Genomic DNA, 112,665 nt, shown 5'->3' on the forward strand with positions numbered 1-112,665 from the left:
GACCACGACGACGGTGGTCAGGCCCAGTGTGGCCTTGGGGTTGGCCCGGATGTAGCCGACAGCGCCGTTGAAGAGGTCGCTGAGCGATAGCGGCCGCAGGGGGATGACACCCGGTTTGGCTGCCACGGGCATCGGCGCGCCGTATCCGGGCGGCGGGTATCCGGGCGGGCCGTAGCCCGGTGGCGGATAACCAGGCGGTCCGTATCCGGGCGGGGGATAGCCCGGCGGGCCATATGCCGGAGGTGGATATCCGGGCGGGCCGTAGCCCGGCGGCGGATACCCCGGTGGCGGATATCCGGGCGGGGGATAACCCGGCGGGGGGAACTGTGGTTGACCAGGCCATCCGGGTGGCGGTCCAGGCGGTCCGGCAGGTGGTGCCGTCACCGGTCAACGCCCGCGACGTCGTTGCTCATGAGCCCATCCTGTCGACAGGCGGGGTATTTCTCAACGTCCCGCCCATCTCGGTCGCGTAGCGTTTGCCCCATGGCAGAGCTCAAGGCCCGGTTGAGATCAGACCTCACCGACGCGATGAAGGCCCAGGACAAGTTGCGCACCGCGACGCTGCGACTGCTGCTCGCGGCGGTCCAAACCGAGGAGATCTCGGGCAAGCAAGCACGTGATCTCTCCGACGACGAGGTGCTCAAGGTTCTCGCCAGGGAGGCCAAGAAGCGCAGCGAGTCCGCCGAGATCTACACCCAGAACGGTCGCGGTGAGCTGGCGGCCGAGGAGCACGCCGAAGCCAGGATCATCGACGAGTACCTGCCGACCCCGCTGACCGAGGCCGAGGTGGCGGACGTGGCGGACACGGCGATCGCCCAGGTAGCCGAGGAGCTCGGCGAGCGCCCGTCGGTCAAGAACATGGGCTTGGTGATGAAGGCGGCCACCGCGATCGCCGCGGGCAAGGCCGACGGCTCGCGGCTGTCGGCGGCAGTCAAGGCGCGTTTGTAGGCGTGCTCCGTTTCACTGGGTGACGCCGGGGTACCCGTCGCGCATGACGCGCTTCGGATACACCCTGATGACCGAGCAGAGCGGCCCCAAAGATCTTGTGCGTTACGCCGTTTCGGCTGAACGGGCGGGCTTCGATTTCGAAGTGTCGAGCGATCACTTCTCGCCCTGGCTGACAACCCAGGGGCACGCGCCCAACGCCTGGACCGTGCTTGGAGCAGTGGCCCACGCCACCGAGCGGGTCGCCCTGTACACCTACGTGACCTGTCCGACGATGCGCTACCACCCGGCCGTCGTCGCACAACAGGCCGCCACGTTGCAGATTCTGGCCGACGGCCGATTCATTCTCGGCCTTGGTGCCGGCGAGAACCTCAACGAGCACGTCGTCGGCAAGGGCTGGCCCACCATCCAGCGCCGCCACGACATGCTCAACGAAGCGATTGTGATCATCCGCCAACTGCTCAGCGGAGAACTCATCGACCACAAAGGCGAGTACTTCCAGGTCGATTCCGCGCGTATCTGGGATGTCCCCGACGAGCCGGTCACCCTTGGTGTCGCGGTGTCCGGCGAGCGTTCGTTGGATGCGTTCGCCACCATGGGCGACCACATGATCGCCGTCGAACCGGACAGCAAGCTCGTCGACGGCTGGCACTCCGCGCGGCAGGCCACCGGCCTGCTCGCGGGCGGCAGGGTGATCGGGCAGATCCCGATCTGCTGGGATCCGGACCGGGACGCCGCGGTCAAACGGGCTCATGAGCAGTTCCGCTGGTTCGGCGGCGGCTGGGACGTCAATGCCGATCTGCCCACACCGGCCGGGTTCGCCGGCGCCACCCAGTTCGTCACCCCGGAGGCGGTTGCGGAAAACATCCCCTGCGGGCCGGACCTCGACGCCATCGTGGATGCGGTAAGCGCCTATTGGCAGGCCGGATTCACCGACATCGCCTTGGTGCAGATCGGTGACGAGGGTCAGGACGACTTCCTGGCGGAGGCCGCCGAACCCCTGCTGGAGAAGCTGCGCGACGCGGCGAATTGACCACGTGACACCCCCCACTATGGGGTTGAAACCGGCTTCACCGGGTATTCCGGCCGGTCATGACTGATCGCACTTCTGACGAAGACGACCACGCCGACTACACGGACGACCACCAAGAGGAACGCAGAATCGACCGCCCCGGGGCCAAGCCCACGAGCGATGACGACGTCCGCGAGTTTGCCCCTGACGTGGCCGACACATCTGACCACGAACCCCCCGACTGACATCTGAACTGAGCGCTCTCGGAGCGGTTTTAACGATGAAGTAAACGGGCATCTAGTGCCCAACGCCGCCGTGCGAACTGTGCGTGGGCGATTGCGCGAAAGGCCAACGTTGACCATTCTTTATTCCGACGTCCAGGACGCGGGTAGTGCCACACCCGGCGTGTATGCGCCGCAACATGATTCACAGTTGCTGATCGAGGCGATGGCACGCAGCGGCGTGGTGTCGGGAAGTCGGGTGCTGGACCTGTGCACAGGAAGCGGCGCCGTCGCGATCGCCGCCGCGCAGTTGCGCGCCCGCAACGTCACCGCATTCGACATCTGCCCGCACGCTGTGGAATACGCAACGAACAACGCCGCACAAGCTGGTGTCCACATCGACGCGCGAGTGGGGATGTGGGTCGATGCGGTTGTCGCCGGACCCTACGACGTCGTGGTCTCGAATCCGCCGTATGTACCAACGGGTCCCGATGCCGATCTGGAGAGTATTCCCGCTGAGGTGGGTCCTCCGACGGCGTGGAACGCCGGCCTCGACGGCCGTGAGGTGTTGGACCCGCTGTGCGACAACGCCCCCGAGCTACTCGCCCCAGGTGGCACGATCCTGATCGTGCAATCGGAGTTGTCCGATACCGACCAGTCGCTTCGTCGCCTGCGCAGTGGCGGATTGCGCGCCGAAGTTGTTCTCAGTCAACTCATTCCGTTCGGCCCGGTGTTGAAGGCGCGGGCGAAGTGGATGGAGAGCATCGGCATGCTGCCCGTCGGCCGGCGGGAAGAGGAAATCGTGGTCATCCGCGCGGACAAGCGATGAGCGAGGGCGGACCCTCGCAGGTGCGGATCGTCGACGGCGGCCCGATGATGGTGCAGGGTCCAGTATGTATCGAAATGCCCGATGGAACCGTCGTCGAATCGGACCGGTTCATGGTCGCTATCTGTATGTGCAAGCGCAGCAAGACCTATCCGCTGTGCGACACCAGCCATCGGCGTCGCGAGCGCACCGCGCCGTCAGTCCAGCGGCCGGCGTAGCGAACTCCGCCCGCTAGTCCAGCACCGCATGAGGTGATCGGCCAGCCGATCCTCCAACAGTTCGTGCGCCCGGATGCCGAAGACGACGTCGCGGTTCAAAGCGGGCTCCCGGCTCACCAAGTCCCCGACGACGTCGGTACGAACCACCTGCTCGTGCACCGCGTCGGCCTCGACATGTTCGCGATAGAAGTGCACGCACGCGTCCGGGGCCCCCAGGCGTTCCAGGGCGTCGGCCAGCCGGCGCGATCCTGGTGACGAGGTGATCTCGGTGGAGGCGAAGTGTCCGATCGCTGCGCCTCGGTACTCGCGGTGCAGGCCGAACAGCGACATCAGGTTCACCAGCGCCAGCGATACAGCAGGCACGGCGTCGATGTAGCCCAGGTACGTGGCGTCCAGGCCGGCAGCGACCATCAGGTCGGCGAACAGCTGCTGGTGCACGGCATGCGCTCTGCCGGCGCCGAACTCGTCGAACTCGACTGCCACAAACGAGGCCTTGGCCTGGCCGGTCAGCCGCGGGATGGCCCATGCATGCGGGTCACCCTCCTTGAGGTGATAGAGCGAGCGATGCACGAAGTACTCCTGCATCTGCTCCCAGGTCCCGCTGCTGCGCAGGTGGTAGGACGGGCCGGTGCCGTCGGCCGGTTCGGTCGACAACCGCTCCATCTCGGCATCGGCCGAATCCTCGGGGTCGATGTCACCGACGTCGCGCTGGACGGCGGTCAGGAACGACTCTTCGAGGTGCGCGCGCAGATGCAGCAGGCCGGGGTTCCACTCCCAGCCCGGATCGACGCCGGCGAACCCCCTGTAGTGCAGCTCGTAACAGACGTAGAGCGCGAGCTGCACGTCGATGCCGTACGGGTCGGAGTCGCGCACCGGCGCGTCGATCCGATGCAGATAGTTTCGGGGGGCACGCTCGGTCAGCGACTCGACGACAGCCAGAGACAACGGTCCTCGAGCTTCGGGAAGGCGTGGCTCTAGCGAGATCGGGGCGAGCGTCACTCCTCTCTTTTTCCCGAACCGGGGAGGAGCTAAACCCCGTGCGTCACTGTAGTTGCGGGTGCAAGCGGCGATGACCGCGTCCGGGTCGGTGACACTGACCAGCAGGGTGCGCAGCCGTCGAATCGGATCTCCAGTTGTAGCGTTGGCATGTCTCGATATCGAAGGGCGCTCATCAGATGGATGCAGATGTCATCGTGGTCGGGGCCGGCCTGGCCGGTCTCGTCGCCACCCACGAACTGACCAGCCGCGGGAAAAGGGTCGTGCTGATCGACCAGGAGAACGAAGCCAACCTCGGCGGGCAGGCGTTCTGGTCGTTCGGCGGTCTGTTTCTGGTCGACAGCCCCGAACAACGGCGCCTGGGTGTCAAAGACAGCTTCGAGCTGGCGTGGAACGACTGGTCGGGCAGTGCCCAGTTTGACCGGATCGACGACGAGGACAGCTGGGCGGTGCGCTGGGCCCGGGCCTACGTCGAGTTCGCCGCGGGGGAGAAGCGCTCATGGCTGCTCGGGCACGGCATCAAGTTTCTGCCGACCGTCGGCTGGGCCGAACGCGGCGATCTGCGCGCCGACGGGCACGGCAATTCGGTGCCGCGTTTCCATGTCGCCTGGGGCACCGGTACCGGGGTGGTGGAGCCGTTCGTCACGTCGGCACAGGCTGCCGCCGGCCGCGGGCTGGTGACGTTCCGGCACCGGCACCGAGTCGACGAACTGGTGATCGAGGGCGGCGCCGTCACCGGCGTACGGGGTACCGTGCTGGCGCCCGACGACGCCCCCCGTGGCGCGCCGTCCAACCGGGATTCGGCTGGAGAGTTCGAATTATCCGCTCAGACAGTCATTCTCACGACGGGCGGCATCGGTGGGAACCACGACGTCGTGCGACGGTACTGGCCGAAGCGGATGGGCACCCCGCCGCGCTCGATGATCACCGGTGTACCCGCCTACGTCGACGGCAGGATGCTCGACATCGCCGCCGACTCCGGGGTGCGCATGGTCAATCGGGACCGAATGTGGCACTACACCGAGGGTGTCCAGAACTGGGACCCGATCTGGCCGGGCCACGCCATCCGGATCTTGCCGGGGCCGTCGTCGATGTGGTTCGACGCGTTGGGCCGGCGGCTGCCCGAGCCGTACCTGCCCGGCTACGACACCCTGGGGACTCTCCGCTACCTGCGCACCACCCCGGAGATCGCCGGCTACGACCACAGCTGGTTCATCCTCACCCAGAAGATCATCGAGCGGGAGTTCGCCCTGTCGGGCTCCGAACAGAATCCCGACATCACGAACAGGGACCGCGCCGGGTTCCTCAAGGAACGGTTGTTGAGCAAGGGTGCACCTGCGCCGGTGGAGGCCTTCAAGCGTCATGGCGCGGACTTCGTGGTCGCCGACGGCCTCGACGAGCTGGTGGCGAAGATGAATGCGCTGACCGACGAAGCACTGCTCGACGCGGGGCGCATCCGGGAGCAGCTCGAGGCCCGGGATCTGCAGATGGCCAATCCGTACGCCAAAGATGCTCAGGTACAAGGGATCCGAAACTCGCGGCGGTACATCGGTGACCGGATCGGCCGGACGGCCGCACCGCACCGCATCCTGGACCCGGCGGCCGGCCCGCTGATCGGAGTGAAACTGCACATCCTGACCCGAAAGACCCTCGGCGGCATCCAGACTGATCTATCGTCGCGGGCGATCGGTCTTGACGGCAATCCGATCGACGGCTTGTACGCGGCAGGCGAGGTCGCCGGCTTCGGTGGCGGTGGCGTGCACGGTTACAACGCGTTGGAGGGAACGTTCCTCGGTGGCTGCCTGTTCTCGGGCCGCGCCGCGGGTAGGGCAGCCGCAGGGGCATTGTGATGGCGAGGTGGCGATGGGCGAATCCGGTTCTCGACGTTGGCAATTGAGCCGTCGGGCATTCTTGGCGTCAAGTGCGGCGGTGGGAGCCGGTGCGGCACTCGGCGCGTGCGGACATAGCAGCGCCCCGGCGGCGCCGCTGCAGACCCAACCCACCGTGGTGCCCACGGGGCTGACAGCCGCGATCGACGCCGCCGAGGCTGCGCGCCCCCACACCGGCAAGACCGTCACCGTCGCCCTCAACCCGGGGCCGGTCACCGTCGACCTTGGCGGGCGCGTCGTCAACACGCGAGGCTATGCCGACACGATTCCGGGCCCGTTGATCCGGGCGAACGTCGGCGACGAAATCGATGCCACCGTGACCAACAAGCTGGACGGCCCGACATCGGTGCACTGGCACGGAGTCGCGCTGCGGAACAACATGGATGGCGTCGAACCCGCCACCGCGAACATCCCGCCGGGCGACACCTTCACGTATAAATTCTCGGTTCCCAACGCGGGCACCTACTGGGCGCATCCGCATACCGGCGTCAACGCGGACACGGGGCTATACCTGCCGTTGATCGTCGACGACCCGAAGGCGCGCGCTGATTACGACGCCGAGTGGATTGTGGTGCTTGACGATTGGACCGATGGCGTCGGGAAATCACCCGAGCAGATCTACGACGACCTGCGCAAGGGTGTGATGAACATGGGTGGGGGCACCAGCAAGCTCCTCGGCGGTGATCCAGGCGACGTCGTCTATCCCTATTACCTGGTCAACGGCAGAATCCCGGAAGCACCAACAACTTTCACCGCGAAACCCGGGCAGCGCATCCGCCTGCGCATCATCAACGCCGGTGCGGACACCGCGTTCCGCGTCGCCTTGGCCGGGCACCGGATGACCGTCACCCACACCGACGGATTCCCGGTCGTGCCCGTCGAGGTGGATGCGCTGCTGCTGGGGATGGCGGAGCGCTACGACGTGATCGTCACCGCGGGCGACGGCGTGTTCCCGTTGGTCGCGCTGGCAGAGGGAAAGAACGCGCTGGCGCGCGCCTTGCTGACCACTGGCGCGGGCTCGGCGCCCGAGCCGGGATTCCAGCCACCCGAGCTGAACGGGCGGATCGGCACCGTCGACATGTTCACCGCCACCCCGGACGCGCGGCTGGCATTCACCAAGGCCGACTCCGACCTGACGGCCGAGCTCAGCGGCGACATGATGACCTACCACTGGGGCGTCAACGGTTCGTACCCGAACAACAAGCCGTTCACGATCAAGCAGGGTCAGCAGGCCACGATGACGTTCGCCAACAAGACCACCATGTGGCATCCGATGCACCTGCACGGGCACACGTTCTCGGTGATGAACGCCAATGGCGAGTTAGGGGCACGCAAGGACACCGTGATCGTGCTTCCCAACCAATCCGTCCGGATCGCCATCCTGGCGGACAATCCGGGGTATTGGCCGCTGCATTGCCACAACACCTACCACGCAGAAGCAGGGATGATGTCGACGTTCGACTACCTGAACTGAGGGTTTGCGGTTGCTGGCCTCATTTGACGTAAACGTCAATATGGTGAGATGTCTATCTGCGCTGCGGCCCGATAGTATGGCTCCATCAGGAAAGGGGGCCGACATGAGCCTTCGATACACATCGCTCCGAGTAGCGGCCGCGGCGTCGTTGTCGCTTGGTGCGTTGTTTGCGGCGGGTGGCACAGCATCGGCTGCTCCTCAGCCGACCGACCAAGGGTCGGATCTGCAGACGTACCTCGACAGCTTGACGACGTCCTACAACAACACCATCGGCAAATCGGTGGATGAGGCCCGTCAGACGGCCCAGGACCAGGCGGCGCAAAACGTCGGGCTGGCGATCGGGGTACCGATTGCCAATGGTGCGATCGGCGGCACTACCGCCGTGGCCGGAAGTGTCGGCTCCGCGCTGGTGTTCTCCGCGTTCCAGGGCGGCAACAATCCGTTCGCGGGCTTTAGCGCCGCGGCTGCTCCGTCAGCGTTGTCGGCTGCTGCGGTGCCGGCCGCCCCTGCATTGCCTCCGCCGCCGGCGGCCCCGGTATTGCCGCCGCCGGCTGCCCCGGCGTTGCCTCCGCCGCCGGCCGCCCCGGCGTTGCCGCCGCCACCGGCGATCGGCCCGCTGCCTCCGCCACCGGCGTTCGGCCCGCTGCCTCCGCCGCCGGCGTTCGGCCCGATGCCCGCGATCGGGCCGCCCCCGCTGCCGCCGCCACCGGCTTTGCCGCCGCCGCCGTGGATTCCGTTCCTGCCGGGCTCACCGCCACTGCCAGGTCCGCCTCCGCTGCCGCCGCCGCCAGGTTTGCCGCCGCCCCCGTTCTGATGCGGAGTTAGTTCACCCCCGGGCCTCCTTGGCTCGGGGGTGAACTATTTTGCGTCCCGCGAATTGTCTTGGGACACAAGCATTCGTCGAAAGAGCCGGTCGATGTCATCGGGGTCGCTGATGCTGAAGTCGCCGATTGCGTAGCGCCCTAGCAGTCCGGCGATAAACGTCTGGGTGATGGCACTCAGATCGTCGACGACGGATGGCGGCAGCTCATTGCCGGCCGGCAGCAGATCGAGCATCATGCCGCGGTACAGATCGATGAAACCCTCGTTGGAGCGCCGGACCACGTCGGCGATCGCGGGCTCCCGCGTGGCGAGCATGTTGAGTTCGTAGCGGGCTTTGGCCCGAGTGAGGTACGGCTCCTGCGCGGCAGAAGCCACCACGTCGGCCAACCGCATTGACTGCTGGCCCTGGCCCGCGGCGGCGTCTTGTGCCACGTGAAAGCTGCCGAGGTCGAGCTCGACGGCGCGTTGCGCGGTCGCGACAAGCAGCGCCGACCGCGTGCGGAAGTACGCGGACGTTGTTCCTTCCGCGACGCCTGCGGCCCGGTCGACCTTGATGTGGCTCAGGCCCTTGGCGCCCTGCGCGGCCAGCACGGTGATCGCCGCATCACAGAGGTCGCGACGCCGCTGGTCTCCGTCGGGTTTCCGTCGCATCGGTGACAAATGTAGCCGGGGTTCTATGAAAATAGAAAACGCCGTTATGGGCATGGCGTCGGTGCTACGTTCACGCCATGGCTGCAGCAGCGTTCGTCGGACGAATCGGGGGGCTTGCCGCCGCCCTTGGTGTGGGAGCGGGTCTTCTCCTTGCCGCCCAGGGCGTTGCGTGGGCGGATCCCGGATCCTCGTCTGCCGGCCCGGCGTCATCGTCGTCGGCCAAGGCGTCGGCATCGGCATCGGCGGCGCGACCCAAGGCGCGCGCGTCAGCCAATGGTCAAGCGGTGGCGTCGATTTCAAAGCCGCCAAGCGCCGCTGCCGCCAATCGCGTTCCGAAGGCGCCGAGTGCTGTCGCAGTCGCACTTTCGGTGCTGGGCGTTGCCCGTCGCGACGATGAGGCCACCGCCTCGTCTGCGGCGGCCACGGTAAAGCCCGCCACCACAACATCATTGACCACCGATACCGTCAGCCGCGCGATGTCAGCCAGGGCGACCGCCAACGCGGAGCCGCTATCCGCGGCCGCCACGCCGCCGGTCGACGAGAGCTTGTACAGCGGTCCGCCGCCGACGATGATTCAACGAGCGGTAGTGGCGGGCCTGCGTCTCATCAACTTCGTGACGACGACGCTCCACCTACCTTTCAGCCTCAGCGGCACCAGCGCGCAAATCCCGTTCTTCACCGACGGTGTGCCTGACTCCTTCCTGCTGGCCGGGATCAAGGCGGAGAAGACCGAATACGAGGGCATGGCGGTGTGGACGCTGACGCCGCGCGATCCGAGCGGGCAGTACGTCGTGGCCATCCACGGCGGCTCCTTCATCGGCCAGATCAGCATCTTCCACTGGTGGACCTACGCCGACATGGCCCGCGACACCGGCGCGACCGTCGTCGTCCCGCTGTATACCCTTGCGCCGGTTGGCAATGCGGCGACCGATATTCCTGTGATGGCCGACTTCATCAGCTCGGTAATCGCAGCGCACGGTTCGGACAACGTCAGCGTGGACGGCGACTCGGCCGGCGGCACCATCGCGTTGGCCGCGCTGCAGGAGATCGCCAAGCGGGGCGGCGTTCAGCCTCATCGGCTGCTTCTGTTAGCGCCGGCCCTCGACCTGGGCGACACGTTTGAGAACCCGGTGGATGACCCGCTGTTGGGAAATCCCGCCAATTCGCACGACAACAAGCTGTCGACGTGGGCGGGCGATCTGGACCCGAGTGATCCCATCGTCAGCCCGATCTACGGGTCGCTGGCAGGTCTGCCGCCGACCACCGTGTATTCGAGCTCCAGGGACCTGCTGACCCAACAGGCGCTGCGCCTTCAGGTCAAGGCGATCGCGGAGAGTGCCGACTTCACGTTCGTGCTGCGGGAAGGTCAGTTCCACGACTGGACGATCTTCGCGCCGCTGCCCGACGCCTACCGCGAGCGGGCCGGCATCTACCAAGCACTCGGATTGTGACGCGCGGAGCCAAGTAAAATGGCGAAACACGAGTCGGGTGGCGGGATTCGAACCCACGAGTTCTTCGCTATGGCCTGACGTAACGTGCACCGCCGCTGACTGACGTGAGTTCATTGCTGTTTCGCTGTATCTGGAGGAGCATCGGGCTCCACAGCTCGAAGGCAATGGGGTGGGGATGAATATCGACGCTGCAGGCTCATCGGATGGTGGCGAGTCGGCGATTACCATCGACGGTGCGGGCGTAATTCTGACGTTCGATGGCAACGCCGAAAAGGCCTTCGGTTACTGCGCCGATGAGGTGATCGGTAAGAACGTTCGAATGCTCATGCCTGAGCCGTACCGTTCTCGGCACGACGGGTACCTCGCCGACTACATTCGCACGGGCGAGGCCCACATCATCGGCATCGGTCGTAGGGTCACGGCGACCCGTAAGGACGGGTCGGACTTTCCCGTGCAACTATCGGTTACCGAGATCAAAATTGGTGGCGCGCAGGCGTTTATCGGAATCGTACGGGATATAACTGCGCAGGCTGCTGCAGAACTCGATAGCCGGTTGGCGCTTGATGCAGCATCCAAAATCGTGGCGGCACTGACCAGCGAACGCAATGTCGCCGACGCGCAGCACCGTCTTCTGGCCGATAACGCCGTCGACATCGTTGCCCATCTCCGAGGCCGCGAGGTGGCGTGGGTCTCACCGTCGGTAGAGGCGGCGTTCGGATGGCCGCGTGAACGGTGGATCGGCGTGGACTTCCCCTCCCGCATCCACCCCGACGACCTCGACGCGGTGCCGGGCGTGCTGCGGGACGTCGCTGCGGGCAGATCGGGTACGGCACGAGTCCGAATCCAGGCCGCTGACGGCGGTTATCACTGGGTCGTAGTAGGAGGGAAGCCCTACATCGACGTCGAGGGCAACACCGATGGGACGATATTTGCCGGGCGGATCATCGACCAGCAAGTCGCGGCCGAGCAGCAACTCACGGCGTCCCGGATGAGGTTCGAGGCGGTTATCACCAACATGCCCTCAGCAATCTCGGTATGCGATCTCCAACTCCGCTACACCTTGGTCAACCCGGCTTTCTGCCGGTTGTTTGGGCAGAAATCGGTTGCCGATGTGATCGGTCGAACCAAGGATGAAATCCTGCCGCGCGATGTTTTGGCAAGCACGCGACGTGCCGTCGATCGGCTCTTGGCCGGAGAGCACTTCTTTCAGGAAGAGTCGATCAATGTTGGGCCAGACAACATCTTGGTCATCACCCAACAGTTCCCGCTGCGCGATTCGGCTGGTGACATTTCCGAGCTGGTGACGATACGAACCGATATCACCCACCGCCGACAGGCTGAACAGACGGCTGCTGAACGCGCCATGTGGGAAGAACGCGTCCGGGCCGCGATTGGTGGCGACAGGGTGTTGGTCTATTCACTTCCGATCGTGAATATCTCGACCCGAGAAGTGGTCGACGAAGAGTTGCTGATTCGGGCCAGACACTCGCAGACAGGGGAGATTCTGTCCCCAGATAAATTTCTCCCACACTGCGAGCGGCACGGGCTGATGTCGGTGATCGATCAATATATGGTCGCGCGCGCAATCGACTTGGCGTGCACTGGGCGACGGGTGAGCGTCAACATCACCGGCGACACCATCGGGGATGCAACGGCAATGGTTGAGATTCTTCAGGCACTCGCCGCCGCGGGCCCGACCGTCACGGACAAGATCATGTTTGAGATCACCGAAACAACGGCTCTTGCTTCTCCGGCCATCGCAAAGACATTTTCTCTCGCCATGCGCAATCTTGGTTGCCGGGTGGCCCTCGATGACTTTGGGACCGGGTACGGCACCCTCACCGACCTACGACTTCTCGATCTCTACGCATTGAAAATCGATCAGAGCTTTGTCAAAAATATCTTGCAGGATCGCGACGACGAACGTGTCGTGAGCACCATTTCCTTCATCGCGCGTACCTACGGCTTGACCACGATCGCCGAGGGAGTTGAGTCCGAGGAGATCCTAGAGAAACTTGCCGCGATGGGAATAGACCGCGCCCAGGGATACGTCTTTGGCCACCCGGCCCCGGTCACATGACCCTCGATACACCGTCACGACTGGCAACCAACCCCGTCGCCGTCGCGAGCTTTGAGCACTAGCGCAACGTTGGCAGTGTTCCGTCGCGCCCTCGACTTAGCCGAATCGACTCTCTAAGAGATGCTTTGGCACTGGGACAGAAAAAGACCCGGACCAGAACCACCGGTCAGGGTCTCTCGCCTGCATAAACACGAGTCGGGGTGGCGGGATTCGAACCCACGACCTCTTCGTCCCGAACGAAGCGCGCTACCAAGCTGCGCCACACCCCGCGTGAAGCCACGACAGCGTATCGCACGTGCCCGGTGAGAAGCCAAACGGCTTTCGGCGGAGGAGACCAAAGTTCGCAGCGTGTCGCGGGATGGATCCGGGTTGTCGGTGGCGTTATGCACACTGACGACGTGACAGATACGTCGAGCAGCGAAAGGTGGAGCGGATGATGACCGCTTTGGGGGCCGTTGTGTACGGGGGATTTTTCCTGTTGGCTGCGCTGTGGCTGGTCGTGACCGGCGATTACGACGCCGTCGACGATCCGGACCACACCCAACCGCAGGAGCGTTCGAACTCGGCCAAGGCGCCGGCGTACACGCTCGGGTCGAGGTTGTGAGCAGCTAGCCAGTCGGCGTCGTAGTAGGTGTCGGCGTAGCGGTCACCGCTATCGGCGATCAGGGTGATCACCGAGCCGCCCACCCCGGCAGCAACCATCTCGGCCAGCAAGCCGAAGGCGCCCCACACGTTCGTCCCCGTCGACGGGCCGACCCGCCGGCCCAGCACCCGCGATACGTGATGAGCCGCCGCGATCGACGCGGCATCGGGAACGCTGACCATCCGGTCGACGATCTCGGGCAGAAATGACGGCTCCACGCGCGGGCGCCCGATGCCCTCGATCCGCGACGGCGATCCGGTGACGATGTCGCGCCTGCCTTGCGCGTACGAGGGAAAGAACGCCGAGTTCTCCGGGTCGACCACACACAGCTTGGTCTCGTGCCGCCGATACCGGATGTAGCGCCCGATGGTGGCGCTGGTGCCGCCCGTGCCGGCGCCCACCACGATCCAATCGGGGGTTGGATGCCGTTCGGCGCTCATCTGCTGATAGATCGACTCGGCGATGTTGTTGTTGCCCCGCCAGTCGGTCGCCCGCTCGGCGTTGGTGAACTGATCCAGGTAATGCCCGCCTGTTTCGTCGGCGATCCGCTGCGCCTCGGTGTAGACGTCACCGGGCTGCTCGACGAAGTGGCACCGGCCGCCCTGCGCCTCGATCAGCTTGACCTTCGAGGCGCTGGTGGATGCCGTCATCACCGCAACGAACGGCAGGCCCAGCAGCGCGGCGAAATACGCCTCCGACACCGCCGTCGACCCCGACGACGCCTCGACGACTGTGGTGTGTTCGTCGATCCGGCCGTTGCACAACCCGTAGAGGAACAGTGAGCGCGCCAGCCGGTGCTTGAGGCTGCCGGTGATGTGCGTCGATTCGTCCTTGAGGTACAGCGCGATATCCGCGCTGGCGCACCACGACATCGGCAGCGGATAGCGCAGCAGGTGGGTATCGGCACTGCGCCGGCTGTCGGCCTCGATCAGCCGAATGGCGTTGTCCACCCAGCCACGGGGGCGGGTGTGAGCGGCGACGTTGGTCATCGCCGGCTGCTACAGCAGGCCGGGCTCACCGCACGGAGGCGGTCGGGCTGGACCGCACCACACTTCGCGTCTCGTCGTGCCCGCCGGTCGGCGCGCCCACCAGTGTCAGCAGGGTGGCCTCCGGGCGGCAGCAGAATCGGAACGGCGAGAACGGCGAAGTGCCGATGCCCGCCGACACATGCAGGGCGCTGTTCGCACCCCAGCGGGACGCCCCCTTGGCGCGGGAGCGATCCAGGTCGCAGTTGGTGACGATCGCGCCGTAGAACGGCAGGCACAGCTGTCCGCCGTGGGTGTGCCCGGCCATGATCAGCTGATAGCCGTCGGCGGCGAAGCGGTCCAGCACCCGGGTGTAGGGCGCGTGGGCGACCCCGAGGGAGAGGTTCGCCGTCGGGTTGGGCGGGCCCGCGATGGTCTCGTAGCGGTCCCGACCCAGATGAGGGTCGTCGACGCCCGCGGCCGCGATCGTGAGCCCAGCGACCTCGATGTCGCGGCGGGTGTGGGTCAGGTCCAGCCAGCCGCGCTCGGTGAACGCCGCCCGCAGGTCCTGCCACGGCAGGGGCTTGCCGTGGATGCGGCTGTCCCTGTCGTACAGGTACTTGGCGGGGTTCTTCAGCTTCGGGGCGAAGTAGTCGTTGCTGCCGAACACGAAGACGCCCGGCACCGACAACAGGTCACCGACCGCCTGCACCACCGCCGGCACGGCCTTGGGGTGGGACAGGTTATCGCCGGTGTTGACCACCAGGTCGGGCTCCCAGCGGGCCAGCTCACGCAGCCAGGCCTGCTTGTGCCGCTGCGTCGGGCGCATGTGGATATCGCTGAGGTGCAGCACCCGCAGGGGCGTGGAACCGGGGGAGAGCACCGGCATGGTCACTTCGCGGACGACGAACGCGTTGCGTTCGATCACCGTGGAGTAGCCGAGCGCAAGCGCGGCCGAGCCGGCGGCGACGAGGGCGGACGACTTCACTGCGGACGGCACAGCCATACCGGCAAGAATACTGCCCCCCGCTGAGGTTCATGAGGTCGAGCGGCCGGTGAGAATTGCGAACCCGGTCCCCGAGTTACGGGGGCGGCGGTGGCGGGGCCAGCAGCGGGACCGTGATCGGGGGCAATCCGGGGATCTCGACGACAGTTTGACCGAACGGAGCACCGTCGAGTCCCGGTATCGGCAGGGCTCCCGGCGGCGGTGGCGGCGGTGCCGGTGGGATTCCGTTGCTCACCTGGATGGTGACGATCGACCCGGGAACGGTCTGCCCGCTGGGCGACGTGCCGACCACTTCCCCGGCGGGCGCCAGGCTGTTGACCGGGTTGGCCTGATCGGCGACCTGGAATCCGGCGTCCTTGAGCCGGTCACGCGCGGAGCCCTGCGGCAGGCCCGAGACGCTGGGCACCCGCGAGCCGGGGGCGCCGTCGACATAGCGCGGATCGGTGGGCGGCAGCGCGACGTCGCCGAAGCTCTGGGCGAGCGGCTTCATCGCGGTGAACCAGGTCTTGGCGGGCTCGTTGCCGCCGTAGAGGTTGCCGTCGCCGCACTGTCGCAACGGCCACGAGCACAGGTCCGACGGAGTGGGCGAGTCGTCATAGATATAGGCGGCCGCCGCGTAGTGGTTGGTGTAGCCGACGAAGCCCGAGGACCGGTGTGCCTCGGTGGTGCCGGTCTTGCCCGACATCGGCAGGTTCCAGCCCGTCGAGCTGGCCGACCCGGCCGCGGTGCCGCTGACGTCGTCCTTGCTCAGTGCATTGGACAGGGTGTTGGCCAGCCCTTCGGGCACCACCTGGTCGCAGGTTTCGGTGGTGACCGATACCTCGTTGCCGTTGCGGTCGAGGAGCTTGTCGATCGGGTTCGGCGGGCACCATGTGCCACCGGAGGCCAGGGTCGAGGCCACATTGGACAACTCGAGCGCGTTCACCTCGATGGGACCCAGCGTGAACGACCCGAGGTTCTGGCGCTTGATGAAATCGGCCAGGCTCTCATTACTCTCCGGGTCGTACGGACGCGCGGTGCCCGGCTCGGCGTAGGAGCGCAGCCCCAGCTTGACCGCCATGTCGACCGTGCGCTGCACGCCCACCTGGGAGATGAGCTTCGCGAAGGCGGTGTTGGGCGAGGTGGCCAGCGCGTCGGTGACGCTCATCGAGCCGCGGTAGTTGCCCGCGTTCTGCACACACCAGGTGTCCCGCGGGCAGCCCTTGGCCCCACCGCTGCCAAGGCCCTTGGCCTCGAATCGCACCGGGGCATCCAGGTTGGCGTTGATGCCCATGCCCATGTCGAGGGCGGCGGCCGTGGTGAAGATCTTGAAGATCGACCCGGCGCCATCACCGGCAAGCGAAAACGGTTGCGGCTGCATGGTTTCGCCCTGCGCCGAGTTCAGGCCGTAAGTCCGGTTGCTGACCATCGCGACCACCGGGTGAGCGGTCTTGCCCGGCAGCACGACGCTCATCACGCTCGCGATGCCCTGGATGTCGGGGGCGGCGATCGAGTCGACGGCCGACTTGACCGAGTTCTGGACGTCGGGGTCCAGCGTGGTCTTGATCAGATACCCGCCCCGGGAGAGCTGGTCCTTGGTGATGCCCGCGCGGGCCAGGTACTCCTGCACGTAGTCGCAGAAGAATGCGCGGTCGGCGGCGGCGATGCAGCCACGTGGCAGCTCGTTGGGCTGCGGCAGGATCCCCAGCGGCTGCTGCTTGGCCGCGCGCAGCTCGTCGGCAAATTTGGGCTCGTTGTCGATCAACGTGTCGAGCACGAGATTGCGGCGGGCCAGCGCGCCGTCGGGATTGGTATACGGGTTCAGCGTGCTGGTCGACTGCACCATCCCGGCCAACAGCGCGGACTGCTGCCAGTTCAGCTGCGAGGCGTCGACACCGAAATACGTCTGGGCGGCGTCCTGGATGCCGAAGGCGCCGTTACCGAAGCTGACCAGATTCAGATAGCGGGTCAGGATCTCCGGCTTGGTGAACGTCTTGTCCAGCGTCAGCGCCATCCGGATCTCGCGCAGCTTGCGCGCCGGAGTGGTTTCCACCGCCGCCCGCTTCTCGGCGTCGGTCTGCGCGATCACCAGCAGCTGGTAGTTCTTCACGTACTGCTGTTCGATTGTCGATCCGCCGCGGGTGTCGACATCGCCGGAGGCGTAGCCGGCCAAGCCGGTCAGCGTGCCTTTCCAGTCGACACCGTTATGTTCGGCAAACCGCTTGTCCTCAATCGAAACGATTGCCAGTTTCATCGTGTCGGCGATTTTGTCGCTGGGAACTTCGAAGCGGCGCTGCGAATACAGCCACGCGATGGGGTTGCCCTTGGCGTCGACCATGGTCGTCACCGCGGGCACTTCACCCTCGACGAGTTGGGCCGAGCCGTTGGCCACTACGTCGGACGCGCGGTTGGACATGAGCCCCACGCCGCCGACCACGGGAAACAGGAGCGCCGCGAGTATCACGCTGGCCAATAGGCAGCACCAGGCCAGCTTGATGATTGTCGCGCCGGCCGGAGGGCGTTCCGACATGTGTAACAGAGTAACTAGGACTCCAGAGGTCTTGCGGAGCGTCCCCTGCGGGGCAGATCATATCGAAGGGTATTTACGGGGGGGTCAGAAAATGCCAGTTCATGATCGGTCTGGACGGTCGTCCCAAAAAACATGAGATCTAACTGTTGCGCAAAAGATACCTGACCACCTAACTTAAACAGACAGTGCGATTCAGGTAACACTCCTAGTCGCGATGTGGCGTAGATCGCATACGCGGCCTACACCAGAAGATTGTCAGCCGCCGTAGGCGGCCGGACGAAGGGGATCGTCGGTGTCAGGTATTCGGACTGCTGTGCGCAAGCCAAGCGCAGCGATGTTGAACGGTTCCGTCCAAGCACTTGAGGCGGAAGCTCGGATTGCATGGGTGTCACGGGCTTTGTGCCGGTCAACCGACCCTGACGAGCTGTTTGTCCGCGGTGCGGCGCAGCGTAAAGCCGCAGTGATCTGCCGTCACTGTCCGGTCATGGCCGAGTGTGGCGCGGATGCGCTGGACAACCGCGTGGAATTTGGTGTGTGGGGCGGCATGACCGAGCGTCAGCGCCGCGCATTGCTCAAGCAGCACCCAGAAGTGGTGTCTTGGGCGGAATTCTTCGCCGCGCAGCGCAAGCACCGCAGCGTCAGCTAACTTCTGAGCTTCCCGGCTCACGGACCGCAGTCGTTACGCGGTCTCGCCAGTGATCTGATCGGCGATCGCCTGCAAGGCGTCCAGATCGGACACGTCAAATGGCAGCGACGGGACGCCGACCACCGCGACGTGCGGGTTGGCTCCGGTGAATCGCGACAGCAACCGGATTTCCCGTTTGGCGGTCTGCGCCCGGTCGGCGTGAATCCGCAGCACCGCCGCCGCCAGCTGATCACCGTTGTTGTCTGCCGCAGCGGCTTCCAATTCGGCGACGCCGTCCACGGCCCGCTCCGCGGTCAGCCCGCACAGTGTCGGATGGGTTCGGTTGAGGATCAGCCCAGCCAGTGGCATGCCCTCCGCGGAGAGCCGGTCGACGAAGAACGACGCCTCCCGAAGCGCGTCGGGCTCGGCCGCCGAGACCACCACGAACTGAGTGCCACGCCGCTTGAGTAGCTCGTAGGTGCGGTCCGCCTTCTCGCGGAAGCCGCCGAACGTCGAATCCAGTGATTGGACGAACTCCGAGGCGTCGGACAGCATCTGCGAACCCAGGATGGTCGACATGGCCTTCATCGCCAGGCCGACCACGCCGGTCACCAGACGCCCGAAGCCCCGCCCCGGGGCCAGCAGCAGCCGCCAGAGGCGACCGTCCATGAAGCTGCCCAGCCGTTTGGGGGCGTCGAGGAAATCCAGCGCGTTGCGCGAGGGCGGGGTGTCCACCACAACGAGGTCCCAGCGGTCCTGCGCGAGCAGCTGGCCGAGCTTCTCCATGGCCATGTATTCCTGCGTGCCGGCCAGCGACGTAGCGACGGTTTGATAGAACTGGTTGTCCAGAATCGCTTGTGCGCGATCGGTTCCCGAGTATTCGATGACCATCTCGTCGAATGTGCGGCGCATGTCGAGCATCATCGCGTGCAGTTCACCGGATACCTCGGGAGCCAGCGGCACCCGCTGCGGGGTGTTGCCGAGGTCCTTGATTCCCAACGCTTGTGCCAGCCGCTTGGCGGGGTCGATCGTCAGCACCACGACGGCACGGCCGTACTCGGCGGCCCGCACCGCCATCGCCGCGGCGGTGGTGGTCTTGCCGACTCCGCCTGCGCCGCAACACACCACGACTCGGTTGGATCTGTCTTCCAGAATCGACTTCAGGTCCAGTGCTGGCGGTGTGCCGCTCATCTGCCGACTCCTTGTTGTGCAAGCGTTTCCGCCAATTCGTACAAACTTCCCAGATCTACGCCGTCGGGGATCGTCGGCAGTTCCAGCCGCGCCACCTTGAGGCGGTCCAGCAGCTCGGCACTCTCGGCGCGGGCCCGAATACGGCTGGCGTGCTCGATCGACTCGGTCAGCAGTCCGGCGAAGTCCGCATCCGACAACGTGATTCCCACCCGGTCGAGCCCGGCGCGCACCGCGTCGGCGTCGATGTCGCCCTCGGCGGCCTTGGCCAGATCGGCGGCGGGCAGGAACGGCGGGATGTTGCGGTTGACGATCACGCTGCCGATCGGCAGACCCAGCGCCTTGAGCTCGTCGATAGCCTCGATGGTCTCCTGGATGGGCAGCGCCTCGAGCAGGGTGACCAGATGGATCGCGGTCTGATCGGAGTGCAGCAGCTTGACCACGCCGTCGGCCTGAGAGTGCACCGGTCCGCCCTTGGCCAGATCCGAGACGGCCTTGGTGACGTCGAGGAACCGGGCGATGCGCCCGGTCGGCGGAGAGTCGACGACGATCGCGTCGTAGGCAGGCTTTTTGTTGCCGTCCTGGCGCACCACCGACTCCTTGATCTTGCCGGTGAGCAGGACGTCACGCAGGCCGGGCGCGATCGTCGTCGCGAATTCGATGGCGCCGATGCGGCGCATCGCCCGGCCAGCCAGACCGAGGTTGTAGAACATGTCGAGGTATTCCATGAACGCGGCCTCGATGTCGACGGCCAGCGCGTTCACGTGTCCGCCGCCCTCGGCGGTGGCGATCTTCAGCTCCTCGTAGGGCAGCGGCGGCACGTCGAACAGCTGCGCAATGCCTTGGCGCCCTTCCACTTCCACGAGTAGGACCCTGCGCCCCCCGGCGGCCAGGGTCAGCGCCAGGGCGGCGGCGACCGTGGTCTTGCCGGTACCGCCCTTGCCGGTCACAAAGTGCAAGCGGGCTTTGGTCAGCCGGGAGGGCCAGGCTAGAGAGCTGCCATCGCTCGGTGTGGTCGCCATCAGAGCATGCTAGCCAAGCCCGTGCAGGCCCCTGTGAGTTTGGTCCGAGCGATAGGCTTCGGCCATGAGCCAACCGACGACATGGGAATACGCCACGGTCCCGCTGCTGACCCACGCGACCAAGCAGATCCTCGACCAGTGGGGTGCCGACGGCTGGGAACTGGTCTCGGTCCTGCAAGGGCCCACCGGGGAGCAGCATGTCGCCTATCTGAAGCGGCCTAAGTGAGCGCATCCGCGCGACTCGCGGACCTCGGACTGACACTGCCGACAATGGTCAAGCCGCTGGCCGCCTACGTTCCGGCCGTGCGCACCGGCAATCTCGTCTACACCGCCGGACAGCTGCCGATCGAGGCAGGCAGTCTCATCCACACCGGCAAGGTCGACGCCGACGTGACCCCGGAACACGCCCGCGAAGCCGCCCGTCTGTGCGCGCTGAACGCGCTGGCTGCCATCGACGCTCTGGTGGGTCTCGACAACGTGACCAAGGTGGTCAAGGTCGTCGGGTTCGTCGCTTCGGCACCCGGCTTCACTGGTCAGCCTGGCGTCATCAACGGGGCCTCGGAGTTCCTCGGCGAGGTGTTCGGCGAGGCCGGCGCACACGCCCGGTCAGCAGTCGGGGTGTCGGAGTTGCCGCTGAACGCGCCAGTGGAAGTAGAGCTCATCGTCGAGGTGGCGTGAGCGACGTCCCGGCGGAAGGCCCCGTGGCCCATCCGGCCTACGGGGTCCTGCGGCCGGTCACCAGCACGGCCTCGGTGCTGCTGTGCAACAACCCGAACATCATGACGCTCGACGGCACCAACACCTGGGTGCTGCGCGGGCCGGGCAGCGACGAGATGGTGATTGTCGACCCGGGCCCCGACGACGACGACCACATCGGCAGGCTGGCCGAGCTCGGCAAGATCCCGCTGGTGCTGATCAGTCACAAGCACGAGGACCACACCGGGGGAATCGACAAGCTCGTGGCGCTGACCGGCGCGGTCGTGCGTTCGGTGGGCAGCGGCTTTCTGCGCGGCCTGGGCGGCCCGCTGACCGACGGCGAGGTCATCGACGCGGCGGGGCTGCGGATCACGGTGATGGCCACCCCTGGCCACACGGCGGATTCACTGAGCTTCCTGGTCGACGATGTTCGGGGCGAGCGCAGCGACGGGAAGGGGGCGGTACTGACCGCTGACACGGTGCTCGGCCGCGGCACCACCGTCATCGACGACGAAGACGGCAGCCTGACCGAATACCTGGATTCACTGCGCCGGCTGCAGGGCTTGGGGCGCCGGACGGTCCTGCCTGGACACGGGCCCGACCTCGAGGATCTGGCGGCCGTCACCACCATGTACCTGGCGCACCGCGAGGAACGTCTCGACCAGGTGCGGCAGGCTCTGCGGGTGCTCGGTGACGACGCCACCGCACGCCAAGTCGTCGAGCACGTCTATACCGACGTCGACCAGGAACTGTGGGACGCCGCCGAGAAATCGGTGCGCGCCCAGTTGGACTACCTACAGAGTTGAGCGCTCAGCGCGCGCTCTAGCGGGCTCGCCGCGCCAATCTTTCGCTGTCGCTGATCAGCACGCTCTTGCCCTCCAAGCGGATCCAGCCGCGGTGGGCGAAGTCAGCCAGCGCCTTGTTGACCGTCTCGCGCGACGCCCCGACGAGCTGGGCGATCTCCTCTTGGGTGAGGTCGTGCGTGACACGCAGCGCGCCGCCCTCCTGGGTGCCGAAGCGCTGAGCCAGCTGCAGCAGCTGCTTGGCGACCCGACCCGGCACGTCGGTGAAGATCAGGTCGGCGAGGTTGTTGTTGGTGCGACGGAGCCGGCGTGCCAGCACCCGCAGCAACTGCTCGGCGATCTCGGGACGATCGGCGATCCACGCCCGCAGCGCATCGCGGTCCATCGAGACGGCGCGCACCTCGGTGATCGTGGTGGCGCTAGAAGTCCGCGGGCCCGGGTCGAAGATCGACAATTCGCCGAACATGTCCGACGGGCCCATGATCGTCAGAAGGTTTTCCCGCCCGTCGGGGGAACGGCGGCCGATCTTCACCTTGCCGGAGATGATGATGTACAGCCGATCGCCAGGCTCGCCTTCGGCGAAGACTGTGTGTCCACGCGGGAAGTCAACCGGCTGCAGCTGTTTCGTCAGCGCGGAAACCGCGCTGGGTTCAACTCCCTGGAAGATTCCGGCCCTCGCCAGGATCTCGTCCACGTCGCCCCTCTTAAACTCTTCGATGATGTGAAATGCGCAGGCCAGCTGTATTGCTGGGCAATATCAGTCTAGTCGTAGCCGGTCTTGCGACGTGCCAACGCTACACACGATTCGCGTACTGAGTCCGGTGAAACTGCGTATTCGGCCGTGCATGGGCAAATGGATGCGTGGGCAAACCGGGCTCGTCATCGCTCAGGCGGGAATGCACCTCGGCGTGTCGATGCTGGGTTTCGGCTTTGGGCGGTGCCTGCGGCAACGCCTTCCTGGCGGCCTGCTCCAAATACTTGGCGACGTCGTCGGCGGCGGTGCGCTCGGTGGTCAAGGCCTCTTCGAGGCGCTGTAACCCGAAGGTGGACAGCATCAAAAGCCCGGGGACACATACCGCGAGCAACCAGGTCACGGGGGAAAGTAAACACGGGCAAGGTCTCAGCGGGATCACAAATTGTCACCGGTCAGCCCGCGGCTTGACGGACCCCGTCAGTACGCTTGCAACGTGACCACCGACAGCCCGCCGACCAGGCGCAAAACCGCTCGCGGCGCGGCCAAGACACCGGCGCCGACGACGGCGGAGGCAAAGAAGTGGGATTCGGAGACTCACCTGGGCCTGGTCCGTCGTGCCCGGCGGATGAACCGGACGCTGGCCACCGCTTTTCCCCATGTCTACTGCGAGCTCGACTTCACCAACCCGCTGGAGCTGGCCGTCGCCACCATCTTGTCGGCGCAGTCCACCGACAAAGGGGTCAACCGCACCACCCCGGCCTTGTTCAAGCGGTACCGCACCGCCCGGGACTATGCGCAGGCCGACCGCGCCGAACTCGAGGAACTGGTCCGACCCACCGGCTTCTACCGCAACAAGGCCAACTCCCTGATCCGGCTGGGCCAGGAGCTCGAGGAGCGGTTCGACGGTGAGGTGCCGCGCACCATCGAAGAACTGGTCACGCTGCCCGGGGTGGGCCGCAAGACCGCGAACGTGATCCTCGGCAATGCCTTCGATGTCCCCGGCATCACGGTGGACACCCACTTCGGCCGGCTCGTGCGCCGGTGGCGCTGGACCGCCGAAGAAGACCCGGTCAAGGTCGAACACATCGTCGGTGACCTGATCGAGCGCAGCGAGTGGACGCTCTTGAGTCATCGCGTGATTTTTCACGGCCGCCGCGTCTGCCACGCCCGCAAGCCGGCATGCGGTGTGTGCGTGCTGGCCAAGGACTGCCCGTCGTTCGGCCTCGGGCCCACCGATCCTTTGGTTGCCGCTCCGTTGGTGAAGGGACCCGAGACCGAGCATCTGCTCGCGTTGGCCGGGCTCTGACCGTTCGGTAGACACTGCATAGATGACGACGTCGACCCGCTGGACGCTGCTGGTGCTCGCCGTGGTGGCGGTGCTGGTTACGGCGTTGGTCGTCTCACTCGATCACACCCCGCCGGGAACCGGGAGCACATCAGGCGCGCAGACGGCGCGAACCCACCGCGAGGCCGACACGCCCGAGGCGCTCGCCGGGCCGCGCCAGCGGGCCGACCTGCCACCGTGTCCAGCCGCGGCCGACAATCCCGGCCCGAATGAGCTGCGCGGCATCGTTGTCGAGTGCGCCGCCGACGGAGCGAAGGTGGATGTGGCCCGCGCCTTGGCCGGTCGCCCGGTGGTACTCAACCTGTGGGCTTACTGGTGCGGACCGTGTGCGGATGAATTGCCGGCGATGGCGGACTACCAGCGCCGAGTAGGTGCGGATGTCTCTGTGGTGACGGTGCATCAGGATGAGAACGAGACGGCGGCGTTGCTGCGCCTGGCCGAACTGGGCGTGCGGCTGCCCACCCTGCAGGACGGCCAGCGCCGGATCGCCGCGGCGTTGGGCGTGCCCAACGTGATGCCCGCGACGGTGGTACTGCGCGCGGACGGTAGCGTTGCGAAAATCCTGCCGCAGGCGTTCACCAGTGCCGACGAGATCGCCGCCGCGGTGAAGAATGCACTGCAGTGACAACAGATGAGAGAGACGCGCCGGTGACCTCCTGGGGTTCCTCCCGCTCGGCGGGATCGGTCGAGCTCACCCCGGAATTCCGGCCACCCTGGCTGGCCCCGCTGGTCGACAACGTCGACCGCGTGCCGCAGGCGTACCGCCGAAAGGTGCCACCTGACTTCCTGGCCGCGGTCACCAAGGCTCGAGACGCAGGCCCCGGACGCGACGCGGCAGTCCTCGTGTTGTTCTCCGGGCCGAGCTCCGGCAGCGCGGGTGGCCAGCTGCCCGATGACGCTGACCTGCTGCTGACCGTTCGGGCCGGCTCGCTGCGCCACCACGCCGGCCAGGCCGCATTCCCCGGTGGGGCGGCAGACCCCGGCGATTCTGGACCGGTCGGGACCGCTCTGCGAGAAGCGCAGGAAGAGACCGGCATTGATCCGGGTCGCCTGCATCCCCTGGCCTTGCTGGAGCGAATGTTCATCCCGCCCTCAGGTTTTCACGTCGTGCCGGTGCTGGCCTATTCGCCGGACCCGGGGCCGGTGGATGTCGTCGACCGGGCAGAGACCGCGCTGGTCGCGCGGGTTCCGGTGCGTGCCTTCGTGAATCCTGAGAACCGGCTGATGGTGTACCGCACGGGGACCGGTCCCGGTTTCGCCGGGCCGGCATTTCTGCTCAACCAGATGTTGGTGTGGGGATTCACCGGCCACGTAATCTCTGCGATGCTCGATGTGGCCGGCTGGTCACAACCATGGAACACCGAGGATGTCCGGGAGTTGGACGAGGCGATGGCGCTCGTAGGTAGCAGTGAGGAGCCTCGGTGACTAGTTCACAATGGCTGGACATCGCCGTTCTGGCTGTGGCAATCGTCGCCGCCATCTCGGGCTGGCGGTCCGGTGCGTTGGGCTCACTGATGTCGTTCGTGGGCGTGGTCCTCGGTGCGATCGCCGGGGTCATGCTGGCCCCGCACATCGTCAGCCACATCAGTTCGCCGCGCGGCAAGTTGTTCGCTGCACTGTTCTTGATCCTGGCTCTGGTGGTGGTCGGTGAGGTGGCCGGCGTGGTGTTGGGCCGCGCAGTGCGCAGCGCGATCCGCAATAAGGCGGTGCGCACCGTCGACTCGGTGATCGGCGTGGCGTTGCAACTCGTAGTGGTGATGGTCGCGGCGTGGCTGCTGGCCAGCCCGCTGACGTCCTCGGATCAGCCCAACCTGGCCGCGGCCACCCGCGGCTCGAAAGTGCTTGCCGAGGTGGACAAGTACGCGCCCGAGTGGCTCAAGACGGTGCCGAAGCGGATGTCCGCGCTGCTGCGCACCTCCGGCCTGCCGGATGTCCTGCAGCCCTTCGGTCGCACTCCCATCCAGGCGGTGGACGCCCCGGACGCATCGCTGGCCGACAGCCTGGTCGTCGCCAACGCAAGGCCCAGCGTGGTGAAGATCCGCGGTGTCGCGCCGGGGTGTCAAAAGGTCTTGGAGGGCACCGGTTTCGTGATCGCCCCGAACCGGGTGATGTCCAATGCGCACGTGGTCGCCGGGTCCGACAGCGTCACCGTGGAAGCCGAAGGGCAGACGTACGACGCGACCGTCGTCTCCTACGACCCGAACGAGGACATCTCGATCCTGGATGTGCCGAACCTGCCGCAGCGCCCATTGGTGTTCGCCGACCAGCCGGCCAAGTCCGGCACCGACGCGGTGGTGCTGGGCTATCCCGGTGGCGGCGAATTCGCGGCCACCCCCGCGCGGGTGCGGGAGACCATCGAGCTCAACGGGCCCGACATCTATCGCACCACCACGGTCAACCGCGAGGTGTACACCATCAGAGGCACTGTGCGCCAAGGCAATTCCGGTGGTCCGATGATCAACCGGGCCGGCCAGGTGCTCGGTGTGGTCTTCGGCGCGGCGGTGGACGACAACGACACAGGATTCGTGATGACCGCCAACGAGGTGTCGCGTCAGCTCGCCAAGATCGGCAATACCGCGAAGGTGCCCACCGGGGCCTGCGTCACCTGATCGGGCCGTACACCTGGTGCAGGAATCGGCGCAGGTGTTCGTTGACTTCCTCGGGGGCTTCCTCGTGGGCGTAGTGCCCGACACCGGCGACGGCGACGAACCGCCCGCGCGGCGCGTAGTGCTGGGTCCGATTGACTGCGTCGGCGAGCACGTACGGGTCGGCTTCCCCGCGCAGATGCAGGAGTGGCACATCGAGCTGGCGGTCCATCGACTTCATGAATCGCCAACCCTCGCTGCGTAATTGGCTGCGTACGGCCCAGCGCTGGTATTCGAGTGCGGAGTGCGCTGCCGAAGGAATCTGAATTGCCTGGCGCATGTGCGAGATGGTCTCCGAAAAATCCTCGGAGGCGAGCCATTTCCCGGATGCACGGCTGCGAACCAAGTGCTCGAGCGCCTCGGCGTTGTGGCGGATGAGCCTTCGCTCGGGAAACGTCGGCAGCTGGTAACGCAGCAGCGTCGGCAGCAGCGCCCGGCCCTGATCGCGCCGGGTCAACGCCGAAGCCCGCAATGCGGCCGGGTGCGGTGAGCTCACCAGCGCGATACCTCGCACCATCCGCGAATGCAACACCGACGTCGCCCAGCAGACCAGTCCGCCGTCAGCGTGACCTATCAGGGTGGCCGAACCGTGGCCGAGCGCGCGGATCAGTCCCGTGGTGTCCCCGGCCAACGTCCAGCCGTCGTAGCCGCGCGGTGGTTTGTCGCTGCCGCCGTACCCGCGTAGATCGACGGCGACCACCCGGACGCCGGACAGGCCGCGCAGCTGATGGCGCCAGGACCACCAGAACGAACCGAAGCCGTGCAGCAGGATCACCAGCGGCCGTGACGTGCCGGCCGTCGATCCGGCGCCGGTGTGCGGATTGCCGCCGTTGTTCGATTCGACACAGTGGAACCGAATTCCGTTGGCGTGAACGTCGAAATGACGCCACGGCCCCGCGATGCGGGTGACCGACGGATCCGGTTGGGCTATCACCAGCCCGATGGGTCTTTGGGCGGTGTGCTGCCGGTGGCGATGGCCTTGTCGGCCACCTTGTCATGGCCGGGTGTGAGCGCGTCCCGGAGCTCGCCCACCGATTCGATGGTCTGCTGTGGGCCGCGGATCTTTCGCACCTTGAGATAACCCAGCAGGGCGAACACCGCGGTGGTGACCACCATCAGCAGGAAGACGATCAGGAAGGCCACCCAGCGCCACAGCCAGGTGTCGAGCAGCTCGGCGAGGAAGAAGAAGAGGAAGAACGTCGAGTAGAACAGCACGACCAACGCGAGGATGAAGAAGACGCTGCCGGTCAGACCCTTCTTCACATCGCGGGTGATCTCCGCCTTGGCCAGCTCGACCTCGGCGCGCACCAGGGTGGAGACCTGTGCGGTGGCGTCCTTGACCAAGTCGCCGATGGAGGGATTGGCGGGTACCGCGTTCGGGTCCACCAGCGGGATCGAGGTGACGGTGGTGGGTACCCCGTTCGTGCGATCGCCATTGCTCACGGCTGTCCTCCAACTGTTCGCTGTCGTCGCGGTTCATGTTGCCATGCCCGGCTCGCAGCCGGATACCCACTGAGCTGTTACGCAAGTTACGGGTGTGACCACGCTAGACTCGCGCTGTCGGGGTGGACGGTAATGGAGGTTGCTAGTGACGACCGCGCAGCGTGTTCGGCTGAAGGCGGGGGCTGTTGTACTGACCCTTGGTGCGCTGATCGCTGCCATGGCGCCGGCCGCCGCGGCCGACGGCAAGGTACCGATGGGCGGCGGGGCAGGCATCGTCGTCAACGGCGACACCTACTGCACGCTGACCTCCATCGGCACCGACAACACCGGTGCGCTCATCGGGTTCACCTCCGCGCACTGCGGTGGCCCGGGCGCCCAGGTCGGCTCCGAGGACCGGCCGGACGACGGCGTGATCGGCACGATGGTCGCCGGTAACGACAACCTCGACTACGCGGTGATCCGATTCGATCCCGCCAAGGTGCAGCCGGTCTCGAACTACAAGGGCTTCGTCATCGACGGCATCGGTCCCGACCCGACCTTCGGCGAGATCGCCTGCAAGCTGGGCCGCACGACCGGCTACTCGTGCGGCGTCACCTGGGGGCCGGGGCAGGATCCGGGCACCATCGTCAATCAGGTGTGCGGCCAGCCGGGTGACTCCGGTGCGCCGGTCACGGTCAACAACAAACTGGTCGGCATGATCCACGGCGCGTTCAGCGAAGACCTACCGACCTGCGTCGTCAAGTTCATCCCGCTGCACACGCCGGCGGTGACGATGTCGATCAACGCGATCCTCGGCGACGTTGCCGGCAAGAATCGCCCCGGCACCGGGTTCGTCCCGACGCAGGATGCGCTTCCCTCCTAGGGGTTGAACCGATCAGGCCTTGCTGGCCCGGATCGCTTCGAACACCGTCGGGTCCAGCAGGGTCGAGGTGTCGCCGAGCTCGCGTCCCTCCGCGACGTCGCGCAGCAGCCTGCGCATGATCTTGCCGCTGCGGGTCTTGGGAAGCTCTGGTACGACATGGATTTCGCGCGGCTTGGCGATCGGCGAGATCTCGCGGGCCACCTCTGCGCGCAACTCGTCGACCATCTGCTCGTTCGACATCTCGGCATGGTGAGCCTTCAGGATCACGAAGGCGCAGATCGCCTGCCCGGTGGTCTCGTCGGTGGCGCCGACGACGGCCGCCTCGGCGACACCGGAATGCCCGACGAGTGCTGACTCCACCTCGGCGGTCGAAATCCGGTGCCCCGAAATGTTCATCACGTCGTCGATGCGGCCGAGCACCCACACCTCGCCGTCGCTGCCGTAGCGGGCACCGTCGCCGGCGAAGTACCAGCCCTGCTCGGCGAAACGCGCCCAGTAGGTTTCGCGGAATCGTTCCGGATCGCCCCAGATGCCACGAAGCATCGCCGGCCACGGCTTGTCCAACACGAGGTACCCGGTGGCGGGTTCACTGCCTTCGGCGCTGTGCTGCAGTTCATTTCCGTCGTCGTCGACGATCTTGGCCGAGATGCCCGGCAGAGCGCGCATGGCCGAACCCGGCTTGCAGTCCGTCACGCCCGGCAACGGCGAGATCATGATGGCGCCGGTCTCGGTCTGCCACCAGGTGTCCACGATCGGCGTTGCACCGGCGCCGAACACCAGGCGGTACCACCGCCATGCCTCCGGGTTGATCGGCTCGCCGACCGACCCGAGTAGGCGCAGGCTGGACAGGTCGTGGGCGAAGGCGAGCTCGCGGCCCCACTTCATGAACGTCCGGATCAACGTCGGAGCGGTGTAATAGATTGTCACACCGTACTTTTCGATGACCTGGAAGTGGCGGTGCTCGTCCGGGGAGGCTGGGGTGCCCTCATAGACCACCTGGGTCGCACCGTTGGACAGTGGCCCGTAGACGATATAGGTGTGACCGGTGACCCAGCCGATATCGGCTGTGCACCAATAGATGTCGTTGTCCGGCTTGATATCGAAAACGTTGTAGTGGGTGTAGGACGCCTGGGTCAGATAGCCGCCGGAGGTGTGGATGATGCCCTTGGGCTTGCCCGTGGTGCCGGACGTGTACAGCAGGAACAGCGGGTGTTCGGAGTCGAACGCCTCGGGCGTGTGCTCGGTGGACGCCGAGTCCACCGCTTCGTGCCACCACACGTCGCGGCCGTCGGTCCAGTCGACGTCGATACCGGTGCGGCGCACCACCAGAACGTGCTCCACGCACTCCTGGCCCTTGACCGCCTCGTCGACGGCCTCCTTGAGCGACACCGCGTTCCCACGCCGGTATTGGCCATCGGTGGTGATCACCAGTTTGGCCTCGGCATCCTCGATACGGGCCCGAAGCGCGGTCGCAGAGAAACCCGCGAAGACCACGCTGTGCATCACGCCCAGCCGTGCACAGGCCAGCATCGCCACGATGGCTTCGGGAACCATCGGCATATAGATGGCCACCCGGTCGCCGGCGGTCAGACCCAGTTCGGTCAATGTGTTGGCGGCCTTGCAGACCTCGTCTTTGAGCTGGGCATAGGTGAGCACCCGCGAATCGCCGAGCGGTTCGCCCTCCCAGTGGATGGCGACCCGATCGCCGTTGCCCGCCTCGACATGGCGGTCCACACAGTTGTAGGCGACATTCAGCGTGCCGCCGACAAACCACTTCGCGAACGGGGCTTCGGACCAGTCGAGCACCTCGGCGAATGGCGTAGCCCACGACAACCGGTTGGCCTGTTCGGCCCAGAACGCCAACCGGTCGGTCTCGGCCTGGTCATAGAGAGCGGCGGTGGCATTGGCGGCGGCGGCGAAATCGGCCGACGGCGGGTAGCAGGACGGAACTTCGGTGTGCGCCTCTGTCATATCTGTGAGCGTAGTCACCGAACATGGCGTCGGCACCGACACCTCACATTCGCAACGACCCGGTTACCGGCGGGCGTACTCCCGCCGATAGCGTGACCGAACGTGAGTGATCTCCTGGCTCCGCTCCTGGATCTGCCCGGCGTGGCCGACGCCGCCGAGGCGGCTCGCAACGCCCTGGCCAAGGCCCACCGGCATCGCACCAATCTGCGGAACTGGCCTGTCACCGCGGCCGAGTCGGCGATCCGTGGAGCGAGGTCGTCGTCGGCACTCGACGGTGGCGCGGTGCAACTGGATGGCTCCGGTGTGGAGCCGAACGATCCTGTCCTGGCGGGTGCATTGCGCGTCGGGCAGGCGCTGGAGGGCGGCACCACCAACATCCTCGGAGTGTGGCAGCGCGCCCCCTTACAAGCTCTCGCCCGCCTGCATGCGCTGGCTGCGGCCGACCTGATCGACGAGGGACTGCTGGGCCGGCCACGACAAGATCCGGAGGTCGCTGCGCGGCTGGATCTGGTCACCCGACTGGTGACGGGTGGCAGCACCGCGCCCGCGCCGGTGCTGTCCGCCGTCGCACACGGTGAACTGCTGACCCTGGCCCCCTTCGGCCCCGGCGACGGCGTCGTCGCCCGGGCGGTATCGCGCCTCGTGACCATGGCGACCGGTCTCGACCCGCATGGGCTGGGTGTGCCCGAGGTGTACTGGATGCGCCGTGCCGACGACTACCGGGCGAGTGCTCGGGCCTTCGCGACGGGCGCACCCGAGGCCGTCGGCGCCTGGGTGCTCATGTGTTGTCAGGCCTTGGAAGACGGTGCCCGAGAGGCGATGTCGATCGCGGAGGCAGCGTCGAAATGATTCGGGTCGAAGTGATTCGGGTCGAAATGATCGCGTCGAAATGATCGGTACGCAGCGAAGCGGGCGGCGATCCGAATCTCTTCGGCTCGCCGCCCGCTAGCACGGTTACCTGGTTACCAAGCGTGCCAGGTGGGTCGCGTGGGTTGGCCTCGGCGGTTTTGCGATGCGCTTCGTTGACATCCCCACCCAAGGGGACGTTATGTCCGTTCGCTTTTCGCAATTACGCAAGCCCGCAACACTTCTGCCATATCGCGGCGTGCTCCGCGTGGGTGCCGGGAACCGTGCTGGAACGCTTGAGTTGGGAGATAGTGCCTTCTCTTCCGGCGCTATCTTGGCCTTCCCAGGCGTCCGTGCTTCCTTTGTACTCCGTGACCCCCATCACAGCAAGGGGTTCGTAGGCAACGGATTGGTCGCGTTAGAGAGACAGCCGTCGTAACACCGAATATGTCAGCGCCCCAGCGGCCAGTGCGCTGATTCCCAACGCCGCGGTGGTGGCCACCGCCGCCCCCGACGGCGCCGGAATCCGGTCCCGCAGCGGCACCGGCCGCAAGAAGGTCAGCACCGGCCAGTCACGGGCCGCGGCCTCCTTGCGCAACGCACGGTCGGGGTTGACGACGGCGGGATGACCGACGGACTGCAGCATCGGCAGGTCGGTGATCGAATCGGAGTAGGCGTAGCAGTGTTCGAGCGAGTAGCCCTCAAGGGCGGCCAGTTCGCGGATGGCCGCACCCTTGGCCTCGCCGTAGCAATAGAAGGCAACCTCGCCGGTGTACTTGCCGTCCTCGATGACCATCCGGGTGCCCATCGCGTGGGTGGCGCCCAACGCGCGGGCGATCGGGGCGACGATCTCTTCCCCCGACGCCGAGACGATCACCACGTCACGACCGCAGAGCCGGTGATCGGCGATCAGCTCGGCAGCTTCGGCAAAGACCAGCGGGTCGACGATGTCGTGCAGGGTTTCGGCGACGATGGCTCTGACCTGTTCGACATCCCAGCCTGCGGACATGGCGGTGACGTAGGAACGCATCCGGTCCATCTGGTCGTGATCGGCACCGGACATCAGGAACAAGAACTGGGCGTAGCTGGACTTCAGTACGGCTCGTCGGTTGAGCAGGCCTTGGTCGAAGAAGGGTTTGCTGAAAGCAAGCGCGCTGGACTTGGCGATGACGGTCTTGTCTAAGTCGAAGAAGGCTGCGGTGCGAGATGGGGTGCCGGCTGCCGGCCTGTGTTGGGGATCCATTAGCTGGTCGGCGCCCGAGACGGGGACGGTCACCCCCTCAGAATAGGGCCGGTGTCGCACGGGGTCTGAGGCCGAGACAAAGTGGCAGGCCAAGCCACGTGTCGTACCCTGCATTTTCACAGCGAATACATGGTTTCGAAGTGGTAGCAACACTTGCGCGACTCCACATTGTCGTGTGTATAGTAAGTATTACTCGGCTTATGCCGGGTGTGCATCAGCCCGACCCCCCGGGGCTGATACACGACGACCCTCGCCTCCTCCCCCCCTGGCGGGGGTCGTCCCTTTTCTCCAGCAAAAATTTCCATTGATCCCGGCAAACTCGAGAAATGTTGCCGGGATCATATTTTGCTACCCGTTTGACCACCCTCACCCACTCTCGGGTGTTGCCGTTCATCCCCAGATCTGCCTCCATCCACAGTTGGGCCTGACATCCCTGGCGCGCTGTGTCCGGGCATTCGACGCTGGGATGGTGAATTCCAATTCAGGCGTCGCCTTGATCCTCGTCGCCGAATCCGACCTACGTGAGCAGGCCGACCGGGTGGCCGCCGCCGCTGGGCTGCGACCGCTGGCGGCATTCGCGCCGCTGACCCGCAAGGCGTGGTCGGCGGCCGCCGCGGTCCTGCTCGACGCAGAATCGGCCCGGCAGTGCGAACCTGACGGGCTGCCGCGGCGCGACGGGGTGATTCTGATTACCTCGGCCGAACCGGATGGGCCGACCTGGGCGGCCGCGATGGCCGTTGGCGCGCAGCACGTTTGTGCACTTCCAGCTCAGGACGACGAGTTGGTGGGGCATCTCGCCGATGCCGCCGAGACAGCAAGGGAAGGTCAACGCGCGGGCCGGGTGATCGCCGTGACCGGCGGTCGCGGTGGTGCCGGCGCCTCGACGTTCGCGACTGCACTCGCACAGATCGCGTCGGCAGCTCTGCTCGTCGACCTTGATCCCTGGGGTGGCGGGATCGACCTGCTCCTCGGAAGTGAGTCGGTGCCGGGGCTGCGCTGGCCGGACCTGAGTCTGCGCGGCGGTCGGTTGGCGTGGGCCGCCGTCCGGGACGCGCTGCCGAACCACCGCGGGGTGAGCGTGCTGTCCGGCGCGCGGCACGGTCATGAGATGGATGCCGGTGCGGTCGACTCGGTCATCGATGCGGGCCGTCGAGGCGGAATGCTTGTGGTCTGTGATTTACCGCGGCGAATGACCTCCGCTGTTGCAGGCACCCTCGACTGCGCCGACCTTGTTGTCGTGATCACCACGTGCGATGTCCGTGGCGTCGCGGCTGCCTCGGCGTTGGCCCCGGTGCTGCGGGGGATCAACCCGAACGTGGGCTTGGTGGTGCGTGGTCCGACCCCCGGTGGGCTGCGGGCCGCTGAGGCGGCCGAGGTGGCGGGGCTGCCACTGCTGGCGTCGATGCGTCCCGAACCCTTGCTTGCCGAACGCCTCGAGCACGGCGGTTTGCGGCTGCGGCGGCGGTCCCCGCTGGGCGCGGCCGCCCGTGCCGTACTCCAGGTGTTGCCTGCCGGTGCCTTGGTGCGGGCGGCATGAGCGCCTCGCTGGTGGAGCGGGTCCGCGAGCGGCTGGCCGCCGAGTCGTCCTCGTTGCGGCCCGCAGCCGTTGCCGCCGCCATCCGGGCCGAGTCCGGGGGAGTGCTCGGGGACACCGAGGTGCTGACCAATCTTCGGGTGCTGCAGACCGAGCTGACGGGCGCCGGCGTGCTGGAGCCCTTGCTGCGCGCGCCGGGAACCACCGACGTTTTGGTCACCGCACCGGATGCGGTGTGGGTCGATGATGGCGACGGGTTGCGGCCCACCACGGTGCGATTCGCCGACGAAGCCGCGGTACGCCGGCTGGCTCAGCGGCTCGCCGTGGCCGCCGGCCGGCGCTTGGACGACGCTCAGCCGTGGGTCGACGGACAGCTGAGTGGACTGGGCACCGGCGAGTTCTCGGTTCGTCTGCATGCCGTGTTGCCGCCGGTCGCCGCGGCGGGAACCTGCTTGTCGCTGCGGGTGCTTCGGCCGGCCACCCAGGACCTTGCGGCATTGAGCGCGGCGGGTGCGATCGTGCCGGCGGCCGCCCAGCTGCTGACCGGCATCATCGACGCTCGGCTGGCCTTCCTTATCTCTGGCGGCACCGGCGCAGGCAAGACCACGCTGTTGGCGGCCGCGCTCGGCGCGGTGTCGTGCAATGAGCGGATCGTGTGCGTGGAAGACGCGCCCGAACTCGCACCACCGCATCCCCACCTCGTGCGGTTGGTGGCCCGCGCCGCCAACGTCGAGGGCGCCGGTGAAGTCACGATGCGACAGCTGGTCCGCCAGGCCCTGCGCATGCGACCGGACCGAATCGTGGTGGGCGAGGTGCGCGGCGCCGAGGTTGTCGATCTGCTGACCGCGCTGAACACCGGCCACGACGGCGGGGCGGGGACCGTGCACGCCAACAGCCCGGCCGAAGTGCCGGCACGGTTGGAGGCGCTCGCCGCCGTCGGCGGGCTCGACCGTGCCGCGCTGCACAGTCAGCTGGCTGCGGCAGTGCAGGTCGTGGTCCACGTTGGTCGTGGGCGGGACGGGGCGCGCAGGCTCGGCGAGGTCGCGGTGTTGTGCCGCGCGGACACCGGCGCGGTACACGCGGTGACCGCATGGCACGCCGACCGCGGTTGGCAGCGCGGTCAACAGCAGCTGGAGATGTTGATCGAAGCGCGACGGCAGTGACCGGAATACCGGTGGCGGCCGTGCTTCTGGCGATCGCTGTGCTGGCGGCACCTCCGCCACCACGGTGGCGGCTGGGTCTGGTGACGCCGCGGATCGGTGTGCGCGGCCCCGCGCTGGTCGTCGGTGCCGCCGTCATCGCGGTAGTCCTGCCGCTGACGGCTTTACTCGCGTCGATTGTCCTGGGTGTCACGCTGATCGCTCGCAGGCGTCGTCGCCACCGGGCCCACGATCGCGCCCTTGCTGGCCAGATGCTGGCGGGCGCGCTGGAGGCTCTGGTCGGGGAGTTGCGGGTCGGAGCACATCCGGTGCGCGCCTTCGCTATTGCCGCCGGTGAGTCGGATGGCCCGATCGGCACGGCATTGCGTGCGGTTGCCGCGCGGGCTGGGTTGGGCGCCAACGTCGGGGCCGGACTGCACGCCGTGGCCGGCTCGACATCGGTTCCCGGGCAGTGGGATCGGCTCGCGGTGTGCTGGCAATTGGCCGCCGACCATGGTCTGGCGATGGCTGCGCTGATCCGCGCGGCCCAACGCGACATCGTCGAACGCCAGCGGTTCACCGCCCGGGTCGAGGCCGGCTTGGCCGGCGCTCGGGCCACCACCGCCATCCTGGCGGGACTGCCGCTGCTCGGTGTCCTGCTGGGCGAGTTGATCGGTGCGCATCCGGTCCGGTTCCTGCTCGGCGGCGGGGTCGGCGGTGGCCTGCTGATCGCTGGCACCGTCCTGGTCTGTGTGGGGCTGGCATGGGCCGACCGCATCACGGATCGCCTGCTGACATGACCACCGCCGCAGTGCTGTTGGCTGTCGCGCTGCTACTCGCACCGGGTCCGGCTGCAGTGCGCCGCCGCATCGGATTGGGCCCGGTTCGCGCCGCGCCGGTTCGGTACCGACGCATCGCCGATCCGCTGGCCACCGCGTCCGCGCTCGACGTGTTTGCGGTGTGTCTGTCCGCCGGAATGACGGTGGCGGCGGCTGCGGCGGCGACGGCACCGTCGGCCCCGGTTCGGCTCGGTGCGGTATTGCGCCGGGCGGCCGACCTGTTGGCACTGGGGGCCGACCCGGACACCGCGTGGTCGCGGCCGGCCCCTTCCCGAGGTCGAGGAGAGGCAGCCGACGGTAGGGAAGCACTGGCCCGGCTCGCGCGGCGGTCGGCGTCCTCGGGAAGTGCACTGGCACAAGGCGTGGCCGAACTCGCCGAACAATCCCGCCAGGACGCCGGCCACGCCGCGTCGGCAGCTGCCGAGCGGGCGGCGGTGCTGATCGCCGGGCCGCTGGGGCTGTGCTTCCTGCCCGCATTCATCTGCCTGGGCATCGTGCCTGTGGTGGCCGGGTTGGCCGGTGACGTGTTCACGTCAGGGATCCTGTGAGGGAGAGGAAAGATATTGTTCACCAACATGATTCGACAGCTGAAGGCACGACTGGCGATAGCGGTGGTCGACGAGGCCGGCATGTCGACGGTCGAGTACGCAATCGGCACGATTGCTGCCGCCGCGTTCGGCGCCATTCTGTACAGCGTGGTCACCGGCGACTCGATCGTCGGCGCACTGACCAACATCATCAACCGCGCGCTCAACACGAACGTCTAAGCGGTGACGCGGGTTTCGCCACGGTCGAGGCGGCGCTCGCCATCGCCGCACTGGTGGTGGTGCTCGTCGTCTGTGCGGGCGGCCTCACCGCGGTGTCGATGCAGGTGCGCTGCATCGACGCCGCCCGGGAGGCGGCGCGGCTGGCGGCCCGCGGTGACGAGACGGGTGCGGGCGTTGCGGCCCGCGGGGTCGGGCCCGCCGGGGCGACGCTGCAGCTGCGTCGCGATGGCGGATTCGTCGTCGCGACGGTCAGCGGTCACTCCCGGCTGCTGCCCGGCGTCGTCATCAGGGCCGACGCCGTTGCGGCCGCCGAACCTGGCCCGTGACGACACCGGTGCCGGCACGGTATTGGCCGCGATCCTGATTGCCGCCATGGTGGCGATCACCCTGGCCGGTGTCCAGATCGGCAGTGCCGTGGTGGCGCGACACCGGGCGCAGGCGGGCGCCGACATGGCCGCGCTGGCCGCGGCCATGTGGCTGCCGCGGGGTCCCGACAGCGCGTGCCGGCAAGCAGCCGCGGTGAGCCGCGCCATGGGCGCGGCGCTGAGCGGCTGCGATGTCGACGAGCTCGACGTCGTCGTCGCGGTCGACGTCGCGACCGGGCGGCTACTCGGCGGCCGAGCCCACGCCGCGGCTCGGGCCGGGCCCGCCGGCTAGGCGTTCGTCAGCTTGGCCTCGACCAATTCCGCATCCGTTGGCAGTCGCAGCGTGATCAGACCGGCGAGGACGTCGTTGTCAACCTCCATGCGGTTGACGGTGACATGCATCGGCACCCAGCCGCTGCCGACCGCGGGCAGCCGCAGTACCCGGCTGGTGCTGCCGGTTTCGAACTCCTCGGCCATCGGGATCAGCTCACCGCGATCGTCGGGATGGAACTGGACGCTGTGACGCCAGTCGTAATACGGACACGGGTCGTCGAGCCACTTCAGCAGCTGCCAGTTGCTGAGGTCGATAAGCGCGCGGTGCACGCCCGTCTGCGAGAGGCCGCCGATGATCCGTTGCGCCAGCGGATCGGATGGCAGGACTTCCTCGTCCACGCCGCACCGCAAGTTCATCGCGCGGGCGATGAGATGTTCGGTACCGTCCTCGGCTTCCTCAATGGCTGTGCGCGCCACGAACCCCGTCCGAATAACCTCACCGCTATCGGTGAAAGTCCAAGTGGTGCAATATGTTCGGCCAGGATCCTCGTTTTTGGCCAACGCCAGCACGTTGGACTCGTCACTGTTGAAGCTTCGGTCAGGAAGATTCTCGGCGAACGCAATATCGTGGGTCGGTGCCTGCGTGGGATTCCGGCCCGCATTGACCAGCGATTCGACAGTGTCGGTGGCGATACCTTGCGTGATATCCCACTTCAGCGGTCCGGGTATCGGCCGTTCCGGCGGCTCGGCATCGGCAGGCCCGATCCACGTGTGCACACCATGCATCCTGCCGTCGGACATCCGCACCGGCTCGGTCCGGATCACCCGATCGCTCTTCGGGGTGATACTGGCCAGGCTGTTGCCGGTCGCCACGGTTTCGACGATGGCGGTCTGGATAGCAGCCAGATAGGGACTGCGGCGCAGGTAGATCGCCAACGGCACCAGGTTCTTCATCTGCCGGCCCTGCGCCACGACCACCGGTTCGGTGCCGAGCGTCTCCACGAGCAGCCAATCGTGGGTCATGGTCGCAGTTTAACGGCGCCATCTTGTCTTGACCTTGGGATGTCCAACCCGGGAATTCGCAGGTGAGATGCGGCAATTCCATCCAGCAAACCGCGACACTGTCGATTTCCTTGCGACGCGCTGTGGTCGTTCGGTATTTTTCGCTACGCCTCCAGCAGTGCGGGGCGCCTGCCAGTGGGTGTCTTCGCATCGAGGTGTCGACCGTTCGAGGGGTCCGGTCGCCACGACGATCAGGGATTACCGTCGGCCAATCGCGCCAGTACGAGTTTCAGGACGCGGATCGCACCGGCCTTATCCAGCGGGTCATTCCCGTTGCCGCACTTGGGCGACTGCACGCATGACGGGCAGCCCTGCGGGCACTCGCATGCTTCGATCGCGGCCGCGGTGGCCCCCAGCCAGGTGCTGGCCAATTGGTAGCCGCGTTCGGCGAAACCCGCACCACCGGGGTGCCCGTCGTAGACGAACACGGTGGGCAATCCGTCGGCACCGACGGCGGTGGACAGACCGCCGATGTCGCCCCGGTCGCAACTGGCCACCAGCGGCAACAGCCCGATCGCGGCATGCTCGGCCGCGTGCAACGAGCCCGATATGCTTGTCAGCTCAATTCCACTGTCCAACAATGCTTCCGGCGTGATCGTATACATCACCGCGGTAGTGGGCAGGCAGTGTTCCGGCATGTCGAGCTCGACGAAATCGATGACCTCCCCGGACAATCGCCGACGCAGGAAGCCGATCACCCGGTGGGTCACCGAGACCGGAACCAGGCCAAGGGTCACCGCGTCGTAATGCGCGCGTTCGCCGGGTCCGGTGATCGCGATGTCGGTGATCTCTCGCGCGAACGTGGCATAGCCAGGATCTTCGGCGTGCACGAACGCCACCCCGTCGGAGAAGCTCAGCGAGTCGACGAGGTAACTCTCGCCCTGGTGCAGGTACACGGCCCCGGGGTGAACGGTGGCCGGGGCCTGACCCGCGCCGGTGCTACCCAGCATCCGGCCGGTGCCGGCCTCGACGATCGCGATCTGACCGCCGGCCGAGCCCCGGATATCCACCGCAGGATGCGGATCCAGCCCGGCGGCGGGGAAATACTTGCCGCCGCGGCGGCGCAGCAATCCGTCCTCGACCAATTCGGTGGCCACCGGCTCGGCCTCCCAGCGGCGCACCTCCGCCTCGTCGAGCGGCATTTCGGTTGCCGCGCACAGCAGCTGCGGACCCAAAACGTAGGGATTGGCCGGATCGATGACGACGCGCTCGACCGGTTTGTCGAGCAGCGCCTCAGGGTGGTGCACCAAATAGGTGTCCAGCGGGTCATCCCGGGCGATGAGGACCACGAGCGCGCCCTGGCCTCGCCGGCCGGACCGGCCGGCCTGCTGCCAGAACGACGCCACCGTCCCCGGGAAGCCGGCCAGCAAGACGGCATCCAGCCCGGCGATGTCGATGCCCAATTCGAGCGCGTTCGTGGTCGCCAGCCCGCGCAGCTCCCCGTCGGACAGGGCACGTTCCAGCTCGCGCCGGTCCTCGGCGAGGTAGCCCGCGCGGTAGGAGGCCACGGTGTCACGCAGCTGCGGCGCGATGTCATCGAGGCGGGCTTGTGCGGCCAGCGCCGTCAGCTCCGCGCCGCGGCGGGACCGCACAAACGTCAACGTCCGCGCTCCCTCAGCAACCAAATCGGCCATCATGCGAGCGGCTTCGGCGCCCGCCGAACGCCGCACCGGCGCGCCGTTCTCGCCCAGCAGGTCGGTCCGCAATTCGGGCTCCCACAGCGCCACCGTTCGCGCACCGTGCGGTGAACCGTCCTCGGTCACCGCCGCCACCGTGTGCCCGATCAATTCCGCCGCGGTCTCACCTGGTGCGGCGGTGGTCGCGCTGGCGAAGATGACCGTTGGCCCCGGTGCCGACGCCGGCGCGTAGCGCTCGCACAGCCGCAGCAGCCTGCGCAACACCATCGCCACGTTCGAGCCGAAAATCCCACGGTAGTAATGGCATTCGTCGACCACGATATAGCGCAATCCGCGCAGGAACACCGCCCAGCGGGCGTGGTTGCGCAGCAGCGACAGGTGGATCATGTCGGGGTTGGAGAACAGCCACCGCGAGCGTTCGCGGGCGAATCTGCGCACCTCGGTCGGTGTGTCGCCGTCATAGGACGTCGGCGCGACATCGCCTAGTGCGGCCACCGCTGTGGTCAATGAATGGGCGGTGCGCAATTGGTCGTGGCCGAGCGCTTTCGTAGGCGACAAATAAAGTGCCCGCGCGCGCGGATCGCGTGCCAACGCATCCATGATCGGCAATTGGAACGCCAGCGACTTACCCGATGCCGTGCCGGTGCTTATCACGACATGACGTCCAGAGTGGGCGAGGTCGGCGGCGCGGACCTGATGCGACCACGGGCGGGCGATTCCGTGATCATGGAACGCGCGGAGCACATGTGGATCAGCCCAGGCAGGCCAGTCCGCGCCGTCGGCTTGGCGGGCGGGAAGCTCGGCGACGTGGCGCAGTGCCGCGGGCGACGATTCGGCACCGGCGATGGCCGCGTTAAGCAGCTCGCTGCCGAAACTCACCATTTGAAATCAGCCCTTTCGAAAAAGTGTGTACAACCCCGTATCGAATTGTTCATCAGTTAGTAGCACCGAGACTGTCGCAAGAGCCTCCGACGTGATTGGATAAGGGCGGTCGCAGCTTCTGTGTTCGTGTGTCAACACTCGCAGGATCGACGTTGCGATCGCGGTTCCTGCGAGGGTCTGTAGGTCGGGTGAGTTCCGACGACTCCACGAAGGATGGCGGTCGGAACGGGCCCGGTCAGCCGAAAACTCGGTCGGCCGCTCCCGGTTGGAAGAGAAGGAACGTACGAAAGATGCCACAGGGAACTGTGAAGTGGTTCAACGCCGAGAAGGGTTTCGGGTTCATTGCACCCGAGGACGGCTCTGCCGACGTGTTCGTCCACTACACGGAAATTTCGGGGTCGGGCTTCCGCACCCTTGAGGAAAACCAGAAGGTCGAGTTCGAGGTCGGTCAGAGCCCCAAGGGGCCGCAAGCCACAGGCGTGCGCGCCGTCTGATCAACAGCGACATCACGAAACACCCCCGAACGTCCCGGTGACGGGTATCGCCGGGGGTGCTTTCGTTCGTGGCCGTCCCACGGGAGGCTTTCTTCTGGGGAACTCGCCACGCCCGTCGGCAGCCGCACGGCTGCCGGTCGCTGACTGCCCTACTGTCGACTCGTGAGCCAGCTGTCGTTCTTCTCGGCTGAGTCGGTGCCCCCTGCGGTCGCCGACCTCACCGGGTTGCTTGCGGCAGCCGGACAGGTGGTGATGGTTGGCGGCGGGGCACGGCTATCGGTGGTGGTCGACGAACGGTGGCGGGCGCAGGCGCTGGCCGAGATGATCACCGAGGCCGGTCTGGAGGCCGAGATCACCCGCACCGACGAAGACAACCCGCTGGTACGCACCGCCGTCGACGTGCGGTTGGTGGGGATCGCCAGCGACTGGACCAGGGGAGCGGTCAAGATGGTGCCGCCCGGCTGGCTGCCCGGGTCCCGCGAGCTACGGGCCTGGACGCTGGCCGCCGGCGTCCCGGACGCCGATCGTTATCTGCTTGGATTGGATCCGCACGCACCGGACACGCATTCGCCGCTGGCGTCGGCGTTGATGCGGGTGGGAATCGCACCGACCTTGATTGGCACTCGAGGGGCCCGTCCGGCCCTCAGAATAAGTGGTCGCCGACGGCTATCACGCCTGGTAGAAACCGTGGGGGAGCCGCCCAATCTGATCGAGGCGTTGTCAGCGTGGCCGCGGATCTGAGAGATTCCCCTGCGAGGGCCAGTTTGCGTTGACCGGTCCAGAGTGCGAAATTGTCAGTTGCCCGCGGGTCGGGGGTACCTGTGGGCAAGACAGAAGTGGAGCGTAAGCGCAGTTGGCTGACGACGGAACCCGCCAAGGCGGGGGCAATGGGAACGTCCGGCGGCTCGTTATCGTCGAGTCGCCCACCAAAGCGCGCAAAATCGCCGGGTACCTCGGCGCCAATTACATCGTCGAGTCGTCCCGCGGTCACATCCGTGACCTGCCGCGCAACGCCGCTGACGTGCCTGCTAAGTACAAATCCGAGCCGTGGGCGCGTCTCGGCGTCAACGTCGAGGACAACTTCGAGCCGCTCTACATCGTCAGCCCCGATAAGAAGAGCACCGTCACCGAGCTCAAGGGCCTGCTGAAGGATGTCGACGAGCTCTACCTGGCCACTGACGGTGACCGCGAGGGTGAGGCCATCGCCTGGCACCTGCTGGAGACGCTCAAGCCCCGCGTGCCGGTCAAGCGAATGGTGTTCCACGAGATCACCGAGCCGGCCATCCTCGCGGCCGCCAACAATCCCCGCGACCTGGACAACGACCTGGTCGACGCCCAGGAGACCCGACGCATCCTCGACCGGCTCTACGGCTACGAGGTCAGCCCGGTGCTGTGGAAGAAGGTCGCCCCGAAGCTGTCGGCCGGCCGGGTGCAGTCCGTGGCCACCCGGATCATCGTCCAGCGCGAACGCGACCGGATGGCCTTCCGCAGCGCCTCCTACTGGGACATCATCGCCGAGCTCGACGCGAGCGTCTCCGACCCGAACGCCACCCCGCCCCGCTTCACCGCCCGGCTGGTCAACGTCGACAGCAAGCGCGTGGCCACCGGCCGGGACTTCGACTCGCTGGGCGCGATCCGCAAGCCGGACGAGGTCGTGGTGCTCGACGAAGCCGCCGCCGGCTCGCTGGCCACCGGTTTGCAGTCCTCCAGCCTCGCTGTCGCGTCCGTGGAGGAGAAGCCCTACACCCGCAAGCCGTATCCGCCCTTCATGACCTCCACGTTGCAGCAGGAGGCCGGCCGCAAGCTGCGGTTCTCCGCCGAGCGGACCATGAGCATCGCGCAGCGGCTCTACGAAAACGGCTACATCACCTATATGCGTACCGACTCGACGACGCTGTCGCAGTCAGCCATCGATGCCGCCCGCACTCAGGCGGGTCAGCTCTACGGTGACGAGTACGTCCACCCCTCGCCGCGGCAGTACACCCGCAAGGTCAAGAACGCCCAGGAGGCGCACGAGGCCATCCGGCCCGCCGGCGACGTCTTCGCCACCCCCGGCGCCCTGCACCGCGAACTGGACACCGACGAGTTCCGGCTCTACGAGCTGATCTGGCAGCGCACCGTGGCCTCCCAGATGGCCGACGCGCGGGGAACCACGCTGAGCCTGCGTATCAGCGGCGAGGCCGCCGGGGGCCAGCAGGTCACCTTCGCCGCCAGCGGCCGCACCATCACCTTCGCCGGCTTCCTCAAGGCCTACGTCGAGACCGTCGACGAGCAGGCCGGCGGTGAGGCCGACGACGCCGAGAGTCGCCTGCCGCAGCTTCGCCAGGGTCAGCGCGTGGACACCACCCGGCTGACCGCCGACGGGCACGCCACCAATCCGCCGGCCCGCTATACCGAGGCGTCGCTGATCAAGGCTCTCGAAGAGCTCGGAATCGGCCGTCCCTCAACGTATTCCTCGATCATCAAGACGATCCAGGACCGCGGTTACGTCCACAAAAAGGGCAGCGCGCTGGTGCCGTCGTGGGTGGCGTTCGCGGTCACCGGGCTCCTCGAGCAGCACTTCGGCCGGCTGGTGGACTATGACTTCACTGCCGCCATGGAGGACGAGCTCGACGAGATCGCCAGGGGTCAAGAGCGACGCACCAACTGGCTGACCAACTTCTATTTCGGCGGTGAGCACGGGGTCGCGGACTCGATCGCCCGCGCCGGCGGTCTCAAGAAGCTGGTTGGCGTCAATCTCGAGGGCATCGACGCTCGAGAAGTCAACTCCATCAAGCTCTTTGATGACGAAGAAGGCCGCGCGGTCGTCGTGCGTGTCGGCAAGAACGGCCCGTACCTGGAGCGGATGGTCCTCGGCGAGGACGGTGAGCTCAAACCGCAACGGGCCAACCTCAGCGACGAGATCACTCCCGACGAACTGACCCTCGAGTTGGCCGAAACCCTCTTTGCGACACCGCAAGAGGGGCGCGTGCTCGGGGTTGATCCGGAGTCCGGTCACGAAATCGTGGCCAAGGACGGCCGATACGGGCCGTACGTCACCGAGGTGCTGCCCCCGCCGCCGGAGGAGGAGGGCGGTGTCGGCGCCAAGAAGGGCAAGAAGCCGACCGGTCCGAAGCCGCGCACGGGCTCGCTGCTGCGGTCGATGGATCTGCAGACCGTGACCCTCGAGGACGCTCTCAGACTGATTTCGCTGCCGCGGGTTGTCGGCGCGGATCCCGCCAACGGCGAGGAGATCACCGCGCAGAACGGCCGCTACGGGCCATACCTGAAGCGCGGCACCGACTCTCGTTCACTGGCCACCGAGGACCAAATCTTCGACATCACCCTCGAAGAGGCGCTGAAGATCTATGCCGAGCCCAAGCGCCGTGGCCGCCAGGGCGCTGCGGCGCCGCCACTGCGGGAGCTGGGCGTCGATCAGGCGTCGGGTCAGCCGATGGTGATCAAAGACGGCCGGTTCGGTCCGTACGTCACCGACGGCGAGACCAATGCCAGCCTGCGTAAGGGCGACGACGTGCTGTCGATCACCGACGAGCGGGCTTCGGAGCTGCTCGCCGATCGCCGCGCCCGCGGCCCGGTCAAGAAGAAGGCTGTTGCGAAGAAGGCTCCCGCGAAGAAGGCCGCGCGCAAGAAAGCCCCCGCCAAAAAGGCTTGAGCGCTAGACGCTTTCGCTCTCGCTGGGCCGGCTTGCCTCACTGGGCAGTACCAGGTTGATCGGGCGGGCCAGCTGTGTCGGTGCCCGTCGGCCGCGCAGCTCGACGATCTCGCCGACGTTCCAGCACAATGCTTCGGAGTCCAGGGCGCCGCTGACCGCGATCGCCGACGCCAGCACGTGACCGCCCTCGATCTTGGCCAACTCGGTCAGCCGGGCGGCTTCGTTGACCGGGTCGCCGATCACGGTGTACTCGAACCGCGCCTGCGCCCCGATGTGCCCGGCGATCGCCCGCCCGGCCGATACCCCGATGCCGAACTCGGTCTGGCCCAGCACCCCGACCAGCTCGTCATGCAGTTCCCGGGAGGCGGCCAGCGCCGCGCCGGAGGCGTCGGGATGCTCGATCGGTGCACCGAAGATGCACAGCGCCGCGTCACCCTGGAACTTGTTCACGAAGCCGCCGTGCTTCTTGACGGTGTCGACGACCACCCGGAAGAACTCGTTGAGCATGCTCACGACCTCGCTCGGCGGTCGCGACGCGGCCAGCTGGGTCGACCCGACCAGGTCGACGAACAGCACCGCGACATCGCGTTCCTGGCCGCCGAGTTCGGTGCCGCGCTCCAGGGCCCGGCGGGCGACGTCCTCGCCGACGTAGCGGCCGAACAGGTCGCGCAGCCGCTGCCGTTCGCTCAGGTCCCGAACCATGTCGTTGAAGCCGGCCTGCAGCAGGCCCAACTCGCTGGCGTCGTAGATCTGCATATGGGCGTTGTAGTTGCCGCGCTGAACCTCGCCGAGCGCCCAGCGCAGCTGGCGCAGCGGGTCGGCGATGGACATGGCCGCCAGCACGTTGCCGGCCAGTCCGATCAACAGCGCGAGGACCGCCATCAGCAGGATCGGCGTGAACAGGGCGTCGGCGGAGGCCGAAAGCAGCGAGAACTTGCTGGCCACGATCGAGAGCACGATGGCAAGCAGCGGCACCCCGGTGGATAGCAGCCAGGTCAGCACCAGCCGCTGGATCACGCCGGGGCGGTGAAACTTCTCCGGCACGCCGCCGCGCAACGCGGCGACCGCCACCGGCCGCAGTACCCGCTCGGACTGCAGGTAGCCGATGATCGAGGTGGCCGTGGCGCCGAGCAGGGTGGCCACCGCCAGCACGGGCGCGGCATGGCTGGCCACCGGCCAGCTGGCGGCGATGAACACCACCGCCCCCAGCATCCAGTTGGTCATGCTGATCACCGAGCGGTAGACGGGCATCCGCAGCGCCCGCAGCCGGGCCTGTTCGGTCACCGCAGGGACGTCCTCGGCCAGCAGCGCGTCGCGGCGTTGCCAGCGGAACACCGGGAGGAGCAACTTGAGGCTGATGATTGCGCCCACGGTGAACGAGATGAACAGGTAGCTGAGAAATACCACCAGGTTCGGCGTCGGCAGGTCCTGCAAAATGACGCGATCCGAGGGCGGCAACCCGAACCGCAGGAAACCCAACACGAGCAGCGCGCCGATGATGTCGGCCTGCAGCATGCCCAGCAGAAACACGGGCCACGGTGTGCGCGCAACCCACCGGACGAATCCACTGATTCGCCCCGGGCTGAGCTGCGCGGTGGTCACCAGCCCACCGTATCGGTACAGGGCGACCGATCTGCACCTTCGAAACCCGGTGGGCAGTGGTTGTGTCGTTGCTGAGCACTAGTGTTTGAAGCGATGTCTGGAGTTTTCACGCGGCTGGTGGGCCAAAGCGCGGTGGAAGCGGAGCTCGTGGGTGCCGCACGGGCGGCCCGCGGTGATTCCGCTCACGATGTGGTCGCCACCGGGACCATGACACATGCCTGGCTGATCACCGGCCCGCCCGGGTCGGGACGCTCGGTGGCCGCGCAATGCTTCGCCGCCGCCCTGCAGTGCACCGCGGAGGGCACGCCGGGGTGTGGGGAGTGCCGGGCCTGTACGACGGCGATGGCGGGCACCCACGGCGACGTTCGGCGCATCGTTCCCGAGGGCCTGTCGATCGGCGTCGACGAGATGCGCGCCATCGTGCAGATCGCCTCCCGGCGCCCCAGCACCGGCCGCTGGCAGGTCGTGGTGATCGAGGACGCCGACCGCCTCACCGAGGGCGCGGCCAACGCACTTCTCAAGGTCGTCGAGGAGCCGCCGCCGTCGACGGTGTTCCTACTGTGCGCGCCGTCGGTTGATCCCGAGGACATCGCCATCACCCTGCGATCGCGATGCCGGCACGTGGCGCTGGTGACGCCGCAGACGGCGGCGATCGCGCAGGTGCTCATCGACAACGACGGCCTGTCCGCCGACGAGGCACACTGGGCGGCGTCGGTCAGCGGCGGTCACGTCGGGCGAGCCCGGCGGTTGGCCACCGATCCCGACGCCAGAGATCGTCGTACCCGGGCGCTCGGGCTGGCCCGAGACGCCGCCACCCCGTCGAGGGCGTACGCGGCCGCAGAAGAGCTGGTCGCCACCGCGGAGGCCGAGGCGAAGGCGGTCAATGTCGGCCGCGACGAGGCCGAGACGGACGAGCTGCGAACGGCGCTGGGCGCCGGCGGCAGCGGCAAGGGCACCGCGGGGGCGCTGCGCGGGGCCACCGGCGCGATCAGGGACCTCGAGAAGCGGCAGAAGTCCCGCCAGACCCGGGCCTCGCGCGACGCCCTTGACCGCGCACTGATCGACCTGGCGACGTACTTCCGGGACGCGCTGATGGTGGCCAACGGCGCAGGCACGGTGACGCCGAACCATCCCGACATGGGCGAGCGGGTGGCGGCCATGGCCGCGCACGCGTCCCCGGAGCGGCTGCTGCGCTGCATCGAGGCGGTGCTCGCCTGCCGCGAGGCGCTGGCGACGAACGTCAAGCCCAAATTTGCGGTCGATGCGCTGGTCGCGACTGTGGGTCAGGCACTGCGTTCGGACCTGTAGACTCACTCCTCGGCTTTGAGAGTTGTGAAGCCACGCCGCCTTAGCTCAGTCGGTAGAGCGTCTCACTCGTAATGAGAAGGTCGGGGGTTCGATTCCCCCAGGCGGCTCCGTTATGCCTTGCCGAGTTGTTCGGCGGCGATGTTGCGGGCCGTGGCGGCCGCCGGGAAACCGGCGTAGCCGCTGGCGTGATAGATGACCTCGGCGAGCTCGTCATCGGTCAGCCCGTTCTGCTTGGCGATCCGGAAGTGCGCTTTCATTTCCTCGTCGGCCCGCAGCGCAATCAGAATGCCGAGCGTCACCAGGCTTCGATCGCGGCGGCTGAGCCCCTCGCGGGTCCATAGCCGGCCGAAAACGCTCTCGACGCCGATGTCCATCAGTTCAGGGGCAAAACCGCCGAATTCGACGTCGCCATCGGGCAGCGTTCCGGGCAGCATCTCCCGGAACACGCGTAGACCATCCTCACGCAAGTTAGACATGCAAACTACTTTGGCACACCGCGGGCCGTGGCGTCACTGTCGCGGCGCCAGATACCCCACTGGCCCTGACGCAAGACACAACGACAGCGCGGCGGTGGTGGCCCGCACCGTGATCGCATCGCCCGCACCTGGCAGCCGGACGAAGACCCGGTTCAGCCCGGGGTGCACCGGCACCTTGGTTTCGGGTCCCTCGGTCAGCGACATCTGCACCGAGCCCTCGCTGTTGGCCAGATAGTTGATCTCGGCCGTCCAGTCCGCGGGCAGCAGTGGACCGTCCAATGGCATCCGCACCGCGGCATCGGGTTGCACGAAATAGCCGCAACCCGGCACCGGGCCCACCGCGATGGTGCGCGTCCAGGTGACGTTGGCGTCGACCAACCGGCCGCTGGCGTTGAGCATCCGCAATTGTGTTGTGTACTTGGTGAATTCGGGGCGGTCCCGGATCAGAGCGAACATATGGCTGGCCAGGTTCTCCGGGTAGGCGACCCGCTGCAACACCAGCGGATCGACTTCCTGGTCCAGCAGCGGGGCCGACGACGACGCCCGCGCCTGAGCCAGTCCGCGAATCGCGTTCTGCAGGTACGGCTGCGCCGGGTTGTCACGCCAACTGGTCAGGAACGTCGCCGTCGAGTAGAAGCTGCTTGCCGTGAATGCCACCACCACGGCGGCGACCACCGCGGTGCGGGCGCGCGAGGCGTTCAGCCAGCCCGACCTCGCGCGGTTGGGCGCGCAGAGGCCCACCGCGGCGAGCAGCGTCAGCACGATCACCAAATCGGGGAAGTACCGCAGAGTCTGCGCGAGCTCCAGTGCGGTGAACTTCGACGAGCGCAGTAGATAGATCGGGATCTGGCAGGCCAGCGCGTATCCCGCGGCAACCAGCCAGACCAGCCCGACGCGTCGCTTGCGCACGAGTGAGACCACCAGCGCCGCAGCCAGCACCAGCCAGCCAAGCATCATCACCGAAACCGGCGGCACCCCCCACGGCGACGCCGGCGCCCAGCGTTGCCACTCCCACGGGCCGCCGGCCAATCCGGGCACGATCCCGTGAGTGACGGAGCGGCGCAACAGGTCCCATGTCATCGCCAGATCCGAGCTCCACCGGCGGTGGTCGACGACCAGCAGGTACAACGCCACCCACGCCGCCGTCAGCGCCAGTGCGGTCACCCACAACCGCTGGCCGCGGCGCCAGACCGTGCGCACCGCGGCCTTGTCCCCCTGCCCGTAGCAGAGCAGTGCGACCACCGCGAACGCGACGAACGGTATGACGGCCGATTTCTCGAAGAACAACAGCCCGCCCAGATACACCAGCACCCCGGTGATCGCATAGCGCTGATTCCCAGTGCGCACCAACAGGATTGCGTCGGCGCAGACCCAGGCCATAGCGGCCAGCATCGGCAGCGAGTTGAGAGCCGCTGCCCACCAGGCGAATCCGGGCACGCCCAGCGGGGTGAACAGGGCAAAGCACAACGGAATCAACAGCACCGGACGCCAGCCGAGGATCACGTACAAGGCCCGCAGCACCGACAGCGACACCAGCAGCTGCAGGACCACCAGGCTGGCGGCCGGCCATGCCCAGACCAGCGGTGCCAGCCGGGTGATGATGCCTGCCACCAGAAATGCGCCGGGCATGACGTGCCCGTCGTGGTCATCGAACAGGTACGACGGCGACAGCAGACCTTGGGTGCCGGCCCGGCCCACCAGGATCAGGTCATCCCAGTAGAAGTAGCCGCCGAATGCGAGTACGGCACGAACCACCAACTGGACCGCGATGAGAACGACGGCCGCCACCGCGACCGGTGACATGCGCGCCACCCGGGTCGGAACTGCCATCGGCTCGACTGTACGGCGTGACGGTAGCGTGACACCTATGCAGGTACTGGTCACGGGGGCGGCCGGCTTCATCGGTTCGACGCTGGTGGATCGCTTACTCGCCGATGGGCACGCCGTCGTCGGGCTCGACGATCTGAGCCGGGGCCGACCCCAGAACCTCGCCGGGGCCAGCGCCAACAACGGCTTCGAGTTCGTCGAAGCGGACATCGCCAGCTCCGATCTGATCGGGCTGTTCGAGAAGCACAAGCCGGAAGTCGTCCACCACCTGGCTGCTCAGATCGACGTGCGGCGCTCGGTGGAGGAACCCGAGTTCGACGCGGCGGTCAACATCATCGGCACGGTGCGGCTGGCCGAGGCGGCCCGGCGGGCCGGCGTCCGCAAGGTCGTCCACACCTCGTCGGGCGGGTCGATATACGGCGTACCGAACGACTACCCGACCAACGAGACCGCCCCGGTCGATCCCGCGTCGCCCTATGCGGCCAGCAAGGTCGCCGGGGAGATCTACCTCAACACCTTCCGCCACCTGTACGACTTGGACTGCTCGTTCATCGCCCCGTCCAACGTCTATGGCCCGCGCCAGGACCCGCACGGCGAGGCTGGCGTGGTCGCGATCTTCGCCAACGCGCTGCTGGCCGGCCGCCCCACCAAGGTCTACGGCGACGGGTCGAACACCCGCGACTACGTTTTCGTCGACGATGTCGTCGACGCCTTTGTCCGGGCCTCCGGTGCGGGCGGGTGTGGGCAGCGGTTCAACATCGGTACCGGGGTGGAGACCAGCGACCGGGCGCTGCATACGGTGGTAGCCAAGGTGATCGGTGCGCCCGACGATCCCGAGTTGGCGCCGGCGCGGTTGGGTGATGTGAAGCGGTCGTGCCTGGATGTCCGCAAGGCCGAGATGATCCTGGGCTGGCATCCGCAGGTGCGTCTCGAAGAGGGCATCGGCCGCACCGTCGACTACTTCCGCGCCTAGCTCTCCGGAACCCGAGCGCCCTCCAGTGCGACGGCGCGCGCCAGCCGGGCGTACTTCAGCTCGAGCTCCTTGAACCGCAGATAGGTGCTCATCGTGGTGAACACGAACGCGATGATCAGCGCGTAGGTGATCAGGTCGGCGCCGCGTCGCACACCCAGCCAGTTGGCCAGCACGGTGGTGTCGTCCGGCCGCAGGATGGCGTAGATCGCGAGGATCACGAACAGCACGTAACCGACCTTGACCCACGCCTTGGCTTTGGTGTTGGTGCGCGAGCGCAGCAGATACACCAGCAGCGCGATCACCGCCGCGATCAGCAGTACCTGGATCCAGTTCATCGGCGCATCCTTCCGCGCAGGAACCCGTCGAAGACGATGTTCACCCCGTTCAGCAGCGGCTGGCCCTTGGACATCGAGTACTCGGTGTAGAGGATCTCGACAGGCTCTTCGGCCACCCGCCAATGGTTTTCGACGATCAGAGCGATGAACTCGGTCGCGTGACTCATCCCGTTCATCGTGAGATTGAGGTTGTCGGCCACGGTCTTGTTGAACACCCGCAGCCCGTTATGCGCGTCGGTCAGATGCAGCCGGTGACTGCTCGGGCTCACCAGGGCCGCCGTGCGCAGGATCAGCCGCTTCAGCGGCGGGGTATGGCTGACGGTGCTGCCGGCGAATCGGGTGCCGATGACGATGTCCACGTCACCTTTGGCCAACCGGTCGATCATCACCAAGACGTCCTTGACGCGGTGCTGGCCGTCGGCGTCGAACGTGACGAACACCGCCGCGCCCGGTTTGGTGCGGGCGTATTCCACACCGGTCTGGATGGCCGCGCCCTGCCCGAGATTGACCGGATGCCGCACCACATGGGCGCCGGCGCACAGCGCGATATCGGCGGTGTCGTCGCGGCTTCCGTCGTCGACGCACACCACATGGTCGAAGGCTTGGCGCAGGTCGGCGATGACGTCGCCAATGACCTTCGCTTCGTTGAACGCCGGCACGATGATCCAGGCGTCGGGGTAGGGCGTGTCGATGTCCACAAAGTACACGCCGCGCCCTGTTGGTTCAGCGTGCGGCGCGTGCTTCAGCGTGCGGCGCGGGCCAGCGCGGCCAGGTGGACGACTATTCCGACCACCGGCCCGCACAGCAGGGCCACCACCGTGCGATCGGTCAGGTCCAGCGGCAGGGTCAGCAGTGCCGTTGAGACGACGGTGGCCCCGACCCAGCCGATCGAGTAGGCCCGGTGCAGGGCGGCCGCGACCGTGGCGGCTCCGGTGACGGTCAGCAGTGCGATCGCCACCGCGCCGGCGGTCAGCCAGGCCAGCAGCGCCCCGCCGGGGCCGTATTCGTCGCCGAACGCGACCCGGATCAGCCACGGTCCGAACAATCCGGCCGCCAGCACGCCGACGGTACCCAGCGCCAGCACCACGGCTGCGGGAGCGACCAGCGCCTTGAGCCGATGTCCGCGATGGTCGACGAAGTGTGCGATGAGATTGCCCTGCATCGCGGTCAGCGGCACGAGCAGCGGAGCCCTGGTCAACGTCACCGCCAGGATCACCACGCCGCCCGCCGCACCGAGGTCGCCGCCGGAGGTCGCCTTGAGCAGGACCGGGAAGCCCATGACGAGGATCGCGCTGGCGCCGGCAGCGGCAATCGAGTGGCCGGCCCCACGCAGGAAGGTCGCGGTGCTGACGGGCGTGTGCATCCGGGCTGCCGCGCGGGCACCCCGCGATACCGCCAACAGCAACAGCCAACCCAACGCGCCGGCGACCGTGGCCCACAGGAAGCCGTTGAGTCCCCAGCCCACGACGAACGCCGCCACGGCGACCGTCACCCGCATAACGGCATCGATGACCATGAGCAGGCCATAGCCGCTCCAGCGGCCGGTGCCGGCAAGCAATCCCAAAAGCGTGGCGTGGATACAGAATCCGGCCAGGCCCACGCAGAGCAGGCTCACCGACAGGGGCAGGGAGTCGCTGAACACATGGGGCGCCCACAGCGGCGACGTGCCCGCCATCGCGATGGCGGCGATCAAGCCGAGAACGGCCGCGACGCGAATGGGATGGGTACGCGGCCCGTCGGCGGTCTCGGCATAGTTGGCAGATCGTACTTCCCGGGTGGCTTCCTGCAGCAGCCCATAAGCGGCGCCGTTGACGAACCCGAACGCCCCCCAGAACACCCCGAATACGGAGAAGCCGGCCGGGTTCAGTGCGCGTGCGGCGAGATAGAGCACGGCATATCCGCACAGCGCGGAGATCACGGTGGCCACGCCGACGCGGGCCACGCTGCCGCGGCTGATCGCCCCGCTGCCGCCGACCTGGCCGGTGCCGGTGGCGTTCAACGCCTCGAAAGCCGCACCCGCGTCGGTCACAGCCGAGGAACCTCGGTCGAGTACAGCCAGCCGTCCCACAGCGGACGCAGTGACACCTCGGCGTAGTTGGCGGCAAGGCCGGTGAAATCGTCGGTCACCACGGTGCTGTGCTTGTGGCGAGCGGTCCAATCCTGCAGCAGCGCAAAGAATTTCTCGTCACCGATGGTGGTCCGCAGCACGTGCAGCGTGAGCGCGCCGCGCTTGTAGACCCGGTCGTCGAACATGTCCCGTGGCCCGGGGTCAGAGAGCAACAGATTGTGCGGCGAGTGCGCCAGCTTGGCGTAGTAGTGGCGCGCCCAATGGTCGGCGGTGTGCCCGCCGGAGTTCTCCGACCACAACCATTCGGCGTAGCAGGCGAATCCCTCGTGCAGCCAGATATCGCGCCAGCGCCGCACGGTGACGCTGTTGCCGAACCATTGGTGTGCCAGTTCGTGGGCGATCAGCCGTTCGGAGCTGCGCTTGCCGTCGCAGTGGTTGGCGCCGAAGATCGAAATACCCTGGGCTTCCAAGGGTATTTCAAGATCGTCGTCGGTCACCACAACGGTGTAGCCGTTGCTCAGCGGGTAGGGCCCGAACAACTTGATGAACAACTTCATCATCTGCGGCTGGCGACCGAAGTCGTGGGCGAAGTTGGTGCGCAACCGATCTGGCAATACCGCCTGCATCGGTACCTGGGCCTTGGGCATCTTGTGGGCGCCGTACATCCCGACCTGCAACGTCACCAGGTACGTCGAGGTCGGCTCCGGCTGTTCGTAGGTCCACACGGTGTGCGCGGCGCGGACCCGGCGCGACACCAGCTCGCCGTTGGCCACCGCGCGATACGGGCTGTCGGTGCTGATCTGGATGCGATAGCTGGCCTTGGCGCTGGGATGGTCGTCGCAGGGGAACCACGACGCCGCCCCATTCGGCTGCCCGGCGACCAGCGCACCATTGGACAGCTCCTCGAAACCGACTCCACCCCAATGACTTCGGATCGGTCGGGGAGACCCGCCGTAGCGCACGCTGATGGACATCGCCGCGCCTGCCGGTAGCGGTGCGGACAGCGTGATGTGCAGCTTTCCGTTCGAGGTGCTGAACTGGGCCGGCCGGCGGCCGTTGACTGTCACCTTCGTCACCGACAGTGCATCGGACAGGTCCAGGGTGAAGGTCTTCAGCGACGCCAGCGTCGCGGCGGTGATGGTGGCGGTGCCGGTGAGCCGGTTGATGGCGACCTTGTATTCCAGCTCCAGCTCGTAGCGCGACACCCGGTAACCGAAGTTGCCGTTGTTCGGCAGGTACGGGTCGATGACGGGCGGGCCGCCTTTTTTGGCGGCCTTCTTGGCGGGATGTTTCACGCGGCGCTGCCCTGGCGTTCACGCGTGGGCTTCTCGTCCCTTGGCTTCTTGCGCGAAATCACCCAGGGGGCAATGGGATTACCTTGCCAACGAGTCGACGGCGGCACCTCGTCCCCGCGCATCACCAGCGACGCCGGTCCGACGGTGGCGCCGGACCCGAGCCTGGCGGCAGGCAACGCCACGCAGTGCGGTCCGAGGGTGGCGCCCTCGTTGAGCACGACGGTGTCCATCCGCATGATCCGATCGTGGAACAGATGCGTCTGCACCACGCAACCGCGGTTGACGGTGCTGGCACGCTGCAGTGTCACCAGGTCGGCTTCGGGCAGCCAGTACGTCTCGCACCACACGCCGCGGCCGATCTTGGCCCCCAGCGCGCGAAGCCACAGGTTCATGACCGGGGTACCGCTGGCGGCGCGGGCGAACCACGGGCCTGCCACCGTCTCGACGAACGTGTCCGACACTTCGTTGCGCCACACGAACGACGACCACAATGGTTGCTCACCGGCCCGGATTCGGCCCACCACAAGCCATTTCGCGCCAACCGCGATGCCACCCGCGACCGCACCTGCCGTCAGCAGCACGATGCCGCCGCCAAGCGCGGCCCAGCCGTAGCCGAACTTCAACGCCAGCCCCTGGAGTGCGGCCAGCACCGCGACCCCGATGGCGAAGGTGACGATCACCGGGATCAGCCGGCAGGTTTCGACGCCTGCCCGCATGATCTTCAGCCGCACCGGCGGACTGTAGGTCAGCGAGGCGTCGGCCTGGTCGGCGTTGCGGCGCAACCGGATTGGTGGGCTGCCCAGCCACGACGAACCGGCCTTGGCCTTATGGGGTGCGGCCGAGAGCACGGCAACCAGACCGTCGTCGGGCACCCGCCGGCCGGGTTGGGTGATACCGGAGTTGCCGAGGAACGCGCGCTTGCCGACGGTGGCCTTCGCCACGTGGATCCAGCCGCCGCCGAGCTCGTAGGAGGCGACCATGGTGTCGTCGGCCAGGAACGCACCGTCTTCGACGACGGTGAACTTCGGCGTCAGCAGCGCGGTGGAGATCTCGGTGTTGCGACCGACTTTCGCGCCGAGAAGCCGCAACCACCACGGGGTGAGCAGGCTGGCGTAAAGCGGAAAGAGGTAGTTGCGGGCGGCGTCCATCAGGCGTTCGGTGGCCCACAGCTGCCAACCCACCCGGCTGCGCACCGGGTGGTAGCCCTCGCCAAGGCCGATGGCCAGCATTCGCACGCCAAGCACCGTGACGGCGGCATAGACGACGAGCGACACCAGAGCGGCCACCGGAATCCACGGCGCGGCTGCCCCGATCGCCGACGTGAGCGTGGCGCTGTGCCGGGCGGGCCACACCAGCACCGCCAGACCGACACCCAGCGCCACCAGCGGCACCGCGCCGAGCAGCACCGACGTCACTCCGTACATCGCCACCCAGTGCGCGGCCCGCGCGGGCCGGTGTTCGGGCCACGGATGGCGGGCCTTGCCCGATTTCACCGCCGGAGAACCCTTCCAGTACTGCCCGTTCTTGACCTTGCCGAGGACGCCGGAACCCGGCGCCACATCGGCGTTCTTGCCGATGACAGCGCCGGGGAACAGGGTCGTGCGGGCCCCGATGGACGCGTCGTTGCCGACGGTGATGGGGCCGACGTGGAAGAGGTCGCCGTCGATCCAATGCCCGGTCAGATCGACCTCCGGTTCGATGGAAACCCGGTGGCCGAGCTGCAACATCCCGGTCACCGGAGGCGCCGAGTGCAGGTCCACGCCTTTGCCGACCTTGTTACCCAGCGCCCGTGCGTAGTACACCAGCCACGGCGCACCCGCGAGGTTCTCCGCGCCGCTGGCGTCGCCGAGCCGTTCGGCCAGCCACACCCGCAGGTGCTCGGATCCGCCGCGGCGGTACGTGCCCTGCTCGAGGCCGGACAACAACATCCGCGCCCCCAGCACGGCGATGCCCATCCGGCCGATCGGGGTGATGAACAAGACGAAGGCCACCGCCAACAACCACCAGTTGATGCTCACCAGCCAGGGCAACGGTTGCACGGCCGCGGCGATGTTGTTGGTCAGCGCCAGCCAGGTCACCCACTGAAGCCCGGTGAGGGTCGCCAGCGGCACCGACAACAGCACCTGAGCGGCCTGCGTCGACACCGGGGTGGGCTTGACGTCGCGCGGCGTGACCGCGGGCGGCGGGGTCAGCTCTTCGAGGAACTCGGCAAGTGACCCGAGCCGGGGGTGGTCGTAGAGCTGGGCCACGGTCAGCTGCGGGTAGCGCGCCCGTAATGCCGCCACCAGCTGCGCGGCCGAGAGCGAGCCGCCGCCGAGGGCGAAGAAGTCCGCTTCCGGCCCCTCGACCACCGCGCCAAGGACGTCGCGCCACAGGCCGGCCAGCCAGCCCATGGTGCCACCGAGATCAGGTTCGGAGTCCTGGTAGCCCGGTGGCGGCCAGGGCAGCGCGTTGCGGTCGACCTTGCCCGAGGTCCGGGTGGGCAGCTCCTCGAGCAGCACCAGGCGCGGCACCAGGGCGGCGGGCAGGCTCTCGGTGAGGTGGGTGCGAGCGGCGGTGAGGTCAAAATTCGGGTCTGCGCTCGCGATATAGCCGACCAGCATCGGGGTACCACTGGCGGTGCGCCGGACCGCCGCGGCACCGCCGCTGACACCCGGCAGGTTCACCAGCGCGGAGTCGACTTCGCCGAGCTCGATGCGGCGGCCGCCGACCTTGACCTGATCGTCGGCGCGGCCCTGGAAATACAGGCCGTCGCTCTCCAGCCGGACCAGGTCACCGCTGCGATAGGCCCGCGCCCACCCCAGGGACGGCATCGGCGCGTACTTCTCGGCGTCCTTCTCCGGATCCAGGTAGCGGGCCAGACCGACGCCGCCGATCACCAGCTCGCCGACCTCGCCAAGGCCGACCGGCGCATCCTCTTTGTCGACTACGGCCAAGTCCCACCCGGGCAGCGGACGCCCGATACTCACCGCGCTGCGACCGTCAAGCCGAGCCGCACTTGCCACCACCGTTGCCTCGGTCGGTCCGTAGGTGTTCCACACCTCGCGGCCCTCGACCGCCAGCCGCTCGGCCAGTTCTGGCGGGCAGGCCTCGCCGCCGAAGATCAACAGCCGCACCGCTTCCAGCGCCTCGGCCGGCCACAGCGACGCCAGGGTGGGCACCGTGGACACCACGGTGATATCCCGTGACACCAGCCACGGCCCGAGGTCCATGCCGCTGCGCACCAGCGCGCGCGGGGCGGGCACCAGGCACGCACCGTAGCGCCAGGCCAGCCACATCTCCTCACAGGAGGCGTCGAACGCCACCGACAGACCCGCCAGTACACGATCGCCAGGGCTGATCGGGTTGCGCTGCAAGAACATTCGCGCTTCGGCGTCAACGAAGGCCGCGGCGCTGCGGTGCGTCACCGCGACACCCTTGGGGGTGCCGGTCGATCCGGACGTGAAGATGATCCACGCGTCGTCGCGGCCCAGCGGAGCGGTGGCGCGCCAGCCGCGCGAGGCGCCCGGTCCGCGGATCAGGCCCGCCGCGGTGATGATCGCGACCACACCGGCCTCGCCGAACACCAGCTCGGCCCGCTCGTCGGGGTCGTCGGCGTCCACCGGGACGTAGGCGGCGCCGGCGGCCAGCGTGGACAGGATCGCGACGTACAGGGCGTAACTGCCCGACGGCATCCGGATGCCGATCCGGTCGCCGCGACCGATACCGCGCGCCGCCAGCCATTCGACGCTTTCCTCGATGTCGGCGATCAGCTCGGCATAGGTGAGCTGCACTGTTCCGTCATCGATGGCCGCCGCCTCCGGGTACCGATTGGCGGTCTCGTAGAGGATGTCGATGAGGGTGCGTGGCGGCGGCGCCTGCTCGGACAACAGGTACTGCGGGGGAATCTCCGGCATCGCCACGACACTGGATCCTAGGCCGCATGGTTGACATCGCGGTGCCGGACGCGGCCTGCGGTCGGCCCGGTTTGCTGGACCACGCATCCACCTGACAGACTGCGTGGGAAGAGGGGAGTATTCCTTCGTCGCGGTGTCGTCACCACGGCGGTCAACGCTGGCCGTCCGGTACCGCGGGTCGCTTCGGCGGCGGAAGAGACCTCGGACGTTTTTTGACGCCCGGAGGTTATCGCCAGTGAATGTGTCCCCGCTCGAATGGTTGATCACCATCGGTGTGACGGTGGCCGTGCTGCTGTTCGACATCATCGTCATCGCCCGCCGCCCACACGAACCCACGATGCGTGAATGCGGCATCTATCTGTCGTTCTACGTCGGCCTGGCGCTGGCGTTCGGCCTCTGGGTGTGGAACTTCCACGGCGCGCAGCTCGGCCTCGAGTTCTATGCCGGCTGGCTCACCGAATACAGCCTGTCGGTGGACAACCTGTTCATCTTCATCATCATCATGGCCAGCTTCAAGGTGCCGAAGGTCTATCAACAGCAGGCACTGCTCGTCGGCATCGTCCTTGCTCTGATCTTCCGCGGCATCTTCATCGCGCTGGGTGCCGTTGCCATCAACCAGTTTTCGTGGATTTTCTACGTTTTCGGCGCGTTCCTGGTGTACACCGCGATCCGCCTGGTTCGCGATACCGACCACGACGACGATGCCGAGAACACCGTGGTGCGGCTGGCCAGGAAATACTTCCCGACCACCGACACATGGGACGGCCTGAAGCTCTATGTCAAGGAGAACAACAGGCGGCTGATGACCCCGATGTTTCTGGTCATCGTCTCGCTGGGCACCACCGACCTGTTGTTCGCGCTGGACTCCATCCCGGCGATCTACGGCCTTACCCGCGAGCCCTACATCGTGTTCACGGCAAACCTGTTCGCGCTGATGGGGTTACGCCAGCTGTACTTCCTCCTCGGCGATCTCCTCAACCGCTTGGTCTACCTGTCGCAGGGTCTGGCCTTCATCCTGTTCTTCATCGGCGTCAAGCTGGTGCTGCACGCGCTGCACGAGAACGAGCTGCCGTTCATCAACGGCGGCGAAGGCATCCACGTCCCGGAGATTCCCACGCTGCTGAGCCTGGCCGTCATCGTGTTGACGCTGTTCCTGACGATGGTTGCCAGCCTGATCAAGACCCAGATAGTCGACAAACGCTGAGCCTGTCCCATTCCATTCCGTTCGCGTCCGCCTGAGTGCAACCGTTGCCGGTGCTATCTCGTGTCGATAGCGTGGCCGACATGCCGGAGTTGCGGGTGTTCATCGCCGAGACCGGTGGTGCCTGGACCGAGTTGACCGAAGGTGGGCGTCCGGTGGTGCGGCTGAGCGCCCCGAACCTGCAGGAGGCTGCCCGACGCCGCCGCAGGCTGCCCGCCGACGTCGCCGTTGTGCTTGACCTGGCCGTGTCGGTTGCCGACGACCCGCGCACCGCGCTCGCCGCGATCTCCGATCGCGAGGACGATGCGGGTGTGCACTACGCCGGAACCGTCGACGGACTGGCCGGGCTGGTCGCCGACCTCGTTGTCGCCGGCGTGGCCGACGGGGTCACGCTGATCCCGGTCGGACCCGACGACTTGGGTCCGCAGGCACATGCCACCCTGAGCCGTATCCAGGACCGATTGCGGATCCGGGCCGCCTGAGCCGAACCAGTTCTACGCTGGGACGAATGATCGAAGTACTTGCGGACATGCCTGAGGGCGTCGCCGGCATCCGGGTATCGGGCCGGGTGAGTGGTGAAGACCTGAAGGCATTCAAGCCCACCATGGACGACCTGCTGAAGTCCGGCGAGGACATCAGAATCGTCGAGGTCATCAACTCCGATTACCAGGGATTCGGCCCTGGCGGTCTGGTCGAAGATCTCAAACTCGGGCTCGGCACGCTGTTCACCCGCCATGCCGCCTTCAAGCGCGTAGCGGTGGTCAGTGACAAGGAGTGGGTGGTCCACACCATTCACCTGGTGGGCTGGCTGGTGCCCGGTGAACTCGCGGTGTTCGGCCTCGACGAGCTCGAGCAAGCCAAGCAGTGGGCAGCTGGTAACTAGCTCTTCGTGTCTTCTGCGCCCAAACCGACGTTTGGCAGAAGAAATGCGAGTGGAAATCTGCAAAACGTCGATCTCGGCGCCAATGCGCAGGCCTCCAGCGGACGAACGGCGCGTCGAAATCGACGAAATTGCGAGGGCTTCTCGCAACTTGGCGGCGAAATGTCGGTTTCGGCGTTTGACAGTCGTAGCACCGTCGAAACAAACCGCACCTACCGTGACCGGATGCTGCGACGACGTTCGGCGCTGGTCGACAGGCTGGTGGTCGACCGGCCGGGCAGTCCGCAGCAGGCCATCCTCGACGAACTGCGCCGGGTGATCCTCGACGGGGCCACGCTGCCGGGCACGCCGATTCCCTTGGCGGAGGTGGCAGATCTGTTCGGGGTCAGCCAGATTCCGGTGCGGGAATCGCTGAAAACACTGATCGGGGAGGGGCTGGTCGCGCACCGGTCCAACTCGGGGTACACCGTTGCTCAGCTCACTGTCCAGGAACTGCGCGAAATGTACATCGTGCGTGAGACTTTGGAGGCAGCGTCGTTGGCCTCTGCGGTGGCCAATGCCACCGATGCTGATCGGGCGGCCATCGTGGCGGCGAACGACCTTCTGCAGCAGGCGATCGACAACGACGATCCCCTTACGTATCACCGCCAGAGCAGGCACTTCCACCTCGCGCTCACCCGTCCGTCAAGAATGTTCCGTCTGCTGCACATGCTCGAATCGGCGTGGAACATGACCGAACCCGTGCAATCGATGGTTCACGTCGCACCGTCGGATCGCGCCGCGCTGCATGTCGACCATCGTCAGATGGTCGATGCATTCCTCGCCGGCGATGTCGAGCAACTGCTCACGATCGCCGAGCTCCACGCCCAACGCCTCAACACCGTCATCGCCACCTTGCCCACCGACACCGGGCTCCTGCTGTCGGCGGATATATCTTCGGCGCAATAGCCAGGAATTTCGGAGGAAATACGGGGGAAACGCGCCGTCGATAACGTCCGGCCATGACCGACATCGACACCTCCAAGAGTGCCAAAGAACTGCCGCCCGGCGCCCTTGTCGGCGCGGGCGACATCGTCGAAGCCGCCGGTCACCCAGTCGGCGGCGGACTGATCAAACCGGGCTACGACCCGCGACTGACCAACGAGGACCTGGCTCCGCTGCGCAAGCAGAGCTGGAGTTCCTACAACATCTTCGCGTTCTGGATGTCCGACGTACACAGCGTCGGCGGCTACGTCACCGCGGGCAGCCTGTTCGCGCTCGGCCTCGCCAGCTGGCAGGTGCTCATCGCGTTGCTGATCGGCATCGTGATCGTCAACTTCTTCTGCAACCTGGTGGCCAAGCCCAGCCAGGCCACCGGCGTGCCGTATCCGGTGATCTGCCGCAGCGTCTTCGGTGTGCTTGGCGCGAATATCCCTGCCATCATCCGCGGTCTGATTGCGGTGGCGTGGTACGGCATTCAGACCTACCTGGCGTCGGCGGCACTGGATGTCGTGCTGCTCAAGCTGTTTCCCGGGCTCGCACCCTACGCCGACGTCAACAATTACGGATTCGCCGGCCTGCCGCTGCTCGGCTGGGGCAGCTTCCTTCTGTTGTGGGTCGTGCAGGCGTGCGTCTTCTGGCGCGGTATGGAGTCCATCCGCAAATTCATCGACTTCTGTGGCCCCGCGGTCTACGTGGTGATGTTCCTGCTGTGTGGCTTCCTCATCTACAAAGCGGGCTGGGGTGCCATCGATCTCAACCTTGGCGACGTGAAATACACCGGCTTCAATTCGATTCCAGTGATGCTAGGTGCGATCGCCTTGGTGGTGTCCTACTTCTCCGGACCGATGCTGAACTTCGGCGACTTCGCCCGCTACGGTAAATCATTCGACGCGGTGAAGCGGGGCAACTTCCTCGGCCTTCCGGTGAACTTCCTGGTGTTCTCGATCCTGGTGGTCGTCACCGCATCGCTCACGGTTCCGGTGTTCGGCGAGCTGATCACCGATCCGGTGACGACGGTGGCGAAGATCGACTCGACATTCGCAATTGTGCTGGGCGCGTTGACCTTCACCATCGCCACGATCGGCATCAACATCGTTGCGAACTTCATCTCGCCCGCATTCGACTTCTCCAACGTCAGCCCCCAGCGGATCAGCTGGCGTGCCGGCGGCATGATCGCCGCGGTCGGTTCGGTGCTGATCACGCCGTGGAACCTGTACAACAACCCGGAGGTCATCCACTACACACTGGAGATCCTCGGCGCATTCATCGGCCCGCTGTTCGGTGTGCTCATCGGCCACTACTACCTGATCCACAAGCAGAAGGTGATCGTCGACGACCTGTTCACCATGGCCGAAGACGGAACTTACTGGTACAAAAAGGGTTACAACCCGGCGGCCGTTATCGCCACCGCGGTCTCAGCGGTGGTCGCGGTGATCCCCGTGCTGGCCGGTAGTGTGCCCGGCATGCACACCGCCGCGCAGTACAGCTGGTTCATCGGCTGCGGGCTGGGACTGGCGATCTACTACGTGCTCGCGACGCGCACCAAGCTGGCCGTCGCCCCGCTTCCATGATGCGGATCTGGGTGATCAATCCCAACACCACCCAAGCGATGACCGACACGATTGCGAAATGCGCTGCGGCGGTGGCCGGGCCAGACGTGTTCGTCAGCGGCGTCACCTCCGAGATCGGGCCGGAGTCGATCGAAAGCCACTACGACGAGGCGTTGTCGGTGCCCGGCTTGTTGCGGGCCGTTGAACGGGGCGAGCGAGAAGGCGTCGACGGCTACGTGATCGCCTGTTTCGGAGACCCGGGCCTTGACGCCGCCCGCGAAGTTGCGGCCGGGCCGGTCATCGGCATTGCGGAGGCGGCGATGCAGGCCGCCAGCCACCTCGGCCGTGGCTTCAGCATCGTCACCACCCTGGCGCGGACCATCGGGCAGTCGGCACATCTCGCGGAACGTTATGGCATGCAGCGGTTCTGCCGCGGCATCCACGCCTGCGAGATACCGGTGCTTGACCTCGATACCGACCCGAACGCCCGCAAGGTCATCACCGAGGCATGCCGCGAGGCACTCGAGGTCGATCACTCTGATGCGATCGTGCTGGGTTGCGCGGGGATGGCCGATATGTGCGGGGAGATTTCGGCCGAGCTGGGCGTGCCGGTGGTGGATGGGGTGAGCGCCGCAACGCTGACGGTGCAGTCGTTGGTGACGATGGGTTTGCGTACGTCGAAACGAGGGGAGTACGCAACGCCGCCGGTCAAACGCTATTCGACGGGAGCCTCTCCGGCGGGGTGAATCTCGCGCCAGTGCTGGGCGATCTCGATACGCCGGGCGATCCAGACTCCGTCGTGGGATTGGACGTGGTCACAGAACCGTTCGAGCGCGGCCGTGCGCCCTGGACGCCCCACCACCCGGCAGTGCAAGCCGACCGAGAGCATCTTCGGGGCGCCCGCTCTGCCCTCCGCATAAAGAACATCGAACGCATCGCGAAGATGCGCAAAGAATTCGTCGCCGTTGGAAAACCCTGCGGCAGAGGTGAACCGCATGTCGTTGGTATCGAGGGCGTAGGGCACTACCAGATGGTTCTGATCGCGTACCCGCACCCAGTACGGCAGGTCGTCAGCGTAGGAGTCGGAGTCGTAGACGAAGCCGCCGTGTTCGATGACGAGCTCGCGGGTGTGGGGTGAGTCGCGGCCGGTGTACCAGCCCAGCGGTGCGGCCCCGGTGAGTTCGTTGAGGATGCGCACGGCCTCGGCCATGTGCGCGCGCTCGGTGTCCCGATCGACGTGTTGGTAGGACTTCCATCGCAGGCCGTGGCACGCGATCTCGTGGCCGAGTTCACCGAATGCGGCCACCGCCTCCGGGTTTCGTTGCATGGCAAGGGCTACCGCGAAGATGGTCAGTGGAATGCCGCGCCGCTCGAACACCCGAAGTACCCGCCACAGCCCGGCGCGGGACCCGTACTCGTAGAGCGACTCCATGCTCATGTGCCGGTCGGGGAAGGCCTCTGCGGGGGTCATCTCGGACAAGAACGTCTCCGAGGCCGGGTCGCCGTCGAGAATCGAATTCTCCGCGCCCTCTTCGTAATTCAGTACGAACTGCACCGCGATGGCTGCATCTCCCGGCCAGTGCGGGTGCGGCGGCGTGCGGCCGTAGCCGACCATGTCTCTCGGATAGCTCATGTCAGGTCAGGCGCTGACCGCCCACCTTTCCTGAACGTTGCGCAGCCCGTCGTCGGTCAGCCGGCCGAACAGCCGGAGCCGCGCCATGCCTCCGTCGGGATAGACGTCGAGACGCGCATCGGTGACCGGCCGTTGGACATTCAGCAGGAAGCGGTGCCTGGTGTCGGGTTGCAGCGGAGTGGTTTCCAGTAGCTCGAACCATTCCCCTGCGCCGTCGCGGCCCATCAACCTGGCAGCTCCTGGGGCATTGCCGAGGAAGTACGACGTGTCCAGCTCGACTGCGGTCGGCAGACCCTGGCCGGCCAACTGCACCTGTACCCAGTCATTGCCGTCGTCGCGGCGCCGTGAAGTCTCCCACCCGTCGCCCATGGTGCGTGCCGTTCCTGGCAGCAGCAGGTTGTTGGGCGAGGAGTAGAACATGTTGGAACAGGCCGTAACCCGGCCGCCGTTCTCCAGGGCGGCGAGGTCCATCGGCAGACCGTCGGCCAGTCGCGGGTCGAGCAACCCCTGGCCGTGCACTCGGAAGCGCGCCACACCGCCGTCGGGATATATCGACAGCCGCACATGTGTCCAACGCCGAGTTGAGGCGACCGTGAACGGGTTTCGGGTATTGCCGTTGACTCCGGTGCGCTCGACGATCGTGGTCCAGTCGGTGCGGTGCACAAGGTCGTCGACCGGTGGATAGCCCTCGACGAACGCCGCTTCGACCGAGATCTGCGGCGGGTAGTTACCGGTGAACCACGCGGTGTCGACCACCACGCCACCCACGATGGCCGGCGCCCCCAGCCGCACGATCGCAGTGTCGCGGTCGTCGGGGCGGACGCCGCGGCGGCGGCGGGTCTCCCAGCCGTCGTAGATCTGGCCCTTGTGCCCGAAGGTGGCCGGGCGGAACTCCGCCGGTCGCGGATTGATCAGATTCTCCCGCTCGGCGAACAGGTCGTCGTTCGCCCACAGCACCGCACCGCCCGCCGGCCGGGAAGCCAGATCGGGCAAGGACAGGAAGTGCGGCTGCGCCTGCGTTGGGTCCTGCACTCCGCCGATCACCTCACGAGCCTAAGTGCCGAGGTCGGTGGTCACCACCCGACGGTCACGGCCGGCTGGCGAGCATCCCCGTGACGATGCCGTGCAGCGCCCTGCGGACCTCGGCGCCGGTGACGTCGGGATCGGCGGCATTGGCGATCGTCATGGCCGCGGCATCGAGCGCCCCGATGAGGATGTGCGCCAGCGGACGTGCCGGTTGGGTCTCGAGTTCACCGGAGTCCATCGCGGCCTGCAGCAGTTGTTCGGTCATGCCCAGGCTGTAGCGCTCCGCGATGTCCCGAAAGCCGTCCCAGCCCAGCACATTTGGCGCATCGAGCAGAATCAGCTGACGGATTTCCCGCTCGGCGCTGATATCCAGCCAGGCGTCCACTGCCGCATGGAGGGCGGCCGCCGGGGTCGCGGGTTGCCGGGCCAGGGTGGCCGCGGCCAACCGGTTCATCACATCGGCTTCGACGGTCTCGACCACGTCGAGGAACAGTGCCGCCTTGTCGGCGTACTGGTGATACATCGCGCCCCTGGTGACTCCGGCCCGTTGGGCGATCTCCGGCGTCCCGACCTCGGCGTAGCCGCGTTCACCCCAGAGTTCACGTGCAGCGGTGCGCAACGCGTCCTGGGTGGTGGCGGAACGCTGGGCTTGGGTACGTCTGGCGGTCATGTCTTGTATTTCCGTGCATCCTGTCGGTATCTTACATGCAGACTGTCTGTTTGTTTGTCACTATCAAGGGAGATTGTCATGCACACCGTAGATGTCAGCGGCGGAACCATCCATTACGAAACGGCAGGACCGCCGACCGGCAGGCCGGTCGTGTTCATTCACGGCTACGCGATGGGCGGATCGCTGTGGCGACCGCTGAGCAGCCGGCTGGCCCGGGACGGCCTGCGGTGCATCGTGCCGACCTGGCCGTTGGGCGCACATCAGCAGGCGATGCATCCGTCGGCCGATATGACCATGCGGGGCGTCGCGGCCATGGTCGCGGAGTTCCTCGACGTGCTGGGCCTCGAGGATGTCGTCCTGGTCGGAAATGACACCGGCGGGGCGGTAGCCCAAGTGGTCGCCACCGAGCACCCCGATCGGCTCGGGGCCCTGGTTCTCACCAGCTGCGACGCGTTCGAACACTTTCCGCCGCCGATCCTGGCCCCGTTCATCACCGCGGCGAAGGTGCCGATGCTGTTCCGGGTCGCCGTGCAGGCCATGCGCTCCCGGATGGTCCGCCGGCGCGCATACGGTGCACTGGCCCACGCCAACCTCGATGCCCTGACCGCCGAATGGATCCATCGTGCCGTCCGTGACCCTGCGATCGCCGAGAATCTGCGCCGCTTCACCGGATCGCTGACCACCCAGACCACCCTCGACGCCGCGGCACGATTGCCCGAGTTCACCAAGCCGGCATTGATTGCATGGTCGGCCGATGACGCGTTCTTCCCCCAGTCCGATGGCAAACGGCTCGCCGATGCGCTGCCGGACTCACGGTTGGAGTACATCGAGAACGCCCGCACGTTCTCGATGATCGATGCCCCCGATGTGCTGGCCGCGCTCATCGCCGAGTTCGTCACCGCCACAAGCGCTGTCGGTCGCGACGCCGACGCGGATCGCTGCTAGATCAGATCAAACGAAGCCGGCGGATCCGGTCGGCGACCACCCGGGCCGACACCGCAGCCGTCGGCGCCAGCGCCTCAAAGGCGTGTGGGCACCCGGGATGCACGTGCAGCTCGGTCGGCACCCCGGCGGCGGAAAGCCTTGCCGCATAGGTGATGTCCTCGTCGCGGAAGATGTCCAGATCGCCGACGTCGATGTAGGTCGGTGGCAGTCCGGCAAGATTCTGCGCGCGTGCCGGTGCGGCGTAGACCGATACATCGTCACCGCCGGCGCGATCACCGAGCAGTGCGCCCCAGCCGGTGATGTTGTCGTCGTAGGTCCACGTCAGTAAATCCGGCGCCAGCTGCGGATCCGGGCTGGTGGTGTGGTCGTCGAGCATCGGATAGATCAGCAGCTGGGCCGTCAGGGCCGGCCCGCCGCGATCGCGAGCCAGCAAGCTGACCCCCGCGGCCAGGCCGCCGCCGGCGCTGTCGCCGGCCACCGCCAGCCGGGCCGGGTCGACACCAAGGGCGGCCGCGTTGTCGGCCAGCCAGCGCAGCGCGGCATAGCAGTCCTCGACCGGTGTCGGGTCTGGATGTTCCGGCGCGACACGGTAATCCACCATCAGCATGGGTGTGCCGGTGGCGGCGACGTAGGTGCGCATGACCGCGTCGTAGCCCGGCCGGGTCTCGGCCAGGCTGTAGATCATGCCGCCGCCGTGCAGGTAGAGAACAGCACCGCCGGACGGCTCCGACGTCGGGAAGTACCAGGCGAGATCGAGTTCGGTGCCGTCGGCGGCGGTCGCGGAATGGCGGGTCATCTCGACGCCGCTGACCGTTCCCCGCATGGCGCCAAGGGCTTGGAAGAACGGGGCGGCGCGTTCGCGGCGGGTGGCCACGTCGCCGATGGCGGGCGGCTCGAGTGCGGCGGCCGCAGCCATCAGCGGTTGTATCAGGGTGAGAAGTTCGGGATCCATCGGCAGGGTCACGGCTGCCAACCCTAGGCGCTGGGGTAGGTGCCGACGGGACGAATCAGCCCCAGTTGTCGTAGCCGCCTTCGGGTCCGAGCATCCGCTCGAGACGACTGCGGTTGATCCGGGCCAGCTCGTTGCAGACGACCTTGCGTTCGGTCTCCGGGTCGTGATGCATCCGGTCGCGGACGGCCGCGATGACCGACGCGGCGCAGACCTCGCGGGCCACACCGCCGATGTGCATGACGAAATCGAATCCGAACAGGGCGGCGTAATCCTGGACGGCCGAGGCGAGCTCGGCCATCACCTCGGGGGACTCGTGCCACACCGAGCATTGCTCGGCCTGCGACTTGGTGCTGCCCGGCCGGCGTCCGACATGCGGATAGGCCTGCAGGATGGCGTCGATCGAGCACTCCGACAGCGAGAACAGCAGGGCGTCGGCCCGGCGGAACAGGGCGGTGTGATCGGCGTAGGGGCGGCCACCCGACAGGTCGCGGGCCAGCGTCACGCTGTTGCAGCACTCGTAGAGCGCATGGACAGCCTTCTTGTCCGGCAGCTCGTTGAAGGCTTCGAGACCGATGCCCTGGTGCATTAACACCCGCTCATCATCGAAAAGCCAAACCACAACCGCGTTACTGATTGTTACAGCCAGGCTAATTTCTGTCAGAGGGGCTTAGTGCAGGTGCTCAGTGTCCTCCGGGGACGAACCGCTCCCGGGAGCGCTCCACCTCGGCCTCGGCCTCGGCGCGGCCGACCCAGTCGGACCCCTTCACGAACTTGCCCGGCTCGAGGTCCTTGTAATGGGTGAAGAAGTGCTGGATGGAATCGAGTTCGTCCTTGGGCACATCGCCGATGTCCTGGATGTGATCCCAGCGGTTGTCCCCAGCGGGCACGCACAGCACCTTGTCGTCGCCGCCGGCCTCGTCGACCATCTTGAACATGCCGACCGGGCGCACCTCGATCAACACACCGGGGAACACCGACAGCGGCAGCAGCACCAGCGCGTCCAGCGGGTCGCCGTCCTCGCCAAGGGTGTCCTCGATGAAGCCGTAATCGGCGGGATAGGCCATCGGGGTGTAGAGGTAGCGGTCCAGGCGAATCCGTCCGGATTCGTGGTCGACCTCGTACTTGTTGCGCTGACCCTTCGGGATCTCGATGGTGACGTCGAACTGCACCGTGCGACTCCTTTTCCGCTGGTCCTGCCCGCCGGCCCCGGCGACGCGGCCTAACCCTAACGCCAGCGATAGCCTGCGCATCAGGGTGGTTCGGCACAATGAGACCTAACAGAAGTCAGGAGAGCGATGAAGCGCTCCACGCACGTGGTGCTCGCCGTGGCGGTGATCGCGCTGGTCGCCGCCGTCGTCGCGGTGGCCGCTGTCCTGACCCGCGGCGGTGACACCAGCCGAGCGCAGGCGCCGACGCACCCACTCGTCACCGCCACCCCCGGCGTCATCCCGGTGTCGGACTCGGCCGCGGTACCCACGGCGGCAGGCATGACCGCCGCGTTGGCGGTCCCCGTCGCCGATCCGAACCTCGGCAACGTGACCGGCCGCGTCACCGACGCCAAGACCGGCAAGCAGATCTGGGAGTACCGCTCCGATGTGCCGCTGCTGCCGGCGTCGACCAACAAGACGCTGACCAGCGGGGCCGCGTTGCTGGCACTCAACCGCGACGAACGGGTCACCACCACCGTCGTCGCCGCTGACCAGACCGGCAAGCCCGGAGTCGTCGTGCTCGTTGGCGGTGGCGATCCGATTCTGTCGGCAGCCCCAGCGGGCCAGGAGACCTGGTATCGCGGCGCGGCCCGGATCAGCGATCTCGCCGACCAGGTCCGCAAGAGCGGCGTCACCGCGACCGCGGTGCAGGTCGACGATTCCCTGTACAGCGGGCCCGATTTCGCGCCCGGCTGGGATCCCGCCGACATCGACGGCGGTGACATCGCCCCGATGCAGTCGGTGATGATCGACGCCGGCCGCATCCAGCCGACGACGGTCGACTCGGCACGGTCGCGGACTCCCGCGCTGGATGCCGGGCGTGCCCTGGCCAGTGCCCTTGGGCTCGACCCGGCCAAGGTGACGATGGCCCCGAATCCGCCGACGGGCCGGCAGCTGGCCTCGGTGCAATCGGCACCCCTGATCGAACGGCTGCGCCAGATGATGAATGCCTCCGACAACGTGATGGCCGAGGCGACTGGCCGTGAGGTGGCCAAGGCGACCGGCCGCCCGGTCAGCTTCGCCGGAGCCGCCGACGCGGTGACCAACAAACTCGCCGCCGCCGGCGTCGACATGACCGGCGCCGCATTGTTCGACTCCAGTGGGTTGTCGGTGCTGGACCGGCTGACCGCCAAGACGCTCGACGAGGTGGTCAACGCCGCCGCCGGCCCCGACCAGCTGGCGATGCGTCCGCTGCTCGACGTGCTTCCGATCGCCGGGGGCAGCGGGACCCTGTCGGATCGTTTCCTCGGCGGCGATCCGAAGACGTCGTCGGCGGGCTGGCTGCGCGCCAAGACCGGTTCGCTGACCGCCATCAACTCACTGGCCGGGGTCGTCACCGATGACAGCGGCCGCGTCCTGACGTTCGCGTTCATCTCCAATGACGCCGGCCCGATGGGTCGGGTGGCCCTCGACGCGTTGGCAGGCGCCCTGCGCAGCTGTGGATGTGGTTCATGAGTGACTCAGCGAGTAGCGAAGGCGGATCGCGCATCGACTCAGCGGAGCTGACCGTCGGGCGGGCCGTCGACTGGTCGTTCGCCGGCAACGTCGGCGCCTGGCTGACCCGGCCCGGCCCGGCGTCCACCGACTACACCCGTAACCAGGCCATCGACGAGCTGGCCGTCGCCGCCCGCAAGGCCGAAGGCCCGGTGCGTGAGGTCACCCGGATGGGCGGCGACGCTCCCGTGCCCGAGGCTCGCATCGTCGATCGCCAGGGCTGGGTCCGCGCGGCTTCGGACTCGATGCGGGTGATGACCGGCGGGACGCAGACGCCCGCCAACGCCATCACCGGACGAGTCACCGGAGCTCAGACCGGCGCTGTGCTGGCGTTCATCTCGTCGGGCATCCTCGGCCAGTACGACCCGTTCGCCGAAACCGACAACGCGAACGACGGCCTGCTGTTGCTGGTCTATCCCAACGTCATCGCCGTCGAGCGCCAGCTGCGTGTCTCGCCCGCCGATTTCCGGCTGTGGGTGTGCCTGCACGAGGTCACCCACCGGGTGCAGTTCAGCGCCAATCCCTGGCTGGCACAACATATGTCGCAGGCGCTCGGGGTGCTGACCTCCGATGCCGCTGACGATGTGACGCAGGTGGCGGCGCGGCTCGCCGATTTCGTCAAGAAGAGGCGTGGCGGGGATCAGGGGCCCAACGACGCCGGCATCCTCGGCTTCATGCGGGCGGTGCAATCCGAGCCGCAGCAGGCCGCGCTCGACCAGCTGCTGGTGCTGGGCACCCTGCTCGAAGGCCATGCCGACCACGTCATGGACGCGGTCGGCCCGGCCGTCGTGCCGTCGGTGCAGACCATCCGCAACCGTTTCGACCAACGCCGCCAGCGCAAGCAGCCGCCGCTTCAGCGGCTGCTGCGGGCGCTGCTCGGCGTGGACGCCAAGCTCAGCCAGTACACCCGCGGCAAGAAGTTCGTCGACCACGTGGTGGACCGGGTCGGGATGGACCGGTTCAACACGATATGGACCAGCGCGCAGACGCTGCCGCTGCCCGACGAGATCGAAGAGCCGCAGCGGTGGATCGACCGAGTGCTGTAGCCGCGCTGCGGGCCGTCGTTGCCGGCTTCGCGACGGACTGCCTGCCCGGCACCACGGCGTGGTGCGTGGCACTGTCCGGTGGCCCGGATTCGCTGGCGCTGACGGCTGCGGCCGCCGCGGCCCTGCCGACCACCGCGCTGATCGTCGACCACGGACTGCAGGCCGGTTCTGCGGACATTGCCGAAACCGCCCGCCGCCAGGCCCACGACCTCGGCTGCGTGGACGCCCAGGTGTTGCGCGTCCAGGTCGGTACCGACGGCGGCCCGGAGGCCGCCGCCCGTACCGCCCGCTACGCCGCGCTGGACGCGGCCCGCGCCGAGGCGCCGGTGCTGCTGGCGCACACCCTCGACGACCAGGCCGAGACCGTGCTGCTCGGGCTGGGCCGCGGCTCGGGGGGTCGCTCGATCGCCGGGATGCGCGCGGCTGACCCGCCCTGGTATCGCCCGCTGCTCGGGGTGCGCCGGACCGCCACCCACGACGCGTGCGCCGAGCTGGGGCTGACCCCATGGGACGACCCGCACAACCACGACACCCGGTTCACCCGGGTCCGGCTGCGGACCGAGGTGCTGCCGCTGCTCGAGGACGTGCTCGGCGGCGGCGTCGCCGAGGCACTCGCGCGCACGGCTGCCGCGCTGCGCGAGGACACCGATGCCTTGGACGAATGGGCCGAGGGCGCCGTGGACCACATCGACGACGACGGCGACACCGTCGCCGTCACCGCCCTGACCGTGCTGCCGACCGCGGTGCGGCGCCGGGTGATCCGCCGCTGGCTGCTGCGTGGCGGGGCGGCCAACCTGACCGACAAGCAGATCCGCGCGGTGGACGCGCTGGTCATCGCCTGGCACGGACAGGGCGGGGTGGCGGTCGGCTCGGATCTGCGGCAGCAAAGATTGTTTGCGGCCCGCCGGGACGGCAGGCTGATGCTGTACAGCCAGCCGGTCTGAGATTGGTTGTTATGCCTCGGCCGTGGCACAGTGTGGGCGTGTCGGCGCACGAGCTGTACCCCGGGGACATCAAATCGGTCCTGTTGTCCGAAGAGCAGATTCAGGCCCGAACCGCCGAACTGGCCGCGGTCGTCGGCCGGGATTACGCCGATAACCTCAACGGCCAGGATCTGCTTCTGGTGACCGTGCTCAAGGGCGCGGTGATGTTCGTCACCGACCTGGCCCGGGCAATCCCGCTGCCCACGCAGCTGGAGTTCATGGCGGTCAGCTCCTACGGGACGTCGACCTCGTCATCGGGTGTGGTCCGCATCCTCAAGGACCTCGACCGCGACATCCACGACCGTGACGTACTGATCGTCGAGGACATCGTGGACTCCGGGCTGACGCTGTCGTGGCTGCTGCGCAATCTGGCCACCCGCCATCCCAAGTCCCTTCGGGTCTGCACGCTGCTGCGCAAACCCGACGCCGCCGTTCGCGGCGACGTCAACATCGCCTACGTCGGCTTCGACATTCCCAACGAGTTCGTCGTCGGCTACGGGCTGGACTACGCCGAGCGCTATCGCGACCTGCCCTACATCGGCACGCTGGACCCGAAGGTCTACCAGATCTAGAGGCGCATACTGACGGTCATGCCCGTGCGCGCCTCGGATGACCTACTGCGCCATCTGTGCCGGGCTCGCGATCACGCCGACCGGCATTACGACCAGCCGCTCGATCTCGAGCAGCTCGCCGCGGTGGCGGGCATCAGCAAGTACCACTTCCAGCGGCTGTTCACCGCGACGTACGGAATGTCGCCGGCCGAGCATCTTTCCCGCCGGCGGGTCGAGCGCGCGCAGGATCTGTTGCGCGCCACCAATCTCACCGTCACCGAGGTCTGCATGACGGTCGGCTTCACCAGCCTGGGGTCGTTCTCCACGAGGTTCCGCGAGCTGGTCGGGGTGAGCCCCAGCGAGTTTCGCCGCCGCTACTCCGATGGCGCCCCGCGGATCCCAGGCTGCTATCTCTTCATGGCCGGCCTCGCCGAGCGCTACCCACCGGCCGGCGCGGGCAGCGCAATCGAGGAGAAGCCGAGCGGGCGCGGCACCACCTAACGTCGTGGACATGATCACGAACATCTCACTGGTATCCGTCTTCGTCCGCGACATCGACGAATCGCTGGCGTTCTACACCGACATCCTGGGCTTCGAGGCCAAGGAGGATCTCCAGCTCGGGCCCGACTTCCGTTGGTGCACAGTGGTTCACCCGAATCAGCCTGAACTGCAGGTGCATCTGACCACGCCGAGCAAGCCGCTGTCCGACGACCTCATCGCGGCCTTCCAGCGCGCGCAGGCCGCCGGTGGTCTGCCCGGCCTCGGCCTCGCCGTCGACGACTGCCGCGCGACCTACGAACAACTGAAAGTCAAGGGCGTCGAATTCCTCCAGGAGCCCGAGGAGCGGCCGTACGGCGTCGAGGCGCTGATGCGGGACAACTCCGGCAACTGGATGGTGCTGGTGGAAGCTCGCGAGTACGCGCCCGAGGATTTCGACGGTTTCGCTGAAGCCAAGGCGGCATCCGCCGACTAGCTGAGCTCCCAGACCCCCGTCACCGAGAAGCTCACCGTCTGCTGGCCAGGCTGCAGCGGAACAGAACTGGCCATCGCACCGCGCGGCATCGGCATCGGCGGCGTCGGCGGCGTGGAGCCGCCGGGTACCTCCGAGATCGAGATGACCTTGCCGAGTGACAGCCCGGACAGTCCGGCGTACTGCTCGGCGCGCTGCTTGGCGTCGTTGAACGCCCGGGCCCTGGCATCGGTGACCAGCTTGGAATCGTCCTCGATGGAGTAGCTCACCGAGTTGATCCTGGTGGCGTCGCCGCCGGCGTTGACGACGTTGGCCAGCACCTGCGAGGCGGTGTCGAGCTTGCGGATCTTGATCTGGATCGAGTTGCTGGCCCGGTAGCCGGTGATCACCGAGTTGTCGCTGTACTGCGGTTGCAGGCTGACCTGCGTGGTGCTGATGTCCTTGGCGTCGATCCCGCTGGCATTGAGCGCGTTGAGCACCGAATTCTGGCGGTCGTTGGCCTGGTTCATCGCCGTGGTGACGTCGGCGGCGGCGGCCTCGACGCTGACGTCGGCGGTCAGGGTGTCGGGCACGCCCTGCACCTCGCCGGCCCCGACGACGGTGACCTGCCGCGGGTTGGCGCCGACGGGCCCCGCGGGTGCGGAATCGCAGCCGGTGAGCACAGCGGCGGCCGTTCCCATCGCAGCCAGCGCAACAACGACACGACGTCCGGCGATGGGCATGCCTGCCACCGTAGCGTGCAGCACTAGATTTTTGACATGCAGAACATTGCGCTCACCCACCTCGGCGGGCCCACCACCCTGATCGAAATCGACGGGTGGCGGATTCTGACCGACCCGACGTTCGACGCGCCGGGCCGGCGCTACACATTCGGCTGGGGCACGTCGTCGGTCAAGGTCGCCGGTCCGGCTCAGCAGCCCGAGGTCGTGGCGCCGGTCGATGTGGTGCTGCTCAGCCACGACCAGCACGCCGACAATCTCGACGACGCCGGCCGCGCACTGCTCGGGCGGGCGGGCACCGTCATCACCACGGTGCCTGCGGCGCGTCGGCTGGCTCCGCTGGCGGCCCGCGGCCTGGCGGACTGGGAGTCGACGACCGTGGAAGCGCCCGGCCGCGCACCGCTGACCGTCACCGCTACGCCAGCCCGGCACGGCCCGAAGTTCAGCCGGCCGATCGCGGGCAAGGTCAACGGTTTTGCGCTGCACCGCCACGGCGAGGACACCGCCGCGCTGTGGATGTCGGGGGACAGCGTGCTCTACGAAGGCCTGCGTGAGGTCGCCCAGCGGATTTCGGTCGACGTCGCCCTGCTGCACCTGGGCGGGGTTCGGTTCGGCTTTACCGGGCCGGTGCGTTTCACGATGACCGCGCGCGACGGCGCCGAGTTGATCCGCCTGCTGCGGCCGCGGGTCGCCGTGCCGGTGCACTACGCGGGCTGGACCCACTTCCGGGACCCGGAAACCGCTGCGCGCCAGATTCTCTCGGATCCCGACATCCGCTGGCTGACCCCTGGAGAGCGCACCGAGTTCTAGGACTGCTCGCCCACGTGATCGCCGATGGCCTTCATGATCGCCTCGCCGGCGCGGCCGAACAGGTCGTTGCGCTTGTTCTGGGCCCACGTATGCGACGCGTCCGGGGCGTGTAGCTGTCCCTTGAAGTGCGGCATGACTTTTCGGGCGAACAGCTCATAGGAGTGGTAGGTGGCCTGCGGGTCGGCCCAGTCATGGCCGAGCATCAAAAAGGTGCCGAAGCCACCGGAACGTTCCAGTAGATCGCTGATGTAGGCGATCGCGTCGTCGGGGGTGCCGATGCAACAGCCGCCACCGGCGGCGTAGTCGGCGACGAACTGCCGAGGGGCTTGTTCGGCGTCTTCAACTTCGTTGGACAGCGGGACGAACCCGGCGGCACCGAAGTAGTTCGCGAAATCCTGCAGGCCGTAGGTGCAGTCGTCGATGGCCTGATCGCGGCTGTCGGCCAAATGCATGATGCCCAGCACCCGCCAGGTGGCGCGGTCGGGCTCCGGCCGGCCGACCTTGGCGGCCTGGTCCACCACGATTCCCCAGGCGTCCTCCAGTGCCGCGAAACCGCCCGGCACCGACATCGACAACGACAGCAGTGAGGTTCCCAGCTGGCCGGCCAGTCGCGGTCCGGATGGGGAAACCATTGCTGCCGTTGATATTTCGGGGTACGGCCAGGTGTAGGGGCGGATGTGCAGCGCCGCGTCGCGCAGGGTGAACCAATCCGAGTGCCGGTCCACACGCTCGTCGGGTCCGGCGCGGAACAGCGCCAGGATGGCATCCAGCGACTCCTGCATCATCCGCCGCTGCTCCACCGGGTCGATGCCCATCATGTAGGCGTCCGACGGCAGCGCGCCGGGACCGGTGCCGAACATCACCCGGCCGCGGGTCAGGTGGTCGAGCAGCACCCAACGGTCGGCCACCATCAGCGGGTGGTGGTAGGGCAGCGACACCACGCCGGTGCCCAGCCGGATGTGCTTGGTGCGTTCGGCGGCCGCGGCGATGAACACCTCCGGGCAGGCGATCAGCTCGTAGCCGCCCGAATGGTGCTCGCCGAACCACGCCTCGTCGAAACCGAGACGATCCAGCGCGACGGTCCGCTCGAGGTCGTATTCCAGTGCGACGGTGGGGGATTGGCCGACGGGATGAAACGGTGTGAGGAACACTCCGAAGTTCAGCGGCCGGTCCGTCATGACGACTCCACTTCGCGTAGGAATTCCAGCAGGATCCGGTTCACGTCGTCGGGACGCTCCTGCTGCAGCCAGTGCCCGGCGCCCTCGATCCACCTCTCGGTGTACGGGCCGGCGACCACCTCGTGGGCGCGTGCCGGGTTCATCGTCGGCCCGATCGGGTCCGCGGTACCGCCGACGAACAGCGCGGGCACCAGGATGCGCGCGTCGGACAGCTGCGGCGTGGACGCCCAGTTGCGGTCGTAGTTCCGGTACCAATTCAGCGCTCCGGTGAATCCCGTTCGGCTGAACTCGGTCACATAGTGATCGAATTCGTCCTCGCTGAGCCAGCCCGGTGGCGCGTCCGGTCCGGTCAGGTTGTCGAACGACCCGCGCATGGTGGCGGCCACATCGGCGGCCATCTCGGCATCGGCCTTGCCCGGCTCCTGGAAGCGCAGCATGTAGAAGTCGTCGCCGAACTTCTCCCGCCATCGCTGCGTGGGGCGGGTACGGGCCCGCGGAATCGGCGGGACAGACAGACCCGCGGCAGCTCGGACCCTGTCGGCGTGCAGGAGCGCGGTGTACCAGACCACCATGGCGCCCCAGTCGTGGCCGATGAACACGGCCTGCTTCGCGCCGACGTGATCGAGGAGTCCGACCAGATCGCCGGTGAGGGCGTGGATGTCGTAGGCCTCGACCTGCTCGGGTGCCGACGATCCGCCGTAGCCGCGCTGGTCGGGAGCAAGCACGTGGTAGCCGGCCTGGGCCAGCACCGGGATCTGATGCCGCCAGGAGTAGGCCAGTTCGGGGAAGCCGTGCGCCAGGATCACCACGGGGGCACCGCGATCACCGGCTTCAATGACCCGCAGCCGAACTCCGTCGCCGTCAACTAACCGTTCGGTTGGAGCGAGCACCGTGCCAGCCAAGCACAGCCGCTGGCCGCCCGGAAGGCCCGATTCGCCGCACAGCGAACACCGACTATCGGCGGCCGGAACCCTGGGGCCACTTGCCCACGTTGGTCTAGCGGTAGCCTGAACTATCCCAGCTGCGCATATCGGAAGGACCGGGCCGCTTAGGCCGATGCTTGATGAACCGCAAAAACGTGATCCGCACACTTACGGTAATCGCCGTCGTGTTGCTGCTCGGCTGGTCGTTCTTCTATTTCAGTGACGACACCCGGGGTTTCAAATCCGTCGACACGTCGGTGGCGACGGGGCAGATCAGCAGCGACAACGTCAAGAGCGCGCAGATCGACGACCGGGAACAGCAGCTGCGCCTCGAGCTGAAGAACGGCAATAGCGACACCGAAAACTCGACCAAGATCATCACCAAATACCCGACCGGGTACGCCGTCGACCTGTTCAACGCACTGAGCGCGAAGAACATCAAGACCAATACCACCGTCAACCAGGGCAGCATCCTGGGCTCACTACTGGTCTACATGCTGCCGCTGCTGCTGCTGGTCGGCTTGTTCGTGCTGTTCTCGCGGATGCAGACCGGCGGCCGGATGGGCTTCGGGTTCGGCAAGTCCAAGGCCAAGCAGCTCGGCAAGGACATGCCCAAGACCACCTTCGCCGACGTCGCCGGCGTCGACGAGGCGGTCGAAGAGCTGTACGAGATCAAGGACTTCCTGCAGAACCCGTCGCGGTATCAGGCGCTGGGCGCCAAGATCCCCAAGGGCGTTCTGCTCTACGGTCCGCCGGGCACCGGTAAGACGCTGCTGGCCCGCGCGGTCGCCGGTGAGGCCGGGGTTCCGTTCTTCACGATTTCTGGTTCGGACTTCGTCGAGATGTTCGTCGGCGTCGGCGCCTCCCGGGTGCGCGACATGTTCGAGCAGGCCAAGCAGAACAGCCCGTGCATCATCTTCGTCGACGAGATCGACGCCGTCGGTCGCCAGCGCGGCGCCGGCATGGGCGGCGGCCACGACGAGCGCGAGCAGACCCTCAACCAGCTGCTCGTCGAGATGGACGGCTTCGGCGAGCGGCAGGGCGTCATCCTGATCGCGGCCACCAACCGGCCCGACATCCTCGACCCCGCGCTGCTGCGCCCCGGCCGGTTCGACCGCCAGATCCCGGTGTCCAGCCCGGACCTGGCCGGCCGCAAGGCCGTCCTGCGGGTGCACTCGGCGGGCAAGCCGATGGCCCCCGACGCCGACCTGGACGGCCTGGCGAAGCGCACCGTCGGTATGTCAGGCGCCGACCTGGCCAACGTCATCAACGAGGCCGCGCTGCTCACCGCCCGCGAGAACGGCACGATCATCACCGCCCTCGCGCTGGAAGAGGCCGTCGACCGGGTGATCGGCGGCCCGCGCCGCAAGGGCCGCGTGATCAGCGAGCTGGAGAAGAAGATCACCGCCTACCACGAGGGTGGCCACACCCTCGCGGCCTGGGCGATGCCCGACATCGAGCCGATCTACAAGGTGACGATCCTGGCCCGCGGACGTACCGGCGGCCATGCCGTGTCAGTGCCCGAGGACGACAAGGGTCTGATGACCCGCTCGGAGATGATCGCCCGGCTGGTGTTCGCCATGGGCGGCCGCGCCGCCGAGGAACTGGTGTTCCGCGAGCCGACCACCGGGGCGGTGTCCGACATCGATCAGGCCACCAAGATCGCCCGCGCAATGGTCACCGAGTACGGCATGAGCTCCAAGCTCGGCGCCGTCAAGTACGGCACCGAGCACGGCGATCCGTTCCTTGGCCGCACGATGGGCACCCAGTCCGACTACTCGCACGAAGTCGCCCGCGACATCGACGACGAGGTCCGCAAGCTCATCGAGGCCGCCCACACCGAAGCGTGGGACATCCTCACCGAGTACCGCGACGTGCTCGACGTCCTGGCCGGGGAGCTCCTGGAGAAGGAGACGCTGCACCGGGCCGAGCTGAACGCGATCTTCGCCGACGTGAAGAAGCGCAAGCGCCTGCCGGTGTTCGACGACTTCGGCGGACGCATCCCGTCCGACAAGCCGCCGATCAAGACACCCGGCGAGCTGGCCATCGAACGCGGTGAGCCGTGGCCCAGGCCGATGCCGGAGCCGGCCTTCAAGAAGGCCATCGCCCAGGCCAGCGCCGCGGCGCAGGCTCAGCAGGCCGGGAGCGGAAACGGCAACGGCAACGGTGCGAACGGCACCCCGCCGCCCGGCCAACCCGGCTCGACTCAGCCCGACTACGGGGCACCGGCCGGCTGGCACGCCCCCGGCTGGCCGCCAGGGGGACCGCCGCCGCAGGGCGGCTACTGGTACCCGCCCCCGCCGCCGCAGGGGTGGGCACCGCCGGGTCCGCCACAGGGCCAGCCGTATCCGCCCTATCAGCAGCCGCAGCCCGCACCGCGCCACGCCGGTCCCAATACTGGGCCGCAACAAGATCCGGGTGACGACGGTGGCCGGTCGAAGGCACCGGACAACGGTTAAATGACGAACGGAGCTTCAATGCCGCAGCCGAATTCGGTCACGTTTGACGCCCCGGTGTTCGATCAGCCGCGGGCCGAGGCGGCCGTTCGCGAACTGCTGCTGGCGGTCGGGGAGGATCCCGACCGCAACGGTCTGGTGGACACCCCGGCGCGTGTCGCTCGCGCGTTCCAGGAGATGTTCGCCGGCCTCTACACCGACCCAGATGCGGTGCTGGAGACCACGTTTGACGAGCAGCACGACGAGCTGGTGCTGGTCAAGCAGATCCCGATGTACTCGACCTGCGAACACCACCTGGTGGCATTCCACGGAATGGCGCACGTCGGCTACATCCCCGGCGAGGACGGACGCATCACCGGGCTGTCGAAGCTGGCCAGGGTGGTCGACCTGTACGCCAAGCGCCCGCAGGTGCAAGAGCGGCTGACCGGGCAGATCGCCGACGCGATCATGCGCAAGCTCAAGCCGCGCGGGGTCATCGTCGTCATCGAAGCCGAGCATCTGTGCATGGCGATGCGCGGGGTGCGCAAGCCGGGGGCCATCACCACGACGTCGGCGGTCCGCGGACAGTTCAAGACGGACAAGGCATCCCGTTCCGAGGCGCTGGATCTCATCCTGCGTAAATGACGCAAACACACGGGCCGCGCACGCTGGTGATGGGAGTTGTCAACGTCACCGACGACTCTTTCTCCGACGGCGGACGCTATCTCGATCCGGCTCGTGCCGTCGAGCAGGGGCTGGCTTTGGCCGCCCAGGGCGCCGTGATCGTCGACGTCGGCGGTGAGTCCACCCGACCAGGAGCGGTGCGCATCGACGCCGCGGTGGAAGCCGCCCGTGTCGTCCCCGTCATCAAAGAGCTTGCTGCCCAAGGCATCACCGTCAGCATCGACACCATGCACGCGGCGGTCGCGGCCGCCGCCCTCGACAGCGGCGCGAGCATCGTCAACGACGTCTCCGGCGGCAAGGCCGATCCCGCAATGGCCCCGCTGGTGGCCGAGGCCAAGGTGCCGTGGGTGCTGATGCACTGGCGATCGGTGCGCACCGAGCATCCCCACGAGATCCCGGCCTACGGCGATGTGGTTGCCGAGGTACGCGACGAACTGCTCGCCGGTATCGAGGCAGCCGTCGCCGCCGGGGTCGAGCCCGAGAACCTGATCATTGATCCGGGATTGGGTTTTGCCAAGACCGCGCAACACAATTGGGCCCTGCTGCACGCATTGCCCGAGTTTGTCGCCACCGGTATTCCGGTGCTCGTCGGGGCGAGCCGGAAGCGGTTCCTCGGCACCCTGCTCGCCGACGACGACGGAGCCCTTCGGCCGCCGGACGGGCGCGAGACCGCCACCGCGGTCATCTCGGCGCTGGCCGGGCAGGCCGGCGTATGGGGTGTTCGGGTACACGACGTGCGGGCCAGTGTGGACGCGCTGAAAGTGCTACGGGCGTGGGAGGACACCGATGACTGATCGCATCGAACTGCGCGGCCTCACGGTGCGCGGCAATCACGGCGTGTTCGACCACGAACGTCGGGACGGGCAGGATTTCGTCATCGACATCACCGTGTGGATCGACCTGGCCGCCGCCGCCGCCAGCGACGACCTCGCCGACACCTACGACTACGGCACGCTCGCGCAGCGGGCCGCTGCCGTCGTCGGCGGGCCGGCGCGCGACCTGATCGAGACGGTCGCCGCCGAGATTGCCGAGGACGTGATGACCGACAAGCGGGTGCAAGCGGTCGAGGTGGTTGTGCACAAACCTGAAGCGCCAATCCCGTTGGTGTTCAAAGATGTTGCGGTCGTCGCGCGTCGTTCCCGTCGTCGGGGGCGGGGGCAGATTGTGCCGCTCGGAGGTGAAATATGACGCGGGTGGTGCTGTCCATCGGCTCCAATCTCGGCGACCGGATGGCGCGGCTGCAGGCCGCCGTCGACGGACTCGGCGTCTCGGTGCGCGCGCTCTCGCCGGTCTACGAGACCGACGCCTGGGGCGGTGTCGAGCAGGGCGCGTTCCTCAACGCGATCGTGGTCGCCGATGACCCCGGCGCCGACGAACACGAATGGTTGCGGCGCGCGCAGGCGCTCGAAGACGCCAACGAACGTGTCCGCGAACAGAAGTGGGGTCCGCGCACCCTCGATGTCGATCTCGTGTCCTGTCACGACACTTCTCCGGCCGGCGCCACCGAGGTGTTCTCCCGCGACGAGGGCTTGACGTTGCCGCACCCGCTGGCTCACCTGCGCGCGTTCGTGCTGGTGCCGTGGCTGGCCGTCGACCCGGATGCCGAACTCACCGTGGGTGGTGAACCGCAGCGCGTCGACCGGCTGCTGACCGAGCTCGAGCCGGTCGACCGGGACGGGGTCCGCCTGACCGGGCTGGTGCTGGGGTTGGGGCACCGCGACCGAAACGACCCGGAGTCCTCGGAGACCGACGCCTGATGGGGCCGACACGTAAGCGCGACCTGACTGCCGCGGTCATCGGCGTCGCGATCCTGACCTGGCTGCTGATGCGGATCCTGTACCACTACTTCCCGCCCATCACGTTGTGGACCGGGCTGTCGCTGCTGGCCTTTGCCGTGATCGAGGCCGGCTGGGCGGTGTCGGTGCGGGCCAAGATCGGTGACGGGCAGATCGGTGTCGGCGGCGGCCGGCTGCACCCGTTGACCGTGGCGCGCAGCGTGGTGATCGCCAAGGCCTCGGCGTGGCTCGGGGCACTGATGCTGGGCTGGTGGGGTGGCGTGCTCGTCTACCTGCTGTTCCGGCGTGCCGAACAGGTGGCCGCCAGCTTCATCCCGGGCGCTGCGGTGGCCGCCTTGAGTGCCCTGGCCCTGGTGGTCGCGGCGATGTGGCTGCAGCACTGCTGCAAGTCGCCCGGCGACCCGACCGACGACCCCGATCGCGCCCCCGAGTAGGCGTGAAACGGCGAATCGCCGCAGCTCGACGACACGCGGACGGACATCTCGCGGGTACAGTCACCCCATGACCGTTCTGTCCCGCGGCGCCAGGAATCGGCGCGGCGGCCGCAGGCCGGGTTGGCTGCTCTTGACGGTGTTGCTAGTCCTAGCCATTGCGGCCAGTTCCGCGTTGGTCTTCACCAACCGCGCCGAGCTGCTCAAGCTGGCGGTCATTCTGTCGCTGTGGGCAGCCGTGATCGCGGCATTTGTCTCGGTCATCTACCGCAGGCAAAGCGATATCGACGCGGCCCGGGCGCGGGACCTGAAACTGGTCTACGACCTGCAGCTTGACCGCGAGATCTCGGCTCGGCGCGAATACGAGCTGGGTGTCGAGTCGCATCTGCGTCGCGAGCTGGCCTCCGAGCTGCGCGCGCAGGCCGCCGACGAGGTGGCCGCCCTGCGCTCGGAGTTGGCCGCGCTGCGGGCCAATCTGGAGATCCTGTTCGACGCCGACCTCGGCGACCGGCCCGCGCTCGAGGGCGATCGCGGCGGGGACTGGACCCGCGACACGACGACCATCCCGGCGGTGCCCGGCCGTGTCGAGAGCAGCCGGATCACCCCGGTGCGCCCCGAGGACACCGGCAGCCGGCCCGTCACCGCCGAGAACCCGATCATCGACGTTCCCGAGGAACCGCTGGTCCCGCCCCATACCTATGCCGCGCCGGCGCCCCCGCCGCGCCGTCGCCGGGCTGATCCCGAGCCGGAGCCTGTGCTCGGCGGATCGCATCGCAGGCCATCGGAAAACGGTGAGTCGCCTGCCGAACGACCGTTCGCGCCGCCCCCGCCGCCAAGTCCGGAACCCCAATCCGACGTCGCGGCCGCGGCTGCGGCCCTAGCCGGGGACAAGCCCGCCAACCGCGAGGCGCCGGACTGGCGACCGATCAATGCGGAAGGGCAATGGCTGCCGCCCGGGGCGCCGGGCAGCAATTGGGTGGCGAACGCCGATAGCGGCATCGTCGTCCCGTCCGCAGCCACGGCCGACGGGCCCGACGACTCATCGCGCGGCAGGCACTGGACCCCGCCCGAGGAAGTCGCACCGGCCCCCGAACCACAGCCCGAGCCCGAGCCAGTCGCACCGCTGTCTCGCCATTCGGTCAGCCGCCCCGAGTACGGCCAGCCAGCCGCGGAGGCACCACCGGAGCCACCCGCCCGGCACCGGGGTGCGGCCGAGGAGGAGCCACGGGCCAGGACCCGCGATGGCTCGCAGACCGGCGGCCAGTCGGTTGCCGACCTGCTGGCCCGGCTGCAGGCCAACGGCACCCTCGAGGGTGGCGGCCGGCGGCGTCGGCGCGAGGACTAGTTAGGCGGGCAGATCCGCCAGGTTAGAGTTGTGAAGACCGTCCGGTACCCGACACAGGACCGGAACGAACACACTCATTGACGTCAGCGAGGTCGTCTACGTGGGGACCCCCAGCGGCTTACGCCCGGCCCGGCTCAAGGTTGGCATTGTCTCGGCCGGTCGTGTCGGCACCGCACTCGGCGTGGCGCTGGAACGCGCCGAGCACGTGGTGGTCGCGTGCAGCGCGATCTCGGCGACGTCGCGTGGGCTCGCTGAGCGACGGCTTCCCGACACCGAGATCCTGGCGGTCCACGATGTCGTCGACCGGGCCGAGCTATTGCTGTTGACGGTGCCGGACTCCGAATTGCCCGGGCTGATCAATGGCCTGGCCGCAACCGGGGCCGTGCGCCGCGGAACCATCGTCGTGCACACTTCGGGCGCCAACGGGGTCGCGATCCTGGCCCCGCTGGCCGAGCAGGGCTGCGTCCCGCTGGCCATCCACCCGGCGATGACGTTCACCGGCACCGACGAGGACATCGCCCGGCTGGCCGACAGCTGCTTCGGCGTCACCGCGGCCGACGAGATCGGCTATGCCATCGCCCAGGCGCTGGTGCTGGAGATCGGCGGCGAGCCGTTCGGAGTCCGCGAAGATGCCCGAACGCTGTACCACGCGGCCTTGGCCCACGCCAGCAACCACATCGTCACGGTGGTCGCCGACGCACTCGATGCGCTGCGTGCTTCACTGTCCGGCCAGGAACTACTCGGACAGGAACTCGTCGTCAACGCCCCCGGCGGCCTGGCGGAACGGATCGTCGGTCCGTTGGCCCGTGCGGCGCTGGAGAACACTCTGCAGCGCGGCCAGGCGGCATTGACCGGACCGGTGGCGCGCGGTGACGCCCCCGCTGTCGCCGGCCATCTCGCCGCCCTTGATCAGGTTAATTCTGAACTGGCGCAAGCATATTGCGCCAACTCGCTACGCACCGCACAGCGTGCGCACGCCCCCAAGGAGGTTGTTGAGGTGTTGGCCGAATGGTCAGGACAAGGACGGCGAGGGTGAGCGCGGGTCCGCAGTTCACCGCCGGGCAGCTCAACGTGTACCCGTCGCCCAAGGCGGTATCCGAGGTCACCCGCGCGCTGCGCCACACCGGGCGACGGGTGATGCTGGTGCCGACCATGGGTGCGCTGCACGACGGCCACCTGACGCTGGTGCGTTCCGCCAAGCGGGTGCCCGGCGCGGTGGTCGTGGTGTCGATCTTCGTCAACCCCTTGCAGTTTGGGCCCAGCGAGGACCTCGACGCCTACCCGCGCACTCTGGACTCCGACCTCGAGCTGTTGCGTGCCGAAGGTGTCGAGGTGGCGTTCACACCGAACGTGTCGGCGATGTATCCCGATGGCCCGCGCACCACGGTGCACCCAGGGCCGTTGGGCGCCCAACTCGAAGGTTCTTCGCGGCCAGGGCATTTCGCTGGGATGTTGACCGTCGTGCTGAAGCTGCTGCAGATTGTGCGGCCGGACCGCGCCTACTTCGGTGAAAAGGATTATCAGCAGCTGGCCTTGATCCGGCAGATGGTCGACGACCTCAACGTGGACGTCCGTGTCGTCGGAGTGCCCATCGTGCGGGAGTCGGACGGTCTGGCGATGTCGTCGCGCAACCGCTACCTCACTGCCGACGAGCGCGAACAGGCCAGTGCGTTGTCGGCGGCGCTGCTGGCCGGTATGTATGCCGCAGGCGGCGGGGCCGAGGCGGCGCTGGATGCCGCCCGCGCGGTCCTCGACGAGGTCCCCGCCTTCGAACTCGATTACCTGGAAGTGCGTGGGCCGCAACTGGAGCCGGCACCCGCTTACGGGCCGGGTCGCCTGCTGGTCGCCGCCCGCCTCGGTGCCACCCGGCTGCTGGACAACATCGCCGTTGACTTGGCGACCGACACCGCTCCGCCCGGTGCCGGCAATGGTCAACACAACGAAATTACCTGGAGAAATTGATGTTCCGGACGATGCTGAAGTCCAAGATCCACCGCGCCACGGTCACGCACGCGGATCTGCACTACGTCGGATCGGTGACCGTGGACGCTGACCTGATGGACGCCGCCGACCTGCTCGAGGGTGAGCAGGTGACGATCGTCGACATCGACAACGGCGCGCGGCTGGAGACCTACGTGATCACCGGACAGCGCGGCACTGGCGTGATCGGGATCAACGGTGCGGCAGCACATCTGGTCCACCCGGGCGATCTGGTCATCCTGATCGCCTATGGCACGATGGACGACGCCGAGGCGCGGACCTACCGGCCACGGGTGGTGTTCGTCGACGCAGATAATCAGCAGATCGACCTCGGTGACGACCCGGCATTCGTGCCCGACGACGTCACCGGCCTGCTGTCGCCACGAACGGTGGGATAACCGTGCTGCTGGCCATCGACGTCCGCAATACCCACACCGTCGTCGGGTTGGTCTCCGGTTCCGGTGATCATGCAAAAGTGACGCAGCAGTGGCGGATTCGCACCGAACCGGAAGTGACCGCCGACGAGCTGGCGCTCACCATCGAGGGACTGATCGGCGACGACTCCGAGCGCCTCACCGGCGCCACCGGGCTGTCCACCGTCCCCTCGGTCATGTACGAGGTCCGGCTCATGCTCGACCAGTACTGGCCCGCCGTGCCGCACGTGCTCATCGAACCAGGAGTGCGCACGGGGATCCCGCTGCTCGTCGACAATCCCAAAGAGGTCGGCGCCGACCGGATCGTGAACTGCCTGGCGGCCTACGCCAAGTTCTCCTCCGCCGCCATCGTGGTGGACTTCGGCTCGTCGATCTGTGTCGACGTGGTCTCGGCCAAAGGTGAATTCCTCGGCGGGGCAATCGCTCCCGGCGTCCAGGTGTCCTCGGACGCGGCGGCAGCGCGCTCGGCGGCATTGCGCCGGGTGGAGCTCACCAGACCGCGATCGGTGATCGGCAAGAACACCGTGGAGTGCATGCAGTCCGGTGCGCTGTTCGGATTCGCCGGCCTGGTGGACGGATTGGTCAACCGGATCCGCCAGGACGTCGACGGCTTCGCCGGCTCCGATGTCGCCGTGGTCGCCACCGGTCACACCGCGCCGCTGATGCTGCCCGATCTGCATACCGTGCAGCACTACGACAAGCACCTCACCCTCGACGGGCTGCGGATGGTCTACGAACGCAACCGAGACAACCAGCGCGGCCGCCCTCGCTGACTTCTAGCGATTTCGGCGCGCTTTCGTTCGCTCAGCGGCGGTTTTCGCGCCGAAATCGCTAGAAAAACGTGCGCACCAACTCTGTCACCCGGCCTCGACTGTCGAGCACCGGAATCAGCTGCCACTTGTCGAACACCGTGCACGGGTGCGACACCCCAAACGCGATCCAGCTGCCGACCTCAACCATCCCTTCGGCGACCGGCGACAACCGCAGGAACGCGTGCTGGTCGTTGAGCTTGACGACCTCACACCCCGCCAAGGCATCGTCCACCCAGCCGGAGTCGCGCCGAAGCCGTTGCGGCACAGGTAGATCCTGATCGAACGACACGTCGCGGCGGCCCATCGTCAGCAGCGCCAGCCCCGGCTCGGGCCGCGAGCATACCTGCGCCCACACATGTATTGCCGCGACGAACCCGCCGGGTTGCGCACCCGGCCTGGTCAGCGGCGAGGTCCGCAGGTACAGCCCATCGTCATTGGTCAGGTACGCACCGCTGCGCAGAATCGTGCGCCAATCGCCGGCGAAAGTCTGCGCCACCAGGTCGAAATGCGTACTGCCGCCGGCAGTCACGATGACGTCGGGCCCCTCGCATAACGGCGCCAGCCGCACTGCGACGGAACGCACCCACGTCAGGTAGTCCCGCACGCGCTCGACTCCGGTGGCCGACACATCATGGCCCAGTGCGGCTTCGTAGCCCGCCACCCCGATCAGCCGAAGGCGTGGGCTGGCGACCGCGGCGGCGGCCACCGCGTCGGTGGTCGGGTCGTCGCGGCAGCCGGTACGCGTGCCCACCGCGCCGAGCTCGACGCAGACGTCGACCGGGCGGCTGGCGCCGGCGGCGCGCAGCGCCTCGGTCATCAGCGTCACCCCGCGAACCGAGTCCACCCAGCAGATCAGCCGGAAATCGGGATGACGGTCCAGTTCGGCGGCCAGCCAGGCCAGCCCCGCGGCGTCGACGAGTTCATTGGCCAGCACCACCTCGCGTACCCCGAACGCCCGGAAGGTCCGCACCTGGCTGATCGTCGCGGCCGTCACCGCGCACGCGCCGGCATCGAACTGCCGGGCCAGCAGCTGCGGCGACATGTGCGTCTTGCCGTGCGGTGCCAGCTCGACACCGTGCCGGGCACACCAGCCGGCCATCGTGGCCAGGTTATGGCTCAGTGCCTCGGCGGACAGCACGCACACCGGTCCCGGCGGCCCGGCGTCGAACAAGTCGGGCGTACCCGCGCAGATTTCCGCCGCCGTCTGGCCGGCCCATGCGGCGGGCAAACCCTTGTATCGCCAGTCCACCCGGTCATCGCCAAGGGCGGCGACCGCGGCCGCGTTTATGAGGGACCCCATGACCTCATTTAAGCTGGCACGTCGTGAGCTCTGCAGATACTCCGGATACCGACCACACGGGCTCCGACGTCCCCGAGCAGTTCCGGATCCGCCAGGGCAAACGCGAGGCCCTACTGGCCGAGGGAAAAGACCCGTATCCGGTTTCAGTGCCGCGCACGCACTCGCTGGCCGAGATCCGCGCGGCCTACCCTGACCTGGCCGCCGACACCACCACCGGCAATCTCGTCGGCGTCACCGGCCGGGTGGTGTTTGCCCGCAACTCGGGCAAGCTGTGTTTTGCCACGCTTCAGGAAGGTGACGGCACCCAGCTGCAGGCGATGATCAGCCTCGCCGGCGTGGGCGAGGATGCGCTGGAAGCCTGGAAGGCCGAGGTCGACCTCGGTGACATCGTGTTCGTGCACGGCGAAGTCATCAGTTCACGCCGCGGCGAGCTGTCGGTGCTGGCCGATTCCTGGTTGATGGCCAGCAAGGCATTGCGTCCGCTGCCCGTCGCCCATAAGGAGATGAGCGAGGAATCCCGGGTCCGGCAGCGCTATGTCGACCTGATCGTCCGTCCGCAGGCCCGCGCGGTGGCCCGGCAGCGCGTCGCCGTCGTCCGTGCTGTCCGCAACGCGCTGGAGCGCCGCGACTTCCTCGAGGTCGAGACGCCGATGCTGCAGACGCTGGCCGGTGGTGCGGCCGCCCGGCCCTTCGTCACCCACTCCAATGCCCTGGACGCGGACCTGTATCTGAGGATCGCCCCGGAGCTGTTCCTCAAGCGGTGCGTGGTCGGTGGTCTGGAGAAGGTTTTCGAGCTGAATCGAAACTTCCGAAACGAAGGTGCGGATTCCACACATTCGCCGGAATTCTCGATGCTCGAGACTTATCAGGCTTGGGGAACGTATGACGATTCGGCGATCGTCACCCGCGAAATTGTTCAAGAAGTCGCGGACGAGGCGATCGGCAGCCGGCAAGTGCCATTGCCGGATGGGACAATCTATGACGTCGACGGTGAATGGCCGTCGATTCAAATGTACCCATCGTTGTCTGAAGCGCTCGGTGAAGAGATCACCCCGGACACATCACTCGAATATCTCCTCGCTATTGCCGACCGGCTGGACGTCGAGATCCCGCGGGATCGCGGCTACGGACACGGCAAGCTCGTCGAAGAACTGTGGGAGCACACGGTCGGCGACACATTGTGGTCTCCGACATTCGTCAAGGATTTCCCGGTCGAGACCACACCGCTGACCCGGCAGCACCGCAGTATTCCCGGCGTGACCGAGAAGTGGGATCTTTACGCGCGCGGAATGGAGTTGGCGACGGGCTACTCCGAGCTGGTCGACCCGATCGTGCAGCGCGAACGTTTCGAGGCCCAGGCCAAAGCCGCGGCCGCCGGGGACGACGAGGCCATGGCACTCGACGAGGATTTCCTGGCGGCGATGGAGTATGCGATGCCGCCGACCACCGGAACCGGAATGGGCATCGATCGTCTGTTGATGGTTCTCACCGGCTTGTCAATTCGGGAAACGGTTTTGTTCCCGATTGTTCGCCGACATGGCTGAAGTGCACCGATCCAATCCTTGTTGAATGCCGTTCGCCAATGTGGCAGATTGGTGGCACAGTGAAGAAGACGCCCAACTATCGGTTGTATGGCGCAGGCATAAGGATTCAGTGAGGCAATGGCCAAGAAAGTTACCGTCACTCTCGTCGACGATTTCGACGGTGCGGGCGCCGCGGATGAAACCGTCGAATTCGCGCTCGACGGTGTGAGCTATGAGATCGATCTTTCGTCAAAGAACGCTCAGAAACTCCGTAACGATCTCAAGCAGTGGGTCGAAGCCAGCCGCCGCGTAGGTGGCCGTCGCCGTGGCCGCTCGGGTCCGGCCGGCCGTGGACGGGCCTCGATCGACCGGGAGCAGAGCGCCGCGATCCGCGATTGGGCACGCCGCAACGGTCATAAGGTGTCGACGCGCGGACGCATCCCGGCCGACATCATCGACGCGTTCCACGCCGCAACGTAGCTATACCGGGCCTCTCGGCCCATCTGACCCCTCGGCCACCCGCCGCGAACGCACGCGTCAGCCCCGTTCGCTTGCGGCGAAGCGGCTGCCGGTGATTATCGGAAACGTTTCTTTGCCCTTCCGCGTTGGTGTGCTAGGTCCGCACCGTTAGGGACGCGGTATGGGTGGGCAAGGGAGGACGCCTCCCGCGGCCTCCCATTAGAGTGGACGACAGGTACGTGGTGCCTACCGCTGTACCTAATCGTGATGGAGAGCAGGTAACCGACGATGTTCGAGAGATTTACCGACCGCGCCCGCAGGGTCGTCGTCCTGGCTCAAGAAGAAGCCCGGATGCTCAACCACAACTACATCGGCACCGAGCACATCCTGTTAGGCCTTATTCATGAGGGTGAAGGCGTAGCCGCCAAGTCACTGGAGTCGCTGGGCATCTCACTTGAGGGTGTCCGCAGCCAGGTCGAGGAGATCATCGGACAGGGCCAGCAGGCGCCGTCCGGGCACATCCCCTTCACCCCGCGCGCCAAGAAGGTGCTGGAGCTGAGCCTGCGCGAAGCGCTGCAGCTCGGCCACAACTACATCGGCACCGAGCACATTCTGCTCGGCCTGATCCGTGAGGGCGAAGGTGTGGCCGCCCAGGTGCTGGTGAAGCTCGGCGCCGAACTGACGCGGGTGCGTCAGCAGGTCATCCAGTTGCTGTCCGGCTATCAGGGCAAAGAGACCGCGGAAGCCGGCACCGGCGGACGCGGCGGCGAGTCCGGCAACCCGTCCACGTCGCTCGTGCTCGACCAGTTCGGCCGCAACCTGACCGCGGCCGCCATGGAGGGCAAGCTCGACCCGGTCATCGGCCGTGAGAAGGAAATCGAGCGGGTGATGCAGGTGCTGAGCCGGCGCACCAAGAACAACCCCGTGCTGATCGGCGAGCCCGGCGTCGGCAAGACCGCCGTGGTCGAGGGCCTGGCCCAGGCGATCGTGCACGGCGAGGTTCCCGAGACGCTCAAGGACAAGCAGCTCTACACCCTCGACCTCGGGTCGCTGGTGGCCGGCAGCCGTTACCGCGGTGATTTCGAGGAGCGCCTCAAGAAGGTGCTCAAGGAGATCAACACCCGCGGCGACATCATCCTGTTCATCGACGAGCTGCACACGCTCGTCGGCGCGGGTGCCGCCGAGGGCGCCATCGATGCGGCTTCGATCCTGAAGCCGAAGCTGGCCCGTGGTGAGCTGCAGACGATCGGTGCCACCACGCTCGACGAGTACCGCAAGTACATCGAGAAGGACGCCGCCCTGGAGCGCCGGTTCCAGCCGGTCCAGGTGGGTGAGCCGACCGTGGCGCACACCATCGAGATCCTCAAGGGTCTGCGCGACCGGTACGAGGCGCATCACCGGGTGTCGATCACCGATGCCGCGGTGGTCGCGGCGGCCACCCTGGCCGACCGCTACATCAACGACCGCTTCCTGCCGGACAAGGCGATCGATCTGATCGACGAGGCCGGTGCCCGGATGCGGATCCGCCGGATGACGGCTCCGCCAGACCTGCGCGAGTTCGACGAGAAGATCGCCGATGCGCGCCGGGAGAAGGAGTCCGCGATCGACGCGCAGGACTTCGAGAAGGCTGCGAACCTGCGGGACCGGGAGAAGCAACTGGTCGCTCAGCGTGCCGAGCGTGAAAAGCAGTGGCGCTCAGGTGATCTCGATGTCGTGGCTGAGGTCGACGACGAGCAGATCGCCGAGGTCCTCGGTAACTGGACCGGTATCCCGGTGTTCAAGCTGACCGAGGAGGAGACCACTCGGCTGCTGCGCATGGAAGACGAGCTGCACAAGCGGATCATCGGCCAGGAGGACGCCGTCAAGGCGGTTTCCAAGGCCATCCGGCGTACCCGCGCCGGCCTGAAGGATCCCAAGCGGCCGTCGGGCTCGTTCATCTTCGCCGGTCCGTCCGGTGTCGGTAAGACCGAGCTGTCCAAGGCGCTGGCGGAGTTCTTGTTCGGCGACGACGACGCGTTGATCCAGATCGACATGGGCGAGTTCCACGACCGCTTCACCGCGTCGCGGTTGTTCGGCGCTCCGCCCGGATATGTCGGCTACGAAGAGGGCGGCCAGCTCACCGAAAAGGTCCGGCGCAAGCCGTTCTCGGTCGTGCTGTTCGACGAGATCGAGAAGGCCCACCAGGAGATCTACAACACCCTGTTGCAGGTCCTCGAGGACGGCCGTCTCACCGACGGTCAGGGCCGCACGGTCGACTTCAAGAACACCGTGCTGATCTTCACCTCCAACCTGGGCACCTCCGACATCTCCAAGGCTGTCGGGCTCGGGTTCACCCAGGGTGGTGGTGACAACAACTACGAGCGGATGAAGCAGAAGGTCAACGACGAGCTGAAGAAACACTTCCGCCCGGAGTTCCTCAACCGCATCGACGACATCATCGTCTTCCACCAGTTGACTCGCGACGAGATCATCCAGATGGTCGACCTGATGGTGAACCGGGTGTCCAAGCAGCTCAAGACCAAGGACATGGAGATGGAGCTGACCGACCAGGCGAAGGCGCTGCTGGCCAAGCGCGGCTTCGACCCGGTGCTGGGTGCCCGGCCGTTGCGCCGGACCATCCAGCGCGAGCTCGAGGACGCCCTGAGCGAGAAGATCCTCTTCGACGAGGTCGGCGCCGGTCAGCTGGTCACCGTCGACGTGGAGAACTGGGACGGCGAAGGCGCCGGCGAGGACGCGAAGTTCACCTTCGTCGGTGGACCCAAGCGTGCCGAGCCCGTCGAGCCGGACCTGGCCAGCGCTGGCACCGCCAGCGAGTAGAGCCAGGCAACAAGGCAACAAGAAGGCCCCCGACAATGTCGGGGGCCTTTTTGTGTGGCCATGTCGGACGGCCTGTGAATACTTCGCGACTGCACCGATTCGAGCGCCTGCGACCGCTACTCTCTGCTCATGCTTGTGGTTACCACCAACGACCTTCCGGGCTGGGAGATCCAGCGGGTATGCGGTGAGGTCTTCGGCCTCACCGTGCGATCGCGCAATGCCTTCTCCCAAATGGGCGCCGGCTTCAAGAGCATGTTCGGCGGCGAGCTGCAGGGCATGACCAAGAACCTCGCCGAAAGTCGCAACGAGGCGATGAACCGGTTGATGAACGAGGCCCGCAACCGCGGCGGCAACGCGATCATCGGAATGCGTTTCGACACCACCGAACTCGGCGATGTCTGGACCGAGATCTGCGCCTACGGCACGGCCGTGCAGGCTGCCCCGATCAGCGACGCCGCCAAGTACACCGCGCAGCAGCTGGGTTACGGCGCAACCTAACCCCGCGCAGGTATACCATCCTCGATGTAAGGACGAGTCGAGGAATCTGGTGAAATTCCAGGACGGTCGCGCCACTGTTGATAGTCAGACCCGAAGCCCGTCAATGTTCATCTTGGGACGCGCAGCTCCCTGAAAGGACTCCAATGACAACTCCGCACACACAGTCGGGCCGGTCTCGCGCTGTCGACCTGTCGGCCGCCAAGGCCGTCGTCTGGCTCTCGCTGACCGCGTTCTTCGCGCTGTTGGTCCTGTACTTCATCGGCGTCGACCAAGGCGCTACCTCGGTGTTCGGCGACAACATGTACATCCACGAATTCGTGCATGACGCCCGCCATCTGCTCGGCTTCCCCTGCCACTAATTAGAGGAATCCAGCAACCAAAATGGAAAAATCAATAATCTGGCGCGGCATTCTGGCCGGCGCCCTTGCCGGCGTGCTCGCATTCATCTGGTCGAAGATCCTCATCGAACCGATCGTCGGGCGGTCCATCGATTTCGAGGACGGCACCGCCGCGGCACATGAGGCCATGGAGACGGCGTCCGGTCACGGACATGCCCACGAAGAGGGCGGCGAGCTCTTCACCCGGGCGGTGCAGTCCAACATCGGTATGGGACTCGGGGTGCTGCTCTTCAGCGTGGCGCTCGGTGCGTTGTTCGCCGTCGTGTTCTGCGTGGCCTACAGCCGGATCGGCAACGTGTCGGCGCGCAAGCTGGCGGTGCTGACCGCAGGGGCGATGCTCATCGCACTGTGGGTGGTTCCCGCGCTCAAATATCCGCCCAACCCGCCGGCGACAAGCCTCGACGAAACCATCAAGCAGCGCGCTCTGCTCTACCTGCTGATGGTGGCGCTGTCCGCCCTGTTGATGGTCGCCTCGGTCTACCTCGCCTTCCAGCTCACACCGAAGTTGGGTGCCTGGAATGCAACTCTGGCGGCAGGCGGCGCCTACATCGTCGCGGTCGCGATCGTGATGCTCATCCTGCCGACGATCAACGAGACGCCGGGTCCGATGGTCAACGACGCCGGGACGATTGTGTTCCCGGGGTTCCCCGCGGTCGACCTGTACGAGTTCCGGTTGTATGCGCTTGGCACTCAGGTGATCGTCTGGACGACGATCGGCCTGTTCGGTGCGGCCATGCTGTCCCGGCTGCTCGATAGCAAGGAGCAGGAGCTCATCACTGCGTGAGCGACGCTTGCGAGGGAGCTGCGTGAGTGAGGTCGTCCGGCTGACCCTGGTGTCACATGCCATGACCGATGCCATGGCAGCCGGACGATTTCCGGCCGACGAAGCGCTGAATGCGCTTGGCCGGCGCCAGCTTTGCGAGCTCGATGTCGGTGCTGCCGACACGGCCCTGTGTGGGCCAGAGGCACGGACCCGTGAGACCGCCGAACTGCTCGGTTTGTCGGCCCTCGTCGATGCCCGGTTGGCTGACCTGGATTGCGGTCAGTGGCGCGGTTCGGGTCTTGACGAGGTGCAGCCCGGCCAGCTCGCACGCTGGCTCACCGAACCCGACAGCTGCCCGCACGACGGTGAATCGATCGTCGCGCTGATCGCCAGGGTGCGCGGCTGGCTGGCCGATATCAGCCGGACGCCGGCTCGCATCGTGGCGATCACCCATCCTGCTGTGATCCGCGCGGTAATCCTGAATGCGCTGGATGCGCCGCCGAAATCGTTCTGGCGCATGGATATAGCACCGGCCAGCTGCACCGCGCTGCACCATCGCGGGATGGTGTGGACGCTGCGATCAGCGGTAACGGGGCAGTAGCCCGAAGACCTGCTTGATGATCGTCATCGCCCAGCCGCCGGCGTTGAGGCTGTGGAAGCGGGGCCAATTGAATTGGAAGCTGACCACCCACGCCTGGCCGGTGCGGTCGACTGCGTACCAGCTGAACGTCATGTCGCCGGGTAGATTGCCCGCCTTGGCGGCGATGTAGGGCCATTCGGCTGTGTCGAGATCGATGCCAGCGGTTTCGGACATGACGTCCTTGACCTGGGTCGCACGCCCGACGGCGTTGCGCTGCAAGCCGGCGTGCACCCTGCAGATGTCCTCGGCGTTGCCGTACCACTCGGCGCCGTAGGCCGAGCCGGGCGCGTGGGTCCGATACGGGTCCGGGTCGTACGGCCGGGAGTCGGCTTCGTGCAACAGGTTTGCCCGGTCCTGTGGCATGGCGGCGGTCTTCCACTCCTGCCGCACATCTGGATTGCCCCAGCCGATCGCGAACAGTTCCCGCATGGTGGGGAACGGTGTCATGCTCGCCGGGTCGTGATGGCCGGCAGCGACAAGAGCCTCTTCGATGGCGTGGGTGCCGACGCGCCCGATCAGCAGATCGGTGGCCATGTTGTCGCTCGTGGAGATCATCTTGCCGGCCGCTTGGCGCACGGTGATCTGTGAGCCCGGCGGGAGCTTGTCGAAGCCCGACGTGCCGAGCTTCTTCCCCTCGGCGGTGATGGTGAGTTTGTCGTCCCAGTTCAAAGTGCCTGCGGTGATGGCACTTTCCACCGCGTACAGCACATAGGTCTTGAAAATCGAAGCGAGCGGCAGGGATTCAGTTGTGTTGGTGCCGGCCACCTTCTCGCATCGGCTGTCGTTGACCTTGGACACCTGCCACGAGTAGCGGGCGCCGGTGCGGCTCAGCGCGGTGTCGACGTCCTGCCAGGAGTCGATCTTGGGTTTCTCGGTGGTGACGACGAACCGGCTGACGAAGGTGTCATCCCCGATGCGGATGTCGATGTCCTGACGCGCGCCGTAGGACGTCAGCACGTGCAGGGTGGCGACATTGGCGCCGATGTCCGCCCCGGCGAGCGTGAAGGGCCGGTCCCACCACAGCGAGTCCATGCTGTGCGCGACCGGGTCCACCATGTCGTGGGTAGCGAGCGTCTTGACGTTGTCCGGACCGATCGGCCAGTCCGAGTTCAGCATGTCCATGACCTGCTTGGCCCGCACCGCGGTGGGCGTATTGAGGTCGATTCGGACACCCGCGCCGGCGTTGGCCGATGGTGCGGGTGCCGGTGCGCAGCTCGTTGCCAGGGCTGCGGCGGATGCGATCACGGTGGCGATAGCCACCGCGGTCCGGCGCACCTGGCGTGCGCTAGGCCTTGGCGCCGGTCCCGGCAACGTCCAACACAACCTCGAACTCGAGCAGATGGGCGCCCTTGGCCACCGGGTTGGCGCGTTCACCGGCGTGCGCCTGGATCGCCGGCCCGCTCGCCCATGCCTGGAAGGCCTCTTCGGTCTCCCAGGTGGTCACCACGAAGTAGCGGTCCTCACCCTTGACCGGTCGCAGCAATTGGAACCCGAGGAACCCGGGCTGGTTGTCGACGGCGTGGGCGCGGTTGGCGAACCGCTTCTCCAATTCGGGGCCGGCACCCGGTGGAATCTCGATTGCATTGATCTTCACCACGGACATGGCGCAAGGCTACCGCGCCCGCCGAGGGCGGTGGACGACCGCGCAAGATGAAACGGTGAGCACCGAATCACTGACGCATCGGGGCGGCACCGGCCGTCCGCTGGTGTTGGTGCACGGCCTGATGGGCCGCGGCACCACGTGGTCGCGGCAGGTTCCCTGGCTCACCCGATTCGGTGCGGTCTACACCTACGACGCGCCATGGCACCGCGGCCGCGACGTCGAAGATCCCGCACCCGTCAGCACCGAGCGGTTCGTCGCCGACCTCGGCGATGCCGTCGCCACCGTCGGCGGTCCGGCGGTCCTCATCGGGCATTCGATGGGCGGGTTGCACTCCTGGTGTCTGGCCGCGCAGCGGCCCGATCTGGTGAGCGCGCTGGTGGTGGAGGACATGGCACCGGACTTCGTCGGCCGGACGACCGGCGCGTGGGAGCCGTGGGTGCATGCGCTGCCGGTCGAATACTCCACTGCCGAACAGGTTTACGACGAGTTCGGACCGATCGCGGGCCGCTACTTTCTGGAGGCGTTCGATCGCACCGGGACCGGCTGGCGGCTGCACGGCCAGCCCGCCCGCTGGCTCGAGATCGCCGGGCAGTGGGGCTTGCGGGACTACTGGCAGCAGTGGCAGTCGGTCCGTGCGCCGGTACTGCTCATCGAGGCCGGTGACTCGGTGGCGCCGCCGGGGCAGATGAGCCGGATGGCGGAGTTGGCCGGTGCGGCCGCCGGCTACGTCCATGTGCCGGGTGCGGGTCACCTCGTGCACGACGACGCGCCGGACCGGTACCGGGCGGCAGTCGAGACGTTTCTAGCGACGCTCCCCGAGCGCACCTGACGACGGCCACACCGGGTGCTGTTCGAACCGGGTGCGGATGGCGTCGAGGTCGTGGTCGGTCCGGCGCGCGTCGGCGTCGTTGTCGAACAGCGGACCGACCATCGGTGCGCTCACCCGGAATTGATCGGCATGCAACCGCAGTTTGTTGAGGAAAGTGTTGAACGCAGTCATGGCAGTAATGATTCGTTAGATAAGATACTGCCAACAGTGGCAGTACTGACCTCATAGGATAAAATCCTGCCATGCCTTTGAAGAGCGTCTCGGCACTGGTTCTCGACGGTCTCGCAGTCTTCGAGTTCGGGGTGATCTGCGAGGTCTTCGGCATCGACCGATCCGGCGACGGCGTACCCAACTTCGATTTCAAGGTGTGCGGTCCGGAACCGGGCAAACCGCTACGCACCAGTGTCGGAGCGCAGTTGGTGCCCGATCACGGCCTCGACGCCCTGGTGGGTGCCGATGTGGTGGCGGTATCGGCGGTGACCGGCCCGATCGAGGCGTACCCGCCCGAGGCGCTGGCGGCGCTGCGGGCCGCGCATGCCGGCGGGTCGACGATCCTGACCGTGTGTTCTGGTGCGTTCGTCGCGGGGGAGGCCGGGCTGCTCGACGGGCGCCGCTGCACCACGCACTGGATGCACGCCGACGAACTCGCGCGTCGCTATCCGACTGCGATCATCGACCGCAATGTGCTGTTCGTCGACGACGGTGATCTGGTGACCAGCGCAGGCACCGCGGCCGGCATTGACGCCAGCCTGCACCTGGTCCGTCGGGAGCTGGGCAGCACGGTCACCAACATCATCGCGCGACGGATGGTGGTGCCACCTCAGCGTGACGGTGGTCAGCGCCAGTACATCGAGCAACCGATACCCGTGCGATGTTCGGAAGGTTTTGCCCCACAACTGGATTGGATACTGTCCAATCTCGACAAGCCGCATACGGTGGCTAGCATGGCCCGGCGTGCCAACATGTCGGCGCGGACGTTCGCCCGCCGCTTCGTCGAAGAGGCAGGCACCACACCGATGCAGTGGGTGACCGATCAGCGGGTGCTCTTCGCGCGCCGGATGCTCGAGGAGTCCGATTTGGACGTCGACCGCATCGCCGAGCGGGCCGGCTTCGGCACGGCCACCCTGCTGCGGCACCACTTCCGCCGGATCGTCGGCGTCACGCCGTCGGACTACCGGCGCCGCTTCGCCCGGTCCGCCTAGCTGCCTTCGCCAGCGAGGGCGAACCGGCCGTCGGCCGTCTGCTCCACCAGCCCGTCCACCAGCAGCGAATCCAGCGCGCGATCGCGCTGCGCGGTATCGGTCAGCCAGACCACATCCAGCTGCTCACGGATGACGGGGGAGGCGCTGGCCCGCAGCACGTCGAGCAATCGTCCGCGCACCTGCCGGTCGGTGCCCGCGTAGCGCTGAGAGGGCCGCGGCGCGGTGGTGGCCGGCGGGTACCCGGCCGAGCGCCAGGCGCAGACACTCAGCGGGCAGATCCCGCATTTGGGCGATCGCGCCGTGCACACGGTGGCACCGAGTTCCATCAGCGCAGCCGAAAACACCGGAGCCGTCTCGTCATTGGGCAACAGCACGGCCACGTCGGCGAGGTCGCGGACCGCCGGCGGGTTAGCGGCGTCGGCCAGTCCGTGCACCGCACGCGCCACCACCCGGCGCACGTTGGTATCCACAACGGGCACGCTCTGCCGGTAGGCGAAGCAGGCGACCGCGCGGGCGGTGTAGGCGCCGACGCCGGGGAGGGTGAGGAGCACCTCGACATCGTCGGGCACCCTATCGCCGTGCTCGGTGGCGATCGCGATAGCGCACTCGTGCAGCCGCTTGGCCCGTCGCGGGTAGCCCAGCTTCCCCCACGCCCGCAGTACGTCGGCGGCGCTGGCGGCGGCCGTCGCCGATGGTGTCGGCCAGCGCGCGACCCAGTCCAGCCAGATCGGCGCCACCCGGGCTACTGGAGTCTGCTGCAGCATCAACTCGCTGACCAGGATCTGCCAGGCCGTCACGCCGGGCTCGCGCCACGGAAGGTCGCGACGGGCATGGGAGTACCAGTCGACAACCTCAGCGGAATGGATGCTCATCGCATCGGGGAGCTGGGAACAGTGCAGAATGTGGGCCATGCCGAACACCAGCCCCGTAACCGCTTGGAAGGCACTCAAAGAGGGTAACGAGCGATTCGTCGCCGGCCAGCCCGAGCATCCCAGCCAGGGCATCGAGGACCGTGCCAGGTTGGCGGGGGAGCAACGCCCGACCGCCGTCGTCTTCGGTTGCGCCGACAGCCGCGTCGCCGCGGAGATCATCTTCGATCAGGGCCTCGGTGACATGTTCGTGGTGCGCACCGCGGGCCACGTCCTCGACTCCGCCGTGCTCGGCTCCCTCGAGTACGCGGTCGGCGTCCTCAACGTGCCACTGATCGCCGTGCTCGGCCACGACAGCTGTGGTGCGGTGAAAGCGACCCTGGCGGCTCTCGACGACGGGGTGGTGCCGGGCGGCTATATCCGCGATCTGGTCGAGCGGGTCACTCCGTCGATCCTGCTCGGCCGCCGCGACGGGCTGACCCGCGTCGATGAGTTCGAGGCCCGCCATGTGATCGAGACCGGCACGCAGCTGCTGGGCCGGTCCGTCCTCATCGCCGAGCGGGTCGCGGCAGGGACCCTGGCAATCGTCGGGCTGACCTATCACCTCGCCGACGGCAAGGTTGTGCTGCGTGAACACATCGGCGATATCGGCGAATAACCACTTTTTCAGCTAGCGAACAAGGCGACACGCCGAGCGGGGTCGGACAACTCGCGGTGACCTGGCCTTACCGTGAGAAGGTGCTGGATCTCGAACCGCGTGGACCTCTGCCCACGCAAATCTATTGGCGACGCCGTGGCCTTGCGATCGGCATCGTCGCGGTGGTTGCTGCCATCGTTGTCGGAATTGCCTTCGTGATCTTCAGCGGTGGCTCCGACTCGAAGAGCAACGTCAAGCCCACCACCGCGGCCCAACCTCAGACTCCGCAGCCCGACGACAAGTCACCCGTCGTCGCGCCGCCCCCACCTGCGGCAGGCCCGGTTGTGGCCGCGCCGATGGCGACTCCGACCGAGGCCGTCGCGCCGCCCCCGGTGCTGAAGGAAGGCGACGACTGCCCCGATTCCAACCTGGCGGTCAAGGGCATCACCAACCAGCCGCAGTACGCCATCGGTGATCAGCCGAAGTTCACCATGGTCGTCACCAATATCGGCCTGGTGGCCTGCAAGCGCGACGTGGGCGCGGCCGTGCTGGCCGCCTACGTCTACTCGCTGGACGGCAAGCGGCTGTGGTCCAACCTGGACTGCGCGCCGTCGAACGAGACCCTGGTCAAAACGTTCAATCCGGGCGAACAGGTCACCACCGAGGTGACCTGGACCGGAATGGGTTCGGCACCGCAGTGCCCGCTACCGCGCCAGCCGATCGGTCCCGGCACCTACAACCTGATGGTCCAGCTGGGCAATCTGCGTTCGGCGACCGTGCCGTTCATCCTGGCCGACGCGCCGCCGCCGGGTGCCGTGCCGCCTGCTGGTGAGCAACCGCCCGTGCCGGGTCAGGGCGAGGTACCGCCGCCAGCCCCGGCTCCGGCGGGATAGACCACCTTCTAGGCTGTTGCCTATGTCTGAGCGCCGGGAGCCTTCGGCGCGCACGCTCGACGACCTGTGCCGCTTGCGGGGCACCATGGCCACCTTTCGCGCCGGCCTCAGCGGTCAGACGCACCAGTGGACGATGCGCGCGCCGTCGGGAGAGGTGCTGGCCCAGACCGTTCGGGTGCACCGCGGCGGTCGGATCCGGCGAACGCTGTGGACGTGGTGGAACATGGCGAACATGCACGTCGGCGACGACATCCACGTCGAGCTCCGAGGCGCCGACGATGTCGTGCTCGCGTACGTGAGTTCCGAGAACGACATCCCGGAGGTCGTCACGGTGCGCGACGAGTCCGGTGCGCAGCTGGCGAAAATGGTGCGGAACAGCAAGACGACGTTCACGGTGTCCGGCCGTGACGACCAACCTCTGGTCACGCTGGATTGTGACGGCGACGGCCCCTGGCAGGCCACCGATGCCGACGGCCGAGCGCTCGGAGAGCTACTCCCCGGAAAGCCGGACCCGTCGCGTAAGCCCGGGCTCGCGGAGTGGGCTCTGTTCACCGATCTGGCGCTCGACAGGACCGCCCATCAGAAAGGGCAACACCTGGGAATCCGTCGGGTGGTGCGGTATTCGTACGCGCCGCTGCTTCCCGGCCCGCTGCCCGCCGCGCTGGCGTTGCTCCCGCTTCTGGCGGGGTTGGTCTACTAGGTCGCCGGCTAGACGAGCCGGTCGGCGATCGTCGACTCAGCCAGCTGCGACAGACCCTCGCGGACGTGCCGGGCCCACATCGCGCCGATGCCCTCGACGGATTGCAGGTCGGTAGCGCTGGCCGCCAGCAGGCCCTGCAGCGAGCCGAAGCGCCGCACCAGCAGATCGACGTGCGCGAACTGCAGGCGGGGGATGCCGGCCATCGCGCGATAGCCACGCGCACTGAGCGCCGAATCCTGCGCATCGGCCGTCGAGGGATACCCGAACACCCGCGACAGTGAGGTGAAGTCCAGCAGCTCGGTGTCCGACAGTGAGTCCAGCTCGGCCAGCGTCGAGGCCACCTGAGCCTTGGACGGCGGGTCGGGGTTGGCGTGGTAGTCGCGCATGATCAGCTCGCGAGCGGTGTCGTTGCCGCCGAGCAGCTCTTCGAGCTGCAGCCGCAGCTGCCGGCCGTCGGTTCCGAGTTCGACTGCGTCGTAATCGATTTCGAGTCCGATGCGACGCACCATCTCCAGCCGCTGCACCACGGTCATGACATCACGCAGGGTGACGAAGTCTTCGATCTCGGCGGTGGACAACTGCCGGGACACCTCATCGAGGCGGGCCTTGTAGCGTTCCAGGGTCGCGATCGCCTGGTTGGCTCGGGACAGGATGGTGGCCGAGTCGGCGACGACGTGGCGTTCCCCGGACACGTAGACGGTGACGATGTTCATCGAGTGGCTGACCGAGACCACCGGATAGCCGGTCTGGATCGCGGCGCGCTCGGCTGAGCGGTGCCGGGTCCCGGATTCGTCGGTGGGGATCGTCGGATCCGGCACCAGCTGCACGTTGGCCCGAACGATCCGGCTGCCGTCGGTGGACAGCACGACGGCGCCGTCCATCTTGGACAGTTCGCGCAGCCGGGTCGGCGCGAACCGCACGTCCAGCGAGAACCCGCCGTCGCAGATCGTCTCGACCCGCTCGTCGTAGCCCAGCAGGATGAGCGCGCCCGTGCGACCGCGCAGGATGCGTTCCAGGCCGTCGCGCAGCGCGGTGCCCGGCGCCAGCCGCCCGATCGTCTCGCGCAGCGTGGGTGTCGGCTGGGCCGAGCCGTTGCGGTCGACAGTGCTCACAGCCACTTATTGTCCACGTCATCGAGGTCGTTACTCGACCCCTCCCGCCGAAGCTGCGTGACGACCTTGTCGTAGGGCCGTTTTGCGATCGTCAGCATGGTGCGCAGTGCGTCCCCGATCGTGGCCGATTCGATGGCTTTGAAGCCTTTTGGCACCGTGCCACAGCCGACCGGCACCAGGGCCTCGGTGAAGCCGAGCCGGGCTGCTTCGGCCAGCCTGCGGTCCATGCCGGTGACCCGGCGCAGATCGCCGGCCAGGCCCACCTCGCCGATCACCACGGTCGTGCTGGGCAGCGGCAGGTCGGCGTAGGCCGACGCCATCGCCATCGCCACCGCGAGGTCCGACGAGGGATCCATCAGCCGCATCCCGCCGACGGTGGACAGGTAGATGTCGGTGGCGCTGACTTTGAGGTTCGCCCTGCGTTCGAGCACCGCCGCGATCATCGCCGCGCGGGAACTGTCCACACCGCTGACCGCGCGCCGCTGTGGTGCGTTCTCTGGGCGGTAGGCCAGCAGGGCCTGGATCTCGCCGATCAGCGGCCGTTTACCGTCCAGCGTCACCGTCACCGCGGTACCGGGAACCGGGTTGGGGCGGTTGTCGAGAAACAACCCGGACGGATCGGAAACGCCTTGAATACCGTTGTCGTGCAACAGGAAACAGCCGACCTCGTCGGAGGCGCCGAACCGATTCTTGACACCGCGGACCATCCGAAGAGTCGAGTTGCGGTCGCCCTCGAAGTGCAAGACCACGTCCACCAGATGTTCCAGCGAACGGGGCCCGGCGATCGCGCCGTCCTTGGTGACGTGACCGACCAGCACCAGCGCGACTGCGCTGGACTTGGCCATCGCGGTCAGCGCCGTCGTCACCGCGCGCACCTGGGTCACCCCGCCTGCCGAACCGTCGGAGTCACCGGACGTCATCGTCTGCACGGAGTCGACCACCACAAGACTGGGCTGCACCGCCTCGATGTGTCCGAGCACGGTGGCGACGTCGGATTCGGCTGCCAGGAACACCTCGTCGTGGGTGCAACCGGTGCGTTCGGCGCGAATCCGGATCTGGCCCGCCGACTCCTCGCCGGATACGTACAGCGCGCGGCGCCCCGACAGCGCCCACCGATGCACGACTTCGAGCAGCAGGGTGGACTTGCCGACCCCGGGATCACCGGCCAGCAGGCTGACCGAGCCAGGCACCACGCCGCCGCCGAGCACCCGGTCGAGCTCGTCCACGCCGGTGGGGAAGTGGCGGGTGCGGTCAGGATCGATGGAACTGATCGGCACGGCGGGCGTTGACGGCACCACCGTGCGCTGCGACGTGCCGCCGGTGGCAGCCGACCCGGCGATTTCGTCGACGGTGCCCCAGGTGCCGCATTCCGGGCAGCGGCCTACCCACTTGGCCATGACATGGCGGCACTCGGAACAGCGATACTGCGAACGCGCCTTGGCCACGCCGTGACGCTATCGGGTGGCTGTGACAGATCGGCGGATTAACCGGGTCAAACCGCCCGTGTCAGTGCTTAGTGATGCCCGCCTGCGGGCTCGCCGCCTTGGCCTTCTACGGCGCCGGCCGCGATCGGCACGGCGACGGTGGTCTGGCCGGCCTTGTCGAAGTCGAAGGTGAACTTGTAGGTCAGTCCGTTGGTGATCGGCTGGGTGAGCGTGACTGCGGCCTTGGTCGGCTCCGCACTACCCAGCGGAGTCGCTTCGGTCTGGCCATCGGCGCTGCCGACAATCAGTGAGGCGCCCGCAGGGATGGCCGTGGCGCCGGTGACCGCGACGGTACCCACGTCGGAGCTGATGCTGATGAGCTTGTCGTTGGTGTCCGGGGACAAGTTTGCCGCCACGAAGATCAGCTGGACGGTCTGGCCGACGGGCAGGGCGGCACCGGTCTGCAATGCCTGCAGATGAATATTGCGCAGGGCGATGTTCGCGACATTCACAGTGGCGCCGTTGACGGCCGACTCCTGGTCCGCGGTCTGCGAGATCTGCCCCGCACCACAGCCCGTCAGAATCAGGCCGCAGGCGGCCAGGCCAGCGGATGCGGCCACGAGGCGATTCGTCAAGCGGTTCACAACAGCCTCCTGCTCGGCCTGTGTGGACGGCACAGTCGCGCCGCCGCGGTTCGACTATGCACAGTAGTAGGTAGCGCCGCCCGGCGGTAGCTGAGGGTTCGCGGTCCCGTGGCCGAAGTCGGCAACGGGGGTCGATGCGGGGTGTGCTGGGGGCCCGAGAAGGCCCTCGTGTTGCACGCTTTCGTCACCCTGTCAACCCCGACTCTTCACCCGTGGTGCCCCTGACCTGCATCGTTGTTCCACACGCTGTCGGCCGCCGTGCTAATATTGCAATGTGAAAGGGGCTCCAAACTGATGATTTTCAAGGTCGGAGACACCGTTGTCTATCCACACCACGGTGCTGCATTGATCGAGGCGATCGAAACCCGGACCATCAAGGGCGAGCAGAGAGAGTATCTCGTCCTGAAGGTTTCGCAGGGAGATCTCACTGTTCGTGTTCCCGCCGATAACGCCGAGTACGTCGGTGTGCGTGATGTGGTCGGACAGGAGGGCCTGGACAAGGTCTTCCAGGTCCTGCGCGCGCCGCACACTGAAGAGCCGACCAACTGGTCGCGCCGCTACAAGGCCAACCTCGAGAAGCTGGCGTCCGGTGACGTCAACAAGGTTGCCGAGGTCGTCCGCGACCTGTGGCGCCGGGATCAAGAGCGCGGTCTGTCTGCGGGCGAGAAGCGCATGCTGGCCAAGGCTCGGCAGATCCTCGTGGGCGAACTAGCCCTGGCCGAGAACACTGATGAGGCCAAGGCTGAGATCATCCTCGACGAGGTTCTGGCCACCGCTTCCTGACTGCCCTGAGGGGTTCGGTGTCAGACACGGTCGCGGTCGTCACGGCCGCTGGTTCCGGTGAACGGCTGGGTGCTGGCATCCCGAAGGCATTCGTTGATCTCGGTGGTCGAACCATGCTCGAACGCGCCGTCGACGGATTGCTGGCTTCCGGCGTCGTGGACCGCGTTGTGGTCGCTGCGCCCGCCGATCGGGTGGATGAAACAAAACTGCTGCTCGATGGCCGTGCCACGGTCGTCGAGGGTGGTCCGGAACGCCCCGAAACCGTCCGCCGTGCGCTGGACGCAATCGGGGATCCCGAATTCGTCCTCGTGCATGACGCTGCCCGGCCGCTGACACCGGTCGACCAGATTCAGCGGGTGGTCGCCGCCCTGCGGGACGGCCTGCGTGCGGTGATCCCGGTGCTGCCGGTCACCGACACGGTCAAAGCGGTTGACGCCAACGGGGTGGTGCTCGGCACCCCCGAGCGATCCGGTTTGCGTGCGGTCCAGACCCCGCAAGGGTTCGAGACCGCACTGCTGCGCCGCGCCTACGAGCGATCCGCCGGCGCCACCGTGACAGACGATGCCTCCCTGGTGGAGTACCTGGGCACCCCGGTGCACACCGTCGACGGCGACACCATGGCCTTCAAGATCACCACGCCGCTGGACCTCCAGCTGGCGCGAGCCGTGCTGGGCGCATGAGGATCCCGCGCGTCGGGCTGGGCACCGACGTCCATCCGATCGAGGCCGGCCGGCCGTGCTGGCTGCTGGGCCTGTTGTTCGACGGCGCCGACGGCTGCTCCGGGCACTCCGATGGCGACGTCGCTGTTCACGCGCTGTGCGACGCGCTGCTGTCCGCGGCTGGGCTTGGTGATCTGGGGACAGTGTTCGGGGTGGACCAGCCGCAGTGGCGCGGTGTGACCGGCGCGCAGATGCTGGCTCACGTCCGCGAGCTGCTCGCCGCCGCGGACTACACCGTGGGCAACGCGACCGTCCAGGTCATCGCCAATCGCCCGAAGATCGGCCCGCGCAGGGACGAGGCCCAGCGTGTGCTCACTGGGCTGCTGGGCGCGCCTGTGTCGGTGTCGGCAACCACCACTGACGGTCTCGGCCTGACCGGCCGGGGCGAGGGAATGGCGGCGATTGCCACCGCTTTGGTGGTCGCCGGATCAGCCTCGGTGCCAAATAACCCCGATTAGGCCGGTAAGCTGGCGCGTCGTGACCTCAAGCGGCCTGCGGCTCCACGACACCTATAGCGGTGCCGTGCGTGAATTCGTGCCGCTGCGTCCCGGCCACGCCTCGATTTATCTGTGTGGTGCCACCGTGCAGGGCTTGCCGCACATCGGCCACGTCCGCAGCGGTGTCGCATTCGACGTGCTGCGCCGCTGGCTGATGGCCAAGGGGTTCGACGTCGCATTCATCCGCAACGTCACCGACATCGACGACAAGATCCTCACCAAGGCCGCCGACGCGGGCCGGCCGTGGTGGGAATGGGCGGCGACCCACGAGCGTGAGTTCAGCGCGGCCTACGACGCACTCGGTGTGCTGCCGCCGTCGGCCGAACCCCGCGCGACCGGGCACATCACCCAGATCGTCGACCTCATCGAGCGCCTGATTGACAACGGCCATGCCTACACCGGAGCCGGCGACGTCTACTTCAACGTCCTGAGCTTCCCGGAGTACGGCAAGCTGTCCGGGCACAAGATCGACGATGTGCACCAGGGTGAGGGTGCAGGCACCGGCAAGCGCGATCAGCGTGACTTCACGCTATGGAAGGGCGCCAAGCCCGGCGAGCCGTCCTGGCCCACGCCGTGGGGACGCGGCCGGCCCGGGTGGCACTCCGAATGTGTGGCGATGGCCCACGAGTACCTCGGAGCAGCTTTCGATATCCATTGCGGCGGAATGGATTTGATCTTCCCGCACCACGAGAACGAGATCGCCCAGGCGTGCGCCGCCGGCGACGGCTTCGCTCAGTACTGGCTGCACAACGGCTGGGTCACCATGGGCGGCGAGAAAATGAGCAAGTCGCTGGGCAACGTCTTGTCCATACCCGCTGTGCTGCAACGAGTCCGGCCCGCCGAGCTGCGCTACTACCTGGGCAGCGCGCATTACCGATCGATGCTGGAATTCTCCGAGACCGCTCTGCAGGATGCGGTGAAGGCCTACACCGGCATCGAGGAATTCCTGCATCGGGTGCGTACCCGGGTCGGTGCCGTGGTGCCGGGCACCTGGACCGAGAAGTTCGCCGCCGCACTCGACGACGACCTGGCCGTGCCTGCCGCGCTCGCCGAGGTGCACGCCGCGCGGGCCGATGGCAACCGGGCCCTGGACTCCGGTGACCACGAGACAGCGTTGGCCAAGGCCCGCGAGATCCGTTCCATGATGGGCATTCTCGGCTGCGATCCGCTCGACGAACGCTGGGAGACCCGCGACGAGACCTCGGCGGCGCTGGCCGCAGTGGACGTGTTGGCGCGTGCGGAATTGAACCGCCGCGACGAGGCTCGCCAGACTCGGGACTGGGCTCTGGCCGACGAGATCCGCGACCGGCTCAAGGAAGCCGGCATCGAGGTCACCGACACCTCCGACGGGCCGCAATGGGCCCTACGCGACGAAAGCAGTAAATAAAATGGCTGGAAACTCCAAGCGCCGTGGTGCAATCCGTAAGGAAGGCACCAAGAAGGGCCCGACGGTCGGCTCGGGTGGCCAGCGCAGGCGAGGCGTCGAGGGACGCGGCGCCACCCCGCCGGCCCACATGCGGCCCCACCATCCGGCGGCCAGGCGCGCCGCGACCGCCGCCAAGCAGGTGCGCAAATCGTACAAACCCACCGACGAGACCGAGATGGTCCTCGGTCGTAACCCCGTGCTGGAATGCCTGCGGGCGCACGCCCCGGCCACGGCGTTGTACGTGGTGCTGGGCGCCGAAGCCGACGAACGGATGACCGAATCGGTCACGCTGGCCGCCGACCGGGGTATCGCGATTCTCGAGGTGCCGCGCAATGACCTGGACCGCTTGAGCGCCAACGGTTTACATCAGGGCATTGCCCTGCAGGTGCCCCCTTACAACTACGCCCACCCCGACGATCTGCTGGCCTCGGCCACGTCCGACGTCGAGCCGGCGCTGTTGGTCGCGTTGGACAACATCTCCGACCCGCGCAATCTGGGCGCGATCATCCGGTCGGTTTCGGCTTTCGCCGGCCACGGCGTGCTGATCCCGCAGCGGCGCTCGGCGTCGGTGACCGCCGTGGCGTGGCGCACCAGTGCCGGTGCGGCCGCACGGGTTCGGGTCGCGCGCGCGACGAACCTCACGCGCACGCTCAAGGACTGGGCCGACGCCGGTCTGCAGATCGTCGGACTCGATGCAGAGGGTGACACGACGATCGACGAGTTCGAGGCGACGGGCCCGCTGGTGGTTGTCGTCGGCTCGGAGGGCAAGGGGTTGTCACGGCTGGTGCGGCAGAACTGCGATGCGGTGCTGTCGATCCCGATGGCCGGACCAACCGAGTCACTGAACGCGTCGGTGGCCGCCGGCGTCGTGCTGGCCGAAGTCGCCCGCCAGCGCCGTCGCTAGGTCACCCAACTCGCATCGCGGCGCCCGCCCAGACGAAGTTCAAGTAGTCCAAACTTGAATTCAAGTAGTCGATTACGCGATCCCTGCTGCCCTCCCGGCGTCAACAATCGTCGTGGTTGAAATCGACGACAGGGGCTGGGATGAAAACGTCCGTCATGATGACTGCAGTAGCGGTTGCCGGGGTTGTGGCAGCGCCGTGGGGGGCACACGCCACACCGCCAGCGCAGACACCGGTCCGAATGGCCGGCGTTCAGTTGGCATCGGTCAGCTTCGCGCTGCCCGCATCGCCGGCCTGTGCCCTCGACGTGACGTGCGGCCGTGACGACCGCCGCCTCAGCGCGAAGACGCCCACACCGACGGCATTGGCGGCGGCCGCAGTCTCGCCGGCCGACGCCATCAACACGCTGGTGTTGGTCGTCACGCTCGGGGCCGTCGGTAACGGCCAGGACGCGACCGCCCCCGGGGGGACCGGCGGCAACGGCGGCTGGCTGATCGGCAACGGTGGCGACGGCGGCACGGGTGCCACCGGCCAGAAAGGCGGAAACGGCGGCCGTGGCGGCCTGTTGATCGGCAACGGCGGCAGCGGCGGCGCAGGCGGCGCAGGAGTCGACCGCACCGTCGTAGCCGATGGTGTCGGTGCCGTCGGGGGTACCGGCGGCACGGGTGGCAACGGCGGCAGTGCGGGGTTGTTGATCGGCAACGGCGGAAAAGGTGGCACGGGTGGCTTGGGTGGCCGCGGTGCTGACGGCATCGTCGGCACCGCCGCCCCAACCGGCACAGGCGGCTATGGGGGTACGGGTGGCGGCGGCGGCACCGGCGGCACGGCTGGCAACGGCGGTAAGGCCGGCATGCTGATCGGCGCGGGCGGCAAAG

Annotated in this window: 116 protein-coding genes and 2 tRNA genes (2 of these 118 only partly in view); 76 read left to right on the forward strand and 42 right to left on the reverse strand. The window is 67.2% G+C overall.

Features of this window, described 5'->3' with window-relative positions; translation table 11 throughout:
• Nucleotides 1-384: the start of a hypothetical protein gene (locus SLQ31_RS02970; RefSeq protein WP_413641500.1), read on the reverse strand. 882 nt of this gene lie to the left of the window's left edge; the window shows 384 of its 1,266 coding nt (coding positions 1-384); it begins with the start codon at nt 382-384; its stop codon lies beyond the left edge, outside the window.
• Nucleotides 385-483: 99 nt separating this feature from the next.
• Between SLQ31_RS02970 and SLQ31_RS02980 the strand changes: the two genes are divergently transcribed.
• The 5 genes from SLQ31_RS02980 (at nt 484) to SLQ31_RS03000 (ending at nt 3,222) form a co-directional block, all read left to right on the forward strand.
• Complete coding sequence (locus tag SLQ31_RS02980; protein WP_319429525.1) at nt 484-948, forward strand: GatB/YqeY domain-containing protein; 465 nt, start codon at nt 484-486, stop codon at nt 946-948.
• Between the two features lie 43 nt (nt 949-991).
• The gene (locus SLQ31_RS02985) at nt 992-1,978 is read left to right on the forward strand and encodes an LLM class F420-dependent oxidoreductase (protein WP_319429527.1); all 987 of its coding nucleotides are present in this window, start codon (nt 992-994) and stop codon (nt 1,976-1,978) included.
• A gap of 59 nt (nt 1,979-2,037) precedes the next feature.
• Nucleotides 2,038-2,202: a hypothetical protein gene (locus SLQ31_RS02990; RefSeq protein WP_319429529.1), complete on the forward strand. Its 165-nt coding sequence runs from the start codon at nt 2,038-2,040 to the stop codon at nt 2,200-2,202.
• 109 nt (nt 2,203-2,311) lie between these two features.
• Complete coding sequence (locus SLQ31_RS02995; RefSeq protein WP_319429531.1) at nt 2,312-3,007, forward strand: HemK2/MTQ2 family protein methyltransferase; 696 nt, start codon at nt 2,312-2,314, stop codon at nt 3,005-3,007.
• Nucleotides 3,004-3,222, forward strand: coding sequence for a CDGSH iron-sulfur domain-containing protein (locus tag SLQ31_RS03000; RefSeq protein ID WP_319429533.1), 219 nt, complete (start codon nt 3,004-3,006; stop codon nt 3,220-3,222). Before SLQ31_RS02995 ends, SLQ31_RS03000 begins: the two co-directional genes overlap by 4 nt.
• On the opposite strand, the gene SLQ31_RS03005 is transcribed toward SLQ31_RS03000, so the two are convergent.
• Nucleotides 3,202-4,221, reverse strand: coding sequence for an iron-containing redox enzyme family protein (locus SLQ31_RS03005; protein ID WP_319429535.1), 1,020 nt, complete (start codon nt 4,219-4,221; stop codon nt 3,202-3,204). The two genes, SLQ31_RS03000 and SLQ31_RS03005, sit on opposite strands and share 21 nt — an antisense overlap.
• 176 nt (nt 4,222-4,397) lie before the next feature.
• Here SLQ31_RS03005 and SLQ31_RS03010 point away from each other — a divergent pair, with 176 nt between their 5' ends.
• The 3 genes from SLQ31_RS03010 (at nt 4,398) to SLQ31_RS03020 (ending at nt 8,395) form a co-directional block, all read left to right on the forward strand.
• The gene (locus SLQ31_RS03010) at nt 4,398-6,068 is read left to right on the forward strand and encodes an FAD-binding dehydrogenase (protein WP_319429537.1); all 1,671 of its coding nucleotides are present in this window, start codon (nt 4,398-4,400) and stop codon (nt 6,066-6,068) included.
• Between the two features lie 13 nt (nt 6,069-6,081).
• Nucleotides 6,082-7,581: a multicopper oxidase family protein gene (locus SLQ31_RS03015; RefSeq protein ID WP_319429538.1), complete on the forward strand. Its 1,500-nt coding sequence runs from the start codon at nt 6,082-6,084 to the stop codon at nt 7,579-7,581.
• Nucleotides 7,582-7,684: 103 nt separating this feature from the next.
• The gene (locus SLQ31_RS03020; protein WP_319429539.1) at nt 7,685-8,395 is read left to right on the forward strand and encodes a hypothetical protein; all 711 of its coding nucleotides are present in this window, start codon (nt 7,685-7,687) and stop codon (nt 8,393-8,395) included.
• Nucleotides 8,396-8,439: 44 nt separating this feature from the next.
• Here SLQ31_RS03020 and SLQ31_RS03025 read toward each other — a convergent pair whose 3' ends face one another.
• A complete protein-coding gene (locus SLQ31_RS03025; protein ID WP_319429540.1) occupies nt 8,440-9,054 on the reverse strand; it encodes a TetR/AcrR family transcriptional regulator in 615 nt (204 codons plus the stop codon).
• Between the two features lie 77 nt (nt 9,055-9,131).
• On the opposite strand from SLQ31_RS03025, the gene SLQ31_RS03030 reads away from it, so the two are divergent.
• Nucleotides 9,132-10,505, forward strand: a complete 1,374-nt coding sequence (locus SLQ31_RS03030) for an alpha/beta hydrolase (protein ID WP_319429542.1) — start codon at nt 9,132-9,134, stop codon at nt 10,503-10,505.
• Nucleotides 10,506-10,680: 175 nt separating this feature from the next.
• Nucleotides 10,681-12,585, forward strand: a complete 1,905-nt coding sequence (locus SLQ31_RS03035) for an EAL domain-containing protein (protein ID WP_319429544.1) — start codon at nt 10,681-10,683, stop codon at nt 12,583-12,585.
• Between the two features lie 195 nt (nt 12,586-12,780).
• Here SLQ31_RS03035 and SLQ31_RS03040 read toward each other — a convergent pair.
• From SLQ31_RS03040 to ponA2, 4 genes are all read right to left on the reverse strand, one after another.
• Nucleotides 12,781-12,854, reverse strand: a tRNA-Pro gene (locus SLQ31_RS03040).
• Between the two features lie 241 nt (nt 12,855-13,095).
• On the reverse strand, nt 13,096-14,217 hold the full coding sequence (locus SLQ31_RS03045; protein ID WP_319429545.1) for a PLP-dependent cysteine synthase family protein: 1,122 nt from the start codon (nt 14,215-14,217) through the stop codon (nt 13,096-13,098).
• A gap of 25 nt (nt 14,218-14,242) precedes the next feature.
• A complete protein-coding gene (locus SLQ31_RS03050) occupies nt 14,243-15,199 on the reverse strand; it encodes a metallophosphoesterase (RefSeq protein ID WP_319429547.1) in 957 nt (318 codons plus the stop codon).
• 76 nt (nt 15,200-15,275) lie between these two features.
• Complete coding sequence (gene ponA2, locus SLQ31_RS03055; RefSeq protein WP_319429549.1) at nt 15,276-17,708, reverse strand: transglycosylase/D,D-transpeptidase PonA2; 2,433 nt, start codon at nt 17,706-17,708, stop codon at nt 15,276-15,278.
• Between the two features lie 292 nt (nt 17,709-18,000).
• Between ponA2 and SLQ31_RS03060 the strand changes: the two genes are divergently transcribed.
• Nucleotides 18,001-18,354: a WhiB family transcriptional regulator gene (locus SLQ31_RS03060; protein WP_413641501.1), complete on the forward strand. Its 354-nt coding sequence runs from the start codon at nt 18,001-18,003 to the stop codon at nt 18,352-18,354.
• A gap of 33 nt (nt 18,355-18,387) precedes the next feature.
• On the opposite strand, the gene SLQ31_RS03065 is transcribed toward SLQ31_RS03060, so the two are convergent.
• Nucleotides 18,388-19,524: an ArsA family ATPase gene (locus tag SLQ31_RS03065; RefSeq protein WP_319429551.1), complete on the reverse strand. Its 1,137-nt coding sequence runs from the start codon at nt 19,522-19,524 to the stop codon at nt 18,388-18,390.
• Nucleotides 19,521-20,546 (reverse strand): ArsA-related P-loop ATPase, encoded by a 1,026-nt coding sequence (locus tag SLQ31_RS03070; protein ID WP_319432791.1) that lies wholly within the window; start codon nt 20,544-20,546, stop codon nt 19,521-19,523. Before SLQ31_RS03070 ends, SLQ31_RS03065 begins: the two co-directional genes overlap by 4 nt.
• A gap of 61 nt (nt 20,547-20,607) precedes the next feature.
• Here SLQ31_RS03070 and SLQ31_RS03075 point away from each other — a divergent pair, with 61 nt between their 5' ends.
• The 3 genes from SLQ31_RS03075 to SLQ31_RS03085 are packed head-to-tail and all read left to right on the forward strand — an operon-like array spanning nt 20,608 to nt 22,045.
• Entirely contained in the window at nt 20,608-20,769 is a 162-nt protein-coding gene (locus SLQ31_RS03075; protein WP_293004278.1) for a DUF4177 domain-containing protein, read from the forward strand.
• Nucleotides 20,766-21,221, forward strand: coding sequence for a RidA family protein (locus SLQ31_RS03080; RefSeq protein WP_319429556.1), 456 nt, complete (start codon nt 20,766-20,768; stop codon nt 21,219-21,221). Before SLQ31_RS03075 ends, SLQ31_RS03080 begins: the two co-directional genes overlap by 4 nt.
• Nucleotides 21,218-22,045, forward strand: a complete 828-nt coding sequence (locus tag SLQ31_RS03085; protein WP_319429558.1) for an MBL fold metallo-hydrolase — start codon at nt 21,218-21,220, stop codon at nt 22,043-22,045. Before SLQ31_RS03080 ends, SLQ31_RS03085 begins: the two co-directional genes overlap by 4 nt.
• A gap of 16 nt (nt 22,046-22,061) precedes the next feature.
• Here the strand turns inward: SLQ31_RS03085 and crp are convergent, their stop codons facing one another.
• Both crp and SLQ31_RS03095 read right to left on the reverse strand, forming a co-directional pair.
• Nucleotides 22,062-22,736: a cAMP-activated global transcriptional regulator CRP gene (crp, locus tag SLQ31_RS03090; RefSeq protein WP_005138643.1), complete on the reverse strand. Its 675-nt coding sequence runs from the start codon at nt 22,734-22,736 to the stop codon at nt 22,062-22,064.
• A 100-nt stretch (nt 22,737-22,836) separates the two neighbouring features.
• Nucleotides 22,837-23,136 carry a hypothetical protein gene (locus tag SLQ31_RS03095; protein WP_319429577.1) on the reverse strand — a complete coding sequence of 100 codons (300 nt, stop codon included), beginning with the start codon at nt 23,134-23,136 and terminating at the stop codon, nt 22,837-22,839.
• Between the two features lie 225 nt (nt 23,137-23,361).
• On the opposite strand from SLQ31_RS03095, the gene nth reads away from it, so the two are divergent.
• From nth to marP, 4 genes are read left to right on the forward strand one after another with little or no spacing between them, the layout of a single operon-like run.
• A complete protein-coding gene (gene nth, locus SLQ31_RS03100) occupies nt 23,362-24,042 on the forward strand; it encodes an endonuclease III (RefSeq protein ID WP_319432793.1) in 681 nt (226 codons plus the stop codon).
• A 22-nt stretch (nt 24,043-24,064) separates the two neighbouring features.
• Entirely contained in the window at nt 24,065-24,706 is a 642-nt protein-coding gene (locus SLQ31_RS03105) for a TlpA disulfide reductase family protein (protein ID WP_319429578.1), read from the forward strand.
• A gap of 23 nt (nt 24,707-24,729) precedes the next feature.
• Nucleotides 24,730-25,506, forward strand: coding sequence for a CoA pyrophosphatase (locus SLQ31_RS03110; protein WP_319432795.1), 777 nt, complete (start codon nt 24,730-24,732; stop codon nt 25,504-25,506).
• The gene (gene marP, locus SLQ31_RS03115) at nt 25,503-26,690 is read left to right on the forward strand and encodes an acid resistance serine protease MarP (protein WP_319429580.1); all 1,188 of its coding nucleotides are present in this window, start codon (nt 25,503-25,505) and stop codon (nt 26,688-26,690) included. The genes SLQ31_RS03110 and marP overlap by 4 nt, the downstream gene beginning before the upstream one ends.
• Here marP and SLQ31_RS03120 read toward each other — a convergent pair.
• Together SLQ31_RS03120 and SLQ31_RS03125 are read right to left on the reverse strand one after the other, a co-directional pair.
• Nucleotides 26,683-27,657 carry an alpha/beta hydrolase gene (locus tag SLQ31_RS03120; RefSeq protein ID WP_319432796.1) on the reverse strand — a complete coding sequence of 325 codons (975 nt, stop codon included), beginning with the start codon at nt 27,655-27,657 and terminating at the stop codon, nt 26,683-26,685. The genes marP and SLQ31_RS03120 overlap by 8 nt on opposite strands.
• Nucleotides 27,657-28,169, reverse strand: coding sequence for a phage holin family protein (locus SLQ31_RS03125; protein ID WP_319429582.1), 513 nt, complete (start codon nt 28,167-28,169; stop codon nt 27,657-27,659). Before SLQ31_RS03125 ends, SLQ31_RS03120 begins: the two co-directional genes overlap by 1 nt.
• A gap of 145 nt (nt 28,170-28,314) precedes the next feature.
• On the opposite strand from SLQ31_RS03125, the gene SLQ31_RS03130 reads away from it, so the two are divergent.
• Nucleotides 28,315-29,031 carry a S1 family peptidase gene (locus SLQ31_RS03130; RefSeq protein WP_319429584.1) on the forward strand — a complete coding sequence of 239 codons (717 nt, stop codon included), beginning with the start codon at nt 28,315-28,317 and terminating at the stop codon, nt 29,029-29,031.
• A 12-nt stretch (nt 29,032-29,043) separates the two neighbouring features.
• On the opposite strand, the gene acs is transcribed toward SLQ31_RS03130, so the two are convergent.
• Nucleotides 29,044-31,002 (reverse strand): acetate--CoA ligase, encoded by a 1,959-nt coding sequence (gene acs / locus SLQ31_RS03135; protein ID WP_319429586.1) that lies wholly within the window; start codon nt 31,000-31,002, stop codon nt 29,044-29,046.
• Nucleotides 31,003-31,104: 102 nt separating this feature from the next.
• On the opposite strand from acs, the gene SLQ31_RS03140 reads away from it, so the two are divergent.
• Entirely contained in the window at nt 31,105-31,851 is a 747-nt protein-coding gene (locus SLQ31_RS03140) for an oxidoreductase (RefSeq protein ID WP_319429588.1), read from the forward strand.
• 415 nt (nt 31,852-32,266) lie between these two features.
• Here SLQ31_RS03140 and SLQ31_RS03145 read toward each other — a convergent pair whose 3' ends face one another.
• Nucleotides 32,267-33,091: an HAD-IB family hydrolase gene (locus SLQ31_RS03145; protein ID WP_319432797.1), complete on the reverse strand. Its 825-nt coding sequence runs from the start codon at nt 33,089-33,091 to the stop codon at nt 32,267-32,269.
• A 469-nt stretch (nt 33,092-33,560) separates the two neighbouring features.
• Here SLQ31_RS03145 and ssd point away from each other — a divergent pair, with 469 nt between their 5' ends.
• The 7 genes from ssd to SLQ31_RS03180 are packed head-to-tail and all read left to right on the forward strand — an operon-like array spanning nt 33,561 to nt 38,027.
• Nucleotides 33,561-34,628, forward strand: coding sequence for a septum site-determining protein Ssd (gene ssd, locus SLQ31_RS03150; protein WP_319429590.1), 1,068 nt, complete (start codon nt 33,561-33,563; stop codon nt 34,626-34,628).
• Nucleotides 34,625-35,788 carry a TadA family conjugal transfer-associated ATPase gene (locus tag SLQ31_RS03155; RefSeq protein WP_319429592.1) on the forward strand — a complete coding sequence of 388 codons (1,164 nt, stop codon included), beginning with the start codon at nt 34,625-34,627 and terminating at the stop codon, nt 35,786-35,788. The genes ssd and SLQ31_RS03155 overlap by 4 nt, the downstream gene beginning before the upstream one ends.
• Nucleotides 35,785-36,564 (forward strand): type II secretion system F family protein, encoded by a 780-nt coding sequence (locus tag SLQ31_RS03160; RefSeq protein WP_319429594.1) that lies wholly within the window; start codon nt 35,785-35,787, stop codon nt 36,562-36,564. The genes SLQ31_RS03155 and SLQ31_RS03160 overlap by 4 nt, the downstream gene beginning before the upstream one ends.
• Entirely contained in the window at nt 36,561-37,151 is a 591-nt protein-coding gene (locus SLQ31_RS03165; protein ID WP_319429596.1) for a type II secretion system F family protein, read from the forward strand. The genes SLQ31_RS03160 and SLQ31_RS03165 overlap by 4 nt, the downstream gene beginning before the upstream one ends.
• 27 nt (nt 37,152-37,178) lie before the next feature.
• Nucleotides 37,179-37,370, forward strand: a complete 192-nt coding sequence (locus tag SLQ31_RS03170) for a DUF4244 domain-containing protein (protein WP_319429598.1) — start codon at nt 37,179-37,181, stop codon at nt 37,368-37,370.
• Between the two features lie 41 nt (nt 37,371-37,411).
• Nucleotides 37,412-37,696: a TadE family type IV pilus minor pilin gene (locus SLQ31_RS03175; protein ID WP_319432799.1), complete on the forward strand. Its 285-nt coding sequence runs from the start codon at nt 37,412-37,414 to the stop codon at nt 37,694-37,696.
• A complete protein-coding gene (locus SLQ31_RS03180; RefSeq protein WP_319429600.1) occupies nt 37,671-38,027 on the forward strand; it encodes an Rv3654c family TadE-like protein in 357 nt (118 codons plus the stop codon). Before SLQ31_RS03175 ends, SLQ31_RS03180 begins: the two co-directional genes overlap by 26 nt.
• On the opposite strand, the gene SLQ31_RS03185 is transcribed toward SLQ31_RS03180, so the two are convergent.
• A complete protein-coding gene (locus SLQ31_RS03185) occupies nt 38,024-39,031 on the reverse strand; it encodes a PAS domain-containing protein (RefSeq protein ID WP_319429602.1) in 1,008 nt (335 codons plus the stop codon). The two genes, SLQ31_RS03180 and SLQ31_RS03185, sit on opposite strands and share 4 nt — an antisense overlap.
• A gap of 230 nt (nt 39,032-39,261) precedes the next feature.
• The gene (locus SLQ31_RS03190) at nt 39,262-41,589 is read right to left on the reverse strand and encodes a DEAD/DEAH box helicase (RefSeq protein ID WP_319429604.1); all 2,328 of its coding nucleotides are present in this window, start codon (nt 41,587-41,589) and stop codon (nt 39,262-39,264) included.
• Nucleotides 41,590-41,879: 290 nt separating this feature from the next.
• Here SLQ31_RS03190 and SLQ31_RS03195 point away from each other — a divergent pair, with 290 nt between their 5' ends.
• The 3 genes from SLQ31_RS03195 to topA all read left to right on the forward strand — a co-directional run bounded on the left by SLQ31_RS03195 (nt 41,880) and on the right by topA (nt 45,735).
• Nucleotides 41,880-42,083 (forward strand): cold-shock protein, encoded by a 204-nt coding sequence (locus tag SLQ31_RS03195; RefSeq protein WP_149441494.1) that lies wholly within the window; start codon nt 41,880-41,882, stop codon nt 42,081-42,083.
• Nucleotides 42,084-42,245: 162 nt separating this feature from the next.
• Nucleotides 42,246-42,824 (forward strand): hypothetical protein, encoded by a 579-nt coding sequence (locus SLQ31_RS03200; protein ID WP_319429608.1) that lies wholly within the window; start codon nt 42,246-42,248, stop codon nt 42,822-42,824.
• Between the two features lie 112 nt (nt 42,825-42,936).
• On the forward strand, nt 42,937-45,735 hold the full coding sequence (topA, locus tag SLQ31_RS03205; RefSeq protein WP_319429610.1) for a type I DNA topoisomerase: 2,799 nt from the start codon (nt 42,937-42,939) through the stop codon (nt 45,733-45,735).
• A 3-nt stretch (nt 45,736-45,738) separates the two neighbouring features.
• Here the strand turns inward: topA and SLQ31_RS03210 are convergent, their stop codons facing one another.
• On the reverse strand, nt 45,739-47,394 hold the full coding sequence (locus SLQ31_RS03210; protein WP_319432801.1) for an adenylate/guanylate cyclase domain-containing protein: 1,656 nt from the start codon (nt 47,392-47,394) through the stop codon (nt 45,739-45,741).
• 36 nt (nt 47,395-47,430) lie between these two features.
• On the opposite strand from SLQ31_RS03210, the gene SLQ31_RS03215 reads away from it, so the two are divergent.
• Together SLQ31_RS03215 and SLQ31_RS03220 are read left to right on the forward strand one after the other, a co-directional pair.
• Complete coding sequence (locus SLQ31_RS03215) at nt 47,431-48,645, forward strand: DNA polymerase III subunit delta' (RefSeq protein ID WP_319429612.1); 1,215 nt, start codon at nt 47,431-47,433, stop codon at nt 48,643-48,645.
• Nucleotides 48,646-48,679: 34 nt separating this feature from the next.
• Nucleotides 48,680-48,752: transfer RNA gene (locus tag SLQ31_RS03220), tRNA-Thr, on the forward strand.
• 3 nt (nt 48,753-48,755) lie between these two features.
• Here the strand turns inward: SLQ31_RS03220 and SLQ31_RS03225 are convergent.
• Both SLQ31_RS03225 and SLQ31_RS03230 read right to left on the reverse strand, forming a co-directional pair.
• On the reverse strand, nt 48,756-49,121 hold the full coding sequence (locus tag SLQ31_RS03225; RefSeq protein ID WP_319429614.1) for a carboxymuconolactone decarboxylase family protein: 366 nt from the start codon (nt 49,119-49,121) through the stop codon (nt 48,756-48,758).
• A gap of 33 nt (nt 49,122-49,154) precedes the next feature.
• Nucleotides 49,155-50,951, reverse strand: a complete 1,797-nt coding sequence (locus SLQ31_RS03230) for a hypothetical protein (RefSeq protein WP_413641502.1) — start codon at nt 50,949-50,951, stop codon at nt 49,155-49,157.
• Nucleotides 50,952-50,988: 37 nt separating this feature from the next.
• On the opposite strand from SLQ31_RS03230, the gene SLQ31_RS03235 reads away from it, so the two are divergent.
• The gene (locus SLQ31_RS03235; protein WP_319429615.1) at nt 50,989-51,921 is read left to right on the forward strand and encodes an NAD-dependent epimerase/dehydratase family protein; all 933 of its coding nucleotides are present in this window, start codon (nt 50,989-50,991) and stop codon (nt 51,919-51,921) included.
• On the opposite strand, the gene SLQ31_RS03240 is transcribed toward SLQ31_RS03235, so the two are convergent.
• Genes SLQ31_RS03240 through SLQ31_RS03260 form a run of 5 tightly spaced genes read right to left on the reverse strand, consistent with a single transcriptional unit; the run spans nt 51,918 to nt 59,515 of the window.
• Nucleotides 51,918-52,256 carry a DUF2304 domain-containing protein gene (locus SLQ31_RS03240; protein ID WP_319429616.1) on the reverse strand — a complete coding sequence of 113 codons (339 nt, stop codon included), beginning with the start codon at nt 52,254-52,256 and terminating at the stop codon, nt 51,918-51,920. The genes SLQ31_RS03235 and SLQ31_RS03240 overlap by 4 nt on opposite strands.
• Nucleotides 52,253-52,954, reverse strand: coding sequence for a glycosyltransferase family 2 protein (locus tag SLQ31_RS03245; RefSeq protein ID WP_319432805.1), 702 nt, complete (start codon nt 52,952-52,954; stop codon nt 52,253-52,255). Before SLQ31_RS03245 ends, SLQ31_RS03240 begins: the two co-directional genes overlap by 4 nt.
• A gap of 44 nt (nt 52,955-52,998) precedes the next feature.
• Complete coding sequence (locus SLQ31_RS03250; RefSeq protein ID WP_319432807.1) at nt 52,999-54,255, reverse strand: hypothetical protein; 1,257 nt, start codon at nt 54,253-54,255, stop codon at nt 52,999-53,001.
• A 26-nt stretch (nt 54,256-54,281) separates the two neighbouring features.
• Nucleotides 54,282-55,619 carry a M1 family metallopeptidase gene (locus SLQ31_RS03255; RefSeq protein WP_319429618.1) on the reverse strand — a complete coding sequence of 446 codons (1,338 nt, stop codon included), beginning with the start codon at nt 55,617-55,619 and terminating at the stop codon, nt 54,282-54,284.
• On the reverse strand, nt 55,616-59,515 hold the full coding sequence (locus SLQ31_RS03260) for a Pls/PosA family non-ribosomal peptide synthetase (RefSeq protein ID WP_319432809.1): 3,900 nt from the start codon (nt 59,513-59,515) through the stop codon (nt 55,616-55,618). Before SLQ31_RS03260 ends, SLQ31_RS03255 begins: the two co-directional genes overlap by 4 nt.
• Before the next feature lie 235 nt (nt 59,516-59,750).
• Between SLQ31_RS03260 and SLQ31_RS03265 the strand changes: the two genes are divergently transcribed.
• The 6 genes from SLQ31_RS03265 to SLQ31_RS03290 all read left to right on the forward strand — a co-directional run bounded on the left by SLQ31_RS03265 (nt 59,751) and on the right by SLQ31_RS03290 (nt 64,873).
• Entirely contained in the window at nt 59,751-60,719 is a 969-nt protein-coding gene (locus SLQ31_RS03265; protein WP_319429620.1) for a TerC family protein, read from the forward strand.
• 80 nt (nt 60,720-60,799) lie between these two features.
• Nucleotides 60,800-61,198 carry a hypothetical protein gene (locus tag SLQ31_RS03270; protein ID WP_319429622.1) on the forward strand — a complete coding sequence of 133 codons (399 nt, stop codon included), beginning with the start codon at nt 60,800-60,802 and terminating at the stop codon, nt 61,196-61,198.
• A 26-nt stretch (nt 61,199-61,224) separates the two neighbouring features.
• The gene (locus SLQ31_RS03275) at nt 61,225-61,599 is read left to right on the forward strand and encodes an STAS/SEC14 domain-containing protein (RefSeq protein ID WP_319429624.1); all 375 of its coding nucleotides are present in this window, start codon (nt 61,225-61,227) and stop codon (nt 61,597-61,599) included.
• A 222-nt stretch (nt 61,600-61,821) separates the two neighbouring features.
• On the forward strand, nt 61,822-62,544 hold the full coding sequence (locus tag SLQ31_RS03280) for a GntR family transcriptional regulator (RefSeq protein WP_319429626.1): 723 nt from the start codon (nt 61,822-61,824) through the stop codon (nt 62,542-62,544).
• A 53-nt stretch (nt 62,545-62,597) separates the two neighbouring features.
• Nucleotides 62,598-64,148 (forward strand): NCS1 family nucleobase:cation symporter-1, encoded by a 1,551-nt coding sequence (locus SLQ31_RS03285; protein WP_319429628.1) that lies wholly within the window; start codon nt 62,598-62,600, stop codon nt 64,146-64,148.
• Entirely contained in the window at nt 64,145-64,873 is a 729-nt protein-coding gene (locus SLQ31_RS03290) for an aspartate/glutamate racemase family protein (protein WP_319429630.1), read from the forward strand. The genes SLQ31_RS03285 and SLQ31_RS03290 overlap by 4 nt, the downstream gene beginning before the upstream one ends.
• Here the strand turns inward: SLQ31_RS03290 and puuE are convergent.
• From puuE to SLQ31_RS03305, 3 genes are read right to left on the reverse strand one after another with little or no spacing between them, the layout of a single operon-like run.
• On the reverse strand, nt 64,843-65,760 hold the full coding sequence (puuE, locus tag SLQ31_RS03295; RefSeq protein ID WP_319429631.1) for an allantoinase PuuE: 918 nt from the start codon (nt 65,758-65,760) through the stop codon (nt 64,843-64,845). The two genes, SLQ31_RS03290 and puuE, sit on opposite strands and share 31 nt — an antisense overlap.
• Before the next feature lie 6 nt (nt 65,761-65,766).
• Entirely contained in the window at nt 65,767-66,801 is a 1,035-nt protein-coding gene (alc, locus tag SLQ31_RS03300; protein ID WP_413641871.1) for an allantoicase, read from the reverse strand.
• Nucleotides 66,802-66,847: 46 nt separating this feature from the next.
• Entirely contained in the window at nt 66,848-67,456 is a 609-nt protein-coding gene (locus SLQ31_RS03305; RefSeq protein ID WP_319429632.1) for a helix-turn-helix domain-containing protein, read from the reverse strand.
• A 78-nt stretch (nt 67,457-67,534) separates the two neighbouring features.
• Here SLQ31_RS03305 and SLQ31_RS03310 point away from each other — a divergent pair, with 78 nt between their 5' ends.
• Nucleotides 67,535-68,401, forward strand: coding sequence for an alpha/beta hydrolase (locus tag SLQ31_RS03310; protein ID WP_319429633.1), 867 nt, complete (start codon nt 67,535-67,537; stop codon nt 68,399-68,401).
• A 1-nt stretch (nt 68,402) separates the two neighbouring features.
• On the opposite strand, the gene SLQ31_RS03315 is transcribed toward SLQ31_RS03310, so the two are convergent.
• The 3 genes from SLQ31_RS03315 to SLQ31_RS03325 form a co-directional block, all read right to left on the reverse strand.
• On the reverse strand, nt 68,403-69,365 hold the full coding sequence (locus SLQ31_RS03315; protein WP_319429634.1) for an alpha/beta hydrolase: 963 nt from the start codon (nt 69,363-69,365) through the stop codon (nt 68,403-68,405).
• A gap of 43 nt (nt 69,366-69,408) precedes the next feature.
• Nucleotides 69,409-69,939 carry a 2-oxo-4-hydroxy-4-carboxy-5-ureidoimidazoline decarboxylase gene (locus tag SLQ31_RS03320; RefSeq protein WP_319432813.1) on the reverse strand — a complete coding sequence of 177 codons (531 nt, stop codon included), beginning with the start codon at nt 69,937-69,939 and terminating at the stop codon, nt 69,409-69,411.
• Nucleotides 69,940-70,033: 94 nt separating this feature from the next.
• Nucleotides 70,034-70,522, reverse strand: coding sequence for an inorganic diphosphatase (locus SLQ31_RS03325; protein WP_319429635.1), 489 nt, complete (start codon nt 70,520-70,522; stop codon nt 70,034-70,036).
• A 126-nt stretch (nt 70,523-70,648) separates the two neighbouring features.
• Here SLQ31_RS03325 and dacB point away from each other — a divergent pair, with 126 nt between their 5' ends.
• The 6 genes from dacB to SLQ31_RS03355 are packed head-to-tail and all read left to right on the forward strand — an operon-like array spanning nt 70,649 to nt 75,608.
• Complete coding sequence (gene dacB, locus SLQ31_RS03330) at nt 70,649-72,016, forward strand: D-alanyl-D-alanine carboxypeptidase/D-alanyl-D-alanine-endopeptidase (protein ID WP_319429636.1); 1,368 nt, start codon at nt 70,649-70,651, stop codon at nt 72,014-72,016.
• Nucleotides 72,013-73,101: a zinc-dependent metalloprotease gene (locus SLQ31_RS03335; protein WP_319429637.1), complete on the forward strand. Its 1,089-nt coding sequence runs from the start codon at nt 72,013-72,015 to the stop codon at nt 73,099-73,101. The genes dacB and SLQ31_RS03335 overlap by 4 nt, the downstream gene beginning before the upstream one ends.
• A complete protein-coding gene (tilS, locus tag SLQ31_RS03340) occupies nt 73,080-74,045 on the forward strand; it encodes a tRNA lysidine(34) synthetase TilS (RefSeq protein WP_319429639.1) in 966 nt (321 codons plus the stop codon). The genes SLQ31_RS03335 and tilS overlap by 22 nt, the downstream gene beginning before the upstream one ends.
• Nucleotides 74,046-74,056: 11 nt before the next feature.
• Nucleotides 74,057-74,656, forward strand: a complete 600-nt coding sequence (hpt, locus tag SLQ31_RS03345; RefSeq protein ID WP_319429640.1) for a hypoxanthine phosphoribosyltransferase — start codon at nt 74,057-74,059, stop codon at nt 74,654-74,656.
• 18 nt (nt 74,657-74,674) lie between these two features.
• A complete protein-coding gene (locus SLQ31_RS03350; RefSeq protein WP_319429642.1) occupies nt 74,675-75,136 on the forward strand; it encodes an AraC family transcriptional regulator in 462 nt (153 codons plus the stop codon).
• A 10-nt stretch (nt 75,137-75,146) separates the two neighbouring features.
• Nucleotides 75,147-75,608, forward strand: coding sequence for a VOC family protein (locus SLQ31_RS03355; protein ID WP_319429644.1), 462 nt, complete (start codon nt 75,147-75,149; stop codon nt 75,606-75,608).
• Here SLQ31_RS03355 and SLQ31_RS03360 read toward each other — a convergent pair.
• On the reverse strand, nt 75,605-76,327 hold the full coding sequence (locus SLQ31_RS03360; RefSeq protein WP_319429646.1) for an SIMPL domain-containing protein: 723 nt from the start codon (nt 76,325-76,327) through the stop codon (nt 75,605-75,607). The two genes, SLQ31_RS03355 and SLQ31_RS03360, sit on opposite strands and share 4 nt — an antisense overlap.
• 36 nt (nt 76,328-76,363) lie before the next feature.
• Here SLQ31_RS03360 and SLQ31_RS03365 point away from each other — a divergent pair, with 36 nt between their 5' ends.
• A complete protein-coding gene (locus SLQ31_RS03365) occupies nt 76,364-77,134 on the forward strand; it encodes an MBL fold metallo-hydrolase (RefSeq protein WP_319429648.1) in 771 nt (256 codons plus the stop codon).
• On the opposite strand, the gene SLQ31_RS03370 is transcribed toward SLQ31_RS03365, so the two are convergent.
• Together SLQ31_RS03370 and SLQ31_RS03375 are read right to left on the reverse strand one after the other, a co-directional pair.
• A complete protein-coding gene (locus SLQ31_RS03370) occupies nt 77,131-78,312 on the reverse strand; it encodes an LLM class flavin-dependent oxidoreductase (protein WP_319429650.1) in 1,182 nt (393 codons plus the stop codon). The genes SLQ31_RS03365 and SLQ31_RS03370 overlap by 4 nt on opposite strands.
• Nucleotides 78,309-79,202 carry an alpha/beta hydrolase gene (locus SLQ31_RS03375; RefSeq protein WP_319429652.1) on the reverse strand — a complete coding sequence of 298 codons (894 nt, stop codon included), beginning with the start codon at nt 79,200-79,202 and terminating at the stop codon, nt 78,309-78,311. The genes SLQ31_RS03370 and SLQ31_RS03375 overlap by 4 nt, the downstream gene beginning before the upstream one ends.
• Before the next feature lie 173 nt (nt 79,203-79,375).
• Here SLQ31_RS03375 and ftsH point away from each other — a divergent pair, with 173 nt between their 5' ends.
• The 11 genes from ftsH (at nt 79,376) to SLQ31_RS03430 (ending at nt 89,113) form a co-directional block, all read left to right on the forward strand.
• Nucleotides 79,376-81,694, forward strand: a complete 2,319-nt coding sequence (gene ftsH / locus SLQ31_RS03380; RefSeq protein ID WP_319429654.1) for an ATP-dependent zinc metalloprotease FtsH — start codon at nt 79,376-79,378, stop codon at nt 81,692-81,694.
• Between the two features lie 18 nt (nt 81,695-81,712).
• Nucleotides 81,713-82,315 carry a GTP cyclohydrolase I FolE gene (folE, locus tag SLQ31_RS03385; protein WP_319429656.1) on the forward strand — a complete coding sequence of 201 codons (603 nt, stop codon included), beginning with the start codon at nt 81,713-81,715 and terminating at the stop codon, nt 82,313-82,315.
• Nucleotides 82,312-83,148, forward strand: a complete 837-nt coding sequence (folP, locus tag SLQ31_RS03390) for a dihydropteroate synthase (protein WP_319429658.1) — start codon at nt 82,312-82,314, stop codon at nt 83,146-83,148. The genes folE and folP overlap by 4 nt, the downstream gene beginning before the upstream one ends.
• A complete protein-coding gene (folB, locus tag SLQ31_RS03395) occupies nt 83,141-83,542 on the forward strand; it encodes a dihydroneopterin aldolase (RefSeq protein ID WP_319429660.1) in 402 nt (133 codons plus the stop codon). Before folP ends, folB begins: the two co-directional genes overlap by 8 nt.
• Nucleotides 83,539-84,111 carry a 2-amino-4-hydroxy-6-hydroxymethyldihydropteridine diphosphokinase gene (gene folK, locus SLQ31_RS03400; protein WP_319429661.1) on the forward strand — a complete coding sequence of 191 codons (573 nt, stop codon included), beginning with the start codon at nt 83,539-83,541 and terminating at the stop codon, nt 84,109-84,111. Before folB ends, folK begins: the two co-directional genes overlap by 4 nt.
• Nucleotides 84,111-84,584, forward strand: coding sequence for a DUF3180 domain-containing protein (locus SLQ31_RS03405; RefSeq protein ID WP_319429662.1), 474 nt, complete (start codon nt 84,111-84,113; stop codon nt 84,582-84,584). The genes folK and SLQ31_RS03405 overlap by 1 nt, the downstream gene beginning before the upstream one ends.
• 67 nt (nt 84,585-84,651) lie before the next feature.
• Nucleotides 84,652-85,926, forward strand: a complete 1,275-nt coding sequence (locus SLQ31_RS03410) for a DUF6779 domain-containing protein (RefSeq protein ID WP_319429663.1) — start codon at nt 84,652-84,654, stop codon at nt 85,924-85,926.
• A gap of 100 nt (nt 85,927-86,026) precedes the next feature.
• Nucleotides 86,027-86,962: a Rossmann-like and DUF2520 domain-containing protein gene (locus tag SLQ31_RS03415; RefSeq protein ID WP_319429664.1), complete on the forward strand. Its 936-nt coding sequence runs from the start codon at nt 86,027-86,029 to the stop codon at nt 86,960-86,962.
• Nucleotides 86,935-87,888, forward strand: a complete 954-nt coding sequence (gene panC / locus SLQ31_RS03420; RefSeq protein ID WP_319429665.1) for a pantoate--beta-alanine ligase — start codon at nt 86,935-86,937, stop codon at nt 87,886-87,888. The genes SLQ31_RS03415 and panC overlap by 28 nt, the downstream gene beginning before the upstream one ends.
• Entirely contained in the window at nt 87,888-88,304 is a 417-nt protein-coding gene (gene panD / locus SLQ31_RS03425; protein WP_319429666.1) for an aspartate 1-decarboxylase, read from the forward strand. Before panC ends, panD begins: the two co-directional genes overlap by 1 nt.
• A gap of 2 nt (nt 88,305-88,306) precedes the next feature.
• Nucleotides 88,307-89,113 (forward strand): type III pantothenate kinase, encoded by an 807-nt coding sequence (locus SLQ31_RS03430; protein ID WP_319429667.1) that lies wholly within the window; start codon nt 88,307-88,309, stop codon nt 89,111-89,113.
• Nucleotides 89,114-89,171: 58 nt separating this feature from the next.
• Here the strand turns inward: SLQ31_RS03430 and SLQ31_RS03435 are convergent, their stop codons facing one another.
• Complete coding sequence (locus tag SLQ31_RS03435) at nt 89,172-90,452, reverse strand: alanine racemase (protein WP_319429668.1); 1,281 nt, start codon at nt 90,450-90,452, stop codon at nt 89,172-89,174.
• 23 nt (nt 90,453-90,475) lie between these two features.
• On the opposite strand from SLQ31_RS03435, the gene lysS reads away from it, so the two are divergent.
• The 7 genes from lysS (at nt 90,476) to SLQ31_RS03470 (ending at nt 97,511) form a co-directional block, all read left to right on the forward strand.
• A complete protein-coding gene (gene lysS / locus SLQ31_RS03440; protein WP_319429669.1) occupies nt 90,476-91,996 on the forward strand; it encodes a lysine--tRNA ligase in 1,521 nt (506 codons plus the stop codon).
• 117 nt (nt 91,997-92,113) lie between these two features.
• Complete coding sequence (gene lsr2, locus SLQ31_RS03445; RefSeq protein ID WP_108052435.1) at nt 92,114-92,455, forward strand: histone-like nucleoid-structuring protein Lsr2; 342 nt, start codon at nt 92,114-92,116, stop codon at nt 92,453-92,455.
• A gap of 267 nt (nt 92,456-92,722) precedes the next feature.
• A complete protein-coding gene (gene clpC1, locus SLQ31_RS03450; RefSeq protein ID WP_319429672.1) occupies nt 92,723-95,251 on the forward strand; it encodes an ATP-dependent protease ATP-binding subunit ClpC in 2,529 nt (842 codons plus the stop codon).
• Between the two features lie 129 nt (nt 95,252-95,380).
• Nucleotides 95,381-95,749, forward strand: coding sequence for a YbjQ family protein (locus SLQ31_RS03455; RefSeq protein ID WP_319429674.1), 369 nt, complete (start codon nt 95,381-95,383; stop codon nt 95,747-95,749).
• 143 nt (nt 95,750-95,892) lie between these two features.
• Entirely contained in the window at nt 95,893-96,108 is a 216-nt protein-coding gene (locus SLQ31_RS03460; RefSeq protein WP_319429676.1) for a CbtB domain-containing protein, read from the forward strand.
• A 22-nt stretch (nt 96,109-96,130) separates the two neighbouring features.
• On the forward strand, nt 96,131-96,931 hold the full coding sequence (locus SLQ31_RS03465) for a CbtA family protein (protein ID WP_319429678.1): 801 nt from the start codon (nt 96,131-96,133) through the stop codon (nt 96,929-96,931).
• 22 nt (nt 96,932-96,953) lie between these two features.
• Nucleotides 96,954-97,511: a histidine phosphatase family protein gene (locus SLQ31_RS03470; protein WP_319429679.1), complete on the forward strand. Its 558-nt coding sequence runs from the start codon at nt 96,954-96,956 to the stop codon at nt 97,509-97,511.
• On the opposite strand, the gene SLQ31_RS03475 is transcribed toward SLQ31_RS03470, so the two are convergent.
• On the reverse strand, nt 97,491-98,861 hold the full coding sequence (locus tag SLQ31_RS03475) for a serine hydrolase (RefSeq protein ID WP_413641503.1): 1,371 nt from the start codon (nt 98,859-98,861) through the stop codon (nt 97,491-97,493). The genes SLQ31_RS03470 and SLQ31_RS03475 overlap by 21 nt on opposite strands.
• Nucleotides 98,836-99,153, reverse strand: a complete 318-nt coding sequence (gene mhuD / locus SLQ31_RS03480; RefSeq protein WP_319429683.1) for a mycobilin-forming heme oxygenase MhuD — start codon at nt 99,151-99,153, stop codon at nt 98,836-98,838. Before mhuD ends, SLQ31_RS03475 begins: the two co-directional genes overlap by 26 nt.
• Here mhuD and SLQ31_RS03485 point away from each other — a divergent pair.
• Nucleotides 99,152-99,982 carry an alpha/beta fold hydrolase gene (locus tag SLQ31_RS03485; protein ID WP_413641504.1) on the forward strand — a complete coding sequence of 277 codons (831 nt, stop codon included), beginning with the start codon at nt 99,152-99,154 and terminating at the stop codon, nt 99,980-99,982. The genes mhuD and SLQ31_RS03485 overlap by 2 nt on opposite strands.
• Here the strand turns inward: SLQ31_RS03485 and SLQ31_RS03490 are convergent.
• Nucleotides 99,956-100,153 (reverse strand): hypothetical protein, encoded by a 198-nt coding sequence (locus SLQ31_RS03490; RefSeq protein WP_319429687.1) that lies wholly within the window; start codon nt 100,151-100,153, stop codon nt 99,956-99,958. The two genes, SLQ31_RS03485 and SLQ31_RS03490, sit on opposite strands and share 27 nt — an antisense overlap.
• Before the next feature lie 71 nt (nt 100,154-100,224).
• On the opposite strand from SLQ31_RS03490, the gene SLQ31_RS03495 reads away from it, so the two are divergent.
• Nucleotides 100,225-101,184 carry a helix-turn-helix domain-containing protein gene (locus tag SLQ31_RS03495; protein ID WP_319429688.1) on the forward strand — a complete coding sequence of 320 codons (960 nt, stop codon included), beginning with the start codon at nt 100,225-100,227 and terminating at the stop codon, nt 101,182-101,184.
• Here the strand turns inward: SLQ31_RS03495 and SLQ31_RS03500 are convergent.
• A complete protein-coding gene (locus SLQ31_RS03500; RefSeq protein ID WP_413641873.1) occupies nt 101,181-102,056 on the reverse strand; it encodes an A/G-specific adenine glycosylase in 876 nt (291 codons plus the stop codon). The two genes, SLQ31_RS03495 and SLQ31_RS03500, sit on opposite strands and share 4 nt — an antisense overlap.
• A gap of 37 nt (nt 102,057-102,093) precedes the next feature.
• Here SLQ31_RS03500 and SLQ31_RS03505 point away from each other — a divergent pair, with 37 nt between their 5' ends.
• The 3 genes from SLQ31_RS03505 (at nt 102,094) to SLQ31_RS03515 (ending at nt 104,283) form a co-directional block, all read left to right on the forward strand.
• On the forward strand, nt 102,094-102,711 hold the full coding sequence (locus tag SLQ31_RS03505; protein ID WP_319429692.1) for a carbonic anhydrase: 618 nt from the start codon (nt 102,094-102,096) through the stop codon (nt 102,709-102,711).
• 80 nt (nt 102,712-102,791) lie between these two features.
• Nucleotides 102,792-103,583, forward strand: a complete 792-nt coding sequence (locus SLQ31_RS03510) for a hypothetical protein (RefSeq protein WP_319429694.1) — start codon at nt 102,792-102,794, stop codon at nt 103,581-103,583.
• 22 nt (nt 103,584-103,605) lie between these two features.
• Nucleotides 103,606-104,283, forward strand: coding sequence for a hypothetical protein (locus tag SLQ31_RS03515; protein ID WP_319429696.1), 678 nt, complete (start codon nt 103,606-103,608; stop codon nt 104,281-104,283).
• An 8-nt stretch (nt 104,284-104,291) separates the two neighbouring features.
• Here the strand turns inward: SLQ31_RS03515 and disA are convergent, their stop codons facing one another.
• The 3 genes from disA to SLQ31_RS03530 form a co-directional block, all read right to left on the reverse strand.
• The gene (gene disA, locus SLQ31_RS03520) at nt 104,292-105,395 is read right to left on the reverse strand and encodes a DNA integrity scanning diadenylate cyclase DisA (RefSeq protein WP_319429698.1); all 1,104 of its coding nucleotides are present in this window, start codon (nt 105,393-105,395) and stop codon (nt 104,292-104,294) included.
• A complete protein-coding gene (radA, locus tag SLQ31_RS03525) occupies nt 105,392-106,840 on the reverse strand; it encodes a DNA repair protein RadA (protein ID WP_319429700.1) in 1,449 nt (482 codons plus the stop codon). Before radA ends, disA begins: the two co-directional genes overlap by 4 nt.
• A gap of 68 nt (nt 106,841-106,908) precedes the next feature.
• Nucleotides 106,909-107,463 (reverse strand): hypothetical protein, encoded by a 555-nt coding sequence (locus tag SLQ31_RS03530; RefSeq protein WP_413641505.1) that lies wholly within the window; start codon nt 107,461-107,463, stop codon nt 106,909-106,911.
• Nucleotides 107,464-107,757: 294 nt separating this feature from the next.
• Between SLQ31_RS03530 and carD the strand changes: the two genes are divergently transcribed.
• The 6 genes from carD to SLQ31_RS03560 all read left to right on the forward strand — a co-directional run.
• Nucleotides 107,758-108,246: an RNA polymerase-binding transcription factor CarD gene (gene carD, locus SLQ31_RS03535; protein ID WP_319432815.1), complete on the forward strand. Its 489-nt coding sequence runs from the start codon at nt 107,758-107,760 to the stop codon at nt 108,244-108,246.
• Nucleotides 108,243-108,926, forward strand: a complete 684-nt coding sequence (ispD, locus tag SLQ31_RS03540; RefSeq protein ID WP_413641875.1) for a 2-C-methyl-D-erythritol 4-phosphate cytidylyltransferase — start codon at nt 108,243-108,245, stop codon at nt 108,924-108,926. Before carD ends, ispD begins: the two co-directional genes overlap by 4 nt.
• On the forward strand, nt 108,923-109,423 hold the full coding sequence (gene ispF, locus SLQ31_RS03545; protein ID WP_319429703.1) for a 2-C-methyl-D-erythritol 2,4-cyclodiphosphate synthase: 501 nt from the start codon (nt 108,923-108,925) through the stop codon (nt 109,421-109,423). Before ispD ends, ispF begins: the two co-directional genes overlap by 4 nt.
• Nucleotides 109,424-109,442: 19 nt before the next feature.
• The gene (cysS, locus tag SLQ31_RS03550; RefSeq protein ID WP_319429704.1) at nt 109,443-110,849 is read left to right on the forward strand and encodes a cysteine--tRNA ligase; all 1,407 of its coding nucleotides are present in this window, start codon (nt 109,443-109,445) and stop codon (nt 110,847-110,849) included.
• A gap of 1 nt (nt 110,850) precedes the next feature.
• Nucleotides 110,851-111,792 carry a 23S rRNA (guanosine(2251)-2'-O)-methyltransferase RlmB gene (gene rlmB, locus SLQ31_RS03555; RefSeq protein ID WP_319429705.1) on the forward strand — a complete coding sequence of 314 codons (942 nt, stop codon included), beginning with the start codon at nt 110,851-110,853 and terminating at the stop codon, nt 111,790-111,792.
• 158 nt (nt 111,793-111,950) lie between these two features.
• On the forward strand, nt 111,951-112,665 hold the 5' portion of the coding sequence (locus SLQ31_RS03560) for a hypothetical protein (protein ID WP_319429707.1). 707 nt of this gene lie beyond the right edge of the window; 715 of the gene's 1,422 nt are visible here — the first part of the coding sequence; it begins with the start codon at nt 111,951-111,953; its stop codon lies beyond the right edge, outside the window.

This window comes from Mycobacterium sp. RTGN5 (genome assembly GCF_033804465.1).
In the GTDB taxonomy this organism is placed as follows: domain Bacteria; phylum Actinomycetota; class Actinomycetes; order Mycobacteriales; family Mycobacteriaceae; genus Mycobacterium.

Bases quoted from the DNA above. Each gene is read 5' to 3' on its own strand.
- rlmB (WP_319429705.1), top strand. From the start codon at position 110,851: ATGGCTGGAAACTCCAAGCGCCGTGGTGCAATCCGTAAGGAAGGCACC.
- SLQ31_RS03405 (WP_319429662.1), top strand. From the start codon at position 84,111: ATGGGGCCGACACGTAAGCGCGACCTGACTGCCGCGGTCATCGGCGTC.
- SLQ31_RS03045 (WP_319429545.1), bottom strand. From the start codon at position 14,217: ATGACCAACGTCGCCGCTCACACCCGCCCCCGTGGCTGGGTGGACAAC.
- SLQ31_RS03355 (WP_319429644.1), top strand. From the start codon at position 75,147: ATGATCACGAACATCTCACTGGTATCCGTCTTCGTCCGCGACATCGAC.
- SLQ31_RS03225 (WP_319429614.1), bottom strand. From the start codon at position 49,121: ATGTCTAACTTGCGTGAGGATGGTCTACGCGTGTTCCGGGAGATGCTG.
- SLQ31_RS03260 (WP_319432809.1), bottom strand. From the start codon at position 59,515: ATGCCGGAGATTCCCCCGCAGTACCTGTTGTCCGAGCAGGCGCCGCCG.
- SLQ31_RS03235 (WP_319429615.1), top strand. From the start codon at position 50,989: ATGCAGGTACTGGTCACGGGGGCGGCCGGCTTCATCGGTTCGACGCTG.
- clpC1 (WP_319429672.1), top strand. From the start codon at position 92,723: ATGTTCGAGAGATTTACCGACCGCGCCCGCAGGGTCGTCGTCCTGGCT.
- SLQ31_RS03465 (WP_319429678.1), top strand. From the start codon at position 96,131: ATGGAAAAATCAATAATCTGGCGCGGCATTCTGGCCGGCGCCCTTGCC.
- SLQ31_RS03270 (WP_319429622.1), top strand. From the start codon at position 60,800: ATGCCGGAGTTGCGGGTGTTCATCGCCGAGACCGGTGGTGCCTGGACC.
- SLQ31_RS03500 (WP_413641873.1), bottom strand. From the start codon at position 102,056: ATGAGCATCCATTCCGCTGAGGTTGTCGACTGGTACTCCCATGCCCGT.
- SLQ31_RS03020 (WP_319429539.1), top strand. From the start codon at position 7,685: ATGAGCCTTCGATACACATCGCTCCGAGTAGCGGCCGCGGCGTCGTTG.
- ponA2 (WP_319429549.1), bottom strand. From the start codon at position 17,708: ATGTCGGAACGCCCTCCGGCCGGCGCGACAATCATCAAGCTGGCCTGG.
- SLQ31_RS03010 (WP_319429537.1), top strand. From the start codon at position 4,398: ATGGATGCAGATGTCATCGTGGTCGGGGCCGGCCTGGCCGGTCTCGTC.
- hpt (WP_319429640.1), top strand. From the start codon at position 74,057: ATGCCTCGGCCGTGGCACAGTGTGGGCGTGTCGGCGCACGAGCTGTAC.
- SLQ31_RS03170 (WP_319429598.1), top strand. From the start codon at position 37,179: ATGATTCGACAGCTGAAGGCACGACTGGCGATAGCGGTGGTCGACGAG.
- SLQ31_RS02990 (WP_319429529.1), top strand. From the start codon at position 2,038: ATGACTGATCGCACTTCTGACGAAGACGACCACGCCGACTACACGGAC.
- SLQ31_RS03240 (WP_319429616.1), bottom strand. From the start codon at position 52,256: ATGAACTGGATCCAGGTACTGCTGATCGCGGCGGTGATCGCGCTGCTG.
- SLQ31_RS03075 (WP_293004278.1), top strand. From the start codon at position 20,608: ATGAGCCAACCGACGACATGGGAATACGCCACGGTCCCGCTGCTGACC.
- SLQ31_RS03155 (WP_319429592.1), top strand. From the start codon at position 34,625: ATGAGCGCCTCGCTGGTGGAGCGGGTCCGCGAGCGGCTGGCCGCCGAG.
- SLQ31_RS03165 (WP_319429596.1), top strand. From the start codon at position 36,561: ATGACCACCGCCGCAGTGCTGTTGGCTGTCGCGCTGCTACTCGCACCG.
- SLQ31_RS03455 (WP_319429674.1), top strand. From the start codon at position 95,381: ATGCTTGTGGTTACCACCAACGACCTTCCGGGCTGGGAGATCCAGCGG.
- SLQ31_RS03335 (WP_319429637.1), top strand. From the start codon at position 72,013: ATGAGTGACTCAGCGAGTAGCGAAGGCGGATCGCGCATCGACTCAGCG.
- SLQ31_RS03350 (WP_319429642.1), top strand. From the start codon at position 74,675: ATGCCCGTGCGCGCCTCGGATGACCTACTGCGCCATCTGTGCCGGGCT.
- puuE (WP_319429631.1), bottom strand. From the start codon at position 65,760: ATGAGCTATCCGAGAGACATGGTCGGCTACGGCCGCACGCCGCCGCAC.
- folP (WP_319429658.1), top strand. From the start codon at position 82,312: ATGACGCAAACACACGGGCCGCGCACGCTGGTGATGGGAGTTGTCAAC.
- dacB (WP_319429636.1), top strand. From the start codon at position 70,649: ATGAAGCGCTCCACGCACGTGGTGCTCGCCGTGGCGGTGATCGCGCTG.
- SLQ31_RS03365 (WP_319429648.1), top strand. From the start codon at position 76,364: ATGCAGAACATTGCGCTCACCCACCTCGGCGGGCCCACCACCCTGATC.
- panC (WP_319429665.1), top strand. From the start codon at position 86,935: ATGGTCAGGACAAGGACGGCGAGGGTGAGCGCGGGTCCGCAGTTCACC.
- panD (WP_319429666.1), top strand. From the start codon at position 87,888: ATGTTCCGGACGATGCTGAAGTCCAAGATCCACCGCGCCACGGTCACG.
- SLQ31_RS03145 (WP_319432797.1), bottom strand. From the start codon at position 33,091: ATGGATCCCCAACACAGGCCGGCAGCCGGCACCCCATCTCGCACCGCA.
- SLQ31_RS03460 (WP_319429676.1), top strand. From the start codon at position 95,893: ATGACAACTCCGCACACACAGTCGGGCCGGTCTCGCGCTGTCGACCTG.
- folB (WP_319429660.1), top strand. From the start codon at position 83,141: ATGACTGATCGCATCGAACTGCGCGGCCTCACGGTGCGCGGCAATCAC.
- SLQ31_RS03015 (WP_319429538.1), top strand. From the start codon at position 6,082: ATGGGCGAATCCGGTTCTCGACGTTGGCAATTGAGCCGTCGGGCATTC.
- SLQ31_RS03065 (WP_319429551.1), bottom strand. From the start codon at position 19,524: ATGAGCGGCACACCGCCAGCACTGGACCTGAAGTCGATTCTGGAAGAC.
- SLQ31_RS03190 (WP_319429604.1), bottom strand. From the start codon at position 41,589: ATGGTGAGTTTCGGCAGCGAGCTGCTTAACGCGGCCATCGCCGGTGCC.
- SLQ31_RS03515 (WP_319429696.1), top strand. From the start codon at position 103,606: ATGTCTGAGCGCCGGGAGCCTTCGGCGCGCACGCTCGACGACCTGTGC.
- SLQ31_RS03050 (WP_319429547.1), bottom strand. From the start codon at position 15,199: ATGGCTGTGCCGTCCGCAGTGAAGTCGTCCGCCCTCGTCGCCGCCGGC.
- SLQ31_RS03105 (WP_319429578.1), top strand. From the start codon at position 24,065: ATGACGACGTCGACCCGCTGGACGCTGCTGGTGCTCGCCGTGGTGGCG.
- SLQ31_RS03320 (WP_319432813.1), bottom strand. From the start codon at position 69,939: ATGCACCAGGGCATCGGTCTCGAAGCCTTCAACGAGCTGCCGGACAAG.
- SLQ31_RS03000 (WP_319429533.1), top strand. From the start codon at position 3,004: ATGAGCGAGGGCGGACCCTCGCAGGTGCGGATCGTCGACGGCGGCCCG.
- SLQ31_RS03290 (WP_319429630.1), top strand. From the start codon at position 64,145: ATGATGCGGATCTGGGTGATCAATCCCAACACCACCCAAGCGATGACC.
- SLQ31_RS03025 (WP_319429540.1), bottom strand. From the start codon at position 9,054: ATGCGACGGAAACCCGACGGAGACCAGCGGCGTCGCGACCTCTGTGAT.
- SLQ31_RS03030 (WP_319429542.1), top strand. From the start codon at position 9,132: ATGGCTGCAGCAGCGTTCGTCGGACGAATCGGGGGGCTTGCCGCCGCC.
- SLQ31_RS03195 (WP_149441494.1), top strand. From the start codon at position 41,880: ATGCCACAGGGAACTGTGAAGTGGTTCAACGCCGAGAAGGGTTTCGGG.
- SLQ31_RS03305 (WP_319429632.1), bottom strand. From the start codon at position 67,456: ATGACCGCCAGACGTACCCAAGCCCAGCGTTCCGCCACCACCCAGGAC.
- SLQ31_RS03280 (WP_319429626.1), top strand. From the start codon at position 61,822: ATGCTGCGACGACGTTCGGCGCTGGTCGACAGGCTGGTGGTCGACCGG.
- SLQ31_RS03505 (WP_319429692.1), top strand. From the start codon at position 102,094: ATGCCGAACACCAGCCCCGTAACCGCTTGGAAGGCACTCAAAGAGGGT.
- lsr2 (WP_108052435.1), top strand. From the start codon at position 92,114: ATGGCCAAGAAAGTTACCGTCACTCTCGTCGACGATTTCGACGGTGCG.
- SLQ31_RS03435 (WP_319429668.1), bottom strand. From the start codon at position 90,452: ATGGGGTCCCTCATAAACGCGGCCGCGGTCGCCGCCCTTGGCGATGAC.
- SLQ31_RS03185 (WP_319429602.1), bottom strand. From the start codon at position 39,031: ATGACCCACGATTGGCTGCTCGTGGAGACGCTCGGCACCGAACCGGTG.
- SLQ31_RS03370 (WP_319429650.1), bottom strand. From the start codon at position 78,312: ATGACGGACCGGCCGCTGAACTTCGGAGTGTTCCTCACACCGTTTCAT.
- SLQ31_RS03285 (WP_319429628.1), top strand. From the start codon at position 62,598: ATGACCGACATCGACACCTCCAAGAGTGCCAAAGAACTGCCGCCCGGC.
- SLQ31_RS03410 (WP_319429663.1), top strand. From the start codon at position 84,652: ATGACCGTTCTGTCCCGCGGCGCCAGGAATCGGCGCGGCGGCCGCAGG.
- SLQ31_RS03035 (WP_319429544.1), top strand. From the start codon at position 10,681: ATGAATATCGACGCTGCAGGCTCATCGGATGGTGGCGAGTCGGCGATT.
- SLQ31_RS03485 (WP_413641504.1), top strand. From the start codon at position 99,152: ATGGCGCAAGGCTACCGCGCCCGCCGAGGGCGGTGGACGACCGCGCAA.
- SLQ31_RS02980 (WP_319429525.1), top strand. From the start codon at position 484: ATGGCAGAGCTCAAGGCCCGGTTGAGATCAGACCTCACCGACGCGATG.
- SLQ31_RS02985 (WP_319429527.1), top strand. From the start codon at position 992: ATGACGCGCTTCGGATACACCCTGATGACCGAGCAGAGCGGCCCCAAA.
- SLQ31_RS03360 (WP_319429646.1), bottom strand. From the start codon at position 76,327: ATGCCCATCGCCGGACGTCGTGTCGTTGTTGCGCTGGCTGCGATGGGA.
- folE (WP_319429656.1), top strand. From the start codon at position 81,713: ATGCCGCAGCCGAATTCGGTCACGTTTGACGCCCCGGTGTTCGATCAG.
- SLQ31_RS03275 (WP_319429624.1), top strand. From the start codon at position 61,225: ATGATCGAAGTACTTGCGGACATGCCTGAGGGCGTCGCCGGCATCCGG.
- acs (WP_319429586.1), bottom strand. From the start codon at position 31,002: ATGACAGAGGCGCACACCGAAGTTCCGTCCTGCTACCCGCCGTCGGCC.
- SLQ31_RS03310 (WP_319429633.1), top strand. From the start codon at position 67,535: ATGCACACCGTAGATGTCAGCGGCGGAACCATCCATTACGAAACGGCA.
- SLQ31_RS03215 (WP_319429612.1), top strand. From the start codon at position 47,431: ATGTCTGGAGTTTTCACGCGGCTGGTGGGCCAAAGCGCGGTGGAAGCG.
- SLQ31_RS03230 (WP_413641502.1), bottom strand. From the start codon at position 50,951: ATGGCAGTTCCGACCCGGGTGGCGCGCATGTCACCGGTCGCGGTGGCG.
- mhuD (WP_319429683.1), bottom strand. From the start codon at position 99,153: ATGTCCGTGGTGAAGATCAATGCAATCGAGATTCCACCGGGTGCCGGC.
- carD (WP_319432815.1), top strand. From the start codon at position 107,758: ATGATTTTCAAGGTCGGAGACACCGTTGTCTATCCACACCACGGTGCT.
- folK (WP_319429661.1), top strand. From the start codon at position 83,539: ATGACGCGGGTGGTGCTGTCCATCGGCTCCAATCTCGGCGACCGGATG.
- SLQ31_RS03495 (WP_319429688.1), top strand. From the start codon at position 100,225: ATGCCTTTGAAGAGCGTCTCGGCACTGGTTCTCGACGGTCTCGCAGTC.
- nth (WP_319432793.1), top strand. From the start codon at position 23,362: ATGAACCGGACGCTGGCCACCGCTTTTCCCCATGTCTACTGCGAGCTC.
- ftsH (WP_319429654.1), top strand. From the start codon at position 79,376: ATGAACCGCAAAAACGTGATCCGCACACTTACGGTAATCGCCGTCGTG.
- SLQ31_RS03490 (WP_319429687.1), bottom strand. From the start codon at position 100,153: ATGACTGCGTTCAACACTTTCCTCAACAAACTGCGGTTGCATGCCGAT.
- ispF (WP_319429703.1), top strand. From the start codon at position 108,923: ATGAGGATCCCGCGCGTCGGGCTGGGCACCGACGTCCATCCGATCGAG.